The sequence below is a fragment of the Micromonospora okii genome (assembly GCF_020884795.1).
Classification (GTDB): domain Bacteria; phylum Actinomycetota; class Actinomycetes; order Mycobacteriales; family Micromonosporaceae; genus Micromonospora; species Micromonospora okii.
In genome coordinates this window covers 247,837-360,487 of sequence record NZ_BBZF01000013.1, presented here as the reverse complement: position 1 = coordinate 360,487, position 112,651 = coordinate 247,837, and the positions used below count along the sequence as shown (strand labels likewise).

At 74.7% G+C, this 112,651-nt stretch carries 109 protein-coding genes, 3 tRNA genes, 1 pseudogene and 1 riboswitch (2 of these 114 running past the window's edge); of the genes and pseudogenes, 52 read left to right on the top strand and 61 right to left on the bottom strand.

Annotation, left to right across the window (positions count from 1 at the left end; all coding sequences use genetic code 11):
• The 6 genes from LPU43_RS04735 to pdhA all read right to left on the bottom strand — a co-directional run.
• Positions 1–1,582, bottom strand: partial view of an NHL domain-containing thioredoxin family protein gene (locus tag LPU43_RS04735; RefSeq protein WP_229398972.1) — the 5' portion only. The gene continues 257 nt to the left of window position 1, outside the view; the window shows 1,582 of its 1,839 coding nt (coding positions 1–1,582); its start codon is at positions 1,580–1,582; its stop codon lies beyond the left edge, outside the window.
• Positions 1,583–1,703: 121 nt separating this feature from the next.
• On the bottom strand, positions 1,704–4,895 hold the full coding sequence (locus LPU43_RS04730; RefSeq protein WP_229399352.1) for a hypothetical protein: 3,192 nt from the start codon (positions 4,893–4,895) through the stop codon (positions 1,704–1,706).
• A gap of 345 nt (positions 4,896–5,240) precedes the next feature.
• The gene (locus LPU43_RS04725) at positions 5,241–5,378 is read right to left on the bottom strand and encodes a hypothetical protein (RefSeq protein WP_165823299.1); all 138 of its coding nucleotides are present in this window, start codon (positions 5,376–5,378) and stop codon (positions 5,241–5,243) included.
• A gap of 223 nt (positions 5,379–5,601) precedes the next feature.
• Complete coding sequence (locus LPU43_RS04720) at positions 5,602–7,074, bottom strand: dihydrolipoamide acetyltransferase family protein (protein WP_229399325.1); 1,473 nt, start codon at positions 7,072–7,074, stop codon at positions 5,602–5,604.
• Between the two features lie 5 nt (positions 7,075–7,079).
• The gene (locus tag LPU43_RS04715; protein WP_229398971.1) at positions 7,080–8,069 is read right to left on the bottom strand and encodes an alpha-ketoacid dehydrogenase subunit beta; all 990 of its coding nucleotides are present in this window, start codon (positions 8,067–8,069) and stop codon (positions 7,080–7,082) included.
• Positions 8,069–9,247, bottom strand: a complete 1,179-nt coding sequence (gene pdhA / locus LPU43_RS04710) for a pyruvate dehydrogenase (acetyl-transferring) E1 component subunit alpha (RefSeq protein ID WP_229398970.1) — start codon at positions 9,245–9,247, stop codon at positions 8,069–8,071. The genes LPU43_RS04715 and pdhA overlap by 1 nt, the downstream gene beginning before the upstream one ends.
• A 512-nt stretch (positions 9,248–9,759) precedes the next feature.
• Between pdhA and LPU43_RS04705 the strand changes: the two genes are divergently transcribed.
• A complete protein-coding gene (locus LPU43_RS04705) occupies positions 9,760–10,473 on the top strand; it encodes a hypothetical protein (protein WP_229398969.1) in 714 nt (237 codons plus the stop codon).
• A 106-nt stretch (positions 10,474–10,579) separates the two neighbouring features.
• On the opposite strand, the gene LPU43_RS04700 is transcribed toward LPU43_RS04705, so the two are convergent.
• Genes LPU43_RS04700 through LPU43_RS04690 form a run of 3 tightly spaced genes read right to left on the bottom strand, consistent with a single transcriptional unit; the run spans position 10,580 to position 15,441 of the window.
• A complete protein-coding gene (locus LPU43_RS04700) occupies positions 10,580–11,800 on the bottom strand; it encodes a hypothetical protein (RefSeq protein ID WP_229398968.1) in 1,221 nt (406 codons plus the stop codon).
• A 55-nt stretch (positions 11,801–11,855) separates the two neighbouring features.
• Positions 11,856–13,544, bottom strand: a complete 1,689-nt coding sequence (locus tag LPU43_RS04695; protein ID WP_229398967.1) for a GTPase — start codon at positions 13,542–13,544, stop codon at positions 11,856–11,858.
• Positions 13,545–13,596: 52 nt separating this feature from the next.
• Positions 13,597–15,441 carry a GTPase domain-containing protein gene (locus LPU43_RS04690; protein WP_229398966.1) on the bottom strand — a complete coding sequence of 615 codons (1,845 nt, stop codon included), beginning with the start codon at positions 15,439–15,441 and terminating at the stop codon, positions 13,597–13,599.
• Between the two features lie 193 nt (positions 15,442–15,634).
• Between LPU43_RS04690 and dnaK the strand changes: the two genes are divergently transcribed.
• From dnaK to LPU43_RS04665, 5 genes are all read left to right on the top strand, one after another.
• Positions 15,635–17,488, top strand: a complete 1,854-nt coding sequence (gene dnaK / locus LPU43_RS04685) for a molecular chaperone DnaK (protein ID WP_229398965.1) — start codon at positions 15,635–15,637, stop codon at positions 17,486–17,488.
• A 48-nt stretch (positions 17,489–17,536) separates the two neighbouring features.
• A complete protein-coding gene (gene grpE, locus LPU43_RS04680; RefSeq protein WP_229398964.1) occupies positions 17,537–18,271 on the top strand; it encodes a nucleotide exchange factor GrpE in 735 nt (244 codons plus the stop codon).
• A 79-nt stretch (positions 18,272–18,350) separates the two neighbouring features.
• Positions 18,351–19,538, top strand: coding sequence for a molecular chaperone DnaJ (gene dnaJ / locus LPU43_RS04675; RefSeq protein ID WP_229398963.1), 1,188 nt, complete (start codon positions 18,351–18,353; stop codon positions 19,536–19,538).
• A gap of 31 nt (positions 19,539–19,569) precedes the next feature.
• Positions 19,570–20,004 carry a heat shock protein transcriptional repressor HspR gene (locus LPU43_RS04670; RefSeq protein WP_229398962.1) on the top strand — a complete coding sequence of 145 codons (435 nt, stop codon included), beginning with the start codon at positions 19,570–19,572 and terminating at the stop codon, positions 20,002–20,004.
• A gap of 141 nt (positions 20,005–20,145) precedes the next feature.
• Positions 20,146–20,376 carry a hypothetical protein gene (locus LPU43_RS04665; protein ID WP_229398961.1) on the top strand — a complete coding sequence of 77 codons (231 nt, stop codon included), beginning with the start codon at positions 20,146–20,148 and terminating at the stop codon, positions 20,374–20,376.
• Between the two features lie 68 nt (positions 20,377–20,444).
• Here the strand turns inward: LPU43_RS04665 and LPU43_RS04660 are convergent, their stop codons facing one another.
• The 3 genes from LPU43_RS04660 to LPU43_RS04650 form a co-directional block, all read right to left on the bottom strand.
• A complete protein-coding gene (locus tag LPU43_RS04660; RefSeq protein WP_229398960.1) occupies positions 20,445–21,650 on the bottom strand; it encodes a cation:proton antiporter in 1,206 nt (401 codons plus the stop codon).
• Positions 21,651–21,657: 7 nt separating this feature from the next.
• Complete coding sequence (locus tag LPU43_RS04655) at positions 21,658–22,158, bottom strand: cation:proton antiporter regulatory subunit (protein WP_229398959.1); 501 nt, start codon at positions 22,156–22,158, stop codon at positions 21,658–21,660.
• A gap of 203 nt (positions 22,159–22,361) precedes the next feature.
• Positions 22,362–22,592, bottom strand: a complete 231-nt coding sequence (locus LPU43_RS04650; RefSeq protein WP_229398958.1) for a winged helix-turn-helix domain-containing protein — start codon at positions 22,590–22,592, stop codon at positions 22,362–22,364.
• Between the two features lie 183 nt (positions 22,593–22,775).
• On the opposite strand from LPU43_RS04650, the gene clpB reads away from it, so the two are divergent.
• From clpB to LPU43_RS04585, 13 genes are all read left to right on the top strand, one after another.
• Positions 22,776–25,367: an ATP-dependent chaperone ClpB gene (gene clpB / locus LPU43_RS04645; RefSeq protein WP_229398957.1), complete on the top strand. Its 2,592-nt coding sequence runs from the start codon at positions 22,776–22,778 to the stop codon at positions 25,365–25,367.
• Between the two features lie 77 nt (positions 25,368–25,444).
• On the top strand, positions 25,445–25,807 hold the full coding sequence (locus LPU43_RS04640) for a hypothetical protein (protein ID WP_229398956.1): 363 nt from the start codon (positions 25,445–25,447) through the stop codon (positions 25,805–25,807).
• 89 nt (positions 25,808–25,896) lie between these two features.
• Complete coding sequence (locus LPU43_RS04635; RefSeq protein ID WP_229398955.1) at positions 25,897–26,529, top strand: DUF4178 domain-containing protein; 633 nt, start codon at positions 25,897–25,899, stop codon at positions 26,527–26,529.
• A gap of 3 nt (positions 26,530–26,532) precedes the next feature.
• Positions 26,533–27,060, top strand: coding sequence for a DUF2617 family protein (locus LPU43_RS04630; protein WP_229398954.1), 528 nt, complete (start codon positions 26,533–26,535; stop codon positions 27,058–27,060).
• Between the two features lie 4 nt (positions 27,061–27,064).
• Complete coding sequence (locus tag LPU43_RS04625; RefSeq protein ID WP_229398953.1) at positions 27,065–27,490, top strand: DUF4247 domain-containing protein; 426 nt, start codon at positions 27,065–27,067, stop codon at positions 27,488–27,490.
• A 34-nt stretch (positions 27,491–27,524) separates the two neighbouring features.
• Positions 27,525–27,947, top strand: coding sequence for a DUF350 domain-containing protein (locus LPU43_RS04620; RefSeq protein WP_229398952.1), 423 nt, complete (start codon positions 27,525–27,527; stop codon positions 27,945–27,947).
• On the top strand, positions 27,947–28,726 hold the full coding sequence (locus tag LPU43_RS04615) for a hypothetical protein (protein ID WP_229398951.1): 780 nt from the start codon (positions 27,947–27,949) through the stop codon (positions 28,724–28,726). Before LPU43_RS04620 ends, LPU43_RS04615 begins: the two co-directional genes overlap by 1 nt.
• The gene (locus LPU43_RS04610; RefSeq protein WP_229398950.1) at positions 28,723–30,315 is read left to right on the top strand and encodes a polyamine aminopropyltransferase; all 1,593 of its coding nucleotides are present in this window, start codon (positions 28,723–28,725) and stop codon (positions 30,313–30,315) included. The genes LPU43_RS04615 and LPU43_RS04610 overlap by 4 nt, the downstream gene beginning before the upstream one ends.
• A gap of 133 nt (positions 30,316–30,448) precedes the next feature.
• The gene (locus LPU43_RS04605) at positions 30,449–31,360 is read left to right on the top strand and encodes a hypothetical protein (protein ID WP_229398949.1); all 912 of its coding nucleotides are present in this window, start codon (positions 30,449–30,451) and stop codon (positions 31,358–31,360) included.
• Between the two features lie 122 nt (positions 31,361–31,482).
• Entirely contained in the window at positions 31,483–32,106 is a 624-nt protein-coding gene (locus tag LPU43_RS04600; RefSeq protein ID WP_229398948.1) for a hypothetical protein, read from the top strand.
• A 10-nt stretch (positions 32,107–32,116) separates the two neighbouring features.
• Positions 32,117–32,926, top strand: coding sequence for an SDR family NAD(P)-dependent oxidoreductase (locus LPU43_RS04595; protein WP_229398947.1), 810 nt, complete (start codon positions 32,117–32,119; stop codon positions 32,924–32,926).
• Between the two features lie 166 nt (positions 32,927–33,092).
• Positions 33,093–33,632 (top strand): orotate phosphoribosyltransferase, encoded by a 540-nt coding sequence (gene pyrE, locus LPU43_RS04590; RefSeq protein ID WP_229398946.1) that lies wholly within the window; start codon positions 33,093–33,095, stop codon positions 33,630–33,632.
• Positions 33,633–33,689: 57 nt separating this feature from the next.
• Positions 33,690–34,067: an ArsR/SmtB family transcription factor gene (locus tag LPU43_RS04585; RefSeq protein ID WP_007073957.1), complete on the top strand. Its 378-nt coding sequence runs from the start codon at positions 33,690–33,692 to the stop codon at positions 34,065–34,067.
• Between the two features lie 373 nt (positions 34,068–34,440).
• On the opposite strand, the gene LPU43_RS04580 is transcribed toward LPU43_RS04585, so the two are convergent.
• Complete coding sequence (locus LPU43_RS04580) at positions 34,441–35,985, bottom strand: LPXTG cell wall anchor domain-containing protein (RefSeq protein WP_229398945.1); 1,545 nt, start codon at positions 35,983–35,985, stop codon at positions 34,441–34,443.
• A gap of 179 nt (positions 35,986–36,164) precedes the next feature.
• Positions 36,165–36,377, bottom strand: coding sequence for a hypothetical protein (locus LPU43_RS04575; RefSeq protein WP_229398944.1), 213 nt, complete (start codon positions 36,375–36,377; stop codon positions 36,165–36,167).
• 131 nt (positions 36,378–36,508) lie between these two features.
• Between LPU43_RS04575 and LPU43_RS04570 the strand changes: the two genes are divergently transcribed.
• Positions 36,509–36,892, top strand: coding sequence for a phage holin family protein (locus tag LPU43_RS04570; protein ID WP_229398943.1), 384 nt, complete (start codon positions 36,509–36,511; stop codon positions 36,890–36,892).
• A gap of 161 nt (positions 36,893–37,053) precedes the next feature.
• Complete coding sequence (fbaA, locus tag LPU43_RS04565) at positions 37,054–38,076, top strand: class II fructose-bisphosphate aldolase (protein ID WP_229398942.1); 1,023 nt, start codon at positions 37,054–37,056, stop codon at positions 38,074–38,076.
• A 57-nt stretch (positions 38,077–38,133) separates the two neighbouring features.
• On the opposite strand, the gene LPU43_RS04560 is transcribed toward fbaA, so the two are convergent.
• Complete coding sequence (locus tag LPU43_RS04560; protein ID WP_229398941.1) at positions 38,134–39,342, bottom strand: LOG family protein; 1,209 nt, start codon at positions 39,340–39,342, stop codon at positions 38,134–38,136.
• A gap of 321 nt (positions 39,343–39,663) precedes the next feature.
• On the opposite strand from LPU43_RS04560, the gene LPU43_RS04555 reads away from it, so the two are divergent.
• A complete protein-coding gene (locus tag LPU43_RS04555) occupies positions 39,664–40,098 on the top strand; it encodes a DUF3151 domain-containing protein (RefSeq protein WP_229398940.1) in 435 nt (144 codons plus the stop codon).
• 59 nt (positions 40,099–40,157) lie between these two features.
• On the opposite strand, the gene LPU43_RS04550 is transcribed toward LPU43_RS04555, so the two are convergent.
• Together LPU43_RS04550 and LPU43_RS04545 are read right to left on the bottom strand one after the other, a co-directional pair.
• Entirely contained in the window at positions 40,158–42,005 is a 1,848-nt protein-coding gene (locus LPU43_RS04550) for a MinD/ParA family ATP-binding protein (protein WP_444543566.1), read from the bottom strand.
• 1,088 nt (positions 42,006–43,093) lie between these two features.
• Positions 43,094–44,152 (bottom strand): diacylglycerol kinase family protein, encoded by a 1,059-nt coding sequence (locus tag LPU43_RS04545; RefSeq protein WP_229398939.1) that lies wholly within the window; start codon positions 44,150–44,152, stop codon positions 43,094–43,096.
• A gap of 121 nt (positions 44,153–44,273) precedes the next feature.
• On the opposite strand from LPU43_RS04545, the gene LPU43_RS04540 reads away from it, so the two are divergent.
• From LPU43_RS04540 to purD, 4 genes are all read left to right on the top strand, one after another.
• Positions 44,274–45,563: an adenylosuccinate synthase gene (locus LPU43_RS04540; RefSeq protein ID WP_229398938.1), complete on the top strand. Its 1,290-nt coding sequence runs from the start codon at positions 44,274–44,276 to the stop codon at positions 45,561–45,563.
• Between the two features lie 212 nt (positions 45,564–45,775).
• Entirely contained in the window at positions 45,776–46,099 is a 324-nt protein-coding gene (locus tag LPU43_RS04535; RefSeq protein ID WP_229399323.1) for a type IV toxin-antitoxin system AbiEi family antitoxin domain-containing protein, read from the top strand.
• Positions 45,988–46,650 carry a PDDEXK family nuclease gene (locus LPU43_RS04530; RefSeq protein WP_229399351.1) on the top strand — a complete coding sequence of 221 codons (663 nt, stop codon included), beginning with the start codon at positions 45,988–45,990 and terminating at the stop codon, positions 46,648–46,650. Before LPU43_RS04535 ends, LPU43_RS04530 begins: the two co-directional genes overlap by 112 nt.
• Before the next feature lie 203 nt (positions 46,651–46,853).
• Positions 46,854–48,101 (top strand): phosphoribosylamine--glycine ligase, encoded by a 1,248-nt coding sequence (gene purD / locus LPU43_RS04525; protein ID WP_229398937.1) that lies wholly within the window; start codon positions 46,854–46,856, stop codon positions 48,099–48,101.
• A gap of 68 nt (positions 48,102–48,169) precedes the next feature.
• Here the strand turns inward: purD and LPU43_RS04520 are convergent, their stop codons facing one another.
• From LPU43_RS04520 to LPU43_RS04505, 4 genes are all read right to left on the bottom strand, one after another.
• Entirely contained in the window at positions 48,170–49,351 is a 1,182-nt protein-coding gene (locus tag LPU43_RS04520; protein WP_229398936.1) for a serine hydrolase domain-containing protein, read from the bottom strand.
• Between the two features lie 98 nt (positions 49,352–49,449).
• Entirely contained in the window at positions 49,450–51,012 is a 1,563-nt protein-coding gene (locus LPU43_RS04515) for an AMP-binding protein (RefSeq protein ID WP_229398935.1), read from the bottom strand.
• Between the two features lie 108 nt (positions 51,013–51,120).
• Complete coding sequence (locus LPU43_RS04510) at positions 51,121–52,335, bottom strand: acyl-CoA dehydrogenase family protein (protein WP_229398934.1); 1,215 nt, start codon at positions 52,333–52,335, stop codon at positions 51,121–51,123.
• A 2-nt stretch (positions 52,336–52,337) separates the two neighbouring features.
• Entirely contained in the window at positions 52,338–52,790 is a 453-nt protein-coding gene (locus tag LPU43_RS04505) for an SCP2 sterol-binding domain-containing protein (RefSeq protein ID WP_229398933.1), read from the bottom strand.
• 74 nt (positions 52,791–52,864) lie between these two features.
• On the opposite strand from LPU43_RS04505, the gene LPU43_RS04500 reads away from it, so the two are divergent.
• Positions 52,865–53,503 (top strand): TetR/AcrR family transcriptional regulator, encoded by a 639-nt coding sequence (locus LPU43_RS04500; protein WP_229398932.1) that lies wholly within the window; start codon positions 52,865–52,867, stop codon positions 53,501–53,503.
• Between the two features lie 62 nt (positions 53,504–53,565).
• The gene (locus LPU43_RS04495) at positions 53,566–54,774 is read left to right on the top strand and encodes a hypothetical protein (RefSeq protein ID WP_229398931.1); all 1,209 of its coding nucleotides are present in this window, start codon (positions 53,566–53,568) and stop codon (positions 54,772–54,774) included.
• Between the two features lie 207 nt (positions 54,775–54,981).
• Here LPU43_RS04495 and LPU43_RS04490 read toward each other — a convergent pair whose 3' ends face one another.
• From LPU43_RS04490 to LPU43_RS04460, 7 genes are all read right to left on the bottom strand, one after another.
• On the bottom strand, positions 54,982–55,599 hold the full coding sequence (locus LPU43_RS04490) for a DedA family protein (RefSeq protein ID WP_229398930.1): 618 nt from the start codon (positions 55,597–55,599) through the stop codon (positions 54,982–54,984).
• 42 nt (positions 55,600–55,641) lie between these two features.
• The gene (locus tag LPU43_RS04485) at positions 55,642–56,895 is read right to left on the bottom strand and encodes an adenylosuccinate synthetase (protein ID WP_229398929.1); all 1,254 of its coding nucleotides are present in this window, start codon (positions 56,893–56,895) and stop codon (positions 55,642–55,644) included.
• Complete coding sequence (locus LPU43_RS04480) at positions 56,892–57,857, bottom strand: hypothetical protein (protein ID WP_229398928.1); 966 nt, start codon at positions 57,855–57,857, stop codon at positions 56,892–56,894. The genes LPU43_RS04485 and LPU43_RS04480 overlap by 4 nt, the downstream gene beginning before the upstream one ends.
• Positions 57,858–57,867: 10 nt before the next feature.
• Complete coding sequence (locus LPU43_RS04475; RefSeq protein WP_229398927.1) at positions 57,868–58,857, bottom strand: protein kinase family protein; 990 nt, start codon at positions 58,855–58,857, stop codon at positions 57,868–57,870.
• Positions 58,854–59,606, bottom strand: a complete 753-nt coding sequence (locus tag LPU43_RS04470; RefSeq protein ID WP_229398926.1) for an NUDIX hydrolase — start codon at positions 59,604–59,606, stop codon at positions 58,854–58,856. The genes LPU43_RS04475 and LPU43_RS04470 overlap by 4 nt, the downstream gene beginning before the upstream one ends.
• A gap of 104 nt (positions 59,607–59,710) precedes the next feature.
• Entirely contained in the window at positions 59,711–60,838 is a 1,128-nt protein-coding gene (locus LPU43_RS04465; RefSeq protein ID WP_229398925.1) for a MaoC/PaaZ C-terminal domain-containing protein, read from the bottom strand.
• Positions 60,838–62,196 (bottom strand): 3-oxoacyl-ACP reductase, encoded by a 1,359-nt coding sequence (locus LPU43_RS04460; RefSeq protein WP_229398924.1) that lies wholly within the window; start codon positions 62,194–62,196, stop codon positions 60,838–60,840. The genes LPU43_RS04465 and LPU43_RS04460 overlap by 1 nt, the downstream gene beginning before the upstream one ends.
• Before the next feature lie 57 nt (positions 62,197–62,253).
• Between LPU43_RS04460 and LPU43_RS04455 the strand changes: the two genes are divergently transcribed.
• The 4 genes from LPU43_RS04455 (at position 62,254) to purB (ending at position 66,325) form a co-directional block, all read left to right on the top strand.
• Positions 62,254–63,546 carry an acetyl-CoA C-acetyltransferase gene (locus LPU43_RS04455; protein ID WP_229398923.1) on the top strand — a complete coding sequence of 431 codons (1,293 nt, stop codon included), beginning with the start codon at positions 62,254–62,256 and terminating at the stop codon, positions 63,544–63,546.
• A 151-nt stretch (positions 63,547–63,697) separates the two neighbouring features.
• Positions 63,698–64,525 (top strand): TNT domain-containing protein, encoded by an 828-nt coding sequence (locus tag LPU43_RS04450; RefSeq protein ID WP_229398922.1) that lies wholly within the window; start codon positions 63,698–63,700, stop codon positions 64,523–64,525.
• A 34-nt stretch (positions 64,526–64,559) separates the two neighbouring features.
• A complete protein-coding gene (locus LPU43_RS04445; RefSeq protein WP_229398921.1) occupies positions 64,560–64,811 on the top strand; it encodes a hypothetical protein in 252 nt (83 codons plus the stop codon).
• A gap of 89 nt (positions 64,812–64,900) precedes the next feature.
• Positions 64,901–66,325 (top strand): adenylosuccinate lyase, encoded by a 1,425-nt coding sequence (purB, locus tag LPU43_RS04440; RefSeq protein ID WP_229398920.1) that lies wholly within the window; start codon positions 64,901–64,903, stop codon positions 66,323–66,325.
• Between the two features lie 178 nt (positions 66,326–66,503).
• Here purB and LPU43_RS04435 read toward each other — a convergent pair.
• Together LPU43_RS04435 and LPU43_RS04430 are read right to left on the bottom strand one after the other, a co-directional pair.
• Positions 66,504–67,070: pseudogene (locus LPU43_RS04435) on the bottom strand (YbjQ family protein).
• 53 nt (positions 67,071–67,123) lie between these two features.
• The gene (locus tag LPU43_RS04430) at positions 67,124–67,807 is read right to left on the bottom strand and encodes a S1 family peptidase (protein ID WP_229398918.1); all 684 of its coding nucleotides are present in this window, start codon (positions 67,805–67,807) and stop codon (positions 67,124–67,126) included.
• A gap of 370 nt (positions 67,808–68,177) precedes the next feature.
• On the opposite strand from LPU43_RS04430, the gene purS reads away from it, so the two are divergent.
• From purS to LPU43_RS04410, 4 genes are all read left to right on the top strand, one after another.
• The gene (gene purS / locus LPU43_RS04425) at positions 68,178–68,441 is read left to right on the top strand and encodes a phosphoribosylformylglycinamidine synthase subunit PurS (RefSeq protein WP_229398917.1); all 264 of its coding nucleotides are present in this window, start codon (positions 68,178–68,180) and stop codon (positions 68,439–68,441) included.
• Positions 68,438–69,121, top strand: coding sequence for a phosphoribosylformylglycinamidine synthase subunit PurQ (gene purQ, locus LPU43_RS04420; protein ID WP_229398916.1), 684 nt, complete (start codon positions 68,438–68,440; stop codon positions 69,119–69,121). Before purS ends, purQ begins: the two co-directional genes overlap by 4 nt.
• 64 nt (positions 69,122–69,185) lie before the next feature.
• Entirely contained in the window at positions 69,186–72,074 is a 2,889-nt protein-coding gene (gene purL, locus LPU43_RS04415; RefSeq protein ID WP_229398915.1) for a phosphoribosylformylglycinamidine synthase subunit PurL, read from the top strand.
• Positions 72,075–72,078: 4 nt separating this feature from the next.
• A complete protein-coding gene (locus tag LPU43_RS04410; RefSeq protein WP_229398914.1) occupies positions 72,079–72,834 on the top strand; it encodes a 2-phosphosulfolactate phosphatase in 756 nt (251 codons plus the stop codon).
• A 195-nt stretch (positions 72,835–73,029) separates the two neighbouring features.
• Here the strand turns inward: LPU43_RS04410 and LPU43_RS04405 are convergent, their stop codons facing one another.
• Positions 73,030–75,177: a carboxypeptidase-like regulatory domain-containing protein gene (locus LPU43_RS04405; RefSeq protein WP_229398913.1), complete on the bottom strand. Its 2,148-nt coding sequence runs from the start codon at positions 75,175–75,177 to the stop codon at positions 73,030–73,032.
• A gap of 160 nt (positions 75,178–75,337) precedes the next feature.
• On the opposite strand from LPU43_RS04405, the gene LPU43_RS04400 reads away from it, so the two are divergent.
• From LPU43_RS04400 to amcA, 5 genes are all read left to right on the top strand, one after another.
• A complete protein-coding gene (locus LPU43_RS04400) occupies positions 75,338–75,715 on the top strand; it encodes a sterol carrier family protein (protein WP_229398912.1) in 378 nt (125 codons plus the stop codon).
• 145 nt (positions 75,716–75,860) lie between these two features.
• Positions 75,861–77,402, top strand: coding sequence for an amidophosphoribosyltransferase (gene purF, locus LPU43_RS04395; protein ID WP_229398911.1), 1,542 nt, complete (start codon positions 75,861–75,863; stop codon positions 77,400–77,402).
• Positions 77,403–77,466: 64 nt separating this feature from the next.
• Complete coding sequence (purM, locus tag LPU43_RS04390) at positions 77,467–78,621, top strand: phosphoribosylformylglycinamidine cyclo-ligase (protein WP_229398910.1); 1,155 nt, start codon at positions 77,467–77,469, stop codon at positions 78,619–78,621.
• 132 nt (positions 78,622–78,753) lie between these two features.
• A complete protein-coding gene (gene amcB, locus LPU43_RS04385) occupies positions 78,754–79,860 on the top strand; it encodes a cyclophane-forming radical SAM peptide maturase AmcB (RefSeq protein WP_229399322.1) in 1,107 nt (368 codons plus the stop codon).
• On the top strand, positions 79,829–80,053 hold the full coding sequence (gene amcA / locus LPU43_RS04380) for a multiple cyclophane-containing RiPP AmcA (protein WP_229398909.1): 225 nt from the start codon (positions 79,829–79,831) through the stop codon (positions 80,051–80,053). Before amcB ends, amcA begins: the two co-directional genes overlap by 32 nt.
• A 143-nt stretch (positions 80,054–80,196) precedes the next feature.
• On the opposite strand, the gene LPU43_RS04375 is transcribed toward amcA, so the two are convergent.
• Positions 80,197–80,406, bottom strand: a complete 210-nt coding sequence (locus tag LPU43_RS04375; RefSeq protein ID WP_229398908.1) for a DUF3073 domain-containing protein — start codon at positions 80,404–80,406, stop codon at positions 80,197–80,199.
• Positions 80,407–80,722: 316 nt separating this feature from the next.
• On the bottom strand, positions 80,723–81,805 hold the full coding sequence (locus tag LPU43_RS04370) for a Glu/Leu/Phe/Val family dehydrogenase (RefSeq protein WP_229398907.1): 1,083 nt from the start codon (positions 81,803–81,805) through the stop codon (positions 80,723–80,725).
• A gap of 195 nt (positions 81,806–82,000) precedes the next feature.
• On the opposite strand from LPU43_RS04370, the gene LPU43_RS04365 reads away from it, so the two are divergent.
• Together LPU43_RS04365 and LPU43_RS04360 are read left to right on the top strand one after the other, a co-directional pair.
• A complete protein-coding gene (locus LPU43_RS04365) occupies positions 82,001–82,840 on the top strand; it encodes a DUF8083 family protein (protein ID WP_229398906.1) in 840 nt (279 codons plus the stop codon).
• A 284-nt stretch (positions 82,841–83,124) separates the two neighbouring features.
• Complete coding sequence (locus LPU43_RS04360; protein ID WP_007073996.1) at positions 83,125–83,334, top strand: BldC family transcriptional regulator; 210 nt, start codon at positions 83,125–83,127, stop codon at positions 83,332–83,334.
• A gap of 85 nt (positions 83,335–83,419) precedes the next feature.
• Here LPU43_RS04360 and LPU43_RS04355 read toward each other — a convergent pair whose 3' ends face one another.
• A complete protein-coding gene (locus tag LPU43_RS04355; RefSeq protein ID WP_229398905.1) occupies positions 83,420–83,800 on the bottom strand; it encodes a PPOX class F420-dependent oxidoreductase in 381 nt (126 codons plus the stop codon).
• A 53-nt stretch (positions 83,801–83,853) separates the two neighbouring features.
• On the opposite strand from LPU43_RS04355, the gene LPU43_RS04350 reads away from it, so the two are divergent.
• The gene (locus LPU43_RS04350; protein ID WP_229398904.1) at positions 83,854–84,633 is read left to right on the top strand and encodes a class I SAM-dependent methyltransferase; all 780 of its coding nucleotides are present in this window, start codon (positions 83,854–83,856) and stop codon (positions 84,631–84,633) included.
• Between the two features lie 97 nt (positions 84,634–84,730).
• Here the strand turns inward: LPU43_RS04350 and LPU43_RS04345 are convergent, their stop codons facing one another.
• The gene (locus tag LPU43_RS04345; protein WP_229398903.1) at positions 84,731–85,018 is read right to left on the bottom strand and encodes a hypothetical protein; all 288 of its coding nucleotides are present in this window, start codon (positions 85,016–85,018) and stop codon (positions 84,731–84,733) included.
• Between the two features lie 161 nt (positions 85,019–85,179).
• On the opposite strand from LPU43_RS04345, the gene LPU43_RS04340 reads away from it, so the two are divergent.
• A complete protein-coding gene (locus tag LPU43_RS04340) occupies positions 85,180–86,037 on the top strand; it encodes a 3-hydroxyacyl-CoA dehydrogenase family protein (protein WP_229398902.1) in 858 nt (285 codons plus the stop codon).
• Positions 86,034–86,777 (top strand): enoyl-CoA hydratase/isomerase family protein, encoded by a 744-nt coding sequence (locus LPU43_RS04335; RefSeq protein ID WP_229398901.1) that lies wholly within the window; start codon positions 86,034–86,036, stop codon positions 86,775–86,777. Before LPU43_RS04340 ends, LPU43_RS04335 begins: the two co-directional genes overlap by 4 nt.
• A gap of 66 nt (positions 86,778–86,843) precedes the next feature.
• Here the strand turns inward: LPU43_RS04335 and LPU43_RS04330 are convergent, their stop codons facing one another.
• Positions 86,844–88,184 (bottom strand): ABC transporter substrate-binding protein, encoded by a 1,341-nt coding sequence (locus LPU43_RS04330; RefSeq protein WP_229398900.1) that lies wholly within the window; start codon positions 88,182–88,184, stop codon positions 86,844–86,846.
• 168 nt (positions 88,185–88,352) lie between these two features.
• Here LPU43_RS04330 and LPU43_RS04325 point away from each other — a divergent pair, with 168 nt between their 5' ends.
• Positions 88,353–88,742, top strand: a complete 390-nt coding sequence (locus LPU43_RS04325) for a hypothetical protein (RefSeq protein ID WP_229398899.1) — start codon at positions 88,353–88,355, stop codon at positions 88,740–88,742.
• A gap of 38 nt (positions 88,743–88,780) precedes the next feature.
• Positions 88,781–89,488 (top strand): DUF2786 domain-containing protein, encoded by a 708-nt coding sequence (locus tag LPU43_RS04320; RefSeq protein ID WP_229398898.1) that lies wholly within the window; start codon positions 88,781–88,783, stop codon positions 89,486–89,488.
• An 88-nt stretch (positions 89,489–89,576) separates the two neighbouring features.
• Here LPU43_RS04320 and LPU43_RS04315 read toward each other — a convergent pair whose 3' ends face one another.
• The 12 genes from LPU43_RS04315 to LPU43_RS04260 form a co-directional block, all read right to left on the bottom strand.
• Positions 89,577–90,092, bottom strand: a complete 516-nt coding sequence (locus LPU43_RS04315) for an SRPBCC family protein (protein ID WP_229398897.1) — start codon at positions 90,090–90,092, stop codon at positions 89,577–89,579.
• Between the two features lie 119 nt (positions 90,093–90,211).
• Positions 90,212–91,450 (bottom strand): RNA polymerase sigma factor, encoded by a 1,239-nt coding sequence (locus tag LPU43_RS04310; protein ID WP_229398896.1) that lies wholly within the window; start codon positions 91,448–91,450, stop codon positions 90,212–90,214.
• An 80-nt stretch (positions 91,451–91,530) separates the two neighbouring features.
• A complete protein-coding gene (locus LPU43_RS04305) occupies positions 91,531–91,881 on the bottom strand; it encodes a YciI family protein (protein ID WP_229398895.1) in 351 nt (116 codons plus the stop codon).
• 183 nt (positions 91,882–92,064) lie between these two features.
• Positions 92,065–92,949: an alpha/beta fold hydrolase gene (locus LPU43_RS04300; RefSeq protein ID WP_229398894.1), complete on the bottom strand. Its 885-nt coding sequence runs from the start codon at positions 92,947–92,949 to the stop codon at positions 92,065–92,067.
• A 253-nt stretch (positions 92,950–93,202) separates the two neighbouring features.
• Positions 93,203–93,276, bottom strand: a tRNA-Phe gene (locus LPU43_RS04295).
• Between the two features lie 102 nt (positions 93,277–93,378).
• Positions 93,379–93,452, bottom strand: a tRNA-Asp gene (locus tag LPU43_RS04290).
• 39 nt (positions 93,453–93,491) lie between these two features.
• A tRNA-Glu gene (locus LPU43_RS04285) sits at positions 93,492–93,564 on the bottom strand.
• 154 nt (positions 93,565–93,718) lie between these two features.
• Positions 93,719–94,513, bottom strand: coding sequence for a polysaccharide deacetylase family protein (locus LPU43_RS04280; RefSeq protein WP_229398893.1), 795 nt, complete (start codon positions 94,511–94,513; stop codon positions 93,719–93,721).
• Between the two features lie 84 nt (positions 94,514–94,597).
• A complete protein-coding gene (locus LPU43_RS04275) occupies positions 94,598–95,521 on the bottom strand; it encodes a MerR family transcriptional regulator (RefSeq protein ID WP_229398892.1) in 924 nt (307 codons plus the stop codon).
• A complete protein-coding gene (gene idi / locus LPU43_RS04270) occupies positions 95,511–96,128 on the bottom strand; it encodes an isopentenyl-diphosphate Delta-isomerase (RefSeq protein ID WP_229398891.1) in 618 nt (205 codons plus the stop codon). Before idi ends, LPU43_RS04275 begins: the two co-directional genes overlap by 11 nt.
• Positions 96,125–97,630 (bottom strand): phytoene desaturase family protein, encoded by a 1,506-nt coding sequence (crtI, locus tag LPU43_RS04265; protein ID WP_229398890.1) that lies wholly within the window; start codon positions 97,628–97,630, stop codon positions 96,125–96,127. The genes idi and crtI overlap by 4 nt, the downstream gene beginning before the upstream one ends.
• Before the next feature lie 153 nt (positions 97,631–97,783).
• A complete protein-coding gene (locus LPU43_RS04260) occupies positions 97,784–98,938 on the bottom strand; it encodes a polyprenyl synthetase family protein (protein WP_229398889.1) in 1,155 nt (384 codons plus the stop codon).
• A gap of 65 nt (positions 98,939–99,003) precedes the next feature.
• Between LPU43_RS04260 and LPU43_RS04255 the strand changes: the two genes are divergently transcribed.
• A complete protein-coding gene (locus LPU43_RS04255) occupies positions 99,004–99,915 on the top strand; it encodes a phytoene/squalene synthase family protein (RefSeq protein ID WP_229398888.1) in 912 nt (303 codons plus the stop codon).
• Between the two features lie 43 nt (positions 99,916–99,958).
• Here the strand turns inward: LPU43_RS04255 and LPU43_RS04250 are convergent, their stop codons facing one another.
• Positions 99,959–101,023, bottom strand: coding sequence for a serine hydrolase domain-containing protein (locus tag LPU43_RS04250; protein ID WP_229398887.1), 1,065 nt, complete (start codon positions 101,021–101,023; stop codon positions 99,959–99,961).
• A gap of 125 nt (positions 101,024–101,148) precedes the next feature.
• A riboswitch (cobalamin riboswitch) is annotated at positions 101,149–101,342 on the top strand.
• Between the two features lie 37 nt (positions 101,343–101,379).
• On the opposite strand from LPU43_RS04250, the gene bluB reads away from it, so the two are divergent.
• The 3 genes from bluB (at position 101,380) to LPU43_RS04235 (ending at position 103,416) form a co-directional block, all read left to right on the top strand.
• A complete protein-coding gene (bluB, locus tag LPU43_RS04245; protein WP_229398886.1) occupies positions 101,380–102,027 on the top strand; it encodes a 5,6-dimethylbenzimidazole synthase in 648 nt (215 codons plus the stop codon).
• 54 nt (positions 102,028–102,081) lie between these two features.
• On the top strand, positions 102,082–102,426 hold the full coding sequence (locus LPU43_RS04240) for a hypothetical protein (protein WP_229399350.1): 345 nt from the start codon (positions 102,082–102,084) through the stop codon (positions 102,424–102,426).
• Positions 102,427–102,564: 138 nt separating this feature from the next.
• Positions 102,565–103,416, top strand: a complete 852-nt coding sequence (locus LPU43_RS04235; RefSeq protein WP_229398885.1) for a Rieske (2Fe-2S) protein — start codon at positions 102,565–102,567, stop codon at positions 103,414–103,416.
• A gap of 159 nt (positions 103,417–103,575) precedes the next feature.
• Here LPU43_RS04235 and LPU43_RS04230 read toward each other — a convergent pair whose 3' ends face one another.
• The 12 genes from LPU43_RS04230 to LPU43_RS04175 all read right to left on the bottom strand — a co-directional run.
• A complete protein-coding gene (locus LPU43_RS04230; RefSeq protein WP_229398884.1) occupies positions 103,576–104,790 on the bottom strand; it encodes a LysM peptidoglycan-binding domain-containing protein in 1,215 nt (404 codons plus the stop codon).
• Positions 104,791–104,806: 16 nt separating this feature from the next.
• A complete protein-coding gene (locus LPU43_RS04225) occupies positions 104,807–105,178 on the bottom strand; it encodes a hypothetical protein (protein WP_229399321.1) in 372 nt (123 codons plus the stop codon).
• 170 nt (positions 105,179–105,348) lie between these two features.
• Positions 105,349–105,933, bottom strand: coding sequence for a TadE/TadG family type IV pilus assembly protein (locus LPU43_RS04220; RefSeq protein WP_229398883.1), 585 nt, complete (start codon positions 105,931–105,933; stop codon positions 105,349–105,351).
• Positions 105,930–106,334: a TadE/TadG family type IV pilus assembly protein gene (locus LPU43_RS04215; RefSeq protein WP_229398882.1), complete on the bottom strand. Its 405-nt coding sequence runs from the start codon at positions 106,332–106,334 to the stop codon at positions 105,930–105,932. The genes LPU43_RS04220 and LPU43_RS04215 overlap by 4 nt, the downstream gene beginning before the upstream one ends.
• A 218-nt stretch (positions 106,335–106,552) precedes the next feature.
• Positions 106,553–106,759, bottom strand: a complete 207-nt coding sequence (locus LPU43_RS04210) for a hypothetical protein (protein ID WP_229398881.1) — start codon at positions 106,757–106,759, stop codon at positions 106,553–106,555.
• 28 nt (positions 106,760–106,787) lie between these two features.
• The gene (locus LPU43_RS04205; protein ID WP_229399320.1) at positions 106,788–107,654 is read right to left on the bottom strand and encodes a type II secretion system F family protein; all 867 of its coding nucleotides are present in this window, start codon (positions 107,652–107,654) and stop codon (positions 106,788–106,790) included.
• Complete coding sequence (locus tag LPU43_RS04200; RefSeq protein ID WP_229399319.1) at positions 107,654–108,604, bottom strand: type II secretion system F family protein; 951 nt, start codon at positions 108,602–108,604, stop codon at positions 107,654–107,656. The genes LPU43_RS04205 and LPU43_RS04200 overlap by 1 nt, the downstream gene beginning before the upstream one ends.
• On the bottom strand, positions 108,553–110,178 hold the full coding sequence (locus LPU43_RS04195) for an ATPase, T2SS/T4P/T4SS family (RefSeq protein WP_229398880.1): 1,626 nt from the start codon (positions 110,176–110,178) through the stop codon (positions 108,553–108,555). Before LPU43_RS04195 ends, LPU43_RS04200 begins: the two co-directional genes overlap by 52 nt.
• A complete protein-coding gene (locus tag LPU43_RS04190) occupies positions 110,168–110,971 on the bottom strand; it encodes a CpaE/TadZ family protein (protein WP_229398879.1) in 804 nt (267 codons plus the stop codon). The genes LPU43_RS04195 and LPU43_RS04190 overlap by 11 nt, the downstream gene beginning before the upstream one ends.
• A 2-nt stretch (positions 110,972–110,973) precedes the next feature.
• Positions 110,974–111,627 (bottom strand): SAF domain-containing protein, encoded by a 654-nt coding sequence (locus LPU43_RS04185; protein WP_229398878.1) that lies wholly within the window; start codon positions 111,625–111,627, stop codon positions 110,974–110,976.
• Positions 111,624–112,580 carry a hypothetical protein gene (locus LPU43_RS04180; protein WP_229398877.1) on the bottom strand — a complete coding sequence of 319 codons (957 nt, stop codon included), beginning with the start codon at positions 112,578–112,580 and terminating at the stop codon, positions 111,624–111,626. Before LPU43_RS04180 ends, LPU43_RS04185 begins: the two co-directional genes overlap by 4 nt.
• Positions 112,574–112,651 carry the 3' end of a hypothetical protein gene (locus LPU43_RS04175; RefSeq protein WP_229399318.1) on the bottom strand. The gene runs 486 nt beyond the window's last position, so only the last 78 of its 564 coding nucleotides appear in the window; the start codon falls outside the window, past its right edge; its stop codon occupies positions 112,574–112,576. The genes LPU43_RS04180 and LPU43_RS04175 overlap by 7 nt, the downstream gene beginning before the upstream one ends.

Genomic DNA, 112,651 nt, shown 5'->3' with positions numbered 1-112,651 from the left:
GGGTCGACGGCCCGTACGTCTCGTCCAGCTTCTGCCCCGGCGCCGGGGTGAAGACGATGTCCAGGGTCACCTCGCCTGCCGCCACGTCCGTGGGCTTGCGCTCGGTGCGGTGCCGGGGGCCGTCGACCGTGCTCGCCCCGGCAGCCGACAGCGCGCCCGGCGCCAGCCGGGTCAACCGGTGCGCCGCCGACTCGACCACCAGCACCCCGCCGTCCCCGGTCAGCACCAGGTCGCTCGGCTCGGCCAGCCCGTCGGCGACCGTCGACACCTGACCGGTCGCCGGGTCGAAGCGGCGGACCGCCCCGTTGTACGTGTCGGCGACCAGCACCGAGCCGTCCGGCAGCGCGCAGACACCCAGCGGGTGCTGCAACAGCGCCCGCTCGGCGGGGCCGTCGACGTGGCCGAAGTCGAACAGCCCCTGGCCGACGGCCGTGTGCAGGACGCCGTCCTCGACGTACCGGATCGCGCTGGTCTCGCTGTCGGCGACCCAGAGCCGGGTGCCGTCGGCCGACACGGACAGGCCGGAGGGCTGGGCCAGCCACGCCTCGGCGAGTGGGCCGTCGCGCAGCGCCTCCACCGTCGTCCCGGCGTACATGCCGGCCGTGCGGCGGATCGGGTCGAACCACCAGAGCTGGTGGATGCCGGCCATCGCGACGACCACCCGGTCGTCGTACCAGGCCAGGTCCCAGGGGGAGGAGAGGTCCACCGAGAGCGCGTCGTGGGCGTGGTCGTCGACCGTGGAGCGCCACTGCCGCCCGGTGCCGGCGACGGTGACCACCTCGCCGGTCGCCAGCCGTACGCCGCGCAGCAGGTGGTTCACGGTGTCGGCGACGACCACGTCGTACCCGGCCACCTCGGCCGCGTGCTCCGGCAGCCGGCAGAGCCCCTGCGGCTCCGAGAACGCGGCGGCCCCCGCCGGGCCGTCGGCCCGCCCCCGCGCGCCCGACCCGATCCGGCGCAGCAGCGTCTCCCCGTCCGGGGCCAGCTCGGCCAGCGAGTGCCGGGCCGAGTCGGAGACCAGCAGGTTCCCGCCGTCCAGCACGATCGCCTTGCCCGGGAAGCGCAGGGTCGTCTCCGGCTCGGCGGGCGGCACGTACGGGCCGTCGCCCCGGCGCAGGGTGCCCTTCGCCTCGTGGGTGGCGACCAACTCGTCGACGAGCCGGGACAGCCCCTCGGCGTGGCCCTCGCCGGCCATCGTGGCCACGACGTACCCCTCGGGGTCGATCACCGCGAGGGTCGGCCAGGCCCGGGCCGCGTACTGCTGCCACATGTCCAGCTCGGGATCGTCGAGGACGGGGTGGTGCACGCCGTACCGCTCGACGGCGGCGGCCAGGGCCTCCGGGTCCTTCTCGTGCTCGAACTTCGGCGAGTGCACGCCGACGACGACGAGCACGTCGGCGTACTTCTCCTCCAGTGGGCGCAGCTCGTCGATGACGTGGAGGCAGTTGACGCAGCAGAAGGTCCAGAAGTCCAACAGGACGCAGCGACCGCGGAGGTCCTGCAACGTCAGGTCTCGTCCACCGGTGTTGAGCCACTGGCGGCCTCGAAGTTCGGGCGCACGGACGCGGGGCGAAGTAGCCATACCGCCACCCTGCCACGGCCTCGGTGGGAAGGGCCCGGAGGCTCGGACACTGTGGCACGGCGAACGGGAAGCGCGCAGGGGCGGGCCACGGTGATCCGTGCCCCGCCCCCGCGGAGGTCCGCTACTTGCTGGACGGCTTCAGGCAGAGCACCTTGTTCGGCACGTTGCCCTGAAGGACGACGTGCGGCTGGGCCGGGTCGGCGCACTTCTCCTTCGCGTCGACCTTGGAGACCACGGTGAACGCGCCGGCCTCACCGCAGGTGGCCGCCGTCGCGTTGCCGCCCGCCTGCTTCACGCAGGAGCCCACGGCCGGGTCGAACGCCTTGGTGTCGCTGTCGCCGCCGAACTTGCCGAGCAGCATGAGCAGGCCCAGCGGCACCGCGAGGATCAGCACGGCGGCCACCAGGACGGCCGCCAGCACACGCCCGTTGCGCACCTTGGGCGTGGGCGCCTCGGTCTTCGGCTCCTCCGCCGCCTCCGGCTTGAACGCGGCGAACCGGTCCTGCTCCTGCTCCGTCCCCCAGGACGGGCCGGACTGCTGCCCCGGTGCCGGGTGGGCGGGGGGTAAACCGGCCTGGCCCGGCTCGCCGTACGGGCCAGGGGTGTGACCCGGTACCGGGCTCTGCACGGCGGTGGCCCCGGGGCCGGGGAACTGCTCGCCCGGCCGGTCGTTGTCGTGCGGCCGGACGCCGTTGACCGGCCGGTTGCTGGCCGGCGGGTCGACGAAGGACGGCAAGCCCGGCGGGAAGGCCGGCGGGGCCCCGACGGCGGCGGCACCGGCGGCCGGCCCGTCGCCGAACCCGTGCTGCTGCCCGGGGGAGCGGGCCGGGTCGTCGAACCGCTGCGGCCCCCGGTCGTCGAACCGCTGCTGGGGCCCGGCGTCGTCGAACCGGCCGTGCGGCCCGCCGTCCTCGAACCGGCCCTGCGGACCCGGCTCGTCGAACCGACTCTGCTGGTCGCGCTCGTCGAAGCGGCCCTGCGGGCCCGGCTCGTCGAAGCGGCCCTGCGCCGCCGGGTCGTCGAAGCGCTGCGGCCCGAGGTCGTCGAACCGGCCGTGCGGGTTCTGCTCGTCGAAGCGGGGCGGCGGGTTGTGGTCGGGGCGGAACCCGGTCTCCGCGGCCGGCTCCGGCTCGTCGGCCGGCTCAGGGCGGGCGGGGCGGCCGTACACGCGGGGCGCGGGCGCGTCGCTCGGGCGCACCGCCTGGTCGGCCGGGGGAGCCACCCGGCTGGCCGTCGGCACCGACGCGCTGGCCGAGACACTGCCCGCGGCACCGACCGCGCCGGCTGCGGACTCCCCGGCCTCCGGCAGGGGTACGGCGGCGCCGGACTCTGGCGAGACGCGGGGGGCGGGCACGAACGGGCCGGCCTGTGCCTGCGACTCCTCGGCGCGGCCCCAGCCGGAGTCCGCGGCTGCGGGCTCCGAATCGTACGGCGCTCCGATGCCGTCCCGGCCCGGCGGCTCGGCCGCGAACTGGGCCGGCGGCACGTAGCCGGCCGGCGGGGCGGCGGCCAGGCTGGCACCCGGCACCCGCTGCTCCTGCGGCGGCAGCGGTACGGCGTTGGCCGGCGAGATTCCCGGCCCGGGGGCGGGCTGGTACAGCGGCCGGCCCTCCGACCGCTCGGGCTCCCAGCCGTTGCCGGCCGGCTGCGGGGTGGCGGAATCCGCCTCGGTGCGCCCCCATGCCTCGCCCGGCGCCCACGGCGCGACGTCCGGCGCGGCGGGGCGCTCGGCCCGGTCGGTGTCGGGCCACTGCTGCGGGTTGGCGCTCTCAGCGGGTGCGCCCCAGGTCGGCGGGCCGTCCGTGCCGGCGGAGGCGGTGGCCCTGGCCGGCGGCACGGAGGTGGGCTCGGCCGCGGCCCAGTCGGGCACCTCCGGCCGCTCGTCCTGCGCCTGCGGCACGGATGCCGCACCCCAGGTGCCGGGCTGGCCGGACTCGCCGGCGGCGGGCCAGGGGTTCGACTCGGCCCGGTCGTCCTGCTGGCCGCCGGTGGCGTTCCAGCCGCCGGAGCGGGCGGGGTCGTCGTCCTGCGAGGTGGTGGGCGCGCCGGCGTTCCAACCGCCGGAGCGGTTGGCCTCGTCCTGCTGGCCGGCGTTCCAGTCCTGGGGCGGGGTCGCCTGGCCGGGGACGGACACGCGGGCTGCACCCCGAACGCCGGACGCGGCCGGCTGCCCCCAGGCGGGGGCGGGCTGCTCCGCGGAGCCGGGCTGGTCGGCGGGTGCCCAACTGCCGGAGCGGGCGGGGTCGTCGTCCTGCTGGGCGGCCGGCGCGCCGGCGTTCCAACCGCCGGAGCGGACCGGGTCGTCGTCCTGCTGTCCGCCGGTGGCCTTCCATCCGCCGGAGCGGGCGGGGTCGTCCTGCTGGCCGGCGTTCCAGCCGCCGGAGCGGTTGGCGTCGTCCTGCTGGCCGGCGTTCCAGTCCTGGGGCGGGGTCGCCTGGCCGGGGACGGGCACGCGGGCGGCGCCCCGGGCGTTGGCCTCGGCCGGCTGGTTCCCGGTGGGGGCCGGCTGCTCGGGCTGGGCTCCCCAGGCCGGCTGGTTTCCTGCGGCGCCCGGCTCGGCCGGGGCCGGCGGGGCGGGGGCCCAGGCAGCGGGCTGCCCGTCCTGCTGCGGGCGGCCCGGCGCGGGCGGCTGCTCGGGCGGTTGCCCCCACGCGGGCTGCGAGGCTGCGGCCGGCGGCCCCCAGGCGGCCGGGCGGCCCGCATCGGGCTGCTGGGCCGGGGCGGCGCCCCAGGCGGCCGTCGCGGGCTGGTCACTTTGCGGGGCGGGGGCACCCCATGCGGGCGCGGCGGGAGGGTCGTTCGGCGGGACCGCGCCCCAGGCGGCGGTGGCCGGGGGCTGGTTGTCCGGGGGAGGGGCTCCCCCCCAGGCGGCGGTGGCCGAGGGCTGGTCGTTCGGCGGGGCGGCGCCCCAGGCGGCCGTCGGGGGCTGGTCGCCCTGCGGGGCGGGGGCGCCCCACGCGGGAGCGGCGGGCCGGTCGTTCGGCGGGACCGCGCCCCAGGCGGCGGTGGCCGGCGGCTGGTCGCCCTGCGGGGCGGGGGTACCCCAGGCGGCCGTCGCGGGCTGGTCGCCCTGCGGGGCGGGGGCACCCCACGCGGGCGCGGCGGACTGGCCGTTCGCGGGGGCCGCGCCCCAGGCCGCCGCCGGTGGCTGGTCGTTCTGCGCCGCCCAGGCGGGTGGGTTCGGCCGGGTCGCGGGGGGCGGCGGCGCCCAGCCGAGGTCGGGGTTCGCGACGCCGTACGACGCCGGTGCGCCGGCGCCCGGCGACACCTCGTCCGGCTCCTGGCCGGGGTGGTGCGGGCCCTCGGACGTCATCGGTGCGCCTCCTCCATCACATGTCGGCCGCCGATGCCGACGGTGCGTCGGCGTGGGTGCCGGCGGCCGCCGGCGGTCCCGGCCATGGGGACTCCCCGCACCGTATCCGGTGGCCGCCGTCGGCATCCGGGGAGCACCGGCCGTCACTCCGCGTCGCCGGACGGTGTCGAGGAGCTTCTATCAACGCGACGGCGTCCGGGTGGGCGATTGACGACCGAGCCCCACCGTACCGGGCGCTGTGGCGAGGCGGAATCCCGGTGTCAACCGGGCCTGAACGCCGACGACCCGCCCGGGGTCCACCGGGCGGGTCGTCGAACTGGAGGAGGTGAGGGAAGCTTCGGAGCGTCAGCTCATGTGGCGCTGGGCGATGGCGAGAAGCTCCTCGCGGACCGCGGGCGAGTTGGCGGAACGCAGCGCGTGCTCGATGGCACGGGCGCGGCGGTTGGCGTCGCGGCGGTTGCGGATTCGCTCGATCATGCTCATCTGGGTCTCTCCTCCTGGCTATTCGGTTGTCAGCCCCTTGATGACTCCATTGAACCTCATCCAGTGTGGACTCGCCAATGATTATTAGGTGAGCTGGAACACCGACCTAATGATCGTAGGTCAACAGTCCTGCGGAGACGCGTTTTCTTTCCCCAACGGCCACGGCCGGTGTGCCGGGGGTTCACCCCGCGCACACCGGCCGTGGGCTGGTGTCGGTTACCCGTCAGGTCCAGGCGAGCAGCGCCGCCTCCGGGTCGGTGAGGAAGTCCCCGATGTCCCGGAGGAACTTCGAGCCCAGCTCGCCGTCGATGATCCGGTGGTCGAAGGAGAGCCCCAACGTGGTCACCTGACGAGGCCGGACCTTGCCCTTGTGGACCCAGGGCATCTCCCGGACCGCGCCGAAGGCCAGGATCGCCGACTCGCCCGGGGGCAGGATCGGCGTGCCCGTGTCCACCCCGAACACCCCGACGTTGGTGATCGTCAGCGTCCCGCCGGACATGGCGGCCGGCGAGGTGCGGCCGGCCTTCGCCGTCTGCACCAGCTCCGTCATCGCGTCCGCCAGCTCGCGCAACGACAGCCGGCCGGCGTCCTTGATGTTCGGCACGATCAGGCCGCGCTCGGTGGCCGCCGCGATGCCCAGGTTGACGTAGTCCTTGACGACGATCTCGTCCCCGGCCCACGTCGAGTTGACCATCGGGTGCCGCCCGACCGCGAGCAGCACCGCCTTGGCCACCAGCAGCAGCGGCGAGACCCGGACGTCGCGCCACTCCCGCCGGCCGCGCAGCCGGTCCAGGGCCTTCATCGCCCGGGTCACGTCGACGGTCAGGAACTCCGTCACGTGTGGGGCGGTGAACGCCGAGCGGGACATGTTCTCCGCCGTGAGCTTGCGTACCCCCTTGACCGGGATGCGCTGCTCGCGGTCCGCGCCGAAGCTCGCGGCGGCCGTGGCCCGCGCCGTCGGCTGCTCGGCCGCCGTCGCCGCTGCCGCGCCGTTCGCGGCCCGCTGCACGTCCTCCCGGGTGATCGAGCCCAGCGGCCCCGACCCGGTCAGCGAGCCCAGGTCGACGCCGAGGTCCCGGGCGAGCTTGCGCACCGGCGGCTTGGCCAGCACCAGCCCGGTCCCGTCGCGCCGGTCCCGGGGCTGCGGCACCGGGGCCGCGGTCGGGGTCGGGGCGGGGGCGACCGGGGCCGGGGCGGCCTCGTCCAGCGCCGGGGCGCCGGCCCCGGCGGGGGCGACGGCCTTGCGCGGGCGGCGCTTGGCGGCGGTGGTGCGCGGGCCGTAGCCGACCAGCACGGCCGTACGACCGCCCGGGGCCGGGCCGCCGATCAGGCCCGGCTCGACCGCGCCCTCGCTCGGGGCCACCTCGACCGCCGCCAGCGAGGCGGCCGACGGGGTGGGCAGCTCGGACGAGGGCGCGCCCGTGGTCGACTCCTCGATCGGGCCCGCGCCCGGGTCGGTGTCGATCGCGATGATCGGCGTGCCGACCTCGACCGTGGTGCCCTGCGGGTGGAAGATCCTCCGCACCTGGCCGGCCCACTTCGCCGGGATCTCCACGGCCGCCTTGGCCGTCTCCACCTCGACGATCGGCTGGTTCAGCTCGATCGTGTCGCCCTCGGCGACCAGCCAGGCGAGGATCTCGCCCTCGGTCAGGCCCTCGCCCAGGTCGGGCAGGTTGAACTCCTTGATCCGCGACATCCCGCTCACCACCCGAACGTGCGGTCGACGGCGTCGAGCACCCGGTCGAGGTCCGGCAGGTACTCCTCCTCCACCCGGGCGGCCGGGTAGGGGACGTCGAAGCCGGTGACCCGCAGCACGGGGGACTCCAGGGAGTAGAAGCACTCCTCGGTGATCCGGGCGGCGATCTCCGAGCCCAGCCCCAGGTTGCCCGGGGCCTCGTGCACCACCACGCACCGGCCGGTGCGCCGCACCGACTCGTACGCGGCGCTCAGGTCCAGCGGGGAGAGCGTGCGCAGGTCGACGACCTCCAGCTCCCGGCCGTCCTCGGCCGCGGCGGTCGCCGCGTCCAGGCAGGTGCGCACCATCGGACCGTACGCCAGCACGGTGGCGTCCGTGCCGGGCCGCACCACGCGGGCCGAGTGCAGCGGGTACGCCTCCGCCAGCGGGGCGTCCAGCTCGACCGGGCCCTTCTCCCAGTAGCGCCGCTTCGGCTCCAGGAAGACGATCGGGTCGTCCGAGGCGACCGCCTGCTGGATCATCGAGTACGCGTCCTGCGGGCTCGCGCAGCTCACCACCTTCAGGCCCGCGGTGTGCGCGAAGTACGCCTCCGGCGACTCCGAGTGGTGCTCCACCGCGCCGATGCCGCCGCCGAACGGAATCCGGATGACCATCGGGATGCGGACCTTGCCCTGCGAGCGGTAGTGCATCTTCGCCACCTGCGACACGATCTGGTCGTACGCGGGGTACACGAAGCCGTCGAACTGGATCTCGCAGACCGGGCGGAAGCCGCGGATGGCCAGGCCGACCGCAGTGCCGATGATGCCGGACTCGGCCAGCGGCGTGTCGATCACCCGCTGGTCGCCGAAGTCCTTCTGGAGCCCGTCGGTGATTCGGAAGACGCCGCCGAGCTTGCCGATGTCCTCGCCCATGAGCACGACCTTCGGGTCGTTCTCCAGGGCCCTGCGCAGGCCGGCGTTGAGCGCCTTGCCGATGCTGAGCGTCTCCGTGGCCATCAGTGGGCGCTCCCCTCGAACGACTCCAGGTAGCGGCTGAACCGGGCGCGCTGCTCGTCCAGCTCCGGGGACCCGTTCGGGTAGACGTGGTCGAACATCGTCACCGGCTCGGGGTCGGGCATGGCGAGCACCCGCTCGCGCAGGTGCACCGACTCGGTGCGCGCCTGCTCGTCCACCTCGGTGAAGAAGCCGGCGTCGGCGATCTGCTGCTTCTCCAGGAACGCCTTCATCCGGGCGATCGGGTCCTTGGCCTGCCACGCCTCGACCTCGCTGGCGATGCGGTAGCGCGTCGGGTCGTCGGAGGTGGTGTGCGCCCCCATCCGGTACGTGTACGCCTCGATGAGGCTGGGGCCCTGGCCGTGCCGCGCGCTGTCCAGCGCGTGCCGGGTCACCGCGTACGAGGCGAGCACGTCGTTGCCGTCCACCCGGACGCCCGGGAAGCCGAAGCCGCCCGCCCGCCGGTAGAGCGGCACGCGGGTCTGTCGCTCCAGCGGCTCGGAGATGGCGTACTGGTTGTTCTGGCAGAAGAACACCAGCGGGGCGTTGAAGACGCTGGCCCAGACGAACGACTCGTTCACGTCGCCCTGGCTGGTCGCGCCGTCGCCGAAGTAGGCGATCACCGCTTCGCCGTCGTCGCCGCCGGTCCTGCCCTCCATGGCGACACCCATGGCGTACCCGGTCGCGTGCAGGGTCTGCGCCCCGATCACGATCGTGTACATGTTGAACTTGAACTCGTTCGGGTCCCAGCCGCCCTGGTCGACGCCGCGGAACAGGCCGAGCGGCATGATCGGGTCGATGCCCCGGCAGTAGAGGACGCCGTGCTCCCGGTACGTCGGGAAGGCCATGTCCTGACCGCGCAGCGCGCGCCCGGAGCCGACCTGCGCCGCCTCCTGGCCGAGCAGGCTGGCCCAGAGGCCCAGCTCGCCCTGCCGCTGCAACGCGGTGGCCTCCGCGTCGAGCTTGCGCACCAGCACGAGGTCGCGGTAGAGCCCGCGGTACTCCTCGTCGGTGAAGTCGACGCGGTACTCCGTGCCGTCCGGGCCGAACGCGCGCTCGACGCGCTCGCCGGTGGGCGTGAGCAGCTGTACGAGTTCCGGGTCGCCGGCCGCCGCCGTCCGCTTGGCGCGGGGTGCGGCTCGTCGGCCGCGCGTGGTGACCCCGGGGTCGCCCTTTGCCATCCGTCTCTCCCTGTCGTGGTCTGCGCCGGCGCCGGGGGTGACCCGCTCCGCGCAGTGCGTGCGCCCGCCCGGCCGGTGCCGGGCTGGTTCCTGGCGGGCCGCGCCTGGCCCCGGTGGGGGTTGTCGCGCGGCGTGAGCCGGATTCTGGCCGAATCCGGTTCGGGAGCTCCGACGCCGTGCCGCGCCTGCCGCGGGGGTGCGCGGAGGTCTGGCAGCGTTGCCGTCTTGCCTCAAATCATGGCAGAGGAGGTGAGCGGGCCCACAGTACGCCCGCCCCGTCGGCGGTGGCTGTCGGCTTTGCGGCCGGCTGATGGCTTTGTCCCGCGCCGTGCGGGAGCTTTGTCCGGGTGGGACGGACATTTTGTGTGTCGACACGCTGTGGTGCCTGGTGAACTGGCCGTCGCTGGTTCAAGCTGGTGGCGGCCTGCGGGCATTTAACAGCTTTTGTCCGTTTGTGGTCGTCCAGAGCCGCCGCCCGCCCCGTACCGGCGACCGAAAGACGAGGAGTGCGCGTGTCCCAGTCAGACGAGGGCCCCACCGCGCCGCTGCTCGGCCGGCACCGGGCGGCCGGGGGCGGGTACCGCCGGGTCGTCGGCGCGCACCGTGCCCCCGGCTCCGGTGCCACCAACCGCGGCTACCTCTTCACGGTCGCCCTGCTTGCCGGCACCGCCTCGATGCCCATCCTCGCCGCCCTCAGTGCCGGCTCGGCCACCGTCGGCAGCACCGCGCTGCCCGACAGCGGCACCCCGTTCCTTCCCACCCCGTCCGTCGGCCCGGTGGTCGTGCCGATGCCGGCACCCGGTCGGCCCGCCCCGACCCCGTCCACCCGGCCGGGGGCCGCCTCCGTGCCGCCGCCGGTGCCGACCCTCCCGCCGCCGGTGCCCGCCCCGGCCCCGCCGGCCGCCCCCGGCCGCTCCGACCCGGACGGCGTACGCCCTCCGCCGCGCCCGCCCCTGCCGCCGCGCCCCGCGCCCTCGGCGCCCCAGGCCCCGAGGCCCGTCCCGACGCCGCGCCCGTCCCCCGTACCGTCGCCGAGCGACCCGCCGGGGCAGGCGCCGTCGCCCACGGGCGAGCCGACGGCCAGCTCCTCCGGCTCGCCGCAGGCGACCACCCCGCCGCCCGGCACCGAGCCGACGTCGAGCACCGACCCGACCCCCGACCCGGGGCCGACGGCGAGCGCGGAGCCTCGGGCGGCACGCGCGCCGGCCTGCTGGTCACCGGGCTGAGCGCGCCCGCCGACCCTCACCCCGGGTGCGCGTCGTCCCGCCGGCCCTGATCCGGGTGCACGTCGTCCCGCCGTCCCGGGCGGGCCCTCGCGGATGTGCGGGGCGGTCAGGCCCCGTCGTCGGCGAGCCGGTGCCGGTTCGCCTCGATCCAGGCGTCCAGGGCGGCCGGGTCGTCCGGGTCCACCCCGTCGGCCATGAGCTGGGCCACCGCCGCAGTGGCCGGGCTGCGCCGCTCGCCGGTCGAGTAGAGGCGGGCGAACTCGGGGACCATCTCCTCGATCGCCGTGTCGGTCCGGGTGGCCGCCGCCTCCGGCAGGCCCTTGCGCCGGGCCGCGTACGCCGCCCAGCCGCGCAGCACCCGGGGGAGCATCGCGGCGTCGTCCATGTCGAGCACGGCCCGCCGGTGCACCCAGTCGAGCAGGAACAGCTCGGCCACGGTGGGGCTCCAGCGCAGCGGGTCGGCGTCGGGGAAGCTGGCCGCGTGGTCCAGCAGCAGGCTGAGGCAGAAGTGCAGCGAGGCGAGCCCCGCGTCGTCGGACGGGTCCAGGTCGAACCGGGTCGCCTCGGGGGAGGCGAGGAACGCCCGGACCAGCTCCGTGCGCTGCTCGCCGGAGAGCGGCCGGGCGTCCCGGGCGGTGCCGGGGACCGGCCGGGGCAGCAGCGCCAGCCGCGCGCCGGCCAGGGCCCGGTCGGCGGCGAGGGAGCCCTCGGCGGGCAGCTCGGCCAGGCCGTCGGTGACCGCCAGATGCCGGGCGACCTCGCCGCGCATCCGGGCCGGGTCCTCCTCCCGGAACCAGGTCAGCTCGTCGCCGTCGACCATCTCGCGGACCTGGTCGACGATCCGGCCGGCGGGGCCGCCGACGAAGACGTCCTTGGTGATGCCGATGTTGTGGTCGACCAGGGCCACCAGCGCGTGCTCCGGGCCGCCGTCGGCGTCGTCGTACGCGAAGGTGGCGAGGTAGGAGGTCTGGTCGCCGTAGACGTCGCCGTAGCACCAGGTGCCGGTGAGGTGCACCCGGCCGAGCTGCGCCGACCACTCGGGCGCCTGCGCGCCGGGATTGACCTTCGCCGCGCCCTCGGCGTCGGGCACCAGGGTGGCGAAGACGTGGCGGATGGTCTTGGCGGCGGCGGTGCGCCGCCGGGAGGTGGCCGCGAGGAAGCCGGCGACGAACTCCCGGACGGCGGTGTGCCGGTCGGTCTCCGCGACCGCGTAGACGCTGCCGAGCAGCGCCGCGCCGAGCATCTCGGCGTCGAGGGCGGTGTCGAGCCTGGTCACGTCGCGTGCGGCGTGCAGCACCGCGTCGTAGGGGGTTTGAGGCGTGGCCATGCGTCGACCCTACGCCCGTGGGGAGCCCCCGGACAGCGCGAAGACGGCGCGGCTCTCAGCGCCCGGCGGCGTCCCGCAGGGCCCGCCTCGCCGTCGAGTAACGGGTCAGCACCGCCCGCACCGGCTCCACCACGTGCTCCCGGCCGACCGCCCCGACGGCGCTCGTCAGCCGCCGCTCGGCGCGGCGGCGGGCCCGCTGGGCCGCCCACCGGGTCACGGGCCGGGTCAGCGCCGCCACCAGCAGCCCGGCGAGCAGGCCGCCGAGCAGCAGCACGGTGGGCAGGGGGGCCTCGCCGAGGCGCGGGTACTCCAGGGCGGGCAGGCCGAGGGCGCGCAGCGCGTACCCGAGGACGAGCCAGCCCAGCCCGGCCACGGCCGCGAGGGTGACCAGCCACTGCACCGCGCCGACGACCCGCCACCAGGCCGGGCGACGCTGTATCCCCAGGTCGACGCCGGCGACCGCGCGGTCCAGGGCGTCCGGCAGGTCGTTCAGCCGGGACCGGGCCGCCGTGGTCACGGCGCTCGCCCAGGGGGCCGGCAGGCCCGCCCCCGACCGGTCGCCGACCGCCCGCACGGCCAGCCCGAGCGCCGAGCGCTGCGCGGCGGTCGGGTCCGGTACGGAGGTCGCGGCGACCGGGCCCGCCGCCGGGTCCCCGGCGTCGCCGCCGGCCGGGCCGGGCAGGTGCAGCCGGCGCAGCGGGTCGGGCCGCAGCCGGCGCAGGCCCCGCGCCAGCGGCCAGCCCGTGCTCGCCGCAGCCCGGTGCCGGTACGCCCCCTCGACCGCCTCCGCCACCGCCGGCACGCCGGCCACCCCGGCGAGTGCCCGCTCCAGCCCCGCCACGGTCGTCTCGTCCGGCCCCTCGGCGGGCGGCTCGGGGGCGACCAGCTCGTCGAGCCCGGCCACCACCGTGTCCACGTCCCCGGCGAGGCGGCGCAGCGCGGCCTGCCGCTCGGCGACCGTGCGCTCCAGCGTCGCCCGCAGCTCCGTGATCCCGGACGGGTCGACGGCGGTGGTGGCCAGCAGCGGCACCCCGCCCAGCCCGTCGGCGTCGAGGAGCCGGCGCAGGTCGTCCAGCACCCGGGGCAGCTCGGCCGGGGGGAGCCGGTCGGCCTGGTTGAGCACCACCAGCGTCACGTCCCGGTGCCGGTGGAACTCGCGCAGGTAGCTGGTGTGGATGACCCGGTCGGCGTACTTCTGCGGGTCGACCACCCAGACCACCAGGTCGACCAGGCCGAGGAGCCGGTCGACCTCCAGCCGGTGCGAGTGCTGCACCGAGTCGAAGTCGGGCAGGTCGAGCAGGACCAGCCCGTGCAGGGCCGACTCGTCGTCGGCGTCCAGGGCGCTCTCCCGGACGAACCGGTGCCGGGGCAGCACCCCCACCCAGTCGAGCAGTCGGTTCGCCCCGTCCAGCGGGCCCCAGACGCAGGCGTGCGCCACGCCGGTGGTGGGCCGGCGCACCCCGACCGGCGAGAGGTCCAGCCGGGCGAGCGCGTTGAACAGGCTCGACTTGCCGCTGCCGGTGGCGCCGGCGAGGGCGACCAGCGTGTGGTCGCGGGAGAGCGCCAGCCGGGCGCCGGCCCGCTCGACCAGGGTGTGCGCGGGCACGAGTCGGGCGTCGGGGAGCTGGCCGTCGACCGCGTCGAGGAACCGGCGGACCGCCTCCAGGCGGGCGATCAACGCGTCCGGGTCGACCCGCTGGTCGCCCCGGAGAGCCTCCCGTACCCGATCCACGATGTTGGTCACCCGAGCCCCTCTTCGTCCGCGGCCCGGCGGCGCGCCGGCCCGCTCCGCGTGCTCACGGCGCCTTGCCCTCGGGGGCCGGCGCCGGAGGCAGGGCGTCGCCGGCCTCCGCCAGGCCGCTGCGGTGCCGGGCGTCCTCCACCCGGTCGGCCGCCGCGCGCAGGGCGTCGCCGGCGTCCGCCGCCGGGCGGGCCTCGCCCGTGCGGGAGAGGAACCGGGCGGCCTCGGCGTCGAGCAGCTCCCGGACCCGGGTCAGCAGGTCGCCCCGGGCCTTGTTGGCCAGCGTCCGCACCGCCTGGTCGCCGAAGATGGCCTGGAGCACCGCCTGGGCGGCGACCGTGGTGCCGGCCCCGGTGGCCACCTCCAAACCGGTCGGGACGAACGCGGTCGAGGTGAACACGGCGATCATCACGGCCAGCCCGGTGGCGTTCACCGCGTACGCCGCCGTGCGGGCCACGAACCGCCTGTCCCCGCCCTCGGCCCGGACCAGCTCCAGCACCCCGCGCTGCCAGTCGCGGACCAGCCGCTCGGCGCGCTCGGGGAAGTCGTCGCCCGGATGCGCCATCGACGGTGCGAGCAGCGCCGCCCCGGCCGGGTGCGCCTTCCACGCCGTGTACGCGTTCTCGGCCGCCTCGGCGGCGACCCCGCGCAGCAACGTGACCAGTTGCGACTCGATGGCCTCGCGCAGCTCCGTCGCGGGGGCGGGCCGGCCCGTCACCGCCGAGAGCAGGCGGTCGCGCAGCCGGCCGATGCGCGCCTCCAGGGTGCGGAAGAACTCGCCGGTGCCGACGAACTCCTGCCAGCGGGCGAGCACCTCGCCGCGGAGCAGCCGGCCGTCCCGCAGCCCCTGCTCCACGGTCCGCTCGGCCCCCCGGTACGCGGCCACCACCCGCTCGTCGAGGGCGTCGGCTGCGGCCCCCTGCTCGTCGGCGGCGTCGGCGAGCCCGGACACGGCGGGGCGCAGGGCGGCCAGCGCGCCGTCGAGGGTCTGCCGGACCACGGCGGCGCGCGCGCCGGCATCGGCGGCGAGCTGGGAGAACCAGTCGGCCAGCGGGGCGGTGACCTGCTCCGGCAGCAGGCCCTGGCCGTCCACCCAGGTCTCGGGCAGAACGAACAGCGGTGCCGCGCCGAGGCCCTGGGCGGCGAGCATCTCGGCCAGGTGGGCGGCGACCTCGTCGGACGCCTCGACGGGCACCCGGTCGAGCACCATGGCGATCACCGCGCCCCGGGCCCGGGCGGTGTGCAGCAGCTCCCAGGGGACGGCGTCGGCGTACCGGGCGGCGGTGGTGACGAAGAGCCAGAGGTCGGCGGCGGCGAGGAGCTGCCCGGCCAGGGCCCGGTTGGCGTCGACCACCGAGTCGATGTCGGGGGCGTCGAGGAAGGCCAGCCCGGGAGGGAGCGCCGGGGCGGTTACGAGCTGGAGGGTGCCCGGGTCCTCGCTCGGCTCGTTGGTGCGGGTCAGGCCGGGCAGCAGCTCGCCCTGGCGGAACCAGCCGGAGTCGGTCGGGCTGCACACGAGCACCGGCGAGCGGGTGGTCGGCCGGAGCACCCCGGCGGCGCTGACCCGGGCCTGGACCAGGCTGTTGACCAGGGTCGACTTGCCGGCCCCGGTGGAGCCGCCGACGACCACCAGCAGCGGCGCGTCGAGCCGCGCCAGCCGGGGCAGGAGGTAGTCGTCGAGCTGCGCGGTGAGGCTCGCGCCGGTCTGCCGGGCGGCGTCGGCCGAGGGCAGGGCGAGCGGGAACCGGGCCGCGCCGATCGCGGCCCGCAGGCCGGCGAGCGCGCCGGGCAGGCCGTCGCCGGAGGGGCCGGACGGGTTTTCCCCGGCGTCCTCCGTGCCGGTGCGGGCGGCGACGGCGGGCGGGCCGGTGTGGGTGGCGGGGTCGCCGGGCGTCGTCACCGCTAAAGCGTGCCCGACCGACGCAAGGGAAGACAACCTGCCCCCGCGACGCGGGGTTGCGCCGGGTCGGCTCAACTCGACTTGACGATCGCCGCAGGCGTGGCACTATTGAGTCAAGTTCACTCAACTTGTGGCGAGTGCGCGGCGGGTGGACCCCGTCACCTGCCCCAACGTAAGAAGCGAGGAAGCGAAGATGGCACGTGCGGTCGGTATCGACCTCGGCACGACGAACTCCTGCGTCAGCGTTCTCGAGGGCGGTGAGCCCACCGTCATCGCCAACGCTGAGGGCTCGCGGACGACCCCGTCGATCGTCGCGTTCGCCCGCAACGGTGAGGTGCTCGTCGGTGAGGTCGCCAAGCGCCAGGCGGTGACGAACCCGGACCGGACCATCCGGTCGGTCAAGCGGGAGGTCGGCACCAACTGGACCGTCGACATCGACGGCAAGAAGTACACCCCGCAGGAGATCTCGGCCCGGACGCTGATGAAGCTCAAGCGGGACGCCGAGGCGTACCTGGGCGAGCAGATCACCGACGCGGTGATCACCGTCCCCGCCTACTTCAACGACAGCCAGCGCCAGGCCACCAAGGAGGCCGGCGAGATCGCCGGCTTCAACGTCCTGCGGATCGTGAACGAGCCGACCGCCGCCGCCCTGGCGTACGGGCTGGACAAGGGCTCCAAGGAGCAGACCGTCCTGGTGTTCGACCTCGGCGGCGGCACCTTCGACGTGTCGCTGCTGGAGCTGGCCGAGGGCGTCGTCGAGGTCAAGTCGACCAGCGGTGACAACCAGCTCGGCGGCGACGACTGGGACCAGCGCATCATCGACCACCTGGTGAAGACCTTCCGGGGCGAGCACGGCATCGACCTGGCCCAGGACAAGATGGCCCTCCAGCGGCTCCGCGAGGCGGCCGAGAAGGCCAAGATCGAGCTGTCGGCGGCCACCACCACCAACATCAACCTGCCGTACATCACCGCCGGCTCGGCCGGCCCGCTGCACCTGGACGTGACGCTCAGCCGCGCCGAGTTCCAGCGGATGACGCAGGACCTGCTGGACCGCTGCAAGGGCCCGTTCGAGCAGGCCGTGAAGGACGCCGGGATCAAGGTCTCCGACGTCGAGCACGTCATCCTCGTCGGCGGCTCCACCCGGATGCCGGCCGTGACCGACCTGGTCAAGCAGCTCACCGGCAAGGAGCCCAACAAGGGCGTCAACCCGGACGAGGTCGTCGCCGTCGGCGCCGCGCTCCAGGCCGGCGTGCTCAAGGGCGAGGTCAAGGACGTCCTGCTGCTCGACGTGACCCCGCTGAGCCTGGGCATCGAGACCAAGGGCGGCATCTTCACCAAGCTCATCGAGCGCAACACCACCATCCCGACCAAGCGCTCCGAGGTCTTCACCACGGCCGACGACAACCAGCCGTCGGTGCTGATCCAGGTGTTCCAGGGCGAGCGGGAGATCGCGGCCTACAACAAGAAGCTCGGCACCTTCGAGCTGACCGGCCTCCCGCCCGCGCCGCGCGGCGTGCCGCAGATCGAGGTCACGTTCGACATCGACGCCAACGGCATCGTGAACGTGCACGCGAAGGACCTGGGCACCGGCAAGGAGCAGAAGATGACGATCACCGGCGGCTCGTCGCTGCCGAAGGACGACATCGAGCGGATGCGCCGGGACGCCGAGGAGCACGCCGAGGACGACAAGCGGCGGCGCGAGGAGGCGGAGACCCGCAACCTCGCCGAGGCGCTCCAGTGGCAGACCGAGAAGTTCCTCGCCGAGAGCGGCGACAAGCTGCCCGGTGAGAGCCGGGACCAGCTCAACGAGGCCCTCGGCGAGCTGCGCGGCGCGCTGGGCGGCCAGGACATCGAGAAGATCAAGGCGGCCCACGAGCGGCTCGCGCAGGTCTCCCAGCAGGCCGGCTCGCTCCTCTACTCGCAGCAGGCCGAGCAGGGCGAGCAGCCCGGCGCGGCCGGCCCGGGCGCGGGCGCGACCGGTGGCCCGAAGGCCGGCGGCCCCGACGACGTGCTGGACGCGGAGATCGTGGACGAGGACAAGAAGTGACGATCCGCCTCGCCATCCGCACCCACGGCACAGGGATGAGGTAACCGCATGACGGAGAAGCCACGAGCCGCCGACCCGAGCTCCACCGGGTCGACGCCGGGTGGCTCCGCGGCCGCCGGCCAGGCTTCCGGCGAGGAGCCGCGGGTCGTCATCCGTGACAACCGCAAGGTCGGCAGGTCCGAGTCGCCCGCCGCGACCGACGCCGGGGCGGACGCCCCGGCGGAGGGCCTGGTGGAGGACGCCGAGGTCGTGGTCGACGAGATCGAGGCCGAGGCCGCCACCGTCGAGGGGCCGGCCGTGGTCGACGCCCCGGCGGAGCCCGCCGAGGGCGGGGCCGCCGCTCCGCTCGGCGCGGAGCTGGAGGCGCTGCGGGCCGAGCTCGACGAGCGGACCCGGGACGTCCAGCGGGTGTCGGCGGAGTACGCCAACTACCGCAAGCGGGTGGACCGGGACCGCGCCCTCGTCCAGGAGCAGGCGACCGGCTCGGTGCTGGCCGCGCTGCTGCCGATCCTCGACGACCTGGACCGGGCCCGCGAGCACGGCGACCTGGTGGGCCCGTTCGGCTCGGTGGCCGAGCAGCTCACCACCGCGCTGGGCAAGTTCGGCCTGACCGTCTTCGGCGAGCAGGGCGACCCGTTCGACCCGACCCGGCACGAGGCGGTGGCCCACCAGACCTCCGCCGACGTGACCGAACCGACCTGCGTCCAGGTCATGCGCCGGGGCTACCAGCTCGGCGAGCGGCTGCTGCGGCCGGCCATGGTCGCGGTCGCCGACCCGGAGTAGTGCAGAACCGCGACGTCCCGCCCGCCCCCGTCGGGCGGGCGGGACGACCGCGACACGTCCCACGGAAGGGGGTGGACCGGTGAGCACCAAGGACTGGATCGAGAAGGACTACTACGCCGCGCTGGGCGTGCAGAAGTCCGCCTCCGCTGACGAGATCAAGAAGTCGTACCGGAAGCTGGCCCGGGAGTCGCATCCGGACCACAACCCCGGCGACCCGAATGCCGAGGAGCGGTTCAAGGCCGTCTCCGAGGCGTACGCGGTGCTCGGCGACGACGCCAAGCGTCGCGAGTACGACGAGATGCGGTCCCTGTTCGGCTCGGGCGCGTTCCGGCGCAACGCCCGGGGCGCGGGCGGCCCCGGCGGGCAGCCGTTCGACGTCTCCGACCTGTTCGGCGGCGCGGCCGGCGGCGGCCGGTTCGGTGGCGGCGGCGGGGCCGGCTTCCAGGACCTGTTCAGTTCGATCTTCTCGGGTGGCGGTGCGGGCGGCCCGTCCCGCCCGCGCGGCCCGGCCCGGGGCCGGGACGTCGAGACCGAGGTGGCGCTGGACTTCGGCGACGCGGTCCGCGGGGTGACCCTCCCGCTGACCCTGCGCGCCCCCGGCGTCTGCGACACCTGCGCCGGCAGCGGGGCCAAGCCCGGCACCCAGCCGGTGACCTGCCAGGTCTGCCACGGCGTCGGCACGACCACCCGTAACCAGGGCTCGTTCAGCTTCTCCGAGCCGTGCCGCAACTGCCAGGGCGTCGGCACGGTCGTCGAGGAGAAGTGCCCGGAGTGCCAGGGCACCGGCGGGGTCACCAAGACCCGCACGCTGAACGTGCGCTTCCCCGCCGGGGTGGCCGACGGCCAGCGCATCCGGCTGGCCGGGCGCGGCGAGCCGGGCGAGCGGGGCGGCCCGGCCGGCGACCTCTTCGTCCAGGTGAAGGTGCGCCCCGACGAGCTGTTCGGGCGTACCGGGGACGACCTGACGCTGACCGTGCCGATCACCTTCCCGGAGGCCGTGCTCGGCACGGACCTGCGGGTGCCCACGCTCGACGGCACGGTGACGCTGCGGGTGCCGCCGGGCACGCCGGGCGGCCGGGTGCTGCGCGCCCGGGGCAAGGGCGTGGTGCGCCGGGACGGCCGGGCCGGCGACCTGCTGGTCACGCTCGACGTGGTGGTGCCGGCGAAGGTGTCCGACGAGGCGCGGGCGGCGCTGGAGGCGTTCGCCGAGCAGACCCCGCCGGCCGCCCGGGAACATCTCGACGCGCGGGTGCGTCGTTTCGATTGAGCCTGCTGAGTGCGTGCGGAGGTGAGCGGGGATGTCGGGAGACTTCATCGGCACGGACGACCCTGCCTACGAGGCCAAGGTGCTGATGATCTCGGTCGCGGCGCGGATGGCGGGGATGCATCCCCAGACGCTGCGCCAGTACGACCGGCTCGGCCTGGTGCAGGCCGGCCGGGCGGCCGGCGGCGGGCGCCGCTACAGCGTCCGGGACGTCGTGCTGCTTCGCGAGGTGCAGCGGCTCAGCCAGGACGAGGGGGTGAACCTGGCCGGGGTCAAGCGGATCATCGGCCTGGAACGCCTGCTGGAGGAGGCGCAGCAGCGGATCTCCCGGCTGGAGGCGGAGCTGGACGCCGCGTACCGCCGGGTGGCGGAGCTGGAGTCGCTGGCCCGCTTTCCCGGCCGTGACCTGGTCCCCACCACCCGCACCTCCACGGCCCTGGTCGTCTGGCGTCCCCGCCGCGACCGCTGATCCCGCCCCCCGCCGTCTTCCGTGGCGCAGTTTCCCGGAACCCGGCGGGGAGCGGGGTGGGGGCCGCTAGTCTCGAAATCGGGTCCTGTCCGGTTGTCACGGGCCTGGCGTACGCAGCCACCGCGTTGGCGAGGGGGAGCCATGTCGGAGCCGGCCAGGAAAGTTTCGCAGCAGGCGGAGGAGCGGCTCGACCGGGTCGCGGAGTCGGTCCGGGAGCGGTTCGACAAGATCACCAAGGGCCGGTTCGCCGACAAGATCACCGAAGGTCGGTTCGCCGACCAGGTCGACCACGGCATCGACCAGGGGCGGGCCGAGACGCATCGCGACCAGCAGGACGCGCGGCGCCCAGGGCGGGGCGAGTCAGCCGCCTGAGCGCCGGTGCGCCGGGCCGGGGCCCACGGGGGGCCCCGGCCCGTCTCATCCGCTCTCTGCCGCCGCGATCAGTCGGTGCTGACCACCGGCGTCACCTGCTGGGTGGCGGCGCGTTGCCGCAGCCACCGTTTGAACCAGGCGAAGTCCGGCAGCCGGGCCAGCATCGGCCCGGTCACCACGGTGATCAGCACGTACGCCGTGGCGAGGGCGGCCAGCTTCGGCTCGACGCTGCCGGCGGCGACGGCGAGCCCGGCGATGACGATGGAGAACTCCCCTCGCGGCACCAGGGCCAGGCCGGCCCGCCAGCGGCCGGGCTCCTTGATCCCGACCCGCCGGGCGGCCAGGTAACCGGTCAGCGTCTTCGTCCCCATCGTCACCACGGCCAGCGCGAGCGCCGGAAGCAGCACGGGTGGGATGTCCCGGGGGTCGGTGACCAGCCCGAAGAACACGAAGAAGACGGCGGCGAAGAGGTCCCGCAGCGGCGAGAGCATCTCGGTGGCGTGGTGCGCGACCGGGCCGGAGAGCGCGATGCCGACGAGGAACGCGCCGACCGCCGCCGAGACCTGGAGCTTCGCGGCGACGCCGGCGACCAGCAGGGTCAGGCCGAGTACGCCGAGCAGCAGCGCCTCCGGGTCCTTCGCCGACAGGGCCGCCGAGATCAGGTGCCCGTACCGAATCGCCACCACCAGCACCAGCACCACGGTGCCGACCGCCACGCCGAGCGCGATGCCACCGCCGAGGAGGCCGCTGCCGGCGACCACGGCGGTGAGCAACGGCAGGTAGAGCGCCATCGCCAGGTCCTCGATGACCAGCACCGAGAGGATCACCGGGGTCTCCCGGTTACCGAGCCGACCCAGGTCGGCCAGCACCTTGGCGATCACCCCCGAGGAGGAGACCCAGGTGATGCCGCCGAGCACGACGGCGGCCACCCAGTCCCAGCCGAGCAGGAAGGCGAACGCCGCGCCGGGCAGCGCGTTGAGCAGGCCGTCGATGAGCCCGGCGGGCGCCGAGGCGCGCAGGTTGCCGACCAGCTCGCCGGCCGAGTACTCCAGGCCGAGCATGACCAGCAGCAGGATCACGCCGATCTCCGCGCCGACGGCGAAGAACTCCTCGCTCGCGTTCAGGGGTAGCACGCCGCCGTGCCCGAAGAGGAGCCCGGCCAGCAGGTAGAGGGGGATGGGAGAGAGGCCGATCCGCCGGCCGAGCCGCCCCAGCAGCCCGAGCAGGAAGAGCAGGGCACCGACCTCGATGAGCAGGGTGGTGGTCTCGTGCATACGCGGATCAGCCGTCCGGCTCGTCGTCGGCGAAGATCGAGGCCACGCCGTCGAGCCCCCGGCGGTTCCCGACCACGACCACCACGTCACCGGAAGCGAAACGGAACGTCGGGCCCGGCGAGACGATCACCTCGCCACCCCGCAGCACGGCCACGATCGACGCGCCCGTGCGGGTGCGGGCCTGGGTGTCACCGAGCCGCTTGTTGACGTACCACGACCCGGCCGGGATGAGGATCTGCTCGGTGAGCAGGCCGGCGGCCTGCTCCCGGAGCCCGGAGAGCTGCCCCAGCATCAGCGACGCGCCGAGGATGTCGGCCAGCGCCTCCGCCTCGTCGTCTGTCAGGGGTATGTCATGCTGGCTGGAATCGGGATCGTCCGGGTCGTACAGGACGAGGTCGCGGCGGCCATTGCGGTGGGAGACCACGCCCAGCCGGCGCCCGGACTCCGTCACCAGGTCGTGACGCATTCCGATGCCCGGGAGGGCGGTCTGTTCTACACGTACTCGCACGGCCGCCAAGGCTACCGGCTGGGAATGTGGTCGATGGCTGCTCAGGGGTGTGCGGGGCAGGTCAGGGGCCGCACCGTCGGTCGGGCGTCGCTCGCGGCGGGCCTTCCCCCGGTGCCTGTGGGAGCTGCCCCGTCCGCGCTACCGCGCCGCCTCGCTGCCGCCTGTTGCGGCCCCTGTGGAGCTGAGTCGTTGGCGACATCGCGTCAGGACGGCGGCGTACGGGGAGTGACGTAGGTGCCCTTGCCCTGGTGTCCTTCGACGAGCCCTTCGGCCTGCAGGATCAGCAGCGCGGAGCGCACCGGTTCGGCCGAGACCCCGTAATGGGCGATCAACTCACGCAGCGACGGCAGCTTGTCGCCGGGGCCGTACTCACCTGAAGCAATCTTGTCTCGGATGTCCTGGGCGATGCGCTGGCGGTCGGAAACTCGGGGCATGTGGCAACTCCTGGTAGGCCCCAAGATCCTCCCATGGCGCGTGCCCGCGGCCCGCCTGCCGGGCTGACCCGGAGCGCCAGCAATGAGGATTGCTGTGACTCAGGTCACGTGGGCAAGGTTGAGCGGAATAGGCTCAACTCTGGTTGTGTCCTTCCTAGTGGACACGCCGATCCGGGGGAGCCCATGAACACGGAACGTCTCACCACCAAGAGCCGCGAAGCCATCACCGGTGCCGTCGCGCTGGCGAACCAGCGCGGCCACGCCACCGTGGAGCCCTGGCACCTGCTGCTGTCGCTGCTGGACACCGAGGGGTCGACCGCCTCGGGCCTGCTGCGCGCCGCCGGGGCCGACCCCGCCGACCTGCGCCGCGCCGCCCAGCGGGCGATCGACGCCCTGCCCGCCGCGCGTGGCTCCAGCATCGCCGAGCCCACCCTGGCCCGCGAGTTCGTCAACGCCATCGGCGCCGCCGAGCAGATCGCCCGGCCGCTGGGCGACGAGTACACCTCCACCGAGCACCTGCTCGCCGGCCTGGCCCGCGTCGGCGGCGCGGTCGCGAGCGCGCTGAGGAGCGCCGGCGCGACCGAGGAGAACCTGGTCGCCGCCTTCCCGACCGTCCGGGGCGGGGACCGGCGGGTCACCACCGCCGACCCCGAGCAGACCTACCAGGCCCTCGCCAAGTACGGCGTCGACCTGACCGCGAGCGCCCGGGACGGGAAGATCGACCCCGTCATCGGCCGGGACTCGGAGATCCGTCGGGTGATCCAGGTGCTCTCCCGGCGTACGAAGAACAACCCGGTGCTGATCGGCGAGCCCGGCGTCGGCAAGACGGCGATCGTCGAGGGGCTGGCCCAGCGGATCGTCGCCGGTGACGTGCCCGAGTCGCTGCGGGACAAGAAGCTGGTCTCGCTCGACCTCGGCGCGATGGTGGCCGGCGCGCAGTACCGGGGGCAGTTCGAGGAGCGCCTCAAGTCGGTGCTGGAGGAGATCAAGAACTCCAACGGGCAGGTCATCACCTTCCTCGACGAGCTGCACACCGTCGTCGGCGCGGGCAAGGGCGAGGGCTCGATGGACGCCGGCAACATGCTCAAGCCGATGCTGGCGCGCGGCGAGCTGCGGATGGTCGGCGCGACCACCCTGGACGAGTACCGCGAGCACATCGAGAAGGACCCGGCCCTGGAGCGCCGCTTCCAGCCGGTGCTGGTCGGCGAGCCGACCATCGAGGACACCATCGGCATCCTGCGCGGGCTCAAGGAGCGCTACGAGGTGCACCACGGCGTACGGATCACCGACGCCGCCCTGGTCGCCGCCGCCTCCCTCTCCGACCGCTACATCACCGACCGGTTCCTGCCGGACAAGGCGATCGACCTGGTCGACGAGTCCGCGTCCCGGCTGCGCATGGAGATCGACTCCCGCCCGGTCGAGGTGGACGAGATCGAGCGGGCCGTGCGCCGGCTGGAGATCGAGGAGATGGCGCTGGCCAAGGAGCCGGACCCGGCCTCCGCCGAGCGCCTGGAGCGGCTGCGCAAGGAGCTGGCCGACAAGCGCGAGCAGCTCACCGCCCTCTCCGAGCGCTGGCAGACCGAGAAGAGCCACATCACCAAGCTCTCCACCGCCAAGGAGGAGCTGGAGCGCCTCGGCGGCGAGGCCGAGCGGGCCGAGCGCGACGGCGAGCTGGAGCGGGCCGCCGAGCTGCGCTACGGCCGCATCCCGGCGCTCAAGGCCGAGCTGGCGCGGGCCGCGGAGGAACTCGCCCGGCTCCAGGCCGACGGCGCGATGCTCAAGGAGGAGGTCGGCGCGGACGACATCGCCGCGGTCGTCGCCTCCTGGACCGGCATCCCCGCCGGCCGGCTGCTGGAGGGCGAGACGGCCAAGCTGCTCCGGATGGAGGAGTCGCTGGCCTCCCGGGTGGTCGGCCAGGCCGAGGCGGTCGCCGCGGTCTCCGACGCGGTCCGCCGCGCCCGGGCCGGCGTCGCGGACCCGGACCGCCCGACCGGCAGCTTCCTGTTCCTCGGCCCGACCGGCGTCGGCAAGACCGAGCTGGCCAAGGCGCTCGCCGAGTTCCTCTTCGACGACGAGCGGGCCATGGTCCGCATCGACATGAGCGAGTACGGCGAGAAGCACTCCGTCGCCCGCCTGGTCGGCGCCCCGCCCGGATACGTCGGGTACGAGGAGGGCGGCCAGCTCACCGAGGCGGTGCGTCGCCGGCCGTACTCGGTGATCCTGCTCGACGAGGTGGAGAAGGCCCACCCCGACGTCTTCGACGTGCTGCTCCAGGTGCTCGACGACGGCCGGCTCACCGACGGCCAGGGCCGCACGGTGGACTTCCGCAACGCGATCCTGATCCTCACCTCCAACCTCGGGTCGTCGGTGATCAGCGACCTGACGCTGGCCGAGGAGCAGCGCCGGGAGGGCGTCCTCGCGGTGGTCCGGTCGCACTTCAAGCCGGAGTTCCTCAACCGGCTCGACGACATCGTGGTCTTCGCCGCCCTGCTCGGTGACGACCTGCGGGCCATCGTGGACATCCAGCTGGACCGGATGCGCCGGCGGCTGGCCGACCGCCGACTCGGCCTGGAGATCACCGAGGCGGCCCGGGGCTGGCTGGCCGAGCACGGGTACGACCCGATCTACGGTGCCCGGCCGCTGCGCCGACTGGTGCAGTCTGCCATCGGCGACCAGCTCGCCAGGGCGCTGCTCTCCGGTGCGGTGCGCGACGGCGACACCGTGAAGGTCGACCTGGCCGACGGCAGGGACGGCCTGGCGGTCACCGCCGGCTGAGCGCCACACGTGTTAGCAGGGGCCCCCTGTACAACGTTTTGCGATAACAGGGGCCCTTCCTTTCTCGAAGGAGGGGCATGTTCGGACGGGGAAAGCTCGACGCGGCGGTGCGGGAGCTGGCGGAGGCCGACACCCTCGCCTTCGGCGGGGTGGGCTTCGCCGGCACGGTGCTGCCGGTGACCGAGGCGTACCAGGAGGTCGAGCGGCAGCTCGACGCGCACCCGGAACGGGCCCGGCGCAAGGTCGACTGGCTGCTGGCGCACGGCTCGCCGGCCGGCCGGGCGTACGCGGCGACGCTGCTCGCCCGGGTCGACCCGGCGGCGGGGCGGGCGGCGTGGGAGTCGCTGCGCGGTGAGCGCGCGGAGCTGACCGCCTTCGGCGGTTGCGTCATGCGCCCCACCACGCTCGGGGAGTACGCCGCCGCCCAGCTCGCCCGGTAACTGATCATTCACTCAGCGATCTCGCGGTTTCCCCACGTGCGTGGGGTTGTTACCGTCTCCGCCGACGCGACTTGGGGGAGGGGATCGGATTGAACGGGTCGGTGGCGTATCTGGTGACGGCGGCGGGCTGCCTCATCGGGGTGGCCGGGATCGTCATCGCCGTGCTGGCGTTGCGGCGGTCCAAGAAGCAGCCGTCCGGGTTCGCCGCCCCGGCGGACCCCTTCCGGGACCGCGACGCCGACGCGCTGCGCGGTGACCCGCGCAAGCTGAACCCCGGCGACATCGTGGAGATCCGCGGCACCTCGTACGCGGTGCGCGGCTCGGTGCGGCTGCGGGAGGGGAGCTGGACCTGGTCCGAGCACCTGCTCGACGACGCCGGAGGCGGCCAGCTCTGGCTCTCGGTGGAGGAGGACCCGGACCTCCAGCTCGTGCTCTGGACGACCGACCCGTCGCTCGCGCTCACTCCCGGCGCGCCGTTCATCGACCTCGACGGCCGGCGGTACACCAGCAACGAGTCCGGGCACGCCCTGTTCACCGGCGTCGGGACCACGGGCCTCGACCCGTCCGGAGCCATGCGCTACCACGACTACCGGGGCCCCGGCACCGTCCGGCTCTCCTTCGAGGCGTACGGCAACGCCGCCTGGGAGGTCGCCCGGGGCGACGTGCTGCACCGCTCCGAAGTGATGATCTACCCGCAGGCCGGCCCGGGGAAGGTGGGCTGACCCGTGCTGGTCACCCTCGACACCCCGTACGTCGACACCAGCGCCGCCGACCTCAGCCTCGCCCTCGGCGACGCCGAGCGGTCCGCGCTGCACGTGCTCGACCTCGACCTGCCCGCCGGGTTCCGACTGCGCCTGCGGCTGCTCGGCGCCTCCCACCAGGTGGTGCTCCGCGCGCCGGGCGTCGAGCTGACCGAGACCGTGGCGTGCCTGCCCGGCCGCCCGCCCGAGCTGCCGGCCACGAGGCTGGACGAGGCGAACGGCTACCGGTTCACCGCCACGGTGCTGCGGCCGGCGGCGGCGGAGCTGAGCGCCCGGGTGGCCGCGCTCCGCGCCGAGCTGGCCGGCGACCCGTACGCGCTGGTCGGGGTCTTCCCCGGCGACGTCGACGCGGTCACCGCGCTCGCGGTCCGGCCGGACCCGCCGGGCGGCACGGTCGCCTGGCGCACCTGGCACGCGTACCCCCAGACCAGGGAACTGGTCCTGACCGAGACGGTGGTGACCACCATGTCCCGCAGCCGGGAAGCGAGGTAATCCCATGACGTACCGACGCTGGTTCGTGGTGGGGGCGGCGGTCGCCGTCGTCGGCGCCCTGATCGCCGCCTTCGCCATCTTCTCCGGCAACTTCTCCCCGCGCGGGTTCGTGGAGGACCGGTACGCCCGCGCGGCCAGCCGGGACATCGGCAGCCAGGCCGTGGCGTACACGTCGTCGAAGTCGCCCAGCCAGGTCGCCGCCGAGGTGACCGACGCCTGGCGGCCGGCCGACCAGTACGTCGACGGCAGCGGGGTCTACCTGCGCTACGACGACGACTCGGTGGTGATCCTGCCGATCGCCGCCGGCTCGGTGATCCTGCTCGAACGCATGAGCACCGCCCACCCCCGCTACCACTCGACCGTCGGGTCGCACTGGGGCTGGGGCCGTGGCAGCACCGTCCGGGGCGGTGGCCCCGGCTCCGGCAAGTAGCACCGACGATCGACCCCTCACCCTGGAGACCCCTGTGCAGAACCTCATCATCGACCTGCTGGTCACTCTCGCCTACGGTGTGCTCGGCGTCGTCCTGATGGGCGTCGGCTACGGGCTGGTCGACGTGGCGACCCCGGGCAAGCTGCACGAGCTGATCTGGGCCGAGCGCAACCGCAACGCGGCGCTGCTGCTCGCCTCCAACCTGCTCGGCGTCGGCACCATCGTGGTGGCCGCGATCGTCGCCAGCGAGGACGACTTCGTCCTCGGGCTGGTCGGTGCGGGCGCGTACGGGATCGTCGGCCTGGTCATCATGGCCGCCGCGTTCCTGCTGCTCGACGCGGTGACCCCGGGCCGGCTCGGTGAGCTGCTGGTCGACCCGGAGCCGCACCCGGCCGTGTGGGTGTCGGCGGTGGTGCACCTGGCGACCGGCGCGATCATCGCCGCCGCGATCAGCTGATGGCCGCCGGCACCCGACCGGGCGGCGGGCGACCGGGCAGGCCGGCGGCGAAGGCGTCCTCGTCGAAGGCCGGCGGCCTGATCGTCGGCCTGGTCGTCGTCGCCGTGGTCGGGCTCTGCGTCGGCTTCGGCATCGTCACCAACGACTCCGACACCACCGTCCCCGCCCCGGCGGCGGACGAGCGGGCCGCCACCGTGCCGATCCTCGCCCAGGCCGCCGCCAGCCAGGGCATCTGCTACGGCTGGCGGCTGGAGAACCGGTCCGGCTCGGTGGTGAACCTCGGGTCGAACCTGGGTGACGGGGTGCCGGCGGCCGAGAACCCGTCCTGCCCCCGCTGGGTCGAGGTGGCCGCCACGGTCAGGTACACGTCGGAGAGCAGCGAGAGCCAGGACTACGCGTACGTCGAGGTGAACGGCTCGTCCGACATCGACCTCGCCGACCTGTACGCGATCGAGAACGGCCTGGGACGGTTCGGGCTGGACTCCGACGCGTTCGTCGACGAACCCGGCTGGGCGGTCTGCCGGGCCGCCGTGTCGCTGCCGCTGCTGGCCGCCGAGGCCGGTCTGGTCGAGCCCGCCGCCGCGCGCACCGGCGCGCCGGTCGCCACCGTGGGCCCGCTGCCCGACGCCGGCAGTGACCTCTGGCGGGACCGCTGGGGCTTTCTGCTGGCCACCGCCGGGCTGCTGCTGGTCGCCGCGCTGCTGGTCACCGTGGGCTTCGTGCAGCGCGGGCGGCAGAGGTCCCGGCCGCAGACCGGGCCGGCCGGGAGGAAGAAGTGACCGTCGGCACCCCGGCGGCAGCCGGCGACGAGCAGGCCGCGCGGCCCCGCTGGCGGTTGGCCCGCGCGGCGGTGCTGGTCGCGGTCTTCGTCTGCGCCGCCTGTGGCCTCGTGTACGAGTTGGCCCTGGTCGCGCTCGGCAGCTACCTGATCGGCGACACGGTCGGGCAGGCGTCGATCGTGCTCGGCGTGATGGTCTTCGCGATGGGCGTCGGCGCGCTCGCCGCGAAGCCGTTGCAGCCCCGGGCCGCCGCCGCGTTCGCCGTGGTGGAGCTGCTCCTGGCGCTGCTCGGCGGGCTGTCGGTGCTCGGCCTCTACGCCGCCTTCGCCTGGCTCGACCTGTACGGCCCGGCGCTGGTCGGCACCGCGTTCGTGCTCGGCCTGCTGATCGGTGCGGAGATCCCGCTGCTGATGGTCATGCTGCAACGCATCCGGGAGCAGGCCGCCGGCAGCGCCGTGGCCGACCTGTTCGCCGCCGACTACGTCGGCGCGCTGCTCGGCGGGCTCGCCTTCCCGTTCCTGCTGATGCCGGCCTTCGGGCAGCTCAAGGGCGCCCTGGTGGTCGGCGCGGTGAACGCGGTGGCCGGCGTCGCCCTGGTCTGCACGGTGTTCCGGGCGGAGCTGAGCCGCCGGGCGCGGGTCACCGTCGGCGCCGGCTCCGTCGCGGTCGCGCTGTGCCTGGGGTACGCCTGGGTCACCGCCGCCGACTTCGAGGTGACCGCCCGGCAGCAGCTCTACCGCGACCCGGTGGTGCACGCCGAGCGCAGCCGTTACCAGGAGATCGTGCTGACCCGCTCGGTGCGGGAGGCCGGCCACGCCGAGACCGACCTGCGGCTGTTCCTCAACGGCGACCTCCAGTTCAGCTCCGTGGACGAGTACCGCTACCACGAGGCGCTGGTGCACCCGGCGATGAACGGCCCGCGCGGCGAGGTGCTGGTGCTCGGCGCGGGGGACGGGCTCGCGGTGCGGGAGATCCTGCGCTACCCGGACGTGCGCCGGGTGACCGTGGTCGACCTCGACCCGGCGGTGGTGGCGCTGGCCCGCAGCGAGCCGCAGCTCCGTCGGCTCAACGGGGACGCGTTCGCCGATCCCCGGGTGCGGGTGGTCAACGTCGACGCGTTCGGCTGGCTGCGCGCCACGGTGGAGCGGTTCGACGTGGTGGTCGCCGACCTGCCCGACCCGGACGAGACGGCCACCGCCAAGCTCTACACCGTCGAGTTCTACACGCTGGTCCGGTCGGTGCTCGCCGAGGGCGGGCGGCTGGTGGTGCAGTCCGGCTCGCCGTACTTCGCGCCCCGCTCGTACTGGTCGATCGAGGCGTCGCTACGGGAGGCGGGCCTGACCACCGTGCCGTACCACGTGGACGTGCCCAGCTTCGGCGACTGGGGTTTCCTGCTCGCCGCGCCGGGGGGCGCCCCGCCCGCGCTGGCGCTGCCCGCCGACGCGCCCCAGCTGCGTTTCCTCACCGCCGGCACGCTGGCGTCGGCGGCGAACTTCCCCGCCGACCGGGGCCGGCTCGACGTCCCCGCCTCCACGCTGCTGCGGCCCCGGGTGCTGGACTACTCCCGCGCCGAGTGGCGCGGCTACTGACGCGGGGCGGCGTCGCGCGGTCGGCCCGGACGGGCGCGAGGGTGCCCCCGGGGCGACCCCGGGCGGCGCGCCCGGCGTGTCGGGCTGGCCCCGACTGGATACGGTGTGGGCCCCCGACTTGGGAAGGAGCACCGTGGTCGACCCTCACAGCCCACCGCCGGCCCGGACACGTCCGGCCGTCGTCACCATCTCCAGCTACCTGCTGATCCTCTTCGCCGTGATCCAGCTCATTCAGCTGATCGTCACGCTGACCACCGTGGGCACGGTCCGCGACGTGCTGCGGGACGCGTACGCCGGTACCGACGCCAACGGCGCCGACGCGGTGGCTTCCATCACCTACGCGGTCGGCATCGGCACGGCCATCCTGTTGCTGCTGCTCGCGGTCGGGCTGGCGGTGCTGGCCTTGCTGAACAACCGGGGCCGCAACGGCTCCCGGATCGCCACCTGGGTGCTCGGCGGCATCCTCGTCTGCTGCACCGGCACCAGCCTGATCAGCGGCCTCGCCGGGGGCCTCGCCGGCACCGGCGGCCAGGGCACCGGCGACGGGCCGAGCCCCGAGGAGCTCCAGCGCCGGCTGGAGGAGGCGCTGCCGTCCTGGCTGACCCCGGTCACCACCCTGCTCAACGTCGTCGCCGTGATCGCCCTGCTGGTCGCGCTGATCCTGCTGGCCCTGCCGGCGGCGAACGAGTTCTTCCGCAAGCAGCCGCAGGGCTGGGAGCCCCCGATCCCGGGCTCCGCCTACCCGGCCTACCCGCAGGCCCAGGGCCAGCCCGGTTACCCGGCGACCCCGGGCTACCCGCAGCACCCCGGCTACCAGCAGCACCCCGGCCAGCCCGGCTACCCGCACGCGACGCCCGGCCAGCCCACCCCGGACCAGCCCACCCCGGGCCCGTCGTACGACCCGCCGGGGCCGTCCGGCCCGTCCGGTGACCCCGGGCCGTCGGGGCCGTCGGGCGACCCCGGGCCGTCGTCCTCCCCGGGTGGCGGCGACTTCGGCGGCGGCAGCGGCTCGTCGTCGGACCCCGGTTCGTCCTCGTCGAACTGAGCACCAACCCCGCCCCGCTCACCGGCCGAGACGCGCCGGTGGGCGGGGCGCGCCGGATGACGGCGACACGGCCGGTCCCCGCCGACTAGGTTCCCACGGGAGACCTACCGGAGGGACCTGCCGTGTCGTACCCCGATCAGGCGCCGGCCCGCCGCCCCGCGGCGGTGGGGCTGGCGGCGGCGGTGCTGGTGCTGATGGCCGCCGCCGCGCTGGCCCACGCGCTCGCGGCCCTCGCCGCCCTCGGCGGCACCGTCGACCGGTTCCGGGCGGCGGCGCCCGGCACGGCGACCCCCGGGGAGATCGACGGCCTGGTCACCCTGCTGCGGCTGACGGTGCTGCTCCCGGCGGCGCTCACCGTGCTGGTGGGCGTGGTGCTGCTGGGCCTCGCGGCCGGGCTGCTGGCCCGCCGGGCAGGGGCGCGGGTGGCGACCTGGGTGGTCTGCGGGCTGGGCCTCGCCTCCGGCTGCTGCGGGCTCGCGGTGCTGGTGGGCCAGCGGGCGGTGCCGCTGCGGCTGTCCGCCGGCGACCGGGCCACCGACGCCGAACTGCTCGGCCTGGTCGGCGGCGCGTACCCGTCCTGGTGGATTCCCGTCAACGCGGCCCTTTCGGTGGGTCAGGCGCTCGGTTACCTTGGAGTAGCCGTGTTGCTGGCCCTCCCGGCCGCAAACGCCTGGTTCCGCCGGCGTCGCCCCGCGCCGGCCCCGGTCGGTCCCCCGCCGGCCGTGCCCTCGCACCCGCCCCGCTGAGGACAGCCCCGTGACGCCTGAGCAGGTTCCCGCCGACCGCCGGGCGCTGGTCACCGGCGCGACCGCCGGCATCGGCGCGGAGTTCGCCCGCCGCCTCGCCGCCGACGGCTGGGCCCTCGTGCTGGTGGCGCGCGACGCGACCCGGCTGGCCGGGCTGGCCGCCGAGCTGACCGGTCGGCACGGCCGCCCGGTCGAGGTGCTCCCGGCGGACCTGGCCACCGACGACGGTTGCGCCGCCGTGGAGCGCCGGCTGGCCGGGGGCAGCCCCGTCGAGCTGCTGGTGAACAACGCCGGCATCAGCCTCAACCAGCCCTTCCTGCGCTCGGCGGTGGAGGACGAGGCCCGGCTGCTGCGGCTGAACGTGCACGCCGTGCTCCGGTTGACCCGCGCGGCGGTCGGCCCGATGACCGAGCGGGGCCATGGGGCAGTGATAAATGTCTCTTCGGTCGCCGGCTTCGGCCCGGTCATGCCGGGCTCGACGTACCCGGCGAGCAAGGCGTGGGTGACCGCCTTCAGCGAGTCCGTCGATCTCACGACCCGCCGCCACGGCGTTCGGGTGATGGCCCTATGCCCTGGTTACACGCGCACCGGGATGCACGAGCGGGCGGGGATCGACATGTCCGGCACCCCGGGCGTGATGTGGCTGCGGGCTGAGCAGGTGGTCGGTGAAGCCCTTCGTGACCTGCGGAAAGGCCGCTCCGTGAGCGTTCCGTCACGGCGTTACAGGCTGGCTGTGGCCGCGATCAGGCACGCGCCCCGGGGCCTGCTGCGGCGGTTCGCCCGGGACACCCGGGGCCGCGACGACCGGCACCCCCGCTGACCTGCGGCACAGCGCCGGCCGAGGGTCGGTGCGGCGACGATCCAGCCCCGGCCCGAACGGCGGTCGCACAGAGTAGCGGAACATCGCCACTCATCGGTCGCCCGCAGGGCTGACCGGGGTGGACCCCACACCCGGCTCCCAGAGTTGAGCAGTACCCTCTATCGCCATGGGGGACCACGACGACCTGCGTAAATTCATCACTGACCTGGCCGTGGTTCACGGGCGGGTGGTGCTCTCCTCCGGCCGGGAGGCGGACTGGTACGTCGATCTCCGACGTGTCACGCTCCATAACCAGGCCGCGCCGCTGGTCGGTCGGGTGCTGCTCGACCTGACCTCCGACTGGGAGTACGACGCCGTCGGTGGCCTGACGCTGGGCGCCGATCCCGTGGCGCTCTCCATGCTGCACGCCGCGTCGGCGACAGATCGGCCGCTCGATGCTTTCGTCGTCCGCAAAGCGGGTAAGGCGCACGGCCTGCAACGCCGCATCGAGGGGCCGGACGTGGCGGGGCGGCGGGTGCTGGCGGTCGAGGACACATCGACGACCGGGGGCAGCGTGCTGACCGCGGTGGAGGCATTGCGCGAGGCCGGGGCCGAAGTGATGGGTGTGGCGGTTATTGTTGATCGTGGCGCCGGCGACGCGGTGCAAGCCGCCGGACTGCCGTATCGGGCGGCCTATACGTTGGCTGACCTCGGCCTTGTGGCCTGAAAGTTTGCCGATTCGGATCTGCTGATATGCAGGCGGATCGATGCTGCTGGTGGAAGGATGGAATACGTGGGAACTGCGTTGGCCGAAATGACGATGCCTCAGATCTCGCCGCTTGCCGGCGAGCCGATCGAACGTGCCGACGCCGAGCGGCTGGCGGGGGTCCTCAAGGCCCTCGCCGACCCCGCTCGGCTGCGGCTGCTCAGCCTGATCCAGTCGGCCCCCGAGGGCGAGGCGTGCGTGTGCGACCTGACCGCACCCCTCGGCCTCTCCCAGCCGACGGTCAGCCACCACCTGCGTATCCTCACCGAGGCCGGCTTGCTGGAGCGGGAGAAGCGCGGTGTCTGGGCGTACTACCGACTGGTGCCGACCGCGATCGCCACGATCGCGGACCTGCTGACCCCGCCGCGCAAGCGGGCCACCAAGAAGGCCCGCTGACAAGGTTCTGCTCCGGGTCGTTCCGCCTCCGGGCGGCGTCGGGTGGCGGGCCAGGGGTGGCGCCACCACCGGTCGATGACGCCTGCCGGTGTCACCGACAGCGACCTCGCTGATCCGCCCGTCGCGGCGAGACAGATGGCCGGTCCCGTGGTTCGCGGGACCGGCCACTGGCGTGCGCGGCCGGCGGCCGAACCGGGCCCCGACGGTCGCGCAGGCAGGCCCGCCGTCTTCACTGTGTCCACGGCCACACAGGGTACCGAACGCCGGTCCGGGCCCGACCCGCAGCGCCCTCCGTCTCGGCCGGGAGCGACGCGACGACGACGCCCCGCCAGCCCAGGTGGGCCGACGGGGCGCCGGTGATGGTGCGGGTGGATCAGGCGACGAAGTGGGTGCGGCGGCGCCGGGCCACCAGGTAGCCGCCCGCGCCGGCCACGAGCAGCAGGCTGCCCACGCCGACGGTCAGGGTGGTGGGGGAGCCGGTGATGGGCAGCGAGTCGCCGTCGCCCGCACCGCCACCGTCGCTCGGGTTGACCAGGAGCGCGGCCTTGTCGTTGGACGGCTTGATGTCGCCCGTCCAGGGGAACTCGGCGGGGCAGTCACACCGCCCGTTGACCCACACGAGGCCCTTGGCGTTCGGGACGACCTTGTCGATGCGCAGCCGGAACTCCTGGGTGTAGGTCTCCCCGGCGACCAGGACCATGCCCGGGCCGCACAGGTACCAGCGACTGCCGCTGTCCTGCTGCCCGCAGTTCTCGGGGACTCCGACGGCCGTGGTGCCCGGGGGCAGCTCGACGCGCGTCTGGGTGGCGTCCTCGTAGTCGCCGTTCGTCCTGTCGAGCGTCGCCGGCCCGGCGTTGCGGAAGCCGACGGTCGCCGTGACGACGTCGCCCACCTTGCCCTTCACCGTGGCGCCGATCGCGACGAGATCGGTGCCGTTCTTGCCGGTGACCTTGACGGACCAGTTCGTGTAGTCGTTGCCGGGGTTGACGTCGGTCTGGTCGGCCTGCCGCATCATCTTCGGGGCGGTCCGCAGGGTCAGCCTCGGGCCGGTGCCGGGCTTGGCCGCCCGCGCCGCGGCGTCCCCGGTCTTGCCGATCAGGTCCTCGAGGTCGGCCTTGGTCAGGAACCTGGCGTTGGCGGACTGGGTGGTCGGCGCCATGGTGTCCTTGCCGAGCTGGAAGTTCAACGTCGAGGTGAGAGCCCCGCCCGCCGGGATCTCCTCGTCGAACTCGCAGGAGACCAGACGATCCTCGGCGTAGCGGCAGTTGCTGAACCGGTCCTCGGGTCGGAACGAGCGGGGAAGCTCGAAGACCGCGGCGAAGCCCTCGACGGTCTTGTCACCGACGTTGGCCACGGTCAGGGGCACCGAGAACTTTCCGCCCGGCGCGGCGGAGCGGGTGGTGCCCGGCCCGCCGGCCAGGTCGACACCCTCGCCGATGCGGACGCGGGAGGTGTGCGCGAGCCGCTGCTTGCCGGCCACCAGGACGTCGATCTTGATCGTGCCGGAGTCGCCGCGCTTCGCCTTGTCGGTGGGGGTGATGCGCACCGGTTTGGCGACGGCGCGGTAGAGCGTGGCGCCGGGCGCCGCCTCGAGTTCGAGGTTCAGGACTTCCTCGCAGACCAGAACGCCCGGCTCCGGGGTGGTGCAGCTCTCGGGCCGCTCGCCGGCAACGGTGATCTTTCCGGCGAGCGCGCGGAAGTCGTATCGCACGGAGGCATCGGGGAGCGGGGCCGGCCGGTCGGCGGTCAGCGTCAGGTGGCGACTGACGCCGGACGAGTCGGGGACCATCGTGGTGCCCTGGAAGTAGGGCGTGACGACGGCCTCGGGGGTGGCGACGGCGGGGGCGGCGGAGACGGCGACGAACGCGCCTGCGACGCCGATCCCGGCCAGCCAGCGGCGGGTCGGATGGGTGAGCACGGGGGTCCTCCCGATGGGGGATGCGGGTGGCACGGGTGAATCCTATGGACCCTCCGACGCCGGAGCCTGCCCGCCTCGCTCGACTTCGGCCGGATGAGCCGAAAGGGCGGACATCTCTGTCGCAACGTCCAGCGGTGCCGCGCGGTCACCGGCACGCCGACACCGGCCCACCTCCGGGGTCAGCGGTAGTCGTCCTCGTCGACACCGACCACCCGGGCCTGCTCCATCGCGTCCCAGTCGTCGACCTCCAGGCCCCGGCTCGGCTCCGCGTCGCCGTCGCCCGGATCGGTCGAGGTGGCCTGCTCCACGGCGTCGGCCGCGGGCGCCTCCGGGTCCCGTTCCTCCGGAGCGAGGTTGTCGCTCGGGGCGAAGTCCTCCTCGGGCTGAGCCATCGTCCCTCCCAGAATCCGGTGGAAAGCTACCCACACCGTACGGGGTGACCGGGGCGTGCGCTCGGTGGCGCGGGGAAGCGGGTCGACCCAATCGCCCCTCGGCGGCCGGGCGGCGGTGCCAGGATGGTCGCGTGGGCTTCCTGATCCGGCTGGCCATCACCGCGGTCGCGCTGTGGATCGCCACGTTGCTCGTGCCCGGCGTCGAAGTGGGCGGCCGGCACGCCGGCAGCACCATCGGAACGCTGGTGGTCGTGGCGCTGGTCTTCGGCGTGGTCAACGCCGTGCTCAAGCCGGTGATCAAGGTGGTGGGCTGCGTCTTCTACCTGCTGACCCTGGGGCTGTTCGCCCTGGTGGTCAACGCGCTGCTGTTCCTGCTGACCGACTGGGTCGCCCGGCAGCTCGACCTGCCGTTCCGGGTGGACGGTTTCTGGGCCGCCTTCTGGGGCGCCATCGTGGTGGCGCTGGTGAGCTGGCTGATCAGCGTCGCGGTCCCCGACCGGGTCGGGGACCGGTGACGCTCCGGCCACGCCCGCCCACCCGGCGGCCGGATCAAGGGTCGGTTGTGCCCGCGCCCACCTCCTACGGGATACTGCCGGCGGAGGACAGCGCGGTCCGGCGCACCCACGGAAGACAGCGGCCGGTGACGGCCGACAGCGGTAAGTAAGGAGCGTTCGACATGCCCATCGCTTCCCCCGAGGTCTACGCGGAGATGCTGGACCGCGCCAAGGCCGGCCGGTACGCGTACCCCGCGATCAACGTGACCTCCTCGCAGACGCTGAACGCGGCGCTGAAGGGCTTCGCCGACGCCGAGAGCGACGGCATCATCCAGGTCTCCACCGGCGGCGCGGAGTACCTCTCCGGCCCGTCCGTGAAGGACATGGTGACCGGCGCCGTGGCGTTCGCCGCCTACGCCCACGAGGTGGCCAAGAAGTACCCGGTCAACATCGCCCTGCACACCGACCACTGCCCGAAGGACAAGCTGGACAAGTTCGTCCGGCCCCTGATGCAGGTCTCCAGGGAGCGGGTCGCCGCCGGCCAGGAGCCGCTGTTCCAGTCGCACATGTGGGACGGCTCGGCCGTGCCGGTGGCGGAGAACCTGGAGATCGCCGCCGAGCTGCTGGACCGCGCCGCCGAGGCCAAGATCGTCCTGGAGATCGAGGTCGGCGTCGTCGGCGGCGAGGAGGACGGCGTCGAGAACGCCATCAACGACAAGCTCTACACCACCGTCGAGGACGGCCTGGCCATGGTCGACGCGCTCGGCCTGGGCGAGAAGGGCCGCTACATGGCGGCGCTGACCTTCGGCAACGTGCACGGCGTCTACAAGCCGGGCAACGTCAAGCTCCGCCCGGAGATCCTCAACCAGATCCAGGAGGCGGTCGGCGCCAAGTACGGCAAGGACAAGCCGCTCAGCCTGGTCTTCCACGGCGGCTCCGGCTCGCTGCTCTCCGAGATCCGCGAGGCGCTGGACTACGGCGTGGTGAAGATGAACATCGACACCGACACCCAGTACGCCTTCACCCGCCCGGTCGCCGACCACATGCTGCGCAACTACGACGGCGTGCTGAAGATCGACGGCGAGGTCGGCAACAAGAAGCAGTACGACCCGCGGACCTGGGGCAAGCTGGCCGAGGCCGGCCTGTCCGCCCGCGTCGTCGAGGCGTGCGAGCACCTGCGCTCCACCGGCACCCGGATCGCCTGACCCACCGTTTCGACGGCCGGCCCCCGCCACGGGGGCCGGCCGTCGGCGTTTCCGGGGTCAGCCGGCGGTCAGCACTCGGACCGCCTCGCGCACGTCGTCGGTCAGGTGGACGGTCGCCGAGAGGTCCCCGAACGGGGAGGCGGCCAGCAGCGGGCGGAGCAGGGACTCCACCGGCAGCTCCGTCGTCCAGTACGCCCGGTCCAGGAAGACGTACGCGCCGCTCGCCCCGTCCGTGCCGTAGTACGTCTTCGTCGCCGCCTGGAACACCTCCTGCACCGTGCCGGCCCGGCCGGGCGCGAAGACGATCCCGCCCCGGGCCAGCCGCAGGATCGTGTCCTCCCGGATGGCGTTCGAGAAGTACTTGGCGATCCGCCCGGCGAAGAGGTTCGCCGGCTCGTGGCCGTACAGCCAGGTGGGGATCGCGAGCCCGCCGCTGCGGGCCCAGCCCACCTCGGGGCCGCGCTGGTGCGGCACGGCCGGCGGCGTCCCGTACCGGAGGCGCACCTCCAGCGCGGTGGCCGTGTAGCGCTCGTGGTCGGTGAAGTCCGGCGCGGTCGCGAGCAGGTCGATCGCGGCGGTCAGCTCCTCGGCCGGCCGGGACGACAGGTACGCGCCCAGGTTCGCCGCCTCCATCACGCCGGGCCCGCCGCCGGTCACCACCAGCCGGTCGGCCCGGGCCAGCTCCCAGCCCAGCACGGCCGCCATCCGGTACGGGGCGCTGCCCCGCCGCACGGCGTGCCCGCCCATCACGCCCACCACGGACTGCGGCCCGTGCTCGGCCAGCCAGGCGCGGGTGGCGTCGGCCAGCGCGTTGTCCACGCCGTGGTCGTGCAGCCGCTGGCCGAGCGCCTCCTTCACGTCCGGCAGCGCCCCGCCGTGCGCCCGGAAGTGCGCGTACACCCGGGTGTCGTACATGGTCGCGAACCCGCCCTCGGCGAAGCCGGCGGCCAGCTCCTCGGGCGTGTAGAGGTGCGACGGCTGGGTCGGGTACGGCAGCCCGGAGAAGGGGGGCACCACGTTCGCGCCGCGTCGGACCAGGTCCGCGCCCACCTCGCGGGAGGCGAAGCGGCAACCCACGAAGAGCGTGCCGGTCACCTCGATCCCGGTGAGGTCGGGAACCGGGTCGAGGTCCAGGCGCAGGCCCTGGACGGTCAGCCCGGCCAGGCTGCCGGTGGTCAACCGCTGCGCGAACGCGTCGCGGGTCTCGATCTCGGTGGCGCTGGTGTCGTGCGGGGAGATGACGTCGGCGGGAGGTGGGGTCGGCACGCGCTCATCCTGCCCAGCGCCGGCAACCCCAAACCGGCTCCGAACGCACGGGAGCCCGGCGGTATTCCGCCGGGCTCCCTTCCCACCGGGTCCTGGGGAGGCTCCGGACCAATAGTTGTAGTGCAGGGCGACCCCCGCCGGGATGGGCCGCGAGGTCCGCCCCTGCGGCCACAGGGTCCGGCGACGCGACCACAGGTTCCGGCGGAGGTCGCCGGAGGGGTCGGCGACGTGACCGCAGGCGTGACGAACGCCTCAACCGTTCAGCCAGCCGGTCCGTCGACCCGCTCGCGAGGGGCAGAGCGAAGCGGGTTGAATGGGGCGATGCAGAATCTCTTGCCTGAGCCGCCGGCCACCCTCCTGCCGGCCCACGAAGAGGCGGACGCGGCGCTCGCCGCCGCCCGGGAGGCCGGCACCGAGGAGGCGTACGCCGAGGTCGCCGCCCGTTTCCCGACCTACGGCGCCGGCTGGGCCGCGCTGGCGACCCGCGCGCTGGCCGCCGGCCAGGTCGTCCCCGCGTACGCGTACGCGCGGACCGGCTACCACCGGGGCCTGGACCAGTTGCGCCGCAGCGGCTGGAAGGGCCACGGCCCGGTGCCCTGGTCGCACGCGCCGAACCGGGGCTTCCTCCGCTGCCTGTACGTGCTCTCCAGGGCGGCCGGGGAGATCGGTGAGGCGGACGAGGCCGCCCGCTGCGCCCAGTTCCTCCGCGACTGCGACCCCGCCGCCGGGGACGCCCTGGCCAGCACGAGTAGCTGACCCGCCCGGCGCGCCCGGCCGGCCCGCGACACACCCGCGCGGGCCGGCCGGCGCGCCGCTCAGAGCCCCTCGGCCACCGAGGCGGCGATCTTCAACCAGGCGTCCCGGGTGGCCGACGAGAGCTGCCCGTACCGGATCGGTTCGCCGGTGTCGATCAGCCGCTCGTACGGCGCGAGCAGCACCGCCCGGGTCCGGGCCGCGAAGTGCTCCTGGATGGCCGGCAGGTCGATCTCCTTGCGCGACGGCGGCATGGACACCACCGTCACCGCCTGCCGCACGAGCCGCTGCCGGCCGCTCTGCTCCAGGTGGTCGAGCATCCGGGCGGCGGTCTCCGCCGAGTCGTTGCGGGCCGACATGGTGACCACGAGCTGGTCGGTGGCGTCCATCGCGGCCTGCCAGTTCTGCGCCCGCACGTTGTTGCCGGTGTCCACGAAGATCAGCTTGTAGAACCGGCTCACGACCTCCCGGATCTCGGCGAACGCCGACGCGGTGAGCATCTCCCCGCCGGTGGCCGACTCGTCCGAGGCGAGCACGTCGAACATTCCCTCGCCCTGCGAGCGGACGTACTGCGACAGGTCGCCGACCCGCCCGTGCGCGCCCTGGAACTGGCCCAGGTCGCGCAGCATGTCCCGCACCGTACGGGAGTGGAAGTCCTGCTGGGCGCGCATCCCGAGGGTGCCCTGGGTCTCGTTGTTGTCCCAGGCCAGCACGTACCCGCCGCGCTTCTGGCCGAAGGTCATGGCGAGCAGCAGGATCGCCACGGTCTTGCCCGCGCCGCCCTTCGGGTTGACCACGGTCACCTGGCGCAGCCCGCCGAAGTTGCGGCGCACCATTTCGATGTCGCGGCGCAGATCCTGCTCGTGCCGGCTCGGCGGGAGCCGCACCAGCCCCATCTTGTTCACCACCGCCCGCACGCCCATCGTGGCCACCGGGTCGGCCGGGCGCACCTGCCGGCGGCGGGCGAAGTCCTCGGCGGTCGGCGGGATGCCCGGCTCCGGTGCCCAGCCCTGCTCCGGGTACCCGGGCGGCACCCGCGTCACCCCGTCCGCCTCCCGGTACGGCGACTGCGCCGCCGGCTGCTGGCCCTGCGGCCAGCCCTGGGGATACCAGCCCGGCGTGCCCGGCTGCCCCGACGCGCCCTGCGCCTGCTCGGGTCGGGCGGGGTCGGGCGCGGCGGCCGGCGGCAGCGCGTCCGGCCGCGCCGGATCGGGCTCCGGCCCGGCGGCCCACCCCGGGGGCCCACCAGCCGTGGCCGGATACCCCCCGGAGTACGGGTCGACGGGCGCGCTCGCGCCGCCGTACAGGTCGGCGGCGTACGGATTTACGGGCGCGGCGGCGGTGTACGGGTCGACGGGCGCGGCAGCGTATGGATCAACCGGCGCGGCGGCGGCCGTGTAGGGGTCCGGGCCGGCGGCGGGCGGATACGGGGTCGGTGCCAGCGGTGCCGGCGGGTTCATCACCGGCGGGAACGGCCCCGGCGGCGGCTCCGACGCCGCCTCGGTCGGCACGGCCGCCGCCCCCACCGCCCCCTCCGGCCGGTACGCCTCACCCGCCGGCTGGCGCGGCCCCTCCTCCGGCCGGTGCGCCTCGCCCGGGCGCGTCGGATGGCCGGCGGGCTGCGTCCCCGCGCCCGCCCCGGGCTGCCCCCCGCCGCTTCGCCGCCCCGGCCCGGCGCCCCCGCCGGCGGGACGCTGCGGCGGCAGGGCCCACGGCGACTCGGCCGCCCGCCCCCCGCCGCCGCCCGCCGAGGTGGCCGCCCCACCGGCACCGCCCCGCCCCGGCACACCGGCCTGGGCGGCGGCCCCCGACGCGGGCTCTACCGCTGCCGCCTCCAGGGGAATCGGCGCGGCCACTGGTTCGACCGGCACGGGCGCGGTGAACGGCTGCACCGGCACGGGCGCGAGCATCGGTTCCACCGGCACGGGCGCGGCCATCGGTTCCACCGGTATCGGCGCGGCGACCGGCTCCACCGGCACGGGCACGACGGCGGGCTCCACCGGCGCGGGCACGACGGCCGGCTCCACCGGCACGGGCCGGGCGGCCGACGGATCCACGCGAACCGGCGCGGCGGCCGGCCGCACCGGCGCGGGTGTCGCGGTCGGCTCCGCCGGGGCGGGCGAGCCGACCGGCGCATTGCCGGTGGTGGAGGAGCTGGCCGGCGGATTCCCGGTGGCGGGCGCGGTGGCCGGTGGGTTGACGGTGGTGGGAGGGGTGGCCGGCGGATCGACCGGGGCGGAAGGGGCGGCCGGGCCCACCGGGGGCGGGCCGGGCACGGGGCCGGCTACGACCGGGGGGTCCAGGGTGAACGGCAGGTTCAGGTCGACCGGCCCGCTGACCGGTTGCCCGGTTCGGGGAGCAGGGGCCGGGCTTTCGCCCGCAGACGGCGGCGCCCACGCCGTCTCGGACGGCACGGGCCAGGCCGCCTGGGCGGGCACCGGTCCCGCCGCCTCCGGGGGCGCAGGCCACGCGGCCTCCGGCGACACCGGGGCGCGCCCGTTGACCGCGTCGGCCGGCGTTCCATGCTGCCTTGCAGCTTCGTCGTGCCCCGCAGCCCTGTGCTGTCCCGCCGCCCCGTGCCGCCCCGCAGTCGCGTCGTACCCCCCAGTCGCGTCGTACCCCGCCGCGCCCTGCCACTGCTCGCCCTGCCCCGGCTCCGAGGCGATCGGCTGCCCCTCCGGCCCGATCGTGGGCTGGTACGCGACGTACTGGCTCGGCTCCGCCCCCAGCGACGGGTACGCGCTGCGGAAGTCGTAGGGCGGCCCGGGATCGTTCGGGCCGGGATCGCTCGGGTCCGGCGGCCAGAGTGGTTCGATGTCCCGCTCCGGCACCGGCGGCTGGCCGGGCACGTGGACCCGGTCGGCGTTGTCGTCCACGACGGTTCCTCCCCATTCCTCCTGCCGAGGATAGGCCCCGGAGCGAGCCGCGGCATCGACACGAGTCTCCACCGCCGCGCCCGCGCCCCCGGGTCGCCGACCCCGGACGGAAGGCTCCCGGGTCAGGCCACCCAGACCGCCCAGGCGCCCGGCTCGGTCCACCAGGACCGCTTCCGGCTCAGCTCGCCCTCGACCCCGTCGTCGAGGTAGGGCACCCGCTCGTCGCGCGGCACGACGGCCACGGCGCGCCCCCGGGCCCGGCGTACCTCGAACCGCACCCGCTTCCTGCCCAACGCCGAGCGGGTCACCACGGGAACGGCCACCGCCACCTCGACCACGCCGTCCGTCGGGTCGCCGCCGGTGAGCAGCGGCAGCCCGTCGAGCTGGGCGTACCCGCCCGCGTTGCCGATGGCGCAGGCCAGCAGCGGGTCGTCGCCGGCCGACAGCAGGGCGTCGTCCACCTCCACCCGGCCCCGCCAGTGCAGCGGCCGGCCGGCGTCGTCGGCGGCCCCGATCAGCGCGCCGTCCAGGGTGACCGAGCCGCCGTCGTTGCGCAGCAGGTCGAGCCGCCGGGGCGTGCCGTCCAGCACCGCCGCCGCCACCGCCGCCGGGTCGCGCGGCAACCCGAGCTGCGCGGCCAGGTCCCGCTGGCGCTGGCCGCCGCTCCGGGCCGGATCGAGCGGGAGTACGCCCAACGGCGGCAGGTCCGGCACCGTACGGTTGCCCGGCAGGTCGTCGGGGCGGCGGCTGGGCGGTGGGGCGTACCGCCGGACGAGCCGGCGCACGACGGCGCGCAACTGGGCGTCGCTGGCCGTGGCGACGACCAGCCGGATCTTCGAGTCCGGGTCGGGCCAGGTGAGGCCGTCGGGGCGGGGCGGGCCGTCGAGCCGGGCCAGCACCTCGTCGATCTCCGCGTCCGAGCGGGCGGTGACGGTCTCCACCCGGGCACCCCGGGCGGTCAGCGCGTCGGCGCAGGCCAGCACCGGCACCCGGGGAGTCTCGCAGCGCTCCTCGGCCCGGCCGGAACCGGCGTTTTCGTCGGCCCGGCCGGAAGCGGCGCCCTCGTCGGCCCGGCCGGGGGCGCCCTCGTCCGCGCCGCCGCAGCAGGCGCCGCCGACGCCGCAGCCCCCACCGGGAGCGTCCCGCTCCGAACCGAGGGTGAGCAGCACCACGTCGTACACGAGGAGCCTCCTGATTCTCGACGAACCCCTGCCGGTCCCGTCGTGACCTCTTGTTAGCCTGACACCCCGGGCTCGCCGACCGGTCGCCACCTGGCACCCGAGCCTTCTGGAGGCTGAAGAGATGCCAGCGATCGTGCTCATCGGCGCTCAGTGGGGCGACGAGGGCAAGGGCAAGGTTACCGACCTGCTGGGTGAGCGGGTCGACTACGTCGTGCGCTACTCGGGCGGCAACAACGCCGGCCACACGGTGATCACGCCGGACGGGCAGAAGTACGCGCTGCACCTGATGCCGTCGGGCGCGCTCTCGCCGAGCGCGATGATCGTCATCGGCAACGGCGTGGTGGTCGACCCGAAGGTGCTGCTGACCGAGATCGACGGCCTCGCCGAGCGCGGCGTGGACGTCTCCCGGCTGCGCATCTCCGGCGACGCGCACCTGATCATGCCGCACCACCGCGCCCTCGACCTGGTGGTCGAGCGGTACCTCGGCAGCTCCCGGATCGGCACCACCGGCCGGGGCATCGGCCCCGCGTACGGGGACAAGGTCGCCCGGATGGGCATCCGGCTCCAGGACCTGCTCGACCCGGGCATCCTGCGCAAGAAGCTGGAGCTCGCGCTGCGCGAGAAGAACCAGGTGCTGTTCAAGGTCTACAACCGCAAGGCGATCGACGTCGACGAGACCGTCGAGGAGTACCTGGCGTACGCCGAGCGGCTCAAGCCGTACATCGCCGAGACCCGGGTGATGCTCTGGGACGCCCTCGACCGGGGCGAGACGGTGCTGCTGGAGGGCGCCCAGGCCACCATGCTCGACATGGACCACGGCACGTACCCCTTCGTCACCTCGTCGAACCCGACGGCCGGCGGGGCGTGCGTGGGCGCCGGCATCCCGCCGACCGCGATCAACAAGGTCATCGCGGTGAGCAAGGCGTACACGACGCGGGTGGGCTCCGGCCCGTTCCCGACGGAGCTGTTCGACGACAACGGCCAGCACCTGCGCAAGGTCGGCCACGAGTACGGCACGACCACCGGCCGGGAGCGCCGCTGCGGCTGGTTCGATGCCGTCGTGGCCCGGTACGCCTGCCGCCTCAACGGCGTCACCGACCTGGTGATCACCAAGTTGGACGTGCTCACCGGCCTGCCGAAGGTGCCGCTCTGCGTCGGGTACGAGGTCAACGGCGAGCGCTTCTACGACATGCCGATGACCCAGACCGACTTCCACCACGCCACGCCGATCTACGAGGAGCACGACGGCTGGTGGGAGGACATCACCGAGGCGAGGACCGAGGCCGACCTCCCCGAGAACGCGAGGCGCTACATCGCGAGGATCGAGGAACTCTGCGGCACCCGCGTCAGCGTGGTGGGCGTGGGCCCGGGCCGCGAGGAAAACGTAACCCGCCACCCCCTCCTCCCCTAACCACCCCTTTGGCGTGTTGATCAAGAAGTTTGCGTCAGCGATCGGTTGCCCGACTGACGCAAACTTCTTGATCAACGTGCGGAGGGGGCGGGCGGGAGGCCGGTTGTCCACAGGGTTTTCCACAGGGGGTGAACGCAGGCGGCTGGTTGGGTGAGGGTGGGGGCGTGACCCCCATCGAAGTCCTTCGCCGAGTCGCCGCCGAGCAGGACGGCATGGTCACCACCGCGCAGGCGTTGGCGGCCGGTTTCACCCGCGACCAGATCCGCCAGCTCTGCCGGTCCGGCCGGTGGACGTGGCTGGCGCGGGGCTGCTTCGCGCCGGCAGGCGAGCCGGACCGGGACGCAGCCCACCGGGCGCGAGTCCGCGCCGCCGTGGTGAGCCTGGGGCCGGGCGCGCCTTCGCCGTCCTGGACACGGCGCTGGAGTTGCACGGCATCGCCGGCCTGCGCCGGTCCCGGATCGTGCACATGTCCGTGCCCGTCGACCGGCCACGGCCGCAGCGGCGCGGTGACTCCTCGCTCGCGGTCCACCAGTTGACGGTGCGTTCCGGCGACGTCGTGCGGGTGGCGGGCATCCCGGTCACCTCGCCGCTGCGGACGGTCGCCGATGTCATCCTCCGCCAGCGTCGGTACGCGGCCGTGTCGGTGCTCGACTCGGCGCTGAACCGCCAGTTGGTGACGGCGGACGACTTGGCGGCATTGGCCGTCCTCATCCGGGGGCGCCGGGGCGCCCGCCTCGCCCGGTCGTACCTGGTCGAGGCGGACGGTCGGGCGCAGTCGCCGCTGGAGACCCGGGCGCGGCTGCGGTGCGTCGACGGCGGCGTCCCGCCGGACGTCCTGCAACTGGAGGTGCGGGACGGCGACGGCTACCTGCTCGGCGTCGGCGACCTGGGCTGGCGCGGCGCGCGGTTGATCGCGGAGGCCGACGGAGCCGGACCGCACGGTGGCCTGGACGCCCTCTTCGCCGACCGCCGCCGCCAGAACCGCCTGACGAACGCGGGCTGGCGCGTGCTCCGCTTCACCTGGGCCGACACCCTCCGCCCGGACTACATCCCCTGGACGATCCGCCAGGCAATGACCGGCCACTGACCGACCACTGACCAGCCCCGGGCCGTCCGCCGCCGCCAGCCCCGGGCCGTCCGCCGCCAGCCCCGTTGATCAAGGAGTTTGCGTCAACTCGAAGATCGACACCGACGCAAACTTCTTGATCAACGGGAGCGTCCGGGTGCGCCCAGGGTGCGCCCAGGGAGCATCCGGGGGCGTCCGGGTGGGGGTGGGTAGGATGCCGGGTCGTGCGGGTACTTCTTCTTGGTGGTGGGGGGCGGGAGCATGCGCTCGCGCTCGGGCTTGCCGGCGATCCTTCCGTCGAGGCGGTGATCGCCGCGCCCGGTAATCCCGGGATCGCCGGGGTTGCCGAGCTGCGGGAGGTGAATCCCGTCGATCCCGACGCCGTGGCGGCGCTCGCCGTGGAGATCGGTGTCGACCTGGTGGTGATCGGGCCCGAGGCGCCGCTGGTCGCAGGGGTCGCCGACGCCGTACGCGCCAAGGGCATCGCCGCGTTCGGGCCGTCCGCCGAGGCCGCCCGGCTGGAGGGCTCGAAGACGTTCGCCAAGGACGTGATGACCGCCGCCGGCGTGCCGACCGCCCGCGCGTACACCTGCGTCGAACCGGCCGCGACCGCCGCCGCGCTCGACGAGTTCGGCGCGCCGTACGTGGTGAAGAACGACGGGCTGGCCGCCGGCAAGGGCGTCGTCGTCACCGACGACCGCGCCGCCGCGCTGCGCCACGCCGAGGACTGCGGCCGGGTCGTCGTCGAGGAGTACCTGGCCGGCCCCGAGGTCTCCCTCTTCGTGGTGACCGACGGCGAGGCCGCCGTGCCGCTGCTGCCGGCGCAGGACTTCAAGCGGGTCGGCGACGGCGACGCGGGCCCGAACACCGGCGGCATGGGGGCGTACGCGCCGCTGCCCTGGACCCCGCCCGGCCTGGTCGACGAGGTCATGCGCGACGTCGTCCACCCCACGCTGGCCGAGATGCGCCGCCGGGGCACCCCGTTCGCCGGCCTGCTCTACGTGGGCCTGGCGATCACCGCCGCCGGCCCCCGGGTGATCGAGTTCAACGCCCGCTTCGGCGACCCGGAGACCCAGGTCGTCCTCGCGCTGCTGGAGACGCCGCTCGGCGGGCTGCTGCACGCCGCCGCGACCGGCACGCTGGCCGATCACCCGCCGCTGCGCTGGCGCGACGGCGCGGCGGTGACCGTGGTGGTGGCCGCCGGGAACTACCCGGGCACCCCGCGCACCGGCGACGTGATCACCGGCGCCGACCGACCGGGCGTCATCCACGCCGGCACCCGCCGCGACGCCGACGGCACGTTGCGCTCCGCCGGTGGCCGGGTCCTCTGCGGTACGGCCACCGGCCCCACCCTCGCCGCCGCGCGCGACGCCGCGTACGCGCTGGTCGGGGGCATCGGGCTGGACGGCTCGCACCACCGTGGCGACATCGCCGCCGCGGCGGTGGAGGGCCGGATCACCCTGCCGGGCTGATCCGCGGCTGCTGGCCATCCCCGAGGAGGGGCGTCGGGCGAGGTCGTGCGACGGCCCCTCGGGCCCGATCAGACCATGCCGAGCGCGGCGGCGATGACGGCCTGGGCGGTGGCGCTCAGCTCCTCGCTCTTGGCGTCCGTGCTGGTGATGGAGTATTCCACCCGGAACCGGCCGTCCCTGGTGGACGCGACGGCGGCCAGGTAGCCGAACCGGGAGCCCGTCTTGACCCAGAGGGTCTCGCCGGTGGGCAGCGGCATGGCGGTCAACCCGGCGCTGTACCGGGCCGGCCCGCCCTCGACGTCGTCCACCGCAGGGAGGGTGAACATCTCGGCGAGCTGCGGCTCCGGCACGACCCGGCCGGCGAAGAGCGCCGTCGTGAAGGCGTCCAGGTCGGCCAGGCTGGAGATGACGTTTCCGGCGGCGGGGGTGAAGGTCTGGCTCCAGTCGGTCACGTCGACCAGCTCGGTCGCCCCGTCCCGCACGACGGCCTGGTACCCCCGGGCGTGCGGGCCTCGGATGCGAGGGTCGGCGCCGGGCGCGTACGTGTCGCGCAGGCCGAGCGGGCGGGCGATCCGCCGGTCCAGTTCCTCGGCGTACGAGCGCCCGGTGACCTTCTCGATCAGCAGGCCGGCGACGATGTACCCCATGTTGGTGTAGTGCTGCTTCTCGCCCGGGGAGAAAAGGCGCGGGTTCTCCAGCCCGAGCCGGACGATCTGCTCCGGGGTCCAGCGGTCGTACCGGTGGGCGAGCTGCCACTCGATGTCGCCCGGCAGCGTCGGGCCGGCGATCGCGTTGGTGTGGTCGAGCAACTGGCGGACGGTCACGGTGGGGTAGTCGGCGGGGAAGAGGCCGGGCAGGTGTCCCTGCACCGGGTCGTCGAGGTCGACCCGGCCCTCGGCGGCGAGTTTCAGCACCAGCGCCGCGGTGAAGACCTTGGTGACGCTGCCCACCCGGAACCGCGCGTGTCGCGGCACGGGGGACTGGGCGTGCAGTTTCCGCACGCCGCTGGTCCCCGTCCAGCAGCCCGCCGGGGTGGTGATCCGCACCTGGGCGCTGGTCGCGTCCGCGTTGGGCAGGCCGGCGATCGCCGCCCGTATCGGGGCGGGGTCGAGGGTGCCGGGACGGCAGTGGGCCCCGGAGCGGGCCGCGTCGGTGGGCGGTGCGGCGAGGACCGCGCCGGGCGTCGCGACGGCGAGCAGGGCACCGAGCGCGGCGCTGACGAGGGCGGTACGGCGATTCGTGGGTGTCATGCGTCGAGCCTGCCGGTGGCCCGGCCCGCCGGGCACCGGGGAATTCCCGGGGCCGACCCCGGTCGTCGGCTCCGGGGCTTCCCGGTGTGGAGGCGCCGTCAGCCGTGGTGGCGGCGCAGCTCGCGGGTGAGCACCTTGCCGGTGGCGTTGCGCGGCAGGCGCGCCACGAAGACCACGTCCCGGGGTACGGAGAACCGGGCCAGGTGGTGCCGCACGTGTTCGCGGACCGCCTCCGGGTCCAGCGTCTCGCCGGGGTGCAGCGCGAGGAAGGCGGCGAGCCGCTGGCCGTACGCCTGGTCGGGCACGCCGATGACGGCCACCTCCCGGACCTGGGGCAGCCGGCCGATCAGGTCCTCCACCTCGGACGGGAAGACGTTCTCCCCACCGGAGACGATCATGTCGTCGGCCCGCCCGTCGACGAAGAGCAGCCCGTCGGCGTCGACCCGACCGAGGTCGCCGGTGTCCAGCAGCCCGTCCCGGCTCTCCCGCTCCGCGCCGGAGGTGTAGCCCTCGAAGAGCATCTCGTTGCCGACGAAGATCCGCCCGACCTGACCCGTCGGCACCGGCCTGCCCTCCTCGTCGAGGATGCGCAGTCGGGTGCCGTGGGGCGGGCGGCCGGCGGTGGTGGGCGCCGCGCGCAGGTCCCCCGGGCCGGCGATGGACGCCCAGGAGACCTCGGTCGAGCCGTACAGGTTGTAGAGGACGTCGCCGTAGGCGTCCATGAAGCGGGTGGGCAGCCCGCCGGGCAGCGCGGACCCGCTGACCGCGACCACCTTGAGCGGCGGCCTGTGCTGCGGCGGCGGTACCTCCATGAGCCGCTGCACCATCACCGGCACGGCGAACATGGCGTCGCAGCGCTGGGCCACCAGCGCCTCCAGGGTGGCGGCCGGGTCGAAGCGGCGGTGCAGCACGATGGTGGCCCGCAGGGCGAAGCAGACCTGGAGGGCGGCGTACCCCCAGGTGTGGAAGATCGGCGCGGTGATCATCACGGTGTCCCGGACGCGCAGCGGGATCCGGCTGATGATGGAGACCAGTGGCCCGAAGCCATGCGGGGTGGGGCGGCGGGCGCCCTTGGGCGTGCCGGTGGTGCCGGAGGTGAGCACGATGGTCCGGCCGTCACGCGCCGGGGGCCGGAGGTCGCCGGGGGGCGCGCCCGAGACCAGCTCCTTCAGCCGGCCCTCGCCGACCCGGGGCAGTTCGGCCGGGAGGCCGGCGACCCGCTCGGCGAACTCGTCGTCGTGCACCAGCGCCCTGAGCGCCTGCTGCTCGGCGACGGTGGCGAGCTGCGCGGCGGAGAGCCCGGTGTTGACCAGCACGGCGTCGGCGCCGAGCAGGGTGGTGGCGACCATGGCCTCGACGAGGCCGTGGTGGTTGCGGCACAGCAGCCCGATCCTGTCCCCGGCCCGGACGCCGAGCGCGCCGCGCAGCGACTTCGCCAGCAGCTCGGCCCGGACGAGCAGGTCCCGGTACGTCAGCGTGCCGCCCCGCTCGTCAACGACGGCGACGCGGCCCGGGTCCCGGTTCGCGGCCTGGCGCAGCTCGCCGGAGAGCCCCCAGCCCCATTTCCGCAGCGCGTTGAGCTGAGCGGCGACCCGGAGGGGCGGGCCGGGGGTGAGCAGACCGCGCCGGGCCAGCGTGGCGACGGTGAACGGCAGGTCCATCCGCAGGGCCTCCTTCGGCGTGGGGTGAAGGGGCCCCATCCGGGGCCCCTCGCCGGGCGTGTGCGCCGTGGTGCGGTGCCGTCGGGTGGTGCTTCCGGGCGGGTCGGGTCAGCGGACGTACACGCCGGAGATGGCCCGGGAGATCACCAGCCGCTGGATCTCCGAGGTGCCCTCGAAGATGGTGTAGATCTTGGCGTCCCGGTACCAGCGCTCGACCGGGTGGTCGCGCAGGAAGCCGGCCCCGCCGAGGAGCTGCACGGCCCTGTCGGTGACCGACACGGCCACCTCGCCGGCCTTGAGCTTCGACATCGAGCCCTCGCCGGCGGTGAACGGGCGGTTGTTCCGCCCCATCCAGGACGCCCGCCAGACCAGCAGCCGGGCCGCGTCGATCTCCATCTTCATGTCGGCCAGCGCGAACGCGACCGCCTGGTTCTCGATGATCGGCCGGCCGAACTGGACCCGCTCCTTGGCGTACTCCAGCGCGTACTCGTAGGCGGCCCGGGCCACGCCGAGCGCCTGCGCGCCGACGGTGGGCCGGGACAGCTCGAACGTGCGCATCGCGGCCTGGCCCGAGGCGCGCCGGCCGGAACGGGCTCGGTCGAGCCGCTCGTCCAGGGCCTCCTTGCCGCCGAGCAGGCAGCGGCCCGGCACCCGGACGTCGTCGAGGAAGACGTCCGCCGTGTGCGAGGCGCGCAGCCCCAGCTTGCGCAGCTTGCGGGTCGCGCTCAACCCGGGGGTGCCCGGCGGTACGACGAACGCGGCCTGGCCGCGCGAGCCGAGTGTCGGGTCGACCGAGGCGGTGACCACGTGCACGGCGGCGATCCCGCCGTTGGTGGCGTACGCCTTCTGCCCGCGCAGCACCCACTCGTCGGTGGCCTCGTCGTAGACGGCCCGGGTGCGCATCGCGCCGACGTCGGAGCCGGCCTCCGGCTCGGTGGTGCAGAACGCCGCGACGGCGGGCTCGTCGGCGGTGCCGAAGCACTGCGGCACCCACTCGACGAGCTGGTCGGGGGTGCCCGCGCCGTAGATGGCGGCCACGGCGAGCGAGGTGCCGAAGATGCTCAGGCCGATTCCCGCGTCGCCCCAGAAGAGTTCCTCGCTGGCGATCGGGAGGGAGAGGCCGGTCGGGTCGGCCCAGCAGGTGGCGAGGAACTCGAAGCCGTACAGGCCGACCTTCGCCGCCTCCCGGATGACGGGCCAGGGGGTCTCCTCCCGGGCGTCCCACTCGGCGGCGGCGGGGCGCACGACCTCGGCGGCGAAGCCGTGCACCCAGTCCCGCAGGTCCCGCTGCTCCTCGTTCAGGTCGAGCGAGAACTCGACCATCGTCAGGCCTTGGGGATGTCGAACAGGTTGGCGATGTTGGCGGCCAGGCCCAGGTCGCCCTTGGCCTTCAGCTTGCCGGTCATGAACATCATGACCGGGTTGGCGCCGCCGGAGACGATCTTCAGGAACTCGACCGGGCCCATGGTGAGGCTCAGCTTCGGGTCGTGCTGCGGGGTCTCGTTGACGGAGCAGGAGCCGTCGGCGATGACGATCTCGTAGGTGTCGGTGCCACCGTCGGGGCGCCCGGTGATGTTCCAGTGGATCACCGCGTTGGTGGAGCCGGCCCGGTCGGCGCGGAACAGCGACGGCATCCGGCTGAAGACCTCGTGCAGGATCTTGCCCCGCAGGTCGCTGGACATCACCTCGGCGATCTTCGAGTCCGGGGTGGACTTGACCAGCTGGGCGAACTCCTTCGGGCCGTAGTTGGCGAAGGTGGCCGGGTCGAAGTCAGTCATAGGGGATGCACCTTTCGGGCCGTCACGGTGGTTACTCTGGCGTAACCTTACGCACGAGTAGGTATGCTCGCAAGGTGTCCGGCACCCCCACCTTCAAGCGCCTTCCCCGGGCCGTGCGCGAGCAGCAGATGCTCGACGCGGCCGTCCGGGTCTTCTCCCGCCACGGCTTCCACGCGGCCAGCATGGACGAGATCGCCGAGGTCGCGGGCATCTCCAAACCCATGGTGTACGCGTACCTGGGCACCAAGGAGGAGCTCTTCGTCGCCTGTTTGCACCGCGAGGGCACGCGGATGATGGAGGCCATCGCCGGGGCAGCCGCCCCGGAACTCGACGCCGACGAGCGGCTCTGGCGTGGGCTGCGGGCGTTCTTCGGCTTCGTCGGCGCGCACCGGGACGGCTGGGCGGTGCTCTACCGGCAGGCCCGGGGCTCGCAGCCGTTCGCCGGCGAGCTGGCCGCCATGCGGTCCCGGCTGGTCGAGGTGGTCGCAGGGATGCTCGACCACGCGCTGCGCGCCGAGGGCGTCGAGGTGAGCGAGACGGAGCTGGAGGTCGTCGCGTACGCCCTGGTCGGCGCGAGCGAGTCGCTGGCCGACTGGCTCGCCGACCACCCCGAGGCCGACCCGGGGAAGACCGCCACCCGGATGATGAACGTGGCCTGGCTCGGCGCCGGCCAGCTCCTGCGCGGCGTCACCTGGCACCCGCCGCAGGAGTGACGCCGCTGGCCCCGGCCCGCCGCTGGCCGGTTCTGTCGGTGGGGCGGGCGAGGATGGGCGGCGTGCTCGACGGACTCGACGACATCGACTGGCCCCGGCTCGGCCACGCCTACGGCTCGGCCACCGACGTGCCCGACCAGCTCCGCGCCCTCCGCTCGCCCGACCGCCGGGCGCGGCAGGCCGCCCTGCGCGGCCTGTTCGCCAACATCTTCCACCAGGGCTCCCGCTACGAGGCGTCGGCCTACGCCGTGCCGTTCCTGCTGGAGCTGGTCGCCGACCCGGCCACCCCGGACGCGGACTCGGTGCTGCTCCTGCTGACGATGCTCGCGGTCGGCTACGACGAGCGGTGGGTGCCCGACGGCTTCCCGGTGGCCGAGTACCGCCGGGCCGCCGAGGGCGGGCGGGAACTGCTCGCCGCCAAGCCGTCCCCATGGGACGGCGACGACGACGAGGACGAGGAGGAGGACGTCGAGTACGCGTACGTGGAGTCGCTGACCGAGGAGGATCAGGGGCGGCTCTGGGCGTACGTCGAGCTGTCCGCGTACGACGCGGTGCGGGCCGGGGTGCCCCTCTTCCGCGACCTGCTCGCCCACCCCGATCCGGGGATGCGCCTCGGCGCGGCGTACGCGCTCGCCTGGTTCCCGGAGGACGCGGCCGGCAGCCTGCCCGCGCTGATCGCGGCGGCCGACGCCGCGCCGGAGGCCACCGAGGCCGCGACCGCCCTGGTGGCCGCCGGGCTGCTCGGCTGCGCACCCGACGCCGGCCTGCTGACGGACCCACGCCCGCAGGTCCGCTGGGCCGCCGCGGTCGGTCGGGCCCGGGTGCTGGGCGTTGACGCCGACGAGCCGACCGCCGAGGAGCTGCTGCGCTGGGCGGCGTCGGCGGTCCGGCCGCAGGGCGACGGGCCGACGGTGCCCTTCCTCGACGGCGACCTGGCTGGCTACGCGGGCCTGTCCCTGCGCCTGCTCGGCCCCCGGCACGCCGACCGGGCGTTCGACGCGCTGCTCAACCGGCTGCCCGCCGTCGGTGGGGAGGAGGCGCTGGCGGTGGCGACGGAGGCGCTGCGCCTCGCGTTCCCCGACGGCCGGCTGACGGCGGGGACGCCCCCCGCCGCGCTGACCCCGCGCCAGCGGCGTCTCGTCGAGGCGCTGGCCCACTCGCCGCAGCCCTGGCTCCTCGACGGCCGGCCGTTCGGCAACGTCGCCATGCTCGTAGCCGACTACGGCCTGCCGCGCAGCCGGGAGGCGCTGCTCGCGTACGCGGCGGGCTAGCCGGCGGTACCGGGAGCCCACCCGACCCGGCCGTCGCGCTCGGCGGGCCTAGACCCGCTCGCCGTGGCGCGGCCCCGGTCGCCGTGACGCGCCCGGCCCGGCCGGCCCCGGCGTGGGGCCCTGGTCTCGACTCGGGCCGCGTCGCCCTGGTCCCGGCTCGGGCCGTGTCGCCTTGTTCCCCGCTCGGGCCGGCGTGGCGCGTGGCGCTCAGCTCCGGCCGGCGGCGCGTCGCCGGGCGCGGCGTCGCAGCCAGCGGGCCGCCTCCAGCAGCAGGGCCACCGCCGCCCCCAGCCCGACACCGGCCAGGATGCCCGCGACGGGGTTCCGCTCGAAGGCGAGCCCGCCGAAGTAGCCGAGCAGCCCGCAGTAGGCGGCCCAGGTCACGGTGGCGAGCGTGTCGAAGAGCAGGAACGACCGGAGCGGGTACCGCACCGCGCCCATCGTGAGGGTCACCGCCGTGCGCCCGCCCGGGACGTACCGGGCGGTGGTGAGGATCAGCCCGCCGCGCCGGTCCACCGCCCGCCGGGCCCACTCAGAGCCGGAGCGTCGACGGCTGGCCGCCGGGAGCCGGGCCAGCCGGTGCGCGCCGCCGCTGCGGCCGATGACGTACGAGAGGTGGTCGCCGGCCAGCGCGCCCAGCGAGGCGACCGCGATCACCGTCGTCAGGTCCGGCTGCCCGCTCGCCGCGAAGACCCCGGCGGTGACCACGACCGTCTCGCCGGGTACGGCCGGGAAGACGGCGTCGACCGCGGTGACCACGAAGACCACCAGGTAGACCCACGGCGAGGTGACCGTGTCGTGGAGCAGGTCGAGCACCGACTGCATGTCCTCATGCTCTGCCGCCGAGGTGTTGGGAAGGGGCCCTTCCTATACAAAAGGAGTTAACAAGGTGCCCTTCCTTTCAGCCTTGCCCTCGGCGGTCGGCGAGCTGGACGTCAGCACGACGGGGACGCCCAGCGCCTCCTCCACCGCCGAGGGCCAGTCGGCCGGCGGCGGGTCGTCGTAGACCGGGCGGGCCGCGAGCAGGCGGGCGGTCAGCGCGGCCTGCCGGTCCAGGTCGCCGGGCGGGCCCGGCTCCAGCCGGTCGGCCGTGTCGTAGCGACGGCAGATCCGCAGCCCCCGGTCGGCCCAGTCGAGGTGGGTGAGCGCGAGGCCGTCGACCCCGCCGGCCGCCGCGAGGGCGTACCGGTGGGCGACCGCGTCGAAGTGGCCGAACCGGAACCGCCCCTGCCACGGGTTGGTCGGGTTGCGCGGGTCGGCCAGCGGCAGCGCCGGGTCCTCGGTGACCAGGGGGCCCGGGCCGTGCCGCGTGGTGGCGATGCGCAGCACGCCCAGCCGCTCGGCCGCGCCGGCCTGGCCCGCCTCGGCGAGCAGGGCCTCGGCGTTGGCGAACGTGGTGGTGCTCCACGTCGTGTACGGGTGGAAGCCGTGCCACTCGTCGAGCAGCACCCCCTGCGCCCCCTCGAAGACGCAGGGCCCGGCCCGCAGCACCCCGGCCAGGTGCGCCCGGTCGACGATCGCCACCCGGCCGGCGAACGCGGTGAACGCGGGCAGGCAGTCGTCGACCGGCGGGGCGTCCAGCGGGCCGAGTTCGGCGGTGAGCCGGTCCCGCAGCGCGGCGAGCCGGCGGCGCAGCACCGCCGGGGCGCGGCAGTCCGCCACCCGGGGCGCGTCGTCGGGGTGGGCGAGGCCGTACGCGACGGCCTCGCCCACGCCCAGCCCGCAGGAGCCGTGCCGGTCGGCGCCCCGGGCCAGCTCCCGGGCCCGGTTGGCGGCCCGGTGGTAGGGGGTGGCCAGCAGCGCCTCCCCGTCGACCGTGAGCCGGTCGAGCGCGTCGGGCACCCCCACCGCCGCGAGGTGGTCGGCCTCGGCGGCCAGCGCCAGCGGGTCCACCACCACGTGCCGCGCCAGGTGGGTGCGCACCCCCGGGTGGAAGGTGCCGGCCCCGAACTGCGCGAACGTGTGGTGCCGGCCGTCGCGCAGGACGACGTTGTGCGCCGCCTGCGCGCCCCCGTTGAAGCGGACCACCGTGTGGACGGGCCGGGTCCCGCACAGCCAGTCCACGACGGTGCCCTTGCCGGCGTCGCCGTAGCCGAGGTCGACCACCATCGCGTGGTTCACAGCCGGGTGACCCCCCGGGTCGCCGCCGGCACCGACGGGACCGGCAGCGCGCCCACCCGCTGCACCGGGCCGCCCCGGAAGCGGGCGAGGGCCTTGCCGACCGTGCCGGTGGCCGTCGAGCCGGCCCGCCGCAGGTCGTCGAGGCCCCGGTCGAGGTCGACGGCCTGCTCGCCGAGGCCCACGGTGAGGGCGATGGTCTCGCAGACCGCGTCCAGGTCGTCCAGCACCACGGCGTTCTGCCCGAGCAGGTCGCGCCAGAAGTCGATCACCTTGCTGTTGCGGGCGTAGTGGCTGCCGGCGGGGAGCAGGTAGTAGGTGTCCCAGCGCCGGGTCACCTCGTCGACGATCTGCCGCAGCGGCACGTCCTCGCCCAGGTCGTCGCCGATCAGGTGGCTCACCTGCCGCCGGTCCACCTTCGGGTAGGCCAGCTCGTCGCCGATGATGAACAGGTACCCGCGCCGGCCCCTCTTCTCCCAGCAGTCGGTCACCGTGCGCCGGGCCATGAAGTACATGGCCAGCTCGTAGGACTCCATCATCTGGCCACCGCCGCCGCCCTCCAGCACGATCCGGCCGAGGTCGTCGTCCATCCGGTTGTCGGACTCGAACTGCCCCACCTGCAACGGCACCCGGTCGCAGGTGGCGTCGCCGATCGCGCCGAACATGATCTGCGGGTCGCGGGCGTACCCCTGGCGGAGCAGCAGCCCGAGGAGCTGCGGCAGCTTGGTCTGGAGGGTGCGGGGCACGTGCCCCATCGAGCCGGTCACGTCGAACAGCACCGAGATGGCCGTCGACTGCGGGTGCTCGGCCGAGTCGCGGCTCTCCCGGACCGCGCCGCGCGGGTCGAGGGCGGCGTGCACGGTGCGCGCCCCGCTGTCGCTGTAGGAGAACGCGCTCTTGCCGGTGGGCCGGCGGTAGCGGTCGGCGGCGTCGTACACGTCGGTGGACCACATTCCACTGCCCATGGCAGCCTCCCTAGGGGTTGAGGGTGAAGGGTCGGAAGGTGCGCGGCCCGTAGAGCCGCTCCAGCACCTCGTCCAGTTCGCGGAGCAGCCGCCAGGCGTCGTCCGGGCGGGCGTGCGGGGCGGGCAGGCGGCAGCCGTCGGCGAAGGCCCGCAGCTCGCGGGGCGCCCGGTCGCCCATCAGCCAGGTCATGCAGCCGGCGGCCATCGCCAGGTCGGTGCCCGGGCCGCAGGGTCGCCGCGCGGCGACCTCCGGCGGGTACCAGTCCTCGTGGCCGGGCACCAGCGCGGGGATCGCGCCGTCGCCGACCACGGAGAAGCACCAGTCGACGAGGACCACGCCGTGCCCGTCCGGCTCGATCAGCACGTGCCGGGGCAGCACCGCGCCGTGCGTCACGCCGGCCCGGTGGGCGAGGCCGAGGGCGACCAGCAGCCGCCGCCACATCCAGGCCGCGTCGCGGGCGTCCAGCCCGTCCGGGTACGCCCGGCGCACCTCGTCCAGGCTGTGCAGCCCCGGCGCGGTGGCCAGCACGGTGATCCGCCGTTCCGCGCCGGTCGCCGCGTCCCGGTGGCGGAACGCGTCGACCAGCCGGGGCACGTAGGGCAGGTAGCGCGGGTCGCCCCGCTCCTCGATCAGGCGCAGGGCCCGCTCCTCGCGGGCCATCAGGTCGTTGTCGGCGGGGTCGCGGGGCAGCTTGAGCAGCCGGTCCGCGCCGACGTCGTAGAGGTCGGCCAGGTCGCCGGCGTGGGCGAGCGCCCCGAGCCGGTACGCCCCGAGCACGAACCCGTCGACCCCCGTCGCCCGGCCGGCCCGCCACCGCGTGGTGACCCGGACGAAGGCGTCGGTGGCCTCGGCGCGTACCCGGTCGTCGAGCGTGCCCAGCCGGTCGGGGTGCAGGGCCGCGACCAGCTCGCGGTAGCGGCGGGCCGGCGCGTCCGCGCCGAACAGGTCGGCGTCGGTGCGGGCCGCCGCGACCAGGCGGATGGCCTCCTCGGTCCTCACCGGATCGTCTCCTCCCGGGCGGGGCGCAGCAGCGCCGGGTGCAGCAGTTGGGCGTCGCCGGCCCGGTAGAGCTTGGCGCGCGGGCCGCCGCGCGGGCCGCCGCGCTCGGTGCTGGCCCCGGTGCTCTCGACGAAGCCCGGCACGGAGAGCACCTTGCGGTGGAAGTTGCCGGCGTGCAGGGGGTGCCCCCAGACCGTCTCGTAGACGCCGCGCAGCTCGGTGACGGTGAACTCGGGGTCGAGGAAGCGGGTGGCCAGCGGGGTGTACTCCAGCTTGGAGCGGGCCCGATCCAGCCCGTCGTCGATGATCCGGGCGTGGTCGAAGGCGAGCTGCCGGCTGGCCAGCGCGGTGACCGGCAGCCAGGCGGCGTCGTCGGCGTCGCTGCCGGCGGCCGGGTCGGGCAGGTCGGGGGCGAACGCGAGGTGGGCCACGGAGATGATCCGCATGCGCGGGTCCCGGTCGGGCGCGCCGTAGCTGGCGAGCTGCTCCAGGTGGACCCGGCGCAGCCGCTCGCCGCCGAGCCCGGTCTCCTCGGCCAGCTCCCGCCGCGCCCCGGCGGCCAGGTCCTCGTCGGGGTGGACGAAGCCGCCGGGCAGCGCCCAGTGGCCCGCGAACGGCGGCTCGCCCCGGCGGACGAGCAGCAGGTGCAGCGCGCCCTCGCGGATGGTCAGGGCGACCACGTCGACGGTGACGGCGACGGCCGGGTACGCCCGGGGGTCGTAGGCGGCGAGGTACTCCTGCTCGTTCACGGCGTCTCTCTAACTCTGAGAATAACTCGAACTGAGAACAACTTATCCCACGAAGGGGTGACCGGCAAGCCCCCGCCCGTCGACCTCGGCGGGGGCCTGCCCGGTCAGCAGACCGTGCCCACCAGGTGCGGGCGGCCGGCCCGTGCGTCGTGCAGGGCGAACTCCCAGGTCGAGCCGGCGGCGGAGGCGCTCAGGGCCACCTCGGACGGCAGCGGCACCGGCAGCTTGAACGCCGCCTCGACGGTGTACGCGTCCGGCAGCCGGCCTTCCAGGGCCGCCAGGCAGCGGGCCTTGCTCCACATCCCGTGCGCGATCGGGCGCGGGAAGCCGAACAGCCGCGCCCCGAGCCTGGACGTGTGGATCGGGTTGTGGTCGCCGGAGACCCGGGCGTAGTCGGTGCCCACCCGGGGCGTCACCCGCCACCGGGCGGTCGCGGCCGGCGGCGGGGGCCGCTCGCCCGGGTCACGCCGCTCGCCGCCGCCGGCCCCGCGCTCCCGGCCGAGGTACGTCGAGACGCCCCGCCACACCTCCTCGCCGCCGACCGACGCGACCAGCACCACGTCGACCTGCCGGCCGCGCTCGTGCGGGCGCAGCCCCTCGGCGTACGCGCGGAAGTCCAGCGTTTCGCCGGCCTCCACCGGCCGGTGCGTGGTGATCCGGTTCGCCACGTGCACCAGCCCGACCAGCGGCATCGGGAACTCCGGCGCGGTCATCAGCTTCAGCGCCAGCGGGAAGCCCATGACGTGGGGGTACGTCGCCGGCAGCCGGTCGGCCAGCCGGAACCCGCAGACCCGGTCGTAGTCGGCCAGGTGCGCCCGGTCCACGGTGACCCCGGCGACGGCCAGCTCGACCGCCGGCAGGGCGTCGCCGCGCCGCCGCCCGGCCGGCGGCAGGGCTCCGAGCAGGGCGCGCCGGTAGAGCGGCCCGGCCTTCGGCAGGTGCGGCAGCCGCACGACCGCCCGGCCGCCCGCCTCGCCCGACAGGTCCCGCGCCTCACCCGACAGTTTCCGCGCCTCGGCGGAGAGGTCCCGGGTCTCACCCGACAGGTCCCGCGCGACGCTGGCCAGGTCGTGCGTCGGCCCCGCGCCGAGGTCGGGCTCCAGCGGCCCCGCCGGCTCCAGCGGCCCCGCCGCGCGGGCGGCGGCCACCCGCTCCGGCGAGATGACGTCGGTCGGGCCCTCGATCAGCTCGTACACCGACAGCTCGTCGGCGTGGTCGTCCGGCCTGGTCATCACGCCCCCAGCAGGCTCTGGCCGCAGACCCGGACGATGTTGCCGCTGATCGCGCCGCTGGCCGGCCAGGCCAGCCAGCCGATGGTCTCGGCCACGTCGACCGGCAGGCCGCCCTGGGTCATGCTGTTCATCCGGCGGCCCGCCTCGCGGACCACCAGCGGGATGCGGGCGGTCATCCGGGTCTCGATGAAGCCGGGGGCGACGGCGTTGATGCTGATGCCGCGTTCGCGCAGCACCGGCGCGAGGGACTGCACCAGGCCGATCACGCCGGCCTTCGAGGTGGCGTAGTTGGTCTGCCCCCGGTTGCCGGCGATCCCGGCGATCGAGGAGACCGAGACGATCCGGCCGCCGGCCGGGACGAGCTTGCGCTCCAGCAGCACGTCGTTGATCCGCTCCTGGCTGGAGAGGTTGACGTCGACCACCGAGTTCCACCGGTCGGCGTCCATCCGGCCGAGGGTCTTGTCGCGGGTGATGCCGGCGTTGTGCACCACCACGTCGACCCGGCCGTGCCGACCGGCCAGGTGCTCGGCGAGCCGGGTCGGCGCGTCGGGGGCGGTCAGGTCAAGCTGCACGGCGCTGCCGCCGATCTCGTTGGCGACGGCGGCCAGCTCGTCCCCGGCCGCCGGGACGTCCAGCGCGACGACCTGCGCGCCGTCGCGGGCCAGCACCTTCGCCAGCGCCGCGCCGATGCCCCGGGCCGCGCCGGTGACCAGGACGACCTGGCCGTCCAGCGGCCGGTTCCAGTCGGCCGGCGGCTCGGCCGCGCCGGCCCCGACGCGGATCACCTGGCCGGAGACGTACGCGGAGCGGCCGGAGAGCAGGAAGCGCAGGGTGGACTCCAGGCCGGTGGTGGTGCCCGCGTCGCCGTTCGGGGTGACGTGGACGAGCTGGGCGGTGACGCCCCGGCCGAACTCCTTGCCGATGCTGCGGGTCAGCCCCTCGATGGCGCGCTGGGCGGTCGCCTCGCGCGGCGAGCCGCACTCCTCGGGCGGGGTGCCCAGGACGATCACCCGGCCGCTGGGCATGATCGAGCGGGCCTGCGGGTGGAAGAACTCGTGGAGCTGGCCCAGCCCGGTCGAGTCGGTGATCCCGGTGGCGTCGTACACCAGGGCGGCGTGCCGGCGCTCGGGGTCGGGCGCGGCGGCCGGGTCGGCCGGCTCGACCCCGGCGGCGGCCAGGATCGCGCGGACCGGCTCGGCGAGCCGGCCGCCGGTGGCCGAGCCGAGCAGGACCGGCCCGGGGACCAGCGGGTCGCCCGGGGTGTGCCGGCGCAGTCGTGGCGGGTCGGGTAGCCCCAGGCGCTTGACCAGCGCGCGGCCGGCCCCCGTTCGGACGAAGCTCGCGTACCTGTCGGTCATAGGCGTAGCCTACTGGCCAGTAGGTTTCGAGCAAGCCCTGAATTTGGAGGCGGGATCGTGCAGAGCATCCGGCGGGTCGCGGTCATCGGCGGCAACCGCATCCCCTTCGCCCGGTCCAACTCCCGGTACGCCAGCGCGTCCAACGCGGACATGCTCGGCGCGGCGCTCGACGGGCTCGTCGCCCGGTTCGGGCTGGCCGGGGAGCGGGCCGGCGAGGTCGTCGCGGGTGCGGTGCTCAAGCACTCGAAGGACTTCAACCTCACCCGCGAGGTGGTGCTCGGCTCCCGCCTCGACCCGCACACCCCGGCGTACGACATCCAGCAGGCCTGCGGCACCGGCCTGGAGGCGGCGATCCTGGTCGCCAACAAGATCGCCCTCGGGCAGATCGACGTCGGCATCGCCGGGGGCGTGGACACCACCTCCGACGCGCCGCTGGCGGTCAACGAGGACATGCGGCGCACGCTGCTGAAGATCAACTCCGCCCGCAGTCTCGGCCAGCGGCTGAAGCTCGCGACGAAGCTGCGCCCGCTCCAGCCGTTCCAGCCGGAGATCCCGCGCAACGCCGAGCCGCGCACCGGGCTGTCGATGGGCGAGCACGCGGCCCGCACCGCCGTGCGCTGGAACGTCGACCGGCAGGCCCAGGACGAGCTGGCGCTGCGCTCGCACCAGCGGCTCGCCGCCGCGTACGAGCGGGGGTTCTTCGACGACCTGGTGACGCCGTACCTGGGGCTCACCCGCGACCAGAACCTCCGCCCGGACACGACCCTGGAGAAGCTCGGCTCGCTCAAGCCGGTCTTCGGGCACCGGGGCCCGGACGCCGAGCGGGCCACCATGACCGCCGGCAACTCCTCCCCGCTCACCGACGGGGCGTCCGCCGTGCTGCTGGCCAGCGAGGAGTGGGCCGCCGCGCACAGCCTCCCCGTGCTCGCCTGGTTCTCCTGGTCGGAGGTGGCGGCGGTCGACTTCGTGCACGGTGACGAGGGTCTGCTGATGGCCCCCGCGTACGCCGTGCCCCGGATGCTGGCCCGCGCCGGGCTGACGTTGCAGGACTTCGACTACTACGAGATCCACGAGGCGTTCGCCTCGCAGGTGCTGGCCACCCTGGCGGCCTGGGAGTCGCCGGAGTTCTGCAAGGACCGGCTCGGCCTGGACACCCCACTGGGCGCGATCGACCGGGACCGGCTCAACGTCAACGGCTCGTCCCTGGCCGCCGGGCACCCGTTCGCCGCGACCGGCGGGCGGATCGTCGCCACGCTGGCCAAGCTGCTGGCGGAGAAGGGCGGCGGGCGCGGCCTGATCTCGATCTGCGCGGCCGGCGGGCAGGGCGTCACGGCGATCCTGGAGCGCTGAACCCGGCCGGTGTGACGGCGATCCGGGAGCACTGACCCGGGCGGGGCGGGACGGTCAGCCTTCCCGGTGGCAAAAGGCGCAAAGGGGAACATCCGGGGTGTGACCTTCCGAAGATGAGGACAGCTCTTGTCCGATTTCGGGAGGTTCGAAGATGAAAGTACGTCGTTGGGCCCTGGCCGCCCTCTCCGGGGCGGCCCTGGCCCTCGCGCCCGCCACGCCGGCGCTCGCTACCCCGGCCGACGCCGACCCGACCGCCTCGCTCGTCTCCGACCGGTCGGCACCGGGTGGCTTCTGGGGGTCCGCCGCCCCGGTCGACCCCGCGCAGCCGCAGCGGCCGTCGGGCGGCGGCCTCTGCCGCCCCGGCACCCCGCCGGACGCCCCGCGCACCACCCAGTTCTACGGCGGCAACCCGCTGTTCGGCCCCGAGCAGTTGCCCGCCGCGTCGCCCGTCGGGCCGCTGCTCGCCGGCTACCAGCGGTTCGGCGGGCTCAACGAGACCGAGTTCCTCCGGACCTACGGCAACACCGCCGGCACCGGATACGTCTACCCGCCCGCGAAGGGGTACGTCCTCGGCCCGGACGGCCGGCCGATCAGGAACGCGCAGACGTTGCTGCCCGGGTACCGGCTCGACCGCTTCGGCTTCCCGGGCGGCGCGTTCCTCGCCCCGCTCGGCACCCCGTTCGGCGCCCGGTCGCTGCCCCCGCCGAACCTGAGCACCCCGGCCGACTCCCCGCTGGCCAACTACCACGTCTACTGCGTGGTGAAGCCGTTCACGGTCGACTCCGGGCCGATCGCGCCGTGGTTCGCCCAGCCCGGCCTGGGTACCCAGTTCGAGCTCAACCCGGCGTACCTGCCCCGGGCCGGGAGCGACCTGAGCGTCACCTGGCTGCTCGCGCACGGGTACCTGGTGGAGGAGAAGCTGGCGGCGGGACCCTGCGCCGCTCCGCCGCGGCGCGGTGCCGTCCCCGCCGCCTGCTGACCCGGCGGGACAGACCGAGGAAGGGGGGTCGGGCGTGGACCGGCACCAGGTACGCGGCGCCCTGCTGGCGGCGGGGCTGTCGCCCGACGCCTTCGAGATCGAGGGCGTGCACGAGCAGGTGCCGGTCCCGCCCGACTTCTGGTTCCTGCGCCGCTCGCCGGACGGGCGCTGGGAGATCGGCCTGTACGAGCGCGGCACCCGCGACGTCCGCCAGGTGTACGACTGCGAGGAGGCCGCCGCCGCCGGCCTCTACGCCGCGCTGACCGGCCGCCCCGCCCCGTACTGAACCGGCGGCCCCGCCCCGTGCCGGACCGGCCGGCGGCCCGGGTGCGGCCCCGTCGCCCGGGCGGCGCGAAGGTACCCGACAATGGGCGGGTGACGACGATCCCGAACGTGCTCGCCCACCGGTACGCCTCACCCGAACTGGTCGCCCTCTGGTCGCCCGAGGAGAAGATCCGCATGGAGCGGCGGCTCTGGCTCGCCGTCCTGCGCGCCCAGCGCGACCTCGGCGTGGCCGTGCCGGACGGGGTCGTCGAGGCGTACGAGCGGGTGCTGGACGACGTGGACCTGGCCTCGATCGCCGAGCGCGAGCGGGTCACCCGGCACGACGTGAAGGCCCGGATCGAGGAGTTCAGCGCGCTCGCCGGGCACGAGCACGTGCACAAGGGGATGACCTCCCGGGACCTCACCGAGAACGTCGAGCAGCTCCAGGTGCGCGCCTCGCTGGAGCTGGTCCGGGACCGGGTCGTCGCCACGCTCGCCCGGCTCGCCCGCCTCGCCACCGAGCACTCCGGCCTGGTGATGACGGGCCGCTCGCACAACGTCGCCGCGCAGGCCACCACGCTGGGCAAGCGCTTCGCGTCGGCCGCCGAGGAGCTGCTGATCGCGTACGAGCGGCTGGTGGACCTGATCGACTGGTACCCGCTGCGCGGGATCAAGGGCCCGGTCGGCACCGCCGCCGACCAGCTCGACCTCTTCGACGGCGACGCCGGCAAGGTCGCCGAACTGGAGCGCCGGGTAGCCGAGCACCTCGGCTTCTCCCGGGTGCTGGACAGTGTGGGGCAGGTCTACCCGCGCTCGATCGACATGGCGGTGCTCGCCGCACTGGCCCAGATCGCCGCCGCGCCGTCGTCGCTGGCCACCTCGATCCGGCTGATGGTCGGTCAGGAGGTGGCCACCGAGGGCTTCAAGCCGGGCCAGGTGGGCTCCAGCGCGATGCCGCACAAGATGAACACCCGCTCCAGCGAGCGGGTGAACGGCTTCGCCGTGATCATCCGGGGGTACCTGTCGATGGTCGGCGAGCTGGCCGGCGACCAGTGGAACGAGGGGGACGTCTCCTGCTCGGTGGTCCGTCGGGTCGCCCTGCCGGACGCGTTCTTCGCCGCCGACGGGCTGTTCCAGACGTTCCTCACGGTGCTCGACGAGTTCGGGGCGTACCCGGCGGTGATCAGCCGGGAGCTGGAGCGCTTCCTGCCCTTCCTGGCCACCACGAAGATCCTGGTCGCGGCCGTGCGCCGGGGCGTCGGCCGGGAGACCGCCCACGAGGCGATCAAGGAGCACGCGGTCGCGGTGGCGCTGGCGATGCGCGAGCGCGGCGCGGCGGAGAACGACCTCTTCGACCGCCTGGCGGCGGACGACCGGCTGGGCCTGTCCCGCGCCGACATCGACGCCCTGGTGGCCGACCCCACGGCGTTCACGGGTGCCGCCGAGGCCCAGGTGACGGCGGTCACGGCCCGGATCGCCAAGATCGTCACCGCCCACCCCCAGGCCGCCACCTACACCCCGCCCCCCATCCTCTGACCCCCTCCCGTCCCGCCCACCCCCGTCCCGCCCACCCCCCGTCCCCGCTCGTTGATCAAGAGGTTTCGGTCACCGACACGCCCGTGGGTTGACGAAAACTTCTTGATCAACGGGGGTGGCCGGGGCCGGGGCCGGGGGTGGGGTGGGGGCCGGGGGTGGGGTGCGGGGCCTGGTGGGGTCAGGAGTTGCGGGTGGGGGTTTCGGCCGCGGTGCCCAGGTTCGGGGCGCTCGGCGGTTCGGCGATGCCACCGGGGGACTCGGCGAAGGACGGGTCGCTGGCCGTGTCGGCGGCGATCGCGGGCTGGTCCGTGGGCATCACGTCGGGGGTCTTGGCGACCACGATGACCGCCGTGCCGTACGCGCAGATCTCCATCCACATCTCGCCGCAGTCGCGGCTGTCGAAGCGCATCCCCACCACGGCGTTCGCGCCGAGGCGGCGGGCCTCCTCGCCGAGGCGGGCCACGGAGTCCGTACGCCAGCGGGTGAGGTTGTCCGGCGCCATCGGGTCGTACGCGCCGCCGCGCAGGTTCTTCACCCCCTCGCGGTACGGGTTGCGCGTCCTGGCCATCGAGGACACCACTTCGCCGAGGATCTGGCGGATCTCGTAGCCGGGCAGTTGATCCGTCGTCACGACCAGCACGCCTTGATGCTGTCGCACCGGTCGGCGGCCGGTTCGTCAGCCCTGGTCACCTGATCGGATGCTGCGAAACGGGTCGGCGCGGACGGCCGGCGCCGAGCCGACCATCCGCGCCGCCCGCGGTGTCAAGCGCCCAGAGGGGGCGCGGGAGGGGTGAACCGTCAGACACCGGCCGTCGAGCTGATCCAGGCCCGGCTGTACGCGACGCTGCCGTAGTTCTGGATGCTCTGGCCGTCGGCGGTGGAGGCGACGCCGACCTGCTGGCCGTTGTAGAACTGCGGGCCGCCCGAGTCGCCCCGCCAGGCGTTGCCGTTGATCCGGCTGCTGCGGATGGCCTGCCCGCCGTACGCGTCGGTGACGTTGGTGCTGGTCACCTGGACGGACGCGGTCTTGAGCTGGCTGGAGGGGGAGCAGCCGCTGTAGCAGGTCATGCCCCAGCCGTAGATCGTGTTGGTGGAGTTGATCGGCGGGTTGGTGCTGGCCAGCGTCACCGTGGAGGTGCTGACCGCGCTGGACAGCCGCAGCAGGGCCAGGTCGTAGCGGCTGTAGGAGGCGCTGACGGTGCGGGTGGTGCCGCCGGAGGAGTGGTAGACGCTGCCGACCCGGACGGACATCGAGCCGCTGACGCAGTGCTTGGCGGTGAGCACCCACTCGGGCGCGATGACGCTGCCGGAGCAGGTGAACGAGCCGTTGCTGAACACGGCGGCGGCCCACGGGGCGGAGGAGACGGTGCCGCCGCCGATGATGGGCTGGGGGCCGGCCGGGGCCGCGACGGCGCCGCTGGTGACGCCGAGGGCGCCGGCGAGGGCGACGCTCGCCACGGTGAGCAGGGAACGGATACGCATGGGGACGGACTCCTTTGGCCTCGGGAACCCGGGTTCGCCGGGTCGCCTCGTGCCGGGGGGCAGGGGGTTGACCCACCGGCTGCAATCCACCTATGTCGATGCATCGTAGGGCGGGGCGCTTGTTGCGGCAAGGGCTCAATCGAGACTTGGCGATGTAACAATTCGGCCTCCCCGGGGCGCGGTGAACCGCCTGCTCGGGGGTGTTTCGCGTGTGATCGAACGCGATGTCGCCCCACCTCCCGCCGGTTACGTCGATCACTGCCTGGACTCTCCCCGGCCGGTGCGGCTGGGGCGGTATCTGCCAGGTAGGCTGGCTGGGCTCGCCCGTTGTGGGTCGGCACCCAACTGCGTACACAGTCAGGAGTGCCCAGTGCCTCGCGTCGTCGTCGACGTCATGCTCAAGCCCGAGATCCTCGATCCGCAGGGCCAGGCCGTCGCAAACGCGCTGCCCCGGCTCGGCGTCAAAGACGTCGCCTCGGTTCGGATCGGCAGGCGGATCGAGATCGACTTCACCGGTGAACCGGACCTGGACCAGGCCCGGGAGATCGCCGACAAGTTGCTCGCCAACCCCGTCATCGAGGACTTCACCATCCGCCTGATCGAGGCCGACGAGACCGTGGACGCGCGCCAGTGACCGCGCGCGTCGGTGTGGTGACCTTCCCCGGTTCGCTCGACGACGGGGACGCCGCCCGGGCCGTGCGGATCGCCGGCGCCGAGCCGGTCCGGCTCTGGCACGGCGACCCGGACCTGCAGGGGGTGGACGCCGTCGTCCTGCCCGGCGGGTTCTCCTACGGCGACTACCTCCGCTGCGGGGCCATCGCCCGGTTCGCCCCCGTGATGGAGACGCTGGTCGACGCGGCCCGGGGTGGCCTGCCGGTGCTCGGCATCTGCAACGGCTTCCAGATCCTCTGCGAGGCCCACCTGCTGCCCGGCGCGCTCACCCGCAACCAGCACCTGCACTTCCGCAACCGCGACCAGCGGCTGCGGATCGAGGCGACCGGCACGGCCTGGACGAACGCGTTCCAGCCCGGCCAGGAGGTGCTCGTCCCGGTCAAGAACGGCGAGGGCTGCTACGTCGCCGACGCCGCGACGCTGGACCGGCTGGAGGGCGAGGGCCGGGTCGTCGCCCGCTACGTCGACGGCAACCCCAACGGGTCGCAGCGCGACATCGCCGCGATCACCAACCCCGCCGGCAACGTGGTCGGCATCATGCCGCACCCGGAGCACGCCGTGGAGGCCCTCACCGGCCCCTCCCTCGACGGCCTGGGCTTCTTCACCTCGGTGCTGAAGCACCTGGTGGGAGCCCCCGCGTGAGGGTTGGCGGCACAACCGGTCGGCTCCACCGCCCCTGCGGCGGCGAGCGCAGCGAGGAGAGGTCATGACCACCCATCCGGACCCGGCGGTACGCCCGACCCCGGGCGACTCCCCGGCGGTGCCCTTCGCGGCCCCCGTGGCGTCGCAGCCCGGCCCGGTCGACCCGGACCGGCCCGGCGCGGAGCCGGCCCGCCACCCCGACCAGGCCCGGCACGCGCAGTCCGCGCCGGCCGGTGACTGGGCGCACGGCCTCGACACCGTGCCGCGCGCCGTGGAGACCCCCGACGAGCTTCAGCCGTACGCCGAGCTGGGCCTCCGCGACGACGAGTACGACCGGATCCGGCACATCCTCGGCCGGCGGCCCACCCAGGCCGAGCTGGCCATGTACTCGATCATGTGGAGCGAGCACTGCTCCTACAAGTCGAGCAAGGTGCACCTGCGCCAGTTCGGCGAGAAGGCCCCGCCGAGCGACCGGCTGCTCGCCGGCATCGGGGAGAACGCGGGCGTCGTCCGGGTCTCCGACGAGCTGGCGGTGACCTTCAAGGTCGAGTCGCACAACCACCCGAGCTTCGTCGAGCCGTACCAGGGCGCGGCGACCGGCGTCGGCGGCATCGTCCGGGACATCCTCGCCATGGGCGCCCGCCCGGTCGCGGTGATGGACCCGCTGCGCTTCGGCGCGGCCGACCACCCCGACACCGGCCGGGTGCTGCCCGGCGTGGTGGCCGGCGTCGGCGGCTACGGCAACTGCCTCGGCCTGCCCAACATCGGCGGCGAGGTCGTCTTCGACCCCTGCTACCAGGGCAACCCCCTGGTCAACGCGCTCTGCCTCGGCGTGCTGCCGGTCGACCGGCTGCAGAAGAAGGAGGCCACCGGCCCCGGCAACGTCGTGGTGCTGATGGGCGCCCGGACGGGCCGGGACGGCATCGGCGGCGTGTCGGTGCTGGCCAGCGCCACCTTCGACGAGGGCAGCGAGCAGCGCCGCCCGTCCGTGCAGGTCGGCGACCCGTTCATGGAGAAGCTGCTCATCGAGGCGTGCCTGGAGCTGTACGAGGCCGAGCTGGTCGTCGGCATCCAGGACCTGGGCGGCGCGGGCCTGACCTGCGCGCTCACCGAGACCGCCGCGTCGGCCGGCACCGGCATGCGGGTGTGGCTGGAGCGGGTCCCGCTGCGCGAGGCATCGATGGAGCCGCAGGAGATCCTGGCCAGCGAGTCCCAGGAGCGGATGCTGCTGGTCGTCGCCCCGGACAAGCTGGAGGCGGTGCTCAAGACCGCCGAGAAGTGGGGCGTCTGGGCGACCGCGATCGGCGAGGTCACCGCGCCGTCGCCGGACGGCCGGCCGGGTCGGTTGGTGGTCACCTGGCGCGACCAGCTCGTGGTGGACGTCCCGCCGGGCTCCCTGGTCGACGACGGTCCGGTCTACGCCCGCCCCATGCGCGAGCCGGCCGACCTGATCCTGCTCCAGGCCGACCGGGCCGAGACGCTGCCCCGGCCGTCGACGCCGGAGGCGCTGCGCGAGACCGTGCTGCGCATGATCGCGTCGCCGAACCTGGCCGACAAGGGCTGGGTCACCGAGCAGTACGACCGGTACGTGCTGGGCAACACCGTGCTCGCCCAGCCGGAGGACGCCGGCGTGATCCGCATCGACGAGCGCACCGGCCTCGGCGTGGCCCTGTCGCTGGACGGCAACGGCCGGTACGCCCGCCTCGACCCGTACCACGGCACGAGGCTGGCGCTGGCCGAGGCGTACCGGAACGTGGCCGTGACCGGCGCGAAGCCGATCGCCGTGACGAACTGCCTCAACTTCGGCTCCCCGGAGGACCCGGGCGTGATGTGGCAGTTCGCCGAGGCCGTGCGCGGCCTGGCGGACGGCTGCCAGGAGCTGGGCATCCCGGTGACCGGCGGCAACGTCAGCTTCTACAACCAGACGGGCGCGGCGGCGATCCACCCGACCCCGGTGGTGGGCGTGCTCGGCGTGCTGGACGACGTCGCCGCCCGGGTGCCGATGGGCTTCGTCCCGCGCCCCGCCGGCGAGCACGACCAGCTCTTCCTGCTCGGCGAGACGCACGTGGAGCTCTCCGGCTCGGAGTGGGCGTGGGTGACCCACGAGCACCTCGGCGGCATCCCGCCGCAGGTCGACCTGGGCCGCGAGCGGCAGTTGGCCGAGCTGCTGGCCGAGGCCGGCCGGGTCGGGCACCTCAGCTCCGCCCACGACCTCTCCGACGGCGGGCTCGCCCAGGGGCTGGTCGAGTCCTGCCTGCGGCGGGGCGTCGGCGCGGTCGTCGCGGTGCCGGAGCAGTTCGCCGGCGGCTCGATGCCGTTCGTCTTCCTGTTCAGCGAGTCGGCCGGGCGGGTGCTGGTGTCGGTGCCGCGCGGCCACGAGAAGGCGTTCACCGCGCTCTGCGCCGCGCACGGGGTTCCGTGGGAGGCCATCGGAATCACCGACCCGGCCGGCGGTGCCCTGGAGGTGCACGGCCAGTTCCGCATCGGCCTGGACGAGCTGCGCGCCGCGCACACCGCGACGCTGCCCCGCCTCTTCGGCAACTCCGAGCTGGCGGAGGCGGACGCCCCGGTCGCACAGGCGAGCGCTCCGGTGGCGGACGCCGACGCTCCGGGCGGGCAGGCGGACGCCCTGGTCGCGCAGGCCGACGCGGACGTCGACGCTCCGGTCACGCAGGCCGACGCCGCGGTCGCGGTCGTCGACGCTCCGGTGGCGCAGGCGGCCCCGGTCGCGGATGCCGGCTTCCCGGGCGCACGGGATGCGGCTGCGGCCGTGCCGGTGACCGACGAGGGCGAGCAGGCCACGCCCGGCGCGCCGGAGGCCGCCGACGCGCTGGCTCCGGTCGACGCACCCGCCCCGGTCGACGCGCCCGTAACCGGGCAGCCGACCGAGGCGGAGCGGGCTGCGGAGCCCGCCGAGGCCGGCCCGGGTGACGCCCGGCCCGATCAGCGCTGAGGCGGTGAGCCCGGCCGTCTTCGCCCAACCCGCCTCCGGTGCCCGGTTCGACTGGGGGCTGAGCGGGGCGGCGGAGCTGGGCCGGGTCTGCGCCATCCTGGTGGTGGTGGACGTGCTCTCGTTCACCACCGCCGTGGAGGTGGCCGTCGCCCGGGGGATGCGGGTACACCCGTTCCCCTGGGGCGCGCAGGCGGCGGAGTACGCGCGCCGGGTCGGCGCGGTCGCCGCGGTGGGCCGCCGGCAGACGACCCCGGAGCACCCGTGGTCGCTCTCCCCGGCGGCGCTGAGCACCGCGCCGGTCGTCGCCGACCTGGTGCTGCCGTCACCGAACGGGTCGGCGATCAGCGCCGCCGCCAGCGCCACCGGGCTGCCGGTGGTCGCCGCGTGCCTGCGCAACGCCCAGGCCGTCGGGCGGTGGCTGACCGACCGGGGGTACGGGTCGGTGGACGCCCCGATCGGGGTGGTCGCCTCCGGGGAGCGCTGGCCGGACGGCTCGCTGCGCCCCTGCGTGGAGGACCAGCTCGGGGCGGCGTGCGTGCTCGACGCGCTCTCCGGCGTACCCGGCGGCCTGTCGGTGGAGGCGGCGATGGCACTCGCCGCGCTGGCCAGCACCCCGGACGTGTCGGCCGCCGTGCGCGGCTGCGTCTCGGGGCGGGAACTCATCGAGGGCGGCTTCGCCGGTGACGTGGAGATCGCCGTTCAGGCCGGCGGATCAGCGGTGGTCCCGGTGCTGCGCCAGGGCGTCTTCTCCGCCGCCTGAGCGGCCTCGCCCCGACCCGGGGCGCGCTTCGGACGCCCGACCCCTTGGCGGAGTCCCGTCGCCCCGACCTTGCGTCGGTCACAGGGTGCTCCGCCGGCAGGCGAGCCGGGGCCGGAAGGGAAGAGAGCGGCTGCCCGGATCGGGCAGCCGCTCTCTCGTCGTTCGGGTGCGGGCGACGAATCGGCCCGCGGGCGGTCAGTCGTCCAGCCAGTCCAACCGCCGGCCGCCACGGTCCTGCTGCGGCGGGCCGTCGGGGCGACCCCGGTCCGTCTGGGTGCGGTCGTCGTAGTGGCCGCCGCCCTGCTGCCGCTCGTAGCTGGTCGGCTCGTCGTAGCCGCCGCGCTGCTGCGGGGGCTCCTGGCCATACCCGCCGGACTGGCCGTAGCCGCCGGACTGGCCGCCGTAGCCCCCGGCGCCGTAGCCGCCGCCCTGCTGGCCGGCCTCGTAGCCGCCCCGCTGGTCGTACCCGCCGGACTGGCCGTAGCCGCCGGACTGGCCGTAGCCGCCGGACTGGCCGCCGTAGCCGCCGCCCTGCTGGCCGGCCTCGTAGCCGCCCTGCTGGCCGTACCCGCCGCCGCCGGCGGGCTCGCCGCCCCGGCCGCCGTACTGCGTGTCCGGCTGCCCGTAGCCGTGCCCCTGGTCGGCCTGGTAGGTGCTCGTCGGGTACGGGTCGGCCGGCGGGGTGTACGAGGACGTGCCCTCGCCGGTGTACCGACCGGTCGGCTCGTCGTAGCGCTCGCCGTACCCGCCGCCCTGGCCCTGCCCCTGGTATCCGCCGGCGGAGGCACCGTAGTCGCGGTTGCCGTAGCCGCCGCCCGAGGCCGGGGCGTCGCTTCCGTAGCTGCCCGCGCCGCCGTACCCGCCGCCGGACGCGGGCGCGCTGCCGTAGCCGCTCCCGGAGGCCGGGGCGCTGCCGTAGCCGCTCCCCGAGGCCGGCGCGTCGCCGTAGCCGCCGCTCGGGGAGGCGCTGCCGTAGCCGCTGCCCGAGGCGGGGGAGTCGCTTCCGTAGCCGCCCGCGCCGTAGCCGCCGCCGGAGGCCGGGGCGCTGCCGTACCCGCTGGCCGCGCCGTAGCCGGCCCGGGTCTCGTCGCCGTAGCCGCCGCCCGACCAGCCGCCCTGCTGCCCGCCGTCCGCGCCGTACGGTTCGGGTGCGCCGTAGGGATCCGGCGGGACGTCGTCGACGACCGGCCGGTGCATCATCGTCGGCGCGTCGCCGAGGGACGTGCCGCCGACCATCGTCGGATCGGGCCCCGCGCCCGGCCGGTCGACCACCCGGGTCTTGTCGTCCAACCCGCCGTACGCGCCCCGCGCGGCCGGGACCGCGCCCGCCGCCGCAGCGGCGCCGCCGAAGCCGTCGTCGTCGGCGGCGGCGTCGCCGCCGTTCTCCCGGCGGCGCATCCAGAGCAGCACGATGGTGCCGACACCGACCGCCACGAAGAGGCCGCCGAGCAGGATGAGCAGCCAGTTCCCGAAGCCGCCGGAGTCCTCATCCTCGGCGGCGGCGTTCTGCGGCACGCCCGGGCTGGCCTCGGTGGTGTCCTCGACGACCTCCTCCTCGTCGGAGGGCTCCTCGCTGGGCAGCGGCTCCTCGCTGGCCGACGGCGTGGGGCTGGGGCTCGCCTCGACCTTGACCGCGAGGCTGATCCGCTGCCCGGTCACGCTCTGGCCGGCGCTCGCGTTGAAGGACGTGGTGTTCCTGACCGAGCCCTGGATCGCGCCGAGGTCGATGCGACCCGGGGTGATGGGCCGCTCCGAGCTGCCGGTGAAGCGGAAGTTGCCGCTGCCGTCGCTGGTGGTCTCGTAGCGGTGGCCGGCGCCGTCCTGGATCATCACCGTGGCCCTGGACACGGCCTCGCCGTTGGCCGCCGCGACGACCTTGCCGGAGACCGACCGCACGGTCTGCGTCTGCTGCTGCGTCGGCGTCGGCTCGGCCTTCGCCTTCACGCTGACCTGGAAGGTCGCGGTGGCGGAGTCGGAGTTGTCGGGCACCACCTGGACGGTGACGGTGGCCCCGCCGGCGTTGGGCGCGCCGTCGCTCGCCTTGATCGTCAGAAGCTGGGGCCTCGGGGCCTGCCCCATGAACCTGATCTGGCCGCAGCCGCTCGCGCAGCTCACCCCGGACGGCAGCCCGGTCAGGCTGATCCGGGCGGTCTGGTCGCCCTCGCCGGGTGTGACCTGCACGGCCACGGTGGCGTCACTGCCGGCGTTCAGGTTGATCGAGCCGGGTGAGACGGAGACGCCGGCGGCCAGCGCGGGTGTGGCGGGGCCGGCCAGCAGGGCGCCGACCATCAGCGCCACGACCACACCCGCCCGCTGCTTCCAGGCACGTCGGTGTGTTGACACGTCCACCGCCTTCCGGTCTGACTTCCCCGGCCCGGCGAGGCGCCGGGCCCGGATTCATCACGGTTCGAATACGCCGTCGGCAACTATGCCTTGTCTGACCGGATCGGCGCGACCCAGGGCCAGCGTCGAAAGCGCCGGAGCCGGGTCGTATCGTCCCGTCGTGTCCTCTCCGCACATAAAGTCCGCAGCGGTTGCCGCAGCGCTCGCCGCGCTCGCCGAGGGCCGTACGCCCGATCGGCCCGTGCTGCGGGAGGCGGTCCGTACCTTGTTGACCGCCCTCACGGAGCGTGCCCCCGGCCGATCGGTGGAGGTGCGCGTCCCACCTTACGGTGCAGTTCAGTGCATTTCCGGTCCCCGACACACCCGCGGCACCCCGCCGAACGTCGTCGAGCTGGACCCGATCACCTGGCTGGAGGTCGCGACGGGCCGACTGAGCTGGGCGGAGGCGGTCGGCGCGGGCCGTGTGCGGGCCAGCGGCGGGCGGGCGGACCTCTCCGCACACCTTCCGCTCCGCTCCGTCGACGAATCCGACATCTGATCACCGAACGGAGGCGAATCGTGACTTTCTGTATCGACAGCGATTCGCGTACACTGTCAGGTGACGACCATGGTCCCGGCCGAGCAGCGCGGATCGCCCCCTGATCCCCGCCCGGCCAGCCCAGACCAGCATGAGGGAGCGGCAGGTGCCCCGAGGCGACGGCCGGCTGAGCCACGACCTTGACCCCCAACGACCCGGCCCACAGGACGCCTGCGGCGTCTTCGGCGTCTGGGCGCCCGGGGAAGAGGTCGCCAACCTCACCTACTTCGGGCTCTACGCCCTCCAGCACCGGGGACAGGAGGCCGCGGGGATCGCGGTCAGCGACGGTTCCGGCGTGGTGGTCTACAAGGACCTCGGCCTCGTGGCGCAGGTCTTCGACGAGCCCACCCTGGCCAGCCTGCGGGGGCATCTGGCGATCGGGCACGCGCGCTACTCGACGACCGGCGGCTCGACCTGGGAGAACGCCCAGCCGACCATCCGGTCCACCAGCGCGGGCACCACCATCGCGCTGGCCCACAACGGCAACCTGGTCAACACCGCCGAGCTCCAGCGCGAGGTCGCCGAGCGGGGCCTGGTGGCCGACGGCGCGACCAACGACACCTCCCTGGTGACCATGCTGCTGGCCGCCCGGCCGGACCTCTCGGTCGAGGCCGCCGCGATGGAGATGCTGCCCCGGTTGCGCGGCGCGTTCAGCTTCGTCTTCATGGACGAGTCGACGCTCTACGCCGCCCGCGACCCGCACGGCGTGCGTCCGCTGGTGCTCGGCCGGCTGGAGCGCGGCTGGGTGGTGGCCAGCGAGACGGCCGCGCTGGACATCGTGGGCGCGAGCGTCGTGCGCGAGGTGGAGCCGGGCGAGCTGATCGCCATCGACGAGGACGGCCTGCGCTCCAGCCGGTTCGCCGCGCCGGAGCCGAAGGGCTGCCTCTTCGAGTACGTCTACATCGCCCGCCCCGACGCCACCATCGCCGGGCGCAACGTGCACTCCGCCCGGGTGCAGATCGGCCGCCAGCTCGCCAAGGAACACCCGGTCGAGGCCGACCTGGTCATCCCGGTGCCGGAGTCCGGCACCCCGGCTGCCATCGGGTACGCGGAGGAGTCCGGCATCACCTACGGCGCCGGCCTGATGAAGAACCCGTACGTCGGCCGGACCTTCATCCAGCCGTCGCAGACCCTGCGCCAGCTCGGCATCCGGCTCAAGCTCAACCCGCTGCGGGAGAACGTGCGGGGCAAGCGCCTGGTCGTCGTCGACGACTCGATCGTGCGCGGCAACACCCAGCGGGCCATCGTGCGGATGCTGCGCGAGGCCGGCGCGCTGGAGGTCCACGTACGGATCTCCTCCCCGCCCGTGAACTGGCCGTGCTTCTACGGCATCGACTTCGCCACCCGAGCGGAGCTGCTGGCCAACGGCCTGGACAACGACGGCATCCGGCGCTCCATCGGCGCGGACACGCTGGGCTACGTCTCGCTGTCCGGCCTCATCGCCGCGACCGAGCAGCCGAAGACCCGGCTCTGCCGGGCCTGCTTCGACGGGGAGTACCCGATCGAGCTGCCCGCCGGGAACCTGATCGGCAAGCACGTGCTCGAAGGAGTGGGTCGCCGGGTCGCCGACGCCCCGGACGACGCCCCAGGGCGCGCCACCCCACCGCTCGTCGCCACCCAGGGCGGCGCGACCGCACACCGCCCATAGCACCGCCCGATGCGGGCCGACCGGCCACCGCCGGACTCCGCGAGAACCACAAAAGGGGAGAACCGTGACGCACGTGTCCGAGCGCAGCGGCACAGGAAGCAGCCCGACCGGCGCCGGCGGCGACCGCCAGCCCTGGACGGCCGGCACCGGCCGCGCGGCGCGCAAACGCTCGGTCTCGTACGCGGACGCCGGCGTCTCGATCGAGGCGGGTGACCGCGCGGTCGAGCTGCTCAAGTCCAAGGTGAAGCAGACCCGCCGGGCCGAGGTCATGGGCGACCTGGGCGGCTTCGCCGGCCTGTTCCGGCTGGACACGAAGAAGTACCGGAGCCCGATCCTGGCCTCCTCGACCGACGGCGTCGGCACGAAGCTGGTGATCGCCCAGCAGCTCGACATCCACGACACGATCGGCATCGACCTGGTCGCCATGGTCGTCGACGACCTGGTGGCCTGCGGCGCGGAGCCGCTGTTCCTGCTCGACTACATCGCCACCGGCGAGGTCGTCCCCGACAAGGTGGCCGAGATCGTGGCGGGCATCGCCGACGGCTGCCGCTACGCCGGCTGCGCGCTGCTCGGCGGCGAGACGGCCGAGCACCCCGGCGTGCTGCGCCCGGACGAGTACGACGTCTCCGCCACCGGCGTCGGCGTGGTGGAGGAGAGCGAAATCCTCAGCGCGGAGCGGGTCGAGGTCGGCGACGTGGTCATCGCCATGCGCTCCTCGGGCCTGCACTCCAACGGGTACTCCCTGGTCCGGCACGTGCTGCTGGGCGCCGGCCGGATGCGGCTGGACGTGGTGATCGACGACTTCGGTCGCCAGCGCACCCTCGGCGAGGAGCTGCTCACCCCGACCAAGATCTACGCCCAGGACTGCCTCAAGCTGATCGCCGAGGCCGAGGTCCGCTCGATCGCCCACGTCACCGGCGGCGGCATCCCCGGCAACCTGGTCCGCGTCCTGCCGGAGCACGTCGATGCGGTGGTGAACCGCGCCACCTGGAAGCCGCAGCCCATCTTCGACCTGATCCAGTCGAAGGGCCGGATCGAGGACCAGGAGATGGAGGCGGCCTTCAACATGGGCATCGGCATGTTCGCCGTCGTCTCCGCCGAGGACGCCGACCGCGCCCTGGCCACCCTGACCGGTCGGGGCGTCGACGCCTGGCAGGCCGGCGAGATCATCGAGGGCACCGGCCGGGTGCAGATGGTGGGCCAGCACACCCGGGGCTGACGATCACTCAGCGTTGATCAACCGCGCACCTGATCGGGGGTTCACCCGAGCGGCCGTCGCCGCCTAGCCTGAAGGACACCCTTCGGGCCAGGAAGGAGGGCGATGGCTGCTCGGGAACGGCCGGTGGGCGGGATGCGGGGGCTCTCCCCGATCCCGTCGTACGTCGTGATGCAGCCCACCACCCTCTGCAACCTGGACTGCGCGTACTGCTACCTGCCGCTGCGGGCCGCGGACCGGCGGATGCCGGTCGCGGTCGCCGAGGCCGTCGCCGCCTCGGTGAACCCGTGGGCGGAGGCCGGCCGGTTCTCGGTCGTGTGGCACGGCGGGGAGCCGCTGGCGGCGGGCCGGGAGCACCTGGCCGCGCTGCTCGGCCCGTTCGGACCCCGGGTCGAGCACCACGTGCAGACCAACGCCACCCTGCTCGACGACGCCTGGTGCGAGTTCCTCGCCGCCCACCGGGTGCGGATCAGCGTGAGCGTGGACGGGCCGCGCGGGCGCAACGGCGACCGGGTGACCCGGGCGGGCCGGCCGGCGTACGAGCGGATCGTGCGCGGGATCGCCGCGCTGCGCCGGCACGGGCTGCCGTTCTCGGCCCTCGCGGTGGTGAACGACCCGACTCCGGGTCGGGCCGCCGAGCTGTACGCCTACTTCCTCGACCTGGGCTGCGAGGTGCTGGGCGTCAACATCGAGGAGACCGAGGGGGTCAACACCCGGGGCAACGCCCACGACGCGGCCGCCGTGCGGGCGTTCTGGGCGGAGCTGGTGGCGGCCTGGCGCCGCGACCCCCGCATCCACCTGCGCGAGGTGGAGTGGTCGCTGCGGTACGCGGCGGCGGTCCTCGACGGCACGGCCGACGGCCTGCTGCCCCGGCGGCTCGACCCGATCCCCACGGTCGGCCACGACGGGTCGGTGGTGGTGCTCAGCCCGGAGCTGGCCGGCTTCACCGATGCCCGGCACGGCGACTTCAGCAGCGGCAACGTGCTGGCCACCCCGCTGGCCGAGATCGTCGCGGGCGCCGCGCGCAGCACCCCGTGGGTGGGTGAGTTCCTGGCCGGGGTGGAGGCGTGCCGCCGGTCCTGCCCGTACTTCGGCTTCTGCGGGGGCGGGCACGCCGCCAACCGCTACTTCGAGCTGGGGCGTTTCGACGGTACGGAGACCGAGCACTGCCGCAACAGCAAGATCCACTTACTGGAGGGAGTGTTGGACCATGCCCGAGAACACGGGACGCGGGCCGTCTGAGCACGTCGGGGACCCGGTCGCCGAGCGGGTGCGCGACGCCGAGGCGGGGTTGGCCGCGCTGCTCCAGGAGGCGGAGGACGCGCGCCGGCTGCGTGCGGAGGCGTCGGGTGGCGACGGTGCCGGCGCGGTCTGCGCCTGGAACCACTTCGAGAACGTCCCGACGTTCTACAACTGGAACAACCGGCCCCGCTGAGGTGTGTGCCTCCGAGGATCAAGGATCTGCCGATCGTCCGGAACGACGCCCGGTGGGCAGATCCTTGATTCCCGGTTGGTAAGTCGGCCCCCGGGTGCACGCACGAGCACGCGGACTACCGCGTGCTCAGAGGTTCCCGGAGGTCAACGGGCCGGACGGACCCAAGGGTCCGGGTCCTCGTGGTCCTCGTCATCGTCGTCGACATACTCTTTGTAGTCGTCGTCGAAGTCGTGGTTCGACTTACCAGCACCCGCCAGTTCGCGCTGCAAGGCGGTGAGGTCGGTGTTCGGGGAGTGGTACTTCAACTCCCGGGCCACCTTCGTCTGCTTGGCCTTAGCACGGCCGCGCCCCATGGCTCGACCCCCTCGCACAGAATTCGGGGCAGCCCGAAGGCGGGCCCCGATGACGTCAGGCATCTCTCGTGGCTCTTACGGTACATGGGGATGCCGCCCTTCGGCACCTCGGGTTACCGCAGGCCGGCTCTGCGCGTCGCAGTCATCCGGCCGTCACCGATTGTACCGGCGTAAGGGGTGGCCGCCGAATCACCCGTGACACCGGGCAGTTGGGCAGGAATCACCCCGATTTCAGCGTAACGCCCCCGCCGCTCGCCCGTGCCCGACTGGCCCGCCCGACCCGGGGCGTTGTCGCTCCGGGCCGGGCGTGTGACATTTACCGCAGGTGGATGCTCCGCAGTCGGCCTACCTCGGCCATCCGCCGCTCGGCGAGCCGGTCCGCCGCCACCGCCGGGGGGACGCCCTCGTCGTCGGCGAGGCGCAGGATCTCCCGGGTGGTGTCGTAGATCCGCGTGGCGCGCAGCTTGGCCCGGTCGAAGTTGAAGCCCTCGATCTCGTCGGCCACCTGGATCACGCCGCCGGCGTTCACCACGTAGTCGGGGGCGTAGAGGATGCCCCGGTCGGCGAGGAGCTTCTCGATGCCCGGGTGGGCGAGCTGGTTGTTGGCCGCCCCGGCGACCACCTTCGCCCGCAGCCCCGGCACGGTGTCGTCGTTCAGGGCGCCGCCCAGCGCGCACGGGGCGTACACGTCGATGTCGGCGGCGACGAGCGCGGTGGCGTCGTCGACCAGCTCGACCTGCGGGTGGGTGGCGCGCACCCAGGCCAGGGCCTTCGGGTCGACGTCGGTGGCCACCACCTCGGCCCCGTCGTCGACCAGGTGCCGGGCCAGGTGCCGGCCGACCTTGCCCAGGCCGGACACGCCGACCCGCCGACCCTTCAGCGTCGGCGCGCCCCAGACGTGCTCGGCCGCGGCCCGCATCCCCTGGAACACGCCCCAGGCGGTCAGGACCGAGGAGTCGCCGGCCCCGCCGTGCTCGACGCTGCGGCCGGTCACGAAGCGGGTCTCCCGGGCGACCACGTCCATGTCGGCGACGTACGTGCCGACGTCGCAGGCGGTGTAGTAGCGGCCGTTCAGCGACTCGACGAAGCGGCCGTACGCGCGCAGCAGCGGCTCGCTCTTGAGCTGCTCCGGGTCGCCCCAGATGACCGCCTTGCCGCCGCCCAGGTCCAGCCCGGCCAGCGCGTTCTTGTACGCCATGCCCCGGGATAGGGCGAGCACGTCGGCCAGCGCCGCCTCCTCGCTGGCGTACGGGTAGAACCGGGTGCCGCCGAGCGCGGGGCCCAGCGCCGTGGAGTAGATCCCGATGATGGCCCGCAGGCCCGTCTGGGTGTCCTGGCAGAACACCACCTGCTCGTGACCGGTGGATGACGGGTCGTCGGTGCTGGTGAATACGCCCATGGCTGACTCCTGTGACGGTGTGCGTCCTTGTGGGACGCGGACCTGGTGGCGCGCCGGCGGGATGGTGCCGGTGTGCCGAGCCTAATATCGGTCGACGCCGTAGTCGCCTGCTCGCGTTCGCGCCGGCCGCGTGGCGTGGCGCGATCCGGGGGCGCTGCGGGCGTACCGGGTCGGGTGTCGTGGGAGGATCGCGCAGTGCCGTCGCTCTTCGCTTCGTACCTGCGGGTGTACGAGCCGCTGACCGCCTTCGACCGGGACCGCCAGGCGTTCTGGCGCCGCTACGTGTCCGAGGGGCGGGCGGTGGCCCCCTCCGAGGGGCCGGGCCGGCAGCGGAGCGCGGTGATCGAGGCGCTGGGCGCGGGCTGGACGCGCCTGCCCGACCTGCCCGAGGAGGCGTACGTCCTCGAGGTCGACGACACCCTGCTGGTCTGCCCGTGGAACCTGCGCATCCGGGTCGCCGAGGCCGCGCTGAGCGCGCGCGACGGCGTGCCGGCGGTGCTGGCCGACGCGTTCGTGCCGTCGGTCCTGGCCGGGCAGGCCAAGGCGGTCGTGGAGGACTGGCGCAGCGGTGCCCGGGTGCTGGAGCACGGCGTGCCCCGGGTGCACGAGCAGATCGCGACCTGGGGCGTGCCGCTGCGCTGGTTCGTGCTGGTCGACGCCGAGGAGCGGGAGCTGGTCACCCGGCCGGGGCGGCGCGAGCTGCGGTACCGCACGGAGATCTCGAAGGCCCGCCGCCGGGCGTCCCGGGCGCTGTCGGTGCTGCGCAAGACGGTCGGGGAGGCCCCGATCACCGAGGCGGTCGAGGAGGCCGCGCGGTGGCTGGAGGAGTTCCACCCGCGCTCGATGGTGGAGCTGGACTATGGCGGCCTGGTCGATCTGCTCAACGACGAGACCCTCGCGGCGGACGACTCCCCGGGGCTCGTCGCGGCCGGCCTGACCGGTCTGTCCAAGGGGGAGTCGGAGGAGGCGTCGGCGGCGTACGACCGGCTGGTGGCCCGGTGGCGGGCGATCCAGTTGCTCGAACGCTGCAACTAGCCCCACCTGCGGGAAGACCCGCCCAAGTGGCCGCAGAACACCCCCGGAAGGGGGCCGGACGCGAGGGTTGTTCGTAGTTGGTGCATCACCATCAGTGATTATGAGTCCGAATAAGGCAGTTTCTGGGGTGTATTAGTCGTATAAATCGGGCATGGTTCATCCGTCCGTCTAGGGACCTTCGGCCGTTCGGCCCATGTCGGACATCGGGGACTAGCCGGACCATGGGAGACGCGTCGGCCGGCGGGACCCCGGCCGATGTCTATACCTGTGGAGGAGTGACCGATATGGCATCGCGAACGCACGAACCGGAGCCGCTGCTCACACCGGCCGAGGTGGCGTCGATGTTCCGTGTCGACCCTAAGACGGTGACCCGGTGGGCCAAGGCCGGCAAGCTCAGCGCCATCCGCACCCTGGGCGGCCACCGTCGCTACCGGGAGTCGGAGGTTCGGGCCCTGCTGCAGGGGCAGATCCCCCAGCAGCGCCAGGGGGACTGACCGGCCGGGAGTTCTCAGACGTACGAGATCAGGGGTGGTGGGCCGACGGTCCGCCACCCCTGTTCCGTCTCCGGGCCCGCCCGCATCACCCGGGCAGGGTGATGCGGATGCCCACCGTGCCGCCCTCGCCCCGGCGCAGCCGGCTGCCCAGCAGGCTCAGCCGACCCACCAGCCGGTACTTCTGCTTCAGCAGCTCGCGGATCCGGCGGGTCTCCGCCGGGCCGCAGATCGTCGCGTGGCCGGGCACCGCCTCGCCGTGCGGCCGGCCCCGCAGGTCGCACGGGGCGACCGTCACCTCGCCGCTGCGCCGGATCCGCTTCACCTTGCCCGAGTCCACGACGGTCCAGGCGGCCAGGGCGTCGCCGTCGCGGACCGCCCACACCGGGGTGGGCACCGCGCGCCCGTCCTTGCGGAACGTGGTCAGCAGCACGTACTTCTCGGCGCCCAGGCGGTCCAGGATGGTCACGCCGCCAGGATACGGCCGAGTGGCGGCGTCGCAGCGGAGTTAGCGTGAACCCCGTGACCGGGGAACCCAGGATCGGCGACGTCTTCGGCGAGCTGCTGCGCGACGCGCTCGCCGTGCAGACCGGGATCGGCCCCCGGCCGCTGGCCGGCGGGCGGCTGCCCCGGCCGGTCATCGAGGTGATCGAGCGCGACGACGGCCTGATCAACGGCGCGCCCGCCGCCCACTACCTCGCCGGCCCCGACCAGTGGGAGCCGTACGACCACCGGGCCGTGGACCGGGTGCGCGGCGAGACGCTGGACATCGGGGTCGGCGCGGGCCGGATCGCGCTGCTGCTCCAGGAGCGCGGCGTGCCGGTGACCGGGCTGGACACCTCGCTCGGTGCGCTGAAGGTGTGCCGGCGGCGCGGCGTGCGCGACCTCGTCCACGGCACGGTCGACTCCCACGTCGCCGACGGCCGCCGGTACGACACCTTCCTCCTGCTCGGCAACAACCTCGGGCTGTTCGAGGGGCGCGACCGGGCTCCGGCGTTCCTCGCCGCGCTGGCCGCCCTCGCCCGCCCCGGCGCGCGGGTCATCGCGCACGGCACCGACCCGTACGGCACCAGCGATCCCGTGCAGACGGAGTACCACGAACGCAACCGGCGGCGCGGCCGGCTCGGCGGTCAGTTACGGCTGCGACTGCGCTACCGGGAGCTGGGCACCGGGTGGTTCGACTACCTGGTCTGCTCGGTCGCCGAGCTGGCCGACCTGGTCCGGGGCACCCCGTGGCGGCTGACCGACGTGGACGACCGGGACGCGCCGTACTACCTGGCGACGCTGACGCTGGCCGGCTGACCGGCCCCGGCGGGCGGACGACCGTTCCCGGCGGGTTCCGGCGGCCGGACGACCGGCCCCGGGCGGCGCGGGTGCCGCCGCCCGGGGGCCGCGCGCCTCAGACCTGGACGGTCGGGGGAAGCGGCTCGGGCGGGAGCCCGCCGTCGCCGTCGACGACCTCGTCGGGGGTGCCGTCCTCGTCGAGGTCGACCATCGTGATGTCCACCTTGCCGTCACCGTCGGTGTCGAACTGGAACAGGTCCGCCCGGCCGTCGCCGTCGGTGTCGACCACCCAGACGTCGGTCCGCCCGTCGTTGTTGGTGTCCGCGCGGAGCAGGTCGACGCGCTCGTCGCCGCGGGTCTCCACGGTCTCCCCGTTCCCCACGCTCTGCGGTGCCTGGCTCATGTCGGGTCCTTCCCTCGGTTGACGGCCGTCCTTACCCGGATCGACGCGCCCCCACGCATGCCGCCCGTGCCAGGGCTGCATAGGGTCGCACCCATGAGCCAGCGGAGCGAGCGGCTTGGCGCGGCGGACACCCCGCGCGCCGGGGCCAGCGAGGAGATGTCATGAGCGGCCGTTTCGTCGTCGTCGGGGCCGGCACCATGGGCCTGGGCATCGCCTACGTGGCCGCCGGGGCCGGGTACGGCGTCGAGCTGGTCGAGGTCGACCCGGGCCGGGCGGCGGCCGCCGGGGCGCGGCTGGCCGAGCTGTGGGAACGGGCGGTACAACGCGGGAAGCTCACTGTCGACGAGGCGGCGGCCAACCGGGACCGGGTCACGATGCGCGGCGCCCTCGGCGAGGTCGCGGTCGAGCCCGACGTGATCGTGGAGGCCGTGCCGGAACGGCTCGACCTCAAGCGTGCGGTGCTGGCCGACGCCGCCGCGCTGCGCCCCGCGCTGCTCGGCAGCAACACGTCCAGCATCGCCATCGCCGAGCTGGCCGCCGGGCTGGACCGCCCCGAGCGCTTCGTCGGCCTGCACTTCTTCAACCCGGTCTGGGCCATGGCCCTGCTGGAGGTCGTGGTCGGCCCGGCCACCGCCGACGAGACCACCGCGGCGGCCGTCGCGCTCGCCGGCCGGCTCGGCAAGGACCCCGTCGTGGTACGCGACATGCCCGGCTTCGCCACCTCCCGGCTCGGGGTGACCCTCGGTCTGGAGGCGATCCGGATGGTCGCCGACGGGGTGGCCGACCCCGCCGACATCGACAAGGCGATGGTGCTCGGCTACAAGCACCCCGTCGGCCCGCTGGAGCTGACCGACCTGGTCGGGCTCGACGTGCGGCTCGACATCGCCCGCACCCTCCAGGCCGCGTACGGGGACCGGTTCGCGCCGCCGCCGCTGCTGGAGCGGATGGTCGCGGAGGGGAAGCTGGGCAGGAAGTCCGGGCAGGGCTTCTACCGGTGGGAAGGCGGCGTGAAGCGGTGAGCGGGCTGCGGATCGAGGAACGGCCCGACCGGCTGGTGGTGACGCTGGACCGGCCGGAGAAGCGCAACGCGATCGACGCCGACCTGATCGCCGAGCTGCACGCCGTCTGCGCCGAGCTGGAGGCCCGGCCCCGGCTGCTGCTGCTCACCGGCGGCGCGGAGGGCATCTTCGCCGGCGGGGCGGACATCGGCCAGCTCCGCGAGCGGGGTCGGCTGGACGCGCTCGCCGCCATCAACTCCGCCGCGTTCGCCCGCGTCCGGGCGCTGCCGATGCCGACCGTCGCGGCCGTCGACGGCCCCGCGCTGGGCGGCGGCGCCGAGCTGGCGTACGCGTGCGACCTGCGGGTGTGCACCGCCCGGGCGGTCTTCGGCCAGCCCGAGGTGCGGCTGGGCATCCTGGCCGGGGCCGGCGCGACCCACCGGCTGCCGGCGCTGATCGGGGAGGCCCGGGCCAAGGAGCTGCTCTTCACCGGCCGCCGGGTGGACGCCGCCGAGGCGCTGCGCATCGGGTTGGTCAACCGGGTCGTCGACGAGCCGGCCGGGCTGCTGCCCGCCGCGCACGAGCTGCTCGACGAGATGGCCAAGGGGTCGGGGCTGGCGCTGCGGCTGACCAAGCTGGCCGTGGACGCGCCACCGGCCGCCCACCCGCACCTCGACCTGGTCAGCCAGGCGGTGCTCTTCGAGGACGAGGAGAAGCGGCGGCGGATGACCGAGTTCCTGGAACGCAGGCGTCCCCGCTGACCCGTGCGCCGAGACCGCGACGGCCGCCGACGCGAACCCGCGCCGGCGGCCGTCGTGGCGGTGCCGTCAGTGCCGGATCTGCACGCCGGAGTCGGCCAGCGCCAGGATCACCTGGGCGGACTCGGCGAAGCCGATGACCAGCACGGCGTCGGCACCGTACTCCTTGATCTCGCGGGCCCCGGCGGTGAAGTCCACCGGCGGCGCCTTCGCGTCGGCCGGCGGGTCGTACGTCAGCAGCTTCACCTGGCCGCCGCCCACGCCGACGCGCTCCAGCTCGGCCCGCACGCTCTCCTGGAGGCCCTCGCCGTAGGAGTCCTTCCGGGCGACCAGCACGATCTTGTGCGGCCCGTCGCGCAGGATCACGTCGGCCAGCGCCCGCCCCTGGAGGCTGTCCGGCGGGGCGGTGCGGAAGTAGAGGCCCTTGTCCTCCATCGACGTCAGCCCCGCGTCGGTGTTGGACGGTGCGAAGAGCACCAGGCCGGCGGCGACCACGTCCGGCAGGATGGCCCGGGAGATCCCCGAGGCGCCCGCGCCGATGATGACGTGCACGCCCCTGGCGACGTGCTTGGCCAGCGTGGCCTTGGCGACGGCCGGGTTGGTGCCGTCGTCGCCGTCGACCCAGACCACGTCCGCGCCGAGCACCCCGCCCGCGGCGTTGATGTCCTTGATCGCCAGCGCGATCCCGGCGGCCATCGGCGGGTACGCCAGGACCAGGTCGCCGCTGCGCGGCAGTAGGCCGCCGAGGACCAGCGGCGCGGAGGGGGCCTTTCCGCCGCTCTGCCGGGCCGGCCGGGGCGGCTTCTTCGTGCTCGCCGCCGTCTCGTCGCCCGCGCCCACGAACTCGGTCTTGCCGTCGTCGATCCGCTTCTCGCCGAAGGTCAGGGTGCCGTAGCTGGCCGTGGCCGGCTCCCCGGCGTCGGTGAACCCGGCGCGGGTCAGCGACACGCCCCGGTACTCGATGTCCTGGCCGTTGCGGGCCAGCCGCAGGCAGGTCGCCGGCTCCTCGCACCGCCGCCCGTCGTTGGTGACGCCGACGATCTGCTTGGCGATCGAGGCCGGCTCGGTGCTGCCGGCGAGCTGCGCCGCCAGGGCGCTGATCACCACCGCGTCGTACGCCTCGGCCGAGTAGAGGTAGTCCTGGAGCTTGGGGTCGACGGACCGGAGCCGGTTCTTGAAGGCGTCCGGCAACGGCGTGAGCGGGGTCGTGCCCTTCATGCCGTCGATCAGGTCGGCGCGCTCCTTGAGCTCCGCCGCGTAACCGCTAATCATGGTGCCGTCCGTGCCGTAGAGGCGGACCTGGGTGACGGTCGCCTCCTCCGGCTGCTCGGTGCCGCAGGCGGCACCGGCGAGGAGCAACGCCCCGCAGGCGACCAGGGTGGCGGCGCGCGAGCCGTGTGATAGGGGCATGGTCGTCCTTCCTCCGGCGAAGGTCCGTTGCGCAGATTAGCGTGCCCGGCTGGGCGACGGGGGCGCGGAGGTGCGCCAATTCCCAGCTAGCCCCGCATTCGCCCCCCGGCGACCGGCGTGATGCTGGCAACTCGTCACTGCTTGACCACCCGTCGTACAGTTCGCCGCGTGACGGACGTACCGCAGCAGACGCTGGACGACGCGACCGCAGTCCTCCACTCGGCCCTCGCCGGGGACGGCGAGGCCGTGGTGGGCGCCTTCGACAAGGTGGTCGACCGGGCCGGCCTCGCCGGGGCGTACGGGGTGGCCTGGTGCCTGGCGGCCACGATGGTCGGGGAGGTGCCCGCCTCCGGCGGCGCGGCGCTGGACTTCCCGGGCATCGACGAGGCCGAGTACGACACGCGGTGGGTGGCCCGCTTCGTCAGCGCGTACGCCAACGCGGACGCCGACACCGGGGAGGCGCTGTTCGGCGCGGCGGTCGCCGACGGCCTGCTGCCCGACTGCCTGCTCACCCTCGCCGGCTCGACGATCGCCACCCTGCGCAGCCGGGCCGGCTGACGCCTCCCACGCCCGGCGGGTGTGGTAGCTGTGGTGACATGTCGGAGGCCATGCTCGCCAAGGTGCGCAAGCTGCTGGCGAAGGCCGAGAACCCGGCCTGCACGCCGGAGGAGTCGGCCGCGTTCACGGCCAAGGCCACCGAGCTGATCGCCCGCTACGGCGTGGACCGGGCCCTGCTGGCGGCCCGCGACCCGACCACCGACCCGGTGGGCGACCGGGTGGTCGAGGTCGTCGCCCCGTACGCCCGGGACAAGGCCGGCCTGCTGGCCGCCGTCGCCGACCCGCTGCGCTGCCGCTGCGTCCGCCGCCGGCACGGCACCGGCTTCGCCATGCACCTGTTCGGCTTCGCCAGCGACCTGGAGCGGGTCGACCTGCTCTTCACCTCGCTGCTGGTGCAGGCCGCGCACGGGCTGGCCGGGGCCGTCGTGCCGGCGGGCGAGCACCCGGCGGCGTTCCGGCGCTCCTGGCTCGCCGGGTTCGCCCGGGTGATCGGCGCGCGGCTGGCCGAGGCGGAGGCCGGGGCCGTCACCGGCTCCGGCGCGCCGTCGGTCGCCCTGGTGCTGGCCGACCGCTCGGACCGGGTCCAGCGGCGGGTCGCCGAGGTCTACCCCCGGCTGCGCACCGCCGCGCCGCGCCGGCTCGCCGGCACCGGCTTCGCCTCGGGCGCCGCCGCCGGCCGCCGCGCCGACCTGGGCGGCCGGGGCGTGACCACGGACGCCCGCCCCGGGCGCGGGATCGGCCGCTGAGACCCGGCGGTGAGCTGGCCGTGCGGCACCCGGGGGACGCCGCGCGTGGGGCTGGCCGCCGGCCGGGAGGCACGGGAAGACGGGCCGATCAGAGGCGGTGGGCGCGGACCGAGGCCAGGTAGCGGGAGAGCAGCTCGTGCCAGCCCACGGTGAGGGCCTGCCGGAAGCCCTCGGCGGCCTCGCCGTGGCGGTCGAAGTGCCGGTGCTCGACCTCGACCCGGGTCGCCTCCGGGCCCTCCGGCGAGAACAGCACCTCCACCTCGCTGGCCCGCGCCGGATCGGGAACGGGGAGCCGGTCCGGGCCGATCTGCCAGACGAAGACCAGGTGCCGGGGTGGCTCCCAGGTGAGCACCCGGCCCCAGTCGGCCCGGAAGCCGTGGGGGCCGATCTCGTAGAGCATGCCGCCGACGCGGGGCTCGATGCCCAGCGCGGCCAGCGCGGCCGGCCCGGACCAGGTGTACTCCGGCACCCACCACTGCGTGAGGGCCTCGGTGAAGACCGCGAAGGCGCGCTCGGCGGAACCGGGGACGAGGAGACCACTGCGGACCGAGTACCGTTCGACGTCCTGCCGGATGCCTGTCGGGCCGTCGATCTCCTGTCCCATAGGCCCGGACAGTACCGGCTGCTGCCCCGGCCCGCAGCCTCGTTCCGTCCGATATCCGGTGCATTGCGTCCGGTGACCGGACGAAGGGCCCGAGCGCCGCCCACCGACCGAGCGTGCTCTCACCCTTCAGGGGTGCCCGGCTGCTCGATCGTGTCCAGCCGACGTCGGAGGAGATCCCGTTCCGGTGCGGTGCCGGCCAGGTCGAGCGCCCTCCGGTACGCGTCGGCCGCCTCGGCGTGGCGGCCGGCCCGGTGCAACAGGTCGGCCCGGGCGACCGCGTAGGGGCGGTAGTCGCGCAGCAGTGCCTCGCCGGCCAGCGCGTCCAGCAGCACCGAGCCCGCCTGCGGGCCGTCGCGCATCGCCACGGCGACCGCGCGGTTCACCGCCACGATCGGGGACCCGGTCAGCGCCAGCAGCACGTCGTAGAGCGCCACGATCTGCGGCCAGTCGGTGGTGGCCACGTCGGCCGCCTCGTCGTGCAGCGCGGCGATGGCCGCCTGTACCCCGTACCGGCCGGGCGGCCCGCCGGTCAGCGCGACCCGGACCAGCCCGAGCCCCTCCTCGATCATGGCGCGGTCCCAGCGACCGCGGTCCTGATCGTCGAGCAGGACCAGTTCCCCGTCCGGCCCCGTGCGCGCGTCGCGTCGGGCGTGGACGAGCAGCATCAGGGCGCACAGCCCGGCCACCTCGCGCTCGGCGGGCAGCAGCCGGCGCAGGATCCGGGCCAGCCGGATGGCCTCCTCGGCGAGGTCGATCCGTTGCAACCGGGGGCCGGCGCTCGCCGCGTACCCCTCGGTGAAGATCGAGTAGACCGCCTGCAGGACTCCCGGCAACCGCTGCGGCAACTCGTCCGCCGCCGGCACCCGGAACGGGATGCGCGCCTCTCCGATCTTCTTCTTCGCCCGGGTGATCCGCTTGGCCATCGTCTCCACCGGCACCAGGAACGCCCGCGCGACCTCGGCCGTGGTCAACCCGGCAAGGAAACGCAGCGTCAGCGCGCCACGGTCCTCCGTCGGCAGCGCCGGGTGCGCGCAGGTGAAGAACAGCAGCAGCCGCTCGTCCGGCAGGTCGTCGTCCGCCTGAGGGGCCGCGACGGGGCCGGCCCGATCCGCCTCCGCCTGGAGGATGGCCAGCCGCGCCGCGTACGCCTGGTCGCGGCGCAACCGGTCGATCACCCGGCGCCGGGCGGTAGTCATCAGCCACGCTCCCGGCCGGGGCGGAACCCCGTGGACCGGCCAGGACATCAGGGCCGCCTCGACGGCCTCGGAGGCGGCCTCCTCCGCCAGGTCCAGGTCGCCGAAGCGGCGGACCAGGGCGGCCAGCAGCCGGCCGCGTTCCTCGCGGAACACCGCGGCCACCGACTCGATCGGCGTCCCGTGTGGTGCCGGCGACGCCTCGTCCGGCGCTACGTCGCCGGCCGCCCCTGCGTCCACTGCGGTCAGCCGCCGAAGTCGGCCACCGGCCGGACCACCACCGAGCCGTCACCGCGGGCGCCGGGGCAGCGGGCCGCCCAGTCCAACGCGGCATCGAGGTCCGGTACGTCGATCACGTAGAAGCCGCCGAGCACCTCGCGCGTCTCGGCGAACGGCCCGTCGGTCACGACCCGCTGGCCGTCCGACTCGACCCGCACCGTCGTGGCGGTCACCAGGTCGGCCAGCGACTCCCCGGAGACGAAGACGCCGGCGTCCCTGACCTCCTTGTCGTACGCCATCCAGTCCTCGACCACGCAGCCGGTGTTCACGCCGTTCCCGTCCACCGCACCAGCGTTGATCAGCAGCAGGTACTTCACGATCCGTCTCCTGTTCGTCGTCGCCCTCGTGCGGCGATGGTGGCCGCACGCAGGTTCTACGAACGGGACCCGGCCGGATGGACACGCCCGCCAGAGATTCTTTCGACCGGCCTGCGCCGTCAGGTGGATGGGACGCGCGGAAGCCCACAGCGCGGACGATCCATGCTCCGGCGAGGGGCAGGTTCAGGAGTTGGGGCGCGGTCCTTTCTCCGTCGACTCCCACTCGTCCAGAAACGCGTCGATCGCTCGTCGGAACGGGCCCGGTTGTTCCAGCCACGGGTAGTGCCCGCACCGAGCGATCACCTCGGCACGGCCGGCAGGGAAACGTGTCGCCAGTGTCTTCACCGGCGCGAGCCCGGTCAGGCAGTCGTCTGCCCCCGCTATGACCAACACGGGTGCCTCAACCGTGCCGATTCGAGCGGCAAGGTCGCCCGGAGGCTCGACGCTGAAGTAGGCCTTCGCAGCCGCCGGACTCCACCGGCCGACCATCGCGTGCGCCTGCCCCGCCGGCCCCCACGCCGCATACCCCATCGGCGCGGCGCGCTGATGCCACGCGTTGAACGCGGCGTCGTCGCTCAAGTCCGGTCCTGCCTCCGACGCGGCGACGGCCGCATCGAACGCCGGCTCCCCCCGCCGTCGGGCGATCAGCTCGACCCTGTCGGACGGCGTGTCGACGAGGTAGTCGGCCGGTGGCGTGATGAGGACCATTCCGGCGAGCCTCTGGGCGAACCGTGCCGCGTACGCGACTGCCAGCCTCGTGCCGGCCGAGTGCCCGACGAGCAGGACACGATCGAGCCCGAGGTGGTCTCGCAGACACTCGAGATCCTCGGTCTGTCGCCAGAACGAGCCCACCTCGGCCACGGGCGGTTCCGGTGAGCGTCCGACGCCACGGAGGTGGGGCACGATCAGCCGATAGCGGCTGCCAAGTCCGGCCAGATCCCCGAGGTAGCTCGGGTGTCTGGCGGCACCGCCGGCGAGGACGACGACGGGCGGAAGGCCCGGACCTCGGTCAGGGTGGCTTTCGTCGTAGTGCAGTGGCGCTGCGTCGAGGCCAGCGTAGGTCGGCACCGCGTAACCCTAGTCAGGCCCACAGGCGCAGCTCGTGGGACACCCGCTCATCGGCAGATCCGCGCCGTCGTGAGGCAGTATCAGCAGTCGTGACCCTTACGCACCGTTACTTGGCTCTCGGTGAGACCGGCCCGTGGTGGGGCCAGTTACGACCACCCATCCGGTTCCTCGCAGGTGCCACCTACCACGTACGCAGAAGCGCCGACCGGCGTTTCCGCTGGTCGGCGCTTCAGTAGCCCGGCGAAAGGCTATGTGGCCAGGGGCGGGGTCGAACCGCCGACCTTCCGATTTTCAGTCGGACGCTCGTACCAACTGAGCTACCTGGCCGTGCCTCGGCTCATGGTACCCGCTTGGCGGGGGTGCCGCCGGGATGGGTGCCTGCTCCGATACGCAGAACGCCGCGCATCGTTCGCGCGGCGTCAGCGTTTGCGGTCCTGACGGGACTTGAACCCGCGACCTCCGCCTTGACAGGGCGGCGAGCACTCCAACTGCTCCACAGGACCTAGCTGGTGTTGCCGTGTTGCTCCGGCTTGCGCCGGTCGTGCCCCCAACGGGATTCGAACCCGTGCTACCGCCTTGAAAGGGCGGCGTCCTGGGCCGCTAGACGATGAGGGCGGCCCCGCCATCATTGCACACTCGCAACTTCTAGCGGACTTGCTCCCATCCGGCCCCGCCGGAGGCTTGGAAAGCATACGTGACGGCCCGCCCGGGAACCAAATCGGTATGGCGTGACGCCCGAGCGGGCGCGAATCCGCAGGTCAGGGCCGTTCTAGCCGAGCCGGGTGAGCCCGTACCGCCGCTTCAGGTCGCCGATCAGGCGGCCGCAGGCGGCGATCGTGGCGGCGCGGTTCCCGCCCCCGTCGTGCATCAGGACGACCGCGCCGGGGCGGACCGCGCCGGTCACCCGGCGCGTGATCGTCTTGGCGGTGGGCTTCGCCCAGTCCTGCGGGTCGACCGTCCAGTGCAGGGACCGCATGCCGAGCTGCTTGGCCGCCGCCACCACCTGTGGGGTCCACCGCCCGCCCGGCTGCCGGTAGTAGGGCACCTTGGCGCCCGGGACGGCGTCCCGGATGGCCTGGTTCGTGCGCGCCAGGTCGGCCCGGATCTGGGCGGCGGGGCGCCGCCCGAGGTCCACGTCGTGACGCCAGCTGTGGTTGCAGAGCTGGTGCCCCTCGCGGGCGATCCGGGCCACCAGCTCCGGGTGCTTGCGGACCTGGGTGCCGACCACGCAGAAGGTGGCCTTCGCCCCGGCCGCCCGGAGCTCGGCGAGGAGCTTCGGCGTCCAGACCGGGTGCGGCCCGTCGTCGAAGGTCAGGGCGACCGCACGGGTGCCCGTGGTCCGGCGCAGCCCGGCCGGGAGCGTGGTGGGCGCGGGCCGCAGCCGGGGCGGGGCGGCCCGGGTGGGCTTCGGCGTGGGCGTGGGCGTGGGCGTCGGCTCCGGCGGCGTCGAGACCGACGGGGCGGGGGCGGCGGCCTCCGGCTTCCGGTCGGCTGTCCGCGTGCCGCAGCCGGCGAGGAACAGGATCAGGCTGACGCCGAGCGCCAGGGCGGCGCGTGCACTCATCGTCGCTCCGAGGGGAGGGGGCGTGGGCCACTCGACGCTAGTTCACGTGGCGCGGGAACGGCACGGCGGTCAGGTGCCCGCTGGTCATTCCAGCGAGTCGCGTACGGCCAGGGCGAGCGAGACCGCCTCGGCCAGGTCGACCGGGCGGACCACGCCGGCCGGCAGCGAGTCGGCCCGCCAGCCCGGGCCGGCGGCCAGCACCAGCAGCGGCCGGCGGGGGCTGGCCAGCAGCGCGGTGAGCTGGTCCGGGTCGGCGGTGGCCCGGGTGTGCGACCAGAGGACCACGGCCGCCGGCCCGGTGCGCTCGACCGCCTCCACGAGGGCGCTCACCGGCACCCGGGCGCCGAGCATCCGGTACGCCACGCCGACCTCGGTCAGCGCGGCGGCCAGCGCCTCCAGGGGCAGGCTGTGCTGCTCCTCGTCGGCGCAGGAGAGCAGGACGCGGGCCGGGCCGCCGGCCGTGCCGGCCCGCGCGGCGGCGGCGAACGCCTCCGACACGCACCGGGACATCAGGTGCTCCACCTCGACGAGGTTCCCCGTGGCGGCGTGCCGCTCGCCGATGCCGGCCAGCACCGGGCGCAGCAGCCCGTCCCAGGTGGCCACGACGCCGCCGGCGGCCAGGGCGGTGGCGATGGTCTCCCCGATCGCCACCGAGTCGAGCCGCATGGCGGCCCGGGCCAGCCCGCGCGCCGCCGGCCCGGCCCGGCCGACCGGGATGGTCTGCCCGCCGCCGTCCCGGCGGCCCCCGGGGCGGAGCCGCTCCGCCGGGCCGGTGGGGCGCTGCGCCTGCCGGGCCCAGCGGGCCGCCTCGGCCGGGGTGACGCCCTCGGAGGTGAGCCGGCGCATGATCTCCAGGCGCGCGAGGTCGGCCGGCGTGTACCGGCGGTGGTGGCCCGGAACGTGCTGGCTGGGGCCGAGCCCGTAGCGCTGGTGCCAGGTGCGCAGCGTGGTGACCGCGACACCGAGCCGGCGCGCGACGGCCCCCGCGCTCAGCGCCTCATCGGCCACCCGGCCGCTCCGAGGCCTCGTTTGCCGGCCGCCCGACCGGGACCGTGCCGGAGGCGGCGGCGACCGCCGGCCGGGCCGGGCGCAGCAGGCGGCTCACCACCCCGCCCAGCCAGGGTGCGTACGCGCGGGGGTCCGCGTCGAGGTCGGCCTCCAGCGCCGCCGGGTCGACCCAGCGCAGCTCGGCCACCTCGTCCGGGTCGGGGCGCACGTCGGCGTCGGCCGGCACGTCGGCGCGCAGCACGTGGTCGTACTCGAACTCGACCCGCCCGGTGGCCGGGTCCTCGGCGTAGTAGATGTACACCCCGACCTCGGTCAGGCCGACGGGCCCGGCGCCCAGCTCCTCGCGCAGCCGCCGGTTCGCGGCCTCGACCAGCGACTCACCCGGCGCGGGATGACCGCAGCAGGAGTTGGCCCAGCGCAGCGGGAAGCGGGTCTTGACGGCGGCCCGGCGCTGGAGCAGCACGCGCCCGGCCGGGTCGACCAGCAGCACCGAGAAGGCCCGGTGCAGCCGGCCGGGCGGGGTGTGTGCGGCGGCCACGGTGGTCTCGCCCCGGGCCCGGCCGGCGTCGTCGACCAGCTCGACCAGGTGGCTCTCGCGCTCGCTCACACCGACCGGCCTCGGCTGGTGCCCGCAGGGCTGCCGGTGACCCGGGCGGCGGCGAGCTTGCCGGAGATCAGGACCATCGGGACGCCGACGCCCGGCTGGGTGCCGGAGCCGACGAACACCACGTTCTCCAGCGTGCGGTGCAGGTTCGACGGGCGGAACGGGCCGGTCTGGAAGAGGCTGTGCGCGGACGCGAACGGGGTGCCGGCGGCCATGCCCTGCTCGGCCCAGTCGGCCGGGGTGACGGCGTGCAGCACCTCGACGCCGGCCCCGAAGCCGACGTACCCGCGCTCCTCCAGCGTCGCCACGAGCTGGTCGGTGTAGCGGCGGGTGAGGTCGCCGCGCCAGTCGAACGGGGCCCGGTCGAGGTTGGGCGTCGGGGCGAGCACGTAGTAGGTGTGGCCGCCCGCCGGGGCGACCGACGGGTCGGTGCGGCTGGGGTTGGTGACCAGCAGCGACGGGTCGGTCATCAGCTCCCCCCGCCGGATCACCTGGTCGAACGTGCCCTTCCAGGACCGTCCGAAGTGGATGTTGTGGTGGGCGATCTTCTCATAGCCCTGCCGCGAACCGACGTGCAGCACCACGCAGGACGGCGAGTACGTGAGCCGGCGCGCCCGGGTCGGCGGCAGCAGGTCCCGGTAGGCGACCGGCAGGTCCGGGTTGAGCACCACCACGTCGGCGGGGACGAACTCGCCGTCGGCCGTGACCACGCCCGTCGCCCGCCCGTTCGCGGTCTCCACGCGGGTCACCGTGGTGCCGTAGCGGATCCGCACGCCGTGCTTCTCGGCCGCCCCGGCCATCGCCCGGGAGACCGCGTGGACGCCGCCGCGCGGGAAGTAGACCCCGGCCACCGAGTCGAGGTACGCGATGACGGCGTAGATGGCGAGCGCGTCGTGCGGGGCGAGCCCGGCGTACATCGCCTGGAAGGAGAAGATCCGCTGGGTGCGGGGGTCGGTGAAGAACTGGCCGATCTTGGTCTGGAGCCGGCGGAACGCGCCGTTGGCGAGCAGCTTCAGCAGGTTGCCGGTGAGCAGGTCGGTCGGCGCGTCGAGGTTGCGCTCGATGAAGTCGGCCCGCTCCAGTTGCCAGAGCTGCCGGGCGTAGTCGACGAAGCGCAGGTAGCCGTCGGCCTCCCGGGGGCCGCAGACCGAGGCGATCTCGGCGGCCATCCGGGTGGTGTCGGTGATGACGTCCAGCGTCGAGCCGTCCGGGTAGTAGGCCCGGTACGCCGGGTCCAGCGGAAGCAGCTCGATCCAGTCGCCCAGCTCCTCGCCGACCGCGCCGAGCGCCTCGGCGATCAGGTCGGGCATGGTGAGCACGGTGGGGCCGGTGTCGAACTCGTACCCGTCGACCCCGAGCCGGCCGGCCCGGCCGCCGGGCACCGGCTCCCGCTCGACGACGGTCACCTGCCGGCCGCTGCCGGCCAGGTGCAGCGCGCAGGCCAGCCCGCCGAGGCCGGCCCCGACGATCACCACCCGGTCCGTACGTCCGGTCACGGTCCGCACGCGATCACCTCCCTGGCGACCATTCGGCGCTGACGCCATGACGTGCCGGTCACGCTCCGCACGCGACAGCCTTCTCGGCGACCAGTCGGCCGCTGACGCCATGACGTGCCGGTCACGCTCCGCACGCGACCACCTCCTTCAGAACGTCGCTCATCATGCCCGCCGGTCCGTGGCGGCGACGGCGAGGCCGGTCAGCGCGGTGCGGGCGGCCCCGTCGACCGGCGCGCCGTCGAGCGCGGCCAGCGCCTCGGCCACCCGGTCGGAGATCATCCGCTCGACGTGGGCGACCGCGCCGGTGTCGGCGACCAGCTCGGCCAGCCGGGCCACCTCGCGGGCCCCGGTGAACGCCCCGACCCGCTCCAGCGCCCGCCGCTGCGTCGCGGTGGCGAGCTGCCGGGCCAGCATCAGCAGCACGGTCGGCTTGCCGGTGCGCAGGTCGTCGCCGGCCGGCTTGCCGGTGGTCGCCGGGTCGCCGTAGACGCCGAGCAGGTCGTCGCGGAGCTGGAACGCCTCGCCCACGGCCAGGCCGTACCGGGTGTACGCGGCGGTCAGCGGCGCGTCGGCGTCCGCCCCGGCCAGGCAGGAGCCGAAGAGCAGCGGGCGCTGCACGGTGTAGCCGGCGGTCTTGTAGCGGGCGACCCGCAGCGCCCGGTCCAGCGACCAGTTCGCGGCGTCGTTGGAGCCCAGCACGTCGAGGTACTGCCCGGCGATCGTCTCGACCCGCATCCGGTCGTAGCAGCGCCGCACGTCGAGCAGCCGGCCCGGCGGCACGGCGGCGTGCGCCATCAGCCGGTCGGCCCAGACCACGCAGAGGTCGCCGACGAGCACGGCCACCGCCTCGCCGAACCGGTCGGGGTCGCCGGTGTGCCCGGCGGCGGCGTGCCGCGCGGCGGCGGCCCGGTGTGCGGTGGGCCGCCCGCGCCGGGTGTCGGAGGCGTCCATCACGTCGTCGTGCACCAGGGCGAACGTGTGCAGCAGCTCCAGGGCCGACAGCGCGGGCAGGACCGCCGCCAGCGGCTCGTCGCCGCCGACCACGCCCCGCCATCCCCAGTAGGCGAACGTCGGGCGGACCCGCTTGCCGCCCGCCAGCACGCAGTCGCGGGCGGTGGCGGCGAAGCCACCCATCGCCGCGTCGATCTCGGTGAGCGCGGCCACCTCGGCGGCCAGGAACGCCGCGAGGGTGTCGTCCACCCGGCCGACCAGGTCGTCGGTCAACGCGGCCAGCGCGCCGCGGACCGGATCGTCCGTCGCTTCCGGCTGCGCCGGCGCGAGGCGGAGCGCGTTACCCGCAACTGCGTCGTTGGCCATGTCGGCGAGCGTACCCTAGGGTTACGAGTTGCGTCGATTGCTGCGTCGATTTGGAGGAGGCCCCGGTGGACGTCGATCTCGCCGCCGCCTATGAAAGCTGCCGTGAGCTGCACAAACGACACGGCCGCACCTACTATCTCGCCACCCGGCTGCTGCCCGCTTGGAAACGGCGACACGTTCACGCCCTGTACGGATTCACCCGGTACGCGGACGAGATCGTCGACCGCACCGACGACCTGCCGCCGGCCGAGCGCGCCGCCCGGCTCGACGACTGGTCGGCCCGCTTCCTGGCCGGCCTGCACGGTGCCCCGGTCGACGACCCGCTGCTGCCCGCGGTGCTGCACACCATCGCCGTCTTCGACCTCGACCGGGCCGACTTCGCGTCGTTCCTGCGCAGCATGGCGATGGACCTGACCGTCACCGCCTACCCCACCTACGACGACCTGCTCGACTACATGGAGGGCTCGGCCGCCGTCATCGGCACCATGATGCTGCCCATCCTCGGCAGCTCCGACCCGGCCGCCGCCCGCGAGCCGGCCCGCCAGCTCGGCCTCGCCTTCCAGCTCACCAACTTCATCCGGGACGTGGCCGAGGACCTGGCGCGCGGCCGGACGTACCTGCCCGACGAGGACCTGGCCAAGTTCGACCTCACCCGCGAGGACCTGCGCGCCGCCGCGGCCCGTCGCCGGGGCACCCCGGCGACCCGCGAGCTGATCGAGTACGAGGTGACCCGGGCCCGGGCCCACTACGAGGCCGCCGCCCCCGGCGTCACCCTGCTCGCGCCCGCCTCGCAGGCCTGCATGCGCACCGCGTACGCGCTCTACGGCGGCATCCTCGACGAGGTGGCCGCCCAGGACCACGACGTCTTCGCCCGGCGGGCGGTGGTCCCCCGTCGCCGCCGGCTGGCGGTGGCGGGCCGCGCCCTGCTCACCCCGCCCGGCACCCCGGTAACGGTGAAAGGAGGGGCCCCTTGTTAACGGAAAACGAGGTGAAAGGGTCCCTTCCTAACACCTGACCGGGTCAGAGGCAGGAGTGCAGGGCCTCCACCAGGTCGTCGACCCGGTCATGGCCGTCGAGCCGGGCGGTCGCGTACGCGAAGACGTAGCCCCGCTCCGGGTCGGCCCACGCGGCGCTGCCGCCGATCCCGCCCATGCCCCAGCTTCCGTCCGGCTCCCGCTGCATGCCCAGCGTCCAGCACACCGGGCGGCCCAGCACCAGGTCCGGGCCGTGGTACTGGACCCGGGCGGCCTCGGCGACCAGCTCCGGGGAGAACAGGCGCACCCCGTCCAGGGCGCCGCCGGCGAGCAGGCCGGCGTAGAGGCGGGCCAGGCCGGTCGCCGTGGCGTGCAGGTTCACCGCCGGGACCTCCGCGCCCCGCCACACCGCGCCGTTCAGCACCGCCAGGTCCAGCCCGCCCGCCGGGTTGCCCAGCGCCCGCGCCAGCGGTGACCCCGGCTCACCCATCGTCCGGGCCGGCCAGCCCGGATCGGCGTACGACAGGTCGGCGCACCGCCGCTGCTCCGCCGGCCCGAGGCCGAAGCCCAGGTCGAGCCGCCACGGGCCGGCGATCTCCTCGGCCAGGAACCGGCCCACCGGCCGCCCGTCCACCCGGCGGACCAGCTCGCCCACCAGGTGCCCGTACGTCCAGGCGTGCTCGCCAGCGACCGTCCCCGGTGTCCACTGCGGCTCGGCGGCGGCCAGGTCGGCGCAGAGCAGCGCCCAGTCGGCGACCGCCGCCGCCGGCCGGGGCACCGGGAACGCCGGCAGCCCGGCGGTGTGGCTGAGCACCTGCCGGACGGTGGCCGGGGTGCGGAACCCCGGCCAGTGCGCGGCGACCGGGTCGTCGAGGTCGAGCCGGCCCCGGTCGACCAGCATCAGCAGGCAGAGCGCCGCCACCGGCTTGCCGACCGAGTAGACGTTGACCAGCGTGTCGGGCCGCCACTCCCGACCCGGTCCGGCCTGACCGGCCACGAGGTCGACGACCGGCTCGCCGGCGTACCGGACGGCGAGGGCGGCCCCCGTCTCCCGGCCGGTGGCGAACAGGTCGCGGAAGCAGTCCCGGACCGGGGCGAAGCGCGGGTGCATCCGGCCACGGTAGGGCCCGGTGGGCTTCCGGGCACGGGAATTACGGCCGGCCGGGCGGAGCCGGCGAACGGGAGGAGGCCGGCGGCGCGTACGGCCGGTGCCCCGGGCGCTAGCATCGGCGGCGGAGAGAGCATGTGAGGTGCCCCGCGCGAGCGGGGAGAATCGGGAAGCCGGTGAGAATCCGGCACGGGCCCGCCGCGGTGACCGGGGAGCCGCCGTCCACGCGCGACACGCGCAGCCACTGGCCGTACGGCTGGGAAGGCGGACGGGCAGGCGTCGATCCGGGAGTCCGAAGACCGGCCTCGCGTCGATCGCCCATCCGCGACGGGTGGGCCGAGCGCAGCGGGAGCCTGCCTGTGGACCTTTACGACGCCATCCACCGCCGCCGGGACGTCCGGGGCCAGTTCACCGGCGAGCCGGTGGCGGCGGAGGCCCTGCACCGGATCCTCGACGCGGCGCACGCCGCGCCCAGCGTCGGCTACTCGCAGCCGTGGGACTTCGTCCTGGTCCAGGACGCCGAGCTGCGCCGCCGGTTCCACGGGCACGTCCAGGCCGAGCGGGACACCTTCGCCGCGACCCTCGACGGCGAGGCCGCCGAGCGGTTCGCCCGCATCAAAATCGACGGGGTGCTGGAGTCGACCCTGTCGATCGTCGTCACGTACGACCCGGCCCGGGGCGGCCCGGCCGTGCTCGGGCGGCACGCCATCGCCGACGCCGGCCTCTACTCGGTCTGCCTGGCCGTCGAGAACCTCTGGCTCGCGGCCACCGCCGAAGGGCTCGGCGTCGGCTGGGTCTCGTTCTACCGGGAGCCGTTCCTGGCGGAGTTGCTGGGCATCCCCGAGGGCATCCGGCCGGTGGCGTGGCTCTGCGTCGGGCCGGTCACCCACCTGGAGGCCGTACCGGACCTGGAGCGGCACGGCTGGCGGCGCAAGCGCCCCCTCGCCGAGGCCGTGCACCGGGACCGGTGGGCAGGAACGAACGGTCTATTCATGAATTTCGATTGAGGGGATAGGTTGCCCTCACTCGGCTCTCCACGGGACACGTACGGGAGGATCTTCATGCATGCCACCGGCAGAGTTCTGCTCGCCTCCGCCCTCGCCACCCTCGGCCTGACCGCAGCCGTCGCCACCCCGGCCCAGGCAGACGCCCCCGCCCCCTCCTGCGAGTCCGGGGCGTCCGAGTTCTACTGCGACGGCGTCAGCACCGGCACGACGTTCTGGACGGTCACCTGGTACTCCGGCAGCGTCGGCACCTTCAAGACCGCCGGCTCGGTTCTCCTCGGCGCCTGCCCCGCCGCCAACATCGGCCGGCAGGTGCAGGTCAGCTACAGATACGTCGCCGGCGGCGAGACCCAGTACAGCGACACCGGCGCGTTCATCTGCCGCAGCGGCCCCTGGCAGTAGCCCGCGCGCCCCGCGCCGCCGGCCTCGCTCCGGCGGCGCGGGAACCCCCGCCCGCCCCGATCCGACGACCGTGGCGACGGCGACGATTTCGTCACCGCCGCCCGGTTTGCGCCCGCTCCTGCCGGGAAGTCGGACGGAATGCGGGCACTCTTGACGAAACTCGAACAGGCTTCGGCGCTGGACCGGGTCGGGGACCGGTTGCAGCGCGCCGTCCAGGCCACCATCCGCCCGCAGCGGGTCCGGGACCTGCTGCACGGCGTGTTCATCGGGCATCCGCTGCACCCCGCGCTCGTCCAGGTGCCGGTCGGTTCCTGGCTCAGCGCCGCCGTGCTCGACCTGATGCCCGGCCAGCGCCGGGCGGCCACCACGCTGGTCGGGCTCGGCACGGTCAGCGCCCTGCCGGCGGCGGTCGCCGGGCTGAACGACTGGGCCGGCCTCGCGCGGGACCAGCGCCGGGTCGGCCTGGTGCACGCCGCGTCCAACACCGTCGGCCTCGCCCTGTACGCGGGCTCGCTGGCGGCCCGGTTGAGCGGGCGGCACGGGACCGGGCGGGCCCTGGCGTACCTCGGGCTGACCGCGGCGAGCGCCGGGGCGTACCTGGGCGGGCACCTGGCGTACAAGCAGGGTGCGCAGATGAACAACAGCGCCCCCGAGCTGAACCTGATCAGCGACGGCTGGCACCCGCTGGCGGACATGGCCACGCTGCCGCAGCGGAAGCTGGTCACCCGCCAGGTGGACGAGGTGTCGGTGATCCTCTACCGGCACGGCGACGAGGTCACCGTCATGCTGGAACGGTGCCCGCACCAGAGCGGGCCACTCGGTCAGGGCGAGGTGACCGAGGTCGACGGGCACGCCTGCGTGGTCTGCCCGTGGCACGGCAGCACCTTCCGGCTCAACGGCGGCGAGGTGATGCACGGGCCGTCCGGCAACGACCAGCAGGTCCTGCCGACCCGGGTGGTCGACGGGGTGCTCCAGACCCGGGTGCCTTAGGGCGGGGCCCGGCCCTTGCTCGGGCGTCCCCGGGCCGGCCGGCCCCAGGGTCGGCCCGCAATGTCGGCGACATGGCGGGGTTGCGGGGTGCGGATACCGCCCATGTCGCCGACATGGTGGCCCGCCATCGGCCCGACGCCGGGCCCGACACCCGCCGCGTCAGTTGCGGCGGTGCCGGCCCGTGACCAGGGCCCGTGCGCCGGCGGCGGCCCGGGCGACCGCCGGCCGGCGGCGCAGCCCGAGCACCGCGCCGATCTGGGCACCGACGATGCTGGCGACGGCGAGCACCGCCGAGACGGCGAGCGGTCGGTTCACCTGGTTCTCCTCACCGGTCCGGGACGCCCCGGCGGCCATCGCCGACTGCGCGCCGGCGGGCGGCTGGGCGACCTGCTGCGTACCGTGCGACGACCCGGACGGCGGCTGGGCGACCGACGGTCGAGGGGCGGGGCGGGTGGCCTGCGGGGCTGCCGGAGCGGGCTGCGCGGCCCCCGGGGACGCCGGCGTCTCGGCGGCGGGCGGGGTGGCCGGGGGCGACGGCGGCTGCGGCGTGACCGTACCGCCGGGGTTCGGGGCGGGCCGGGGCGTGACCGTACCGCCGGGGTTCGGGGTGGTCGGCCGGGCCACGAGCCGGCCGGCGGCGTGCGCGCGGGCCCCGTCGTCCTGCGCACCGTCGGGAAGCTTGATGAGCTGGCCCGGGTGGATGCGGTCCGGGTCCGAGAGCCGGTTCAGCTTCGCCACGTCCCGGTAGCGGTCGAAGTCGTCGAGGTAGCGCTCGGCGACCTCGCCCAGGTAGTCGCCCTTCGCCACCCGGTACACCGCCGGCTCCGCCCGCTCCGGAAGCTCGGCCGCCGTGGTCACCGCCGGCGGCGCAGGCCGGGCCACGACCGGCAGCGTCGCGGCGACCGGGCGGCCCGCCGGGGCCGCCGCGACGACGGCCGGGGCGCCTATTGCGGGGTACGGCCCGGCCAGCACCGTCGCGGCGCTGGCGGCGGCCGGGCTCGCCGCGATGATCAGGGCGACCGAGCCGACCAGTGCCGCCGCGGCCCGCTGCTGCCGCCGCATCCCGGGCAGCCGGGGGGTGGGCCGGCGCACGGACTGCGCGCCCAGCTCCACGAGCACGGAGAAGGCGAAGGTGGCCCAGCCGAACCAGCCGACCACGGCCAGCGCCCGCAGGAAGAGCCGGCCGTCGTCCCGGCTGGTGAGCGTGGCGCCCACCTCCGCGAGGGTGGGTACGTGGTCGGGCAGCGGGTTGCCGGCGAAGGCGAGCAGCGCCATCGGCGCCCCGACCAGCACCCCGATCAGCACGACCAGCGCGCCGAACCCGGTGAGGACCTGCCCGACCCGCCGGGCGGCGGAGCGGCGCGGTGCGGCCATGGCGTGCCTTCCCTTCCTAGGGGCCCTCGGTGAGGGCTCGTGCGGTGGCCTCACCGGAGACGGTGACGGCGTTGCCGAAGCCGAAGAGACCCAGCATGTAGCGGTCGTAGGTGATGGTGACGTGGACCCGGACGAGCTTCTCGCCGTCGATCACCGGGAACTCGACGGTGTGGCCGGTGACCTCGGCAGCGGCGAGGTAGCTCGCCACCGCCGCCCGCGCGGCCACCTCGTCGATCTCCTTGGTGCCGCCCTCGATCGCCTTGGCCCGGTCGATCGACTGGCCGCCGGTGCGGGCCGCCTCGGCGGCCAGGTTGTCGGCCCGCTGCATGGACCGCAGCTGCCCGGCACCGTCGAAGGCGAGGCCGATGATCGCGAGGATGCCGATCATCGCCGCCGCCAGGAACAGGCTCACCCGGCCGTCGTCCCCGCGCAGCCGCCCGGCCCGCCCGACGGTGGGGCTCGGCGTCGCGCGGCCGGCGTGCGCGCGGTCGGCGGCGGCCGGCGGCGTCGCGCGGCCGGCGTCATCCGGCGGCGTCGTGCGGTCGGCGGCGCGGGCGGTCACGGGCGGCTCCGGTAGCGGTCCAGCGGGGAGGTGAACGTGGCCGAGACCGTCCGTCCGTCCGGCATCCCCGGCAACAGCGACAGGTGGATGTCGCTGAAGGAGACAGTGCAGCTCACCACCACCGTCACCGAGGTCGGCGTGCCGGTGGCGCTGGTGTACGCGTCGTCGAAGTCGATCGGGTCGCCGCCGGCCGAGCCGGTGAGGGTCACGGTCGGTTGGTCGACGCAGTTCGCCCGCTGCCAGTCGAGCTGGCCCCGTGCGGCGGCCGACGCGGACGTGCGCGCGGTGGCGGCGTCCCGGGCGATGGACGCCGCGCGGGCGGCGTCGTGCGCCGCCGACTCGACCGCCTCCTGCGCGATGGCGGTACGCCCCGCCACCCCGGCCAGCACGATCAACCCGAGGAAGGCGGGGGCGAGGACGGCCACCTCGACGGCGACCGAGCCGCGCTCGCCCCCGGGCCGGCGGTCCCGCAGCCGCCGGTCGACGGCGCGGGCGTCCTCGCGTACCGCCGGGAACCCGCCGCCCGGCCGCGGCCGCCCGGTGGCCGCCGCCCGGCTCCACCACGCGTGCATGCCGCTCATCCCGTCGTCCAGCGTTCGACCGTGCCGTGCGCGGTCTGTCGCACCTGGAAGCGCACCCCCGGGATGACCGACAGGGAGTCGCCGGTCACCGTGCAGGTCACCTCCGTGGCGCCGGTGACGCAGTCCGGCCCCGGGTCCTGCCAGCCGACCAGCCAGTCGCCGGCCGCCGTGAGGAAGGCGTGGGCCCGCGCCTCGCCGGCCCCGGCCGGGGCCTGGTGGACCCGCTGCGCGTTGACGGCGCTCTGCGCGGCGTTCAGCGCCGTGGCGCGGGCCACGAACCAGGCGGCGGCCTGGAGCGAGGCGAACAGCAGCACCAGGATCGCCGGCATCACCACGGCCAGCTCGACCGGGTTGGCCCCGCGCTCCGCCCCGCCGTCGCCCAGCCGCCTCCGGGCGCGCACGGCGAACCGCGCTGGGACACCTGGGCGGGCGGGCCGCCCCGGAGCGCGCAGGCCGGCGAGCCGCCCGGGGACGCGCAGGCCGGCGGGCCGTCCCGGGACGCGCAGGCCGGCCAGTCGCCCCGGGACACACAGGCCGGCGGGCCGCCCCGGAGCGCGCAGGACGGCGGGCCGGTCGGCGGGTGCCGACCGGCTCCGGTCCGCGTGCGCGGGGCGAGCCGTCACTTTCCGGGCTGGGTGTTGCCCGGGATGGCGTTCATCCAGTCGTTGGCCTTGGCCAGCGCGAGCCCGGTCACGGCCATCGCCACGGCGACTAGCCCGAAGATGATCACCGCGGTCGGTACCGGGCTGTCGCCGCGCTCGCCGTCGCGGCGCAGCTCGGCCAGCCTGGCCGTCAGCGCGATGTGCAGGTAGGCGATGAGGTGCATGTGGTGCTCCTTCGAGGGGGGAGGGGTGTCACAGCCGGGCGAGGAACGGGTAGACGGCGAAGCCGAGCAGCACGAAGACCAGCAGCGAGCCGGGAATGTCCAGCCGGCTCGTGACCGCCTCGGCGCGCGCCAGGTTGTCGGTGCGGATCTGGTCGCGCAGCGAGTCCGCCCGGCTGCGCAGGGTCTCGTGCACCTGCGCGCCCTCGCTGCCCGAGGAGCGCATGATCGCGCCGACGTCGCCCAGCTCCGGAATGCCGATCCGGTCGGCCAGCTCGCGCAGCTCGTCCCAGGGCGAGTGCATCTGCATCTGGGCGATCCGCAGCGACTCCCGGAGCCGGTCGAAGACCCAGCCGTCGCAGACCGCCGCGGCCCGCTCCAGGGCCTGCACCGGCCCGTGCGCGGCGGAGAGCTGCAACGCCACCAGGTCCAGGTAGGTGCAGACCGCCTGGCGGAACTCCTCCCGGGCGGCTGCCGCGCGGTTCAGCACGCTCCGGTGCGCCAGCAGGGCGGCGGCCAGCGCCATCCCCAGGCTCCCCAGTACCGGTACGACCAGCGGCACGGGCACCCCGGCGAGGAAGAACACCGCCGTGAGGAACGTCGGGGTGACCAGCCCGATCAGGGCGGAGAGCAGCAGGGACAGGGCGTACTGCTCGGGGGTCTGGTCGATCAGCGCGAGCTGCCGGTGGGGCGGGCGCAGCCAGCGGGCGGGGCCCTCGATCCAGTCGAGGCGCCGCCCGGCGGGGGCGGCCCGGCCGGCGGTCGGCGGCTGGTGCAGCCGGCGCAGCGCGGGGCCGAGCGCCGGGGTGGCCGGCAGCGACTCCCGGACCAGCAGGAACACCCCGAGCCCGACCGCCGCGCCGCCGCAGACGGCGAGGGTGAGTTGCCAGTTCAGAATCATGCGATCGCCTCCGACGGGTCGGGGGCGGGCAGGAACCGCGCCGGCCGGGGCGGTTGGCTCATCGCGCGCACCCAGGCCAGCAGCCCGACGAACGCCATGCCGAGCACCGCCATCACGAGCTGCCCGGTCGGCGTCCCGTACGGGCGGACGTACTCGGTGTTCACCAGCCCGTACGCGAGGGTCAGCAGGGTCATCCCGGTCAGGAACCGGACCGCGAACCTCGGCTGGGTCCGCTTGGCCTCGATCTCCCGGCGGGTGGCGACCTCGGCGGCGGCGGCGCTCGCGATGGCGCCCAGCACGTCGCCGAGCCGCTCGCCCCGGTCGGACAGGTGCAGGATCAGGGCCGCCACCACCTGGTCGCAGACCGGGTCGGAGATCTCGTCGGCGAACGCGAGCAGGGCCGACTTCGCCAGCCAGCCGGCCTGGAGCCGGGCGGCGAGCAGCCGTACCTCCTCCTCGATCTCCTCGGGGGCGGTGGCGATGGTGCCGCTGATGGCCTGCTGGAGGCCCTGTCCCGTGGAGGAGACGTCCTTGAGGCGGCGGGTCCACTCGCCGACCGCCTCGATCCGGGAGATGGCCTGCTGCTCGGCCCGGCCGACGGAGAACAGCCACGGCGTGCCGGGCACCGCGACGGCGACCAGCAGCCCGACCACCGGCAGCCCGGTGAGCAGGAACGCCAGCGCGCCGGCCACGACCGCGCAGCCGAGCAGGAGCCGGTGGTCGCGCTGCTGGCGGGGGGTGCCGGAGCCGCGCCAGAGCCGGCTCAGCCGCCGCGCCCGCGCGCCGGGGCCCGGGTGGGCCGGGCGGGTGGTGCCGACCAGCGCCACGACCGCCAGCACCAGGCCGGCCACGCAGGCCGCGCCGGAGACGACCGCGACCAGCTCGATGTTCGCGATCACCGGGCCACCGTCCGTACGCCCAGCCGGGTGTGCCGGGGCCGCTGCCAGGCCCCCGTCCCGGCCTCGATCCAGCGGCCCAGCAGCCGGGCGTCGTAGCCCACCCGGAGCAACTGGTCGCGGACGCGCTCGGGCAGGTGCCGGGGGACGGCCCGGCCGTCCTGGCCGGGGCCGAAGACGGTGGTGGTGACGATTCGGCTGCCCTCGCCGACGCCGATGACCTCCTCCACGTGGGAGACGAACCGGTACTTGCGCCCGCCGATCGCGGTCTCGTCGTCCACGGTGACGTAGACGATCAGGTCGAGGGCGTTGCCGGCCATCCGGCGGGCCTGGTCGACCGTCATCTCCCGGCCGTGGGCGAGCGCCAGCTCGACGATCCGCTCGCCCACCCCCGCCGGGGAGCGGGCGTGGATGGTGCACATCGACCCCCGGCTGGTGGTCATCGCCTGGAGCATCGGCACGATCTCCCGGGACCGCACCTCGCCGACGATGATCCGCAGCACGCCCATCCGCAGCGAGACCGGGATCAGGTCGGCGATGCTCACCTCGCCGGCCGGGCGGCCGTCCAGCCCGCGCTCGCCGTGCCCCTCCCGGGCCTCGAAGCTCATCACCGCCCGGTGCTTGTGCCCCCGGCGGGCGGGCAGCAGCTCCCGGCTCTCCTCCAGCAGCACGTACGGCTCGTCGGGCGGGATCTCGTCCATCAGCGCCCGGATGACGGTGGTCTTCCCCGCCCCGGCCAGGCCGGCGACCATGATGTTCAGCCCGGCCCGCATGGAGGCCCGGAGGAAGTCGCGCAGCAGCGGGTCGATCATCTCGTCCAGGTCGCCCCGCCCGCCGGCGAGGTCGTCGAGGCTGACCTCCAGGGTGTTGTGCTTGCGGATCACCGCGTACGGGCGGTGGCTGACCAGGAACACCGCGGCCAGCCGGCTGCCGTCGGGTAGTTGCAGGTCCAGCGTCGGTTTCGAGGTGGACAGCGAGCGCTCCGTCGCCCCGGCCCGGCGGGCCGCCGCCTGGAGGATCTCCACCAGCTCCTCGTCGCTCTCGGCGATCGGCTCGGCCCAGTCGACGCCACCGCCGTGCCGGGTGACGCGCACCTGGTCGCAGCCGAGGATGTGCACCTCCTCGATGGTGTCGTCGACCAGCAGCGTCTGGAGCCGGCCCAGGCCGACCAGCTCGGCGGTCACCTGTTCGAGCAGCAGCCGCTCCTCCCCGGCGGCCATCGGGGTGCCGGCCCGGCGGACCGCGTCGGCGTACTCGGCGACCACCACGACGGCGAGCCGTACCCGCTCGACGTCCTCGGCGGCGGCGTCGAACTCCCGGCCGCGCTGCCACAACGTGAGCCGCTCGCTCAGCTCCCGGCGCAGCTCGCGGACCACCGCGAAGTCGACCCGGGGCCGGGGCGGGGACGGCGCGGGCGGCGCGGCGACGCCCGCCGGCGGCGCGGGCTGGTGGTGCCGCCCGTTCGGCGGTGGGGCGGGGTGGTGGTGCCCGTTGGGTGGCGGCGCGGGCTGGTGGTGCCCGTTGGTTGGTGGGGCGGGGTGGTGCCCGTTCAGCGGCGGGGCGACGGAGGTCGCCGAGGGCGGCTGCGGCACCCGGGGATCGTGGGAGACCGGCTCAAACCGCATCGGGGACTCCCTCGGCGGCGACCGGCCAGGCCAGCCGGGCCCGGCGGCGGTCCAGCAGCTCCCGTACCGGCGCCTCCAGGGCGCCGGCCGCGCGCATCAGCGGCCGTCCGGCCCGCACGGTGCCGCCGAGGGTCAGCACCTGCGCGGTACGCGGGTCCTCGGGCAGCCGCGCGATCACCGGCAGCGTCAGGGCCTTGCTGATCTCGCCCCGCCCGTGGCCGTCGCCGACCGGCAGCAGCCGCAGCGTGCCCGGCGGCACCCGGTGGTCGGCGAAGTCCCGCTCGATCGCCCGGATCATGGACCGGGTGGCGGAGAGGTCGGGCAGCCTCGCCCGGGTGACCAGGAGGACCACCGCGGCGGCGCGCAGGATCGGCCACGGCGGGCCGGCCACCTGGAGCCGCCCGCAGTCGACCAGCACGTCGTACGGGGGCCGGCCGCGCTCCAGGTCGAGGAAGAAGTCGGCGAACCGCTGCCAGAGCGGGGCGACGCTGCCGGCCTGGGCCGGGTCCACGACGCCGGGGAGCAGCAGCCGCTCCCGGCGCGGCGCGTCGAGGTCCACGAGCTGGGACCAGAACGTCGTCTCCAGGCTGCCGTCGCGCAGCTCCCCGACCGCCAGCTCGCCGATGCCCCTCGGACCGTCCAGCGCCCCGCCGAGGTATCCGGCGAGGATCGAGCCGCCGGACGGGTCGCACTCGGCCAGCACCAGTCGCCGGTGCCAGGTCAGGGCGCAGGCCAGCGCGGCCGCGGTGACGCCCGGCGAGCCCTTGGCCGAGACCAGCGCGATGATCGCCATGCTCAGGCCGTGCCCGTCAGCACGACGGCGATCCGGTCCTGGGCGGCCAGCGCCACCACGGCGGGCACGTCCCGGGCGGTGAGCGCCACGTAGACCACGACGCTGCTGGAACTCGGGGTGGCGGTGTCGATCACCGTGCCCGTGAACCGGGTGCTGCCACTCGGCCCGTCGGAGTTGCGGTCCGGGGTGCTGACCAGCAGGACCCGGTCGCCGGGGTGCAGGTCCTTCGCCGGCACCTGCCCCGCGTCGAGGTCGAGCGCGAGTTGCTGCTGCCCGGGGCCGAGCAGCGGGTCGTCGGTGAGCTGCGCGAGCGTGAGCAGGGTGCCGGGGGTGAGGGAGACGGCCGCCCGCTTGCCGACCACGTCGTCGAGCTGGCTCGCCGGCACCGGCCGCAGCCCCTGGCCGCCGGCCACCTGCACGACGGCCAGGTCGTCGGCGCCCAGCGTCCGGCCGACCTCGACCGTCCGGGCCACCGCCAGGTAGCTGCCGGTGGCCCGCACCGAGGTGACGGCGAACGCCGAGCCGAGGCCGCCGAGGGCGATCAGCAGCACCGCGAGGCCGAGCAGGCCGGGGCGGACCCGTCGCTGCCGCACCATCCGGGGCGGGGCGATCGGGGCGTCCACCGGCCCCGTGTCGTTGCGCGTCGCGAGACTCACCGGGTCACCACCTGAAGCTCGTCGATCTCGATCGCTGCCGTGCCGCTGGTCCGGGTCTGGGCGATGTCGCCGCTGGAGTCGCCGCCCTCCCAGTGCACGTTCCAGAAGGTGGTGGCGCTGACCCGGTACGTGCCGGTCCGGGGGTAGCCGCCGTCGTAGCCGCAGTCGGGGGAGGGCTTGCCGGCGTGCGTCCCGCCCGCCCGGTACGGGGTGCCCGGCCCGTCGCAGGTGACCTTCTCGCCGTTGCCCATGTCCCAGACGATCCTGTCCACGGTTGCCCTGAGGCTCACCGTGAGGCCCCGGTCCGAGGCGGAGGCGGTCAGCGGGCCGAAGTAGTTCGCGCCCCGGCTGGCCCACATCCACACCGGTAGGCCGACGAGCCCGGGGCCCTTGCTCGCGCGCGGGGCGGTTCTGATCTGGGGCGGGCGCAGGGAGATCGAGGCGAGCGCCCGGCGGGCCAGCTCCTCCGGGTCGGGCGGGGCGCCGTAGCCGGACGGCGGGGCGTCCAGCAGCTCCGGCCGCAGGGTGCCCAGGTCGCCGCCGTTGCAGGTGACCAGGTACCACTGCTTGCCCTCGGGGGTGCCCGCCGGCTGCGGCTCCTGCAGCTTGTAGTAGCAGCCGCTGCCGTTGTCGAACCAGCCGAGGTCCTCGTCGTAGCAGGGGAGCACCTTGCCGTTCCACTGGCACTTGCCGGACGACCCGTCCCCGTCCCCGCCGTCGCCGCCGTCCCCGCCGCCGGGGTCGCCGCCGCCCGGGGTGCCCGGGTCGTCGTCCCAGACGTTGCAGTCGTTCTGCCCGACGGGGCACTCCACCCCGCCCTCCCGCGCCGCCGCGAGGCCGGCGGCGGCGCTGGCGGTGGGCGGAGCGGCGGCGACGGCGAGCGCCAGGGCCAGGCCGATCCCGGCGAGCAGCCGCGCGGGCCGGGCCGGGCGGCGGCGGTACGCGGTCAGCACGGCTGGTCCTCGTGGCCGACGCCCGCGTTGATCAGCCAACGGCCGTCGGGGTAGCGGGCGGCCGTGGCGGT

Bases quoted from the DNA above. Each gene is read 5' to 3' on its own strand.
- LPU43_RS04730 (WP_229399352.1), bottom strand. From the start codon at position 4,895: ATGACGTCCGAGGGCCCGCACCACCCCGGCCAGGAGCCGGACGAGGTG.
- LPU43_RS04725 (WP_165823299.1), bottom strand. From the start codon at position 5,378: ATGAGCATGATCGAGCGAATCCGCAACCGCCGCGACGCCAACCGCCGC.
- LPU43_RS04720 (WP_229399325.1), bottom strand. From the start codon at position 7,074: ATGTCGCGGATCAAGGAGTTCAACCTGCCCGACCTGGGCGAGGGCCTG.
- LPU43_RS04715 (WP_229398971.1), bottom strand. From the start codon at position 8,069: ATGGCCACGGAGACGCTCAGCATCGGCAAGGCGCTCAACGCCGGCCTG.
- pdhA (WP_229398970.1), bottom strand. From the start codon at position 9,247: ATGGCAAAGGGCGACCCCGGGGTCACCACGCGCGGCCGACGAGCCGCA.
- LPU43_RS04700 (WP_229398968.1), bottom strand. From the start codon at position 11,800: ATGGCCACGCCTCAAACCCCCTACGACGCGGTGCTGCACGCCGCACGC.
- dnaK (WP_229398965.1), top strand. From the start codon at position 15,635: ATGGCACGTGCGGTCGGTATCGACCTCGGCACGACGAACTCCTGCGTC.
- grpE (WP_229398964.1), top strand. From the start codon at position 17,537: ATGACGGAGAAGCCACGAGCCGCCGACCCGAGCTCCACCGGGTCGACG.
- LPU43_RS04670 (WP_229398962.1), top strand. From the start codon at position 19,570: ATGTCGGGAGACTTCATCGGCACGGACGACCCTGCCTACGAGGCCAAG.
- LPU43_RS04665 (WP_229398961.1), top strand. From the start codon at position 20,146: ATGTCGGAGCCGGCCAGGAAAGTTTCGCAGCAGGCGGAGGAGCGGCTC.
- LPU43_RS04660 (WP_229398960.1), bottom strand. From the start codon at position 21,650: ATGCACGAGACCACCACCCTGCTCATCGAGGTCGGTGCCCTGCTCTTC.
- LPU43_RS04650 (WP_229398958.1), bottom strand. From the start codon at position 22,592: ATGCCCCGAGTTTCCGACCGCCAGCGCATCGCCCAGGACATCCGAGAC.
- clpB (WP_229398957.1), top strand. From the start codon at position 22,776: ATGAACACGGAACGTCTCACCACCAAGAGCCGCGAAGCCATCACCGGT.
- LPU43_RS04640 (WP_229398956.1), top strand. From the start codon at position 25,445: ATGTTCGGACGGGGAAAGCTCGACGCGGCGGTGCGGGAGCTGGCGGAG.
- LPU43_RS04625 (WP_229398953.1), top strand. From the start codon at position 27,065: ATGACGTACCGACGCTGGTTCGTGGTGGGGGCGGCGGTCGCCGTCGTC.
- LPU43_RS04615 (WP_229398951.1), top strand. From the start codon at position 27,947: ATGGCCGCCGGCACCCGACCGGGCGGCGGGCGACCGGGCAGGCCGGCG.
- pyrE (WP_229398946.1), top strand. From the start codon at position 33,093: ATGGGGGACCACGACGACCTGCGTAAATTCATCACTGACCTGGCCGTG.
- LPU43_RS04585 (WP_007073957.1), top strand. From the start codon at position 33,690: ATGGAATACGTGGGAACTGCGTTGGCCGAAATGACGATGCCTCAGATC.
- LPU43_RS04575 (WP_229398944.1), bottom strand. From the start codon at position 36,377: ATGGCTCAGCCCGAGGAGGACTTCGCCCCGAGCGACAACCTCGCTCCG.
- fbaA (WP_229398942.1), top strand. From the start codon at position 37,054: ATGCCCATCGCTTCCCCCGAGGTCTACGCGGAGATGCTGGACCGCGCC.
- LPU43_RS04555 (WP_229398940.1), top strand. From the start codon at position 39,664: ATGCAGAATCTCTTGCCTGAGCCGCCGGCCACCCTCCTGCCGGCCCAC.
- LPU43_RS04550 (WP_444543566.1), bottom strand. From the start codon at position 42,005: ATGCTCGCGCCCGTGCCGGTGCAGCCGTTCACCGCGCCCGTGCCGGTC.
- LPU43_RS04540 (WP_229398938.1), top strand. From the start codon at position 44,274: ATGCCAGCGATCGTGCTCATCGGCGCTCAGTGGGGCGACGAGGGCAAG.
- LPU43_RS04535 (WP_229399323.1), top strand. From the start codon at position 45,776: ATGGTCACCACCGCGCAGGCGTTGGCGGCCGGTTTCACCCGCGACCAG.
- LPU43_RS04520 (WP_229398936.1), bottom strand. From the start codon at position 49,351: ATGACACCCACGAATCGCCGTACCGCCCTCGTCAGCGCCGCGCTCGGT.
- LPU43_RS04515 (WP_229398935.1), bottom strand. From the start codon at position 51,012: ATGGACCTGCCGTTCACCGTCGCCACGCTGGCCCGGCGCGGTCTGCTC.
- LPU43_RS04510 (WP_229398934.1), bottom strand. From the start codon at position 52,335: ATGGTCGAGTTCTCGCTCGACCTGAACGAGGAGCAGCGGGACCTGCGG.
- LPU43_RS04505 (WP_229398933.1), bottom strand. From the start codon at position 52,790: ATGACTGACTTCGACCCGGCCACCTTCGCCAACTACGGCCCGAAGGAG.
- LPU43_RS04490 (WP_229398930.1), bottom strand. From the start codon at position 55,599: ATGCAGTCGGTGCTCGACCTGCTCCACGACACGGTCACCTCGCCGTGG.
- LPU43_RS04480 (WP_229398928.1), bottom strand. From the start codon at position 57,857: ATGGGCAGTGGAATGTGGTCCACCGACGTGTACGACGCCGCCGACCGC.
- LPU43_RS04465 (WP_229398925.1), bottom strand. From the start codon at position 60,838: ATGACCAGGCCGGACGACCACGCCGACGAGCTGTCGGTGTACGAGCTG.
- LPU43_RS04460 (WP_229398924.1), bottom strand. From the start codon at position 62,196: ATGACCGACAGGTACGCGAGCTTCGTCCGAACGGGGGCCGGCCGCGCG.
- LPU43_RS04450 (WP_229398922.1), top strand. From the start codon at position 63,698: ATGAAAGTACGTCGTTGGGCCCTGGCCGCCCTCTCCGGGGCGGCCCTG.
- LPU43_RS04430 (WP_229398918.1), bottom strand. From the start codon at position 67,807: ATGCGTATCCGTTCCCTGCTCACCGTGGCGAGCGTCGCCCTCGCCGGC.
- purL (WP_229398915.1), top strand. From the start codon at position 69,186: ATGACCACCCATCCGGACCCGGCGGTACGCCCGACCCCGGGCGACTCC.
- amcB (WP_229399322.1), top strand. From the start codon at position 78,754: ATGCGGGGGCTCTCCCCGATCCCGTCGTACGTCGTGATGCAGCCCACC.
- amcA (WP_229398909.1), top strand. From the start codon at position 79,829: ATGCCCGAGAACACGGGACGCGGGCCGTCTGAGCACGTCGGGGACCCG.
- LPU43_RS04375 (WP_229398908.1), bottom strand. From the start codon at position 80,406: ATGGGGCGCGGCCGTGCTAAGGCCAAGCAGACGAAGGTGGCCCGGGAG.
- LPU43_RS04370 (WP_229398907.1), bottom strand. From the start codon at position 81,805: ATGGGCGTATTCACCAGCACCGACGACCCGTCATCCACCGGTCACGAG.
- LPU43_RS04360 (WP_007073996.1), top strand. From the start codon at position 83,125: ATGGCATCGCGAACGCACGAACCGGAGCCGCTGCTCACACCGGCCGAG.
- LPU43_RS04345 (WP_229398903.1), bottom strand. From the start codon at position 85,018: ATGAGCCAGGCACCGCAGAGCGTGGGGAACGGGGAGACCGTGGAGACC.
- LPU43_RS04340 (WP_229398902.1), top strand. From the start codon at position 85,180: ATGAGCGGCCGTTTCGTCGTCGTCGGGGCCGGCACCATGGGCCTGGGC.
- LPU43_RS04330 (WP_229398900.1), bottom strand. From the start codon at position 88,184: ATGCCCCTATCACACGGCTCGCGCGCCGCCACCCTGGTCGCCTGCGGG.
- LPU43_RS04320 (WP_229398898.1), top strand. From the start codon at position 88,781: ATGTCGGAGGCCATGCTCGCCAAGGTGCGCAAGCTGCTGGCGAAGGCC.
- LPU43_RS04315 (WP_229398897.1), bottom strand. From the start codon at position 90,092: ATGGGACAGGAGATCGACGGCCCGACAGGCATCCGGCAGGACGTCGAA.
- LPU43_RS04280 (WP_229398893.1), bottom strand. From the start codon at position 94,513: ATGAGTGCACGCGCCGCCCTGGCGCTCGGCGTCAGCCTGATCCTGTTC.
- LPU43_RS04260 (WP_229398889.1), bottom strand. From the start codon at position 98,938: ATGGCCAACGACGCAGTTGCGGGTAACGCGCTCCGCCTCGCGCCGGCG.
- LPU43_RS04250 (WP_229398887.1), bottom strand. From the start codon at position 101,023: ATGCACCCGCGCTTCGCCCCGGTCCGGGACTGCTTCCGCGACCTGTTC.
- LPU43_RS04240 (WP_229399350.1), top strand. From the start codon at position 102,082: ATGCATGCCACCGGCAGAGTTCTGCTCGCCTCCGCCCTCGCCACCCTC.
- LPU43_RS04235 (WP_229398885.1), top strand. From the start codon at position 102,565: ATGCGGGCACTCTTGACGAAACTCGAACAGGCTTCGGCGCTGGACCGG.
- LPU43_RS04230 (WP_229398884.1), bottom strand. From the start codon at position 104,790: ATGGCCGCACCGCGCCGCTCCGCCGCCCGGCGGGTCGGGCAGGTCCTC.
- LPU43_RS04225 (WP_229399321.1), bottom strand. From the start codon at position 105,178: ATGATCGGCATCCTCGCGATCATCGGCCTCGCCTTCGACGGTGCCGGG.
- LPU43_RS04220 (WP_229398883.1), bottom strand. From the start codon at position 105,933: ATGAGCGGCATGCACGCGTGGTGGAGCCGGGCGGCGGCCACCGGGCGG.
- LPU43_RS04210 (WP_229398881.1), bottom strand. From the start codon at position 106,759: ATGCACCTCATCGCCTACCTGCACATCGCGCTGACGGCCAGGCTGGCC.
- LPU43_RS04195 (WP_229398880.1), bottom strand. From the start codon at position 110,178: ATGCGGTTTGAGCCGGTCTCCCACGATCCCCGGGTGCCGCAGCCGCCC.
- LPU43_RS04190 (WP_229398879.1), bottom strand. From the start codon at position 110,971: ATGGCGATCATCGCGCTGGTCTCGGCCAAGGGCTCGCCGGGCGTCACC.